The sequence below is a fragment of the Noviherbaspirillum galbum genome (assembly GCF_010974945.1).
Lineage (GTDB): Bacteria > Pseudomonadota > Gammaproteobacteria > Burkholderiales > Burkholderiaceae_D > Noviherbaspirillum > Noviherbaspirillum galbum.
The window spans coordinates 1-115343 of sequence record NZ_JAAIVB010000013.1; the positions used below are offsets into that span (position 1 = coordinate 1).

The 115343-nt window shown below is 63.6% G+C and carries 101 protein-coding genes, 1 tRNA gene, 1 other RNA gene and 1 pseudogene (1 of these 104 running past the window's edge); 58 read left to right on the top strand and 46 right to left on the bottom strand.

Annotated elements, in window-relative coordinates; translation table 11 throughout:
• The 9 genes and pseudogenes from G3574_RS05635 to G3574_RS05675 form a co-directional block, all read left to right on the top strand.
• Positions 1-431 (top strand): annotated as a pseudogene (locus G3574_RS05635) (TonB-dependent receptor); the annotation flags it as partial.
• A gap of 126 nt (positions 432-557) precedes the next feature.
• On the top strand, positions 558-959 hold the full coding sequence (locus tag G3574_RS05640; protein ID WP_205609672.1) for a four-helix bundle copper-binding protein: 402 nt from the start codon (positions 558-560) through the stop codon (positions 957-959).
• A gap of 122 nt (positions 960-1081) precedes the next feature.
• Positions 1082-2896 (top strand): methyl-accepting chemotaxis protein, encoded by a 1815-nt coding sequence (locus tag G3574_RS05645; RefSeq protein ID WP_163961053.1) that lies wholly within the window; start codon positions 1082-1084, stop codon positions 2894-2896.
• A gap of 2 nt (positions 2897-2898) precedes the next feature.
• Entirely contained in the window at positions 2899-3393 is a 495-nt protein-coding gene (locus tag G3574_RS05650; protein ID WP_163961054.1) for a chemotaxis protein CheW, read from the top strand.
• The gene (locus tag G3574_RS05655) at positions 3390-4688 is read left to right on the top strand and encodes a CheR family methyltransferase (protein WP_163961055.1); all 1299 of its coding nucleotides are present in this window, start codon (positions 3390-3392) and stop codon (positions 4686-4688) included. Before G3574_RS05650 ends, G3574_RS05655 begins: the two co-directional genes overlap by 4 nt.
• Positions 4685-5359, top strand: coding sequence for a chemotaxis protein CheW (locus G3574_RS05660; RefSeq protein ID WP_163961056.1), 675 nt, complete (start codon positions 4685-4687; stop codon positions 5357-5359). The genes G3574_RS05655 and G3574_RS05660 overlap by 4 nt, the downstream gene beginning before the upstream one ends.
• Before the next feature lie 10 nt (positions 5360-5369).
• Positions 5370-7745 (top strand): hybrid sensor histidine kinase/response regulator, encoded by a 2376-nt coding sequence (locus G3574_RS05665; protein WP_163961057.1) that lies wholly within the window; start codon positions 5370-5372, stop codon positions 7743-7745.
• Complete coding sequence (cheB, locus tag G3574_RS05670; RefSeq protein WP_163961058.1) at positions 7742-8809, top strand: chemotaxis-specific protein-glutamate methyltransferase CheB; 1068 nt, start codon at positions 7742-7744, stop codon at positions 8807-8809. Before G3574_RS05665 ends, cheB begins: the two co-directional genes overlap by 4 nt.
• The gene (locus G3574_RS05675) at positions 8806-9816 is read left to right on the top strand and encodes a diguanylate cyclase domain-containing protein (RefSeq protein ID WP_163961059.1); all 1011 of its coding nucleotides are present in this window, start codon (positions 8806-8808) and stop codon (positions 9814-9816) included. Before cheB ends, G3574_RS05675 begins: the two co-directional genes overlap by 4 nt.
• Before the next feature lie 7 nt (positions 9817-9823).
• Here the strand turns inward: G3574_RS05675 and G3574_RS05680 are convergent, their stop codons facing one another.
• Together G3574_RS05680 and G3574_RS05685 are read right to left on the bottom strand one after the other, a co-directional pair.
• A complete protein-coding gene (locus G3574_RS05680; RefSeq protein ID WP_205609673.1) occupies positions 9824-13186 on the bottom strand; it encodes a UvrD-helicase domain-containing protein in 3363 nt (1120 codons plus the stop codon).
• Positions 13183-15876: a PD-(D/E)XK nuclease family protein gene (locus G3574_RS05685; RefSeq protein WP_163961061.1), complete on the bottom strand. Its 2694-nt coding sequence runs from the start codon at positions 15874-15876 to the stop codon at positions 13183-13185. Before G3574_RS05685 ends, G3574_RS05680 begins: the two co-directional genes overlap by 4 nt.
• A gap of 423 nt (positions 15877-16299) precedes the next feature.
• Between G3574_RS05685 and trxA the strand changes: the two genes are divergently transcribed.
• From trxA to G3574_RS05710, 5 genes are all read left to right on the top strand, one after another.
• Positions 16300-16626, top strand: a complete 327-nt coding sequence (trxA, locus tag G3574_RS05690; protein ID WP_163961062.1) for a thioredoxin TrxA — start codon at positions 16300-16302, stop codon at positions 16624-16626.
• Between the two features lie 104 nt (positions 16627-16730).
• Positions 16731-17996, top strand: a complete 1266-nt coding sequence (rho, locus tag G3574_RS05695) for a transcription termination factor Rho (protein ID WP_163961063.1) — start codon at positions 16731-16733, stop codon at positions 17994-17996.
• A gap of 191 nt (positions 17997-18187) precedes the next feature.
• Positions 18188-18454, top strand: coding sequence for a type B 50S ribosomal protein L31 (locus G3574_RS05700; RefSeq protein ID WP_163961064.1), 267 nt, complete (start codon positions 18188-18190; stop codon positions 18452-18454).
• A gap of 103 nt (positions 18455-18557) precedes the next feature.
• On the top strand, positions 18558-20279 hold the full coding sequence (locus G3574_RS05705; RefSeq protein WP_163961065.1) for an ArnT family glycosyltransferase: 1722 nt from the start codon (positions 18558-18560) through the stop codon (positions 20277-20279).
• Positions 20280-20302: 23 nt separating this feature from the next.
• Positions 20303-21700, top strand: a complete 1398-nt coding sequence (locus tag G3574_RS05710) for an MATE family efflux transporter (protein WP_328804738.1) — start codon at positions 20303-20305, stop codon at positions 21698-21700.
• Positions 21701-21760: 60 nt separating this feature from the next.
• Here the strand turns inward: G3574_RS05710 and G3574_RS05715 are convergent, their stop codons facing one another.
• The 4 genes from G3574_RS05715 to G3574_RS05730 all read right to left on the bottom strand — a co-directional run bounded on the left by G3574_RS05715 (position 21761) and on the right by G3574_RS05730 (position 26916).
• Positions 21761-22129, bottom strand: coding sequence for a response regulator (locus G3574_RS05715; protein ID WP_163961067.1), 369 nt, complete (start codon positions 22127-22129; stop codon positions 21761-21763).
• Positions 22130-22332: 203 nt separating this feature from the next.
• Positions 22333-22992: a response regulator gene (locus G3574_RS05720; RefSeq protein ID WP_163961068.1), complete on the bottom strand. Its 660-nt coding sequence runs from the start codon at positions 22990-22992 to the stop codon at positions 22333-22335.
• The gene (locus G3574_RS05725; RefSeq protein WP_163961069.1) at positions 22955-24817 is read right to left on the bottom strand and encodes a histidine kinase; all 1863 of its coding nucleotides are present in this window, start codon (positions 24815-24817) and stop codon (positions 22955-22957) included. Before G3574_RS05725 ends, G3574_RS05720 begins: the two co-directional genes overlap by 38 nt.
• 140 nt (positions 24818-24957) lie before the next feature.
• A complete protein-coding gene (locus tag G3574_RS05730) occupies positions 24958-26916 on the bottom strand; it encodes an APC family permease (protein WP_163961070.1) in 1959 nt (652 codons plus the stop codon).
• A gap of 147 nt (positions 26917-27063) precedes the next feature.
• Here G3574_RS05730 and G3574_RS05735 point away from each other — a divergent pair.
• Both G3574_RS05735 and G3574_RS05740 read left to right on the top strand, forming a co-directional pair.
• Positions 27064-27150: transfer RNA gene (locus G3574_RS05735), tRNA-Leu, on the top strand.
• Positions 27151-27383: 233 nt separating this feature from the next.
• On the top strand, positions 27384-28328 hold the full coding sequence (locus G3574_RS05740; RefSeq protein WP_163961154.1) for a 5'-nucleotidase: 945 nt from the start codon (positions 27384-27386) through the stop codon (positions 28326-28328).
• A gap of 65 nt (positions 28329-28393) precedes the next feature.
• On the opposite strand, the gene G3574_RS05745 is transcribed toward G3574_RS05740, so the two are convergent.
• Complete coding sequence (locus G3574_RS05745) at positions 28394-30703, bottom strand: NADP-dependent malic enzyme (RefSeq protein WP_163961071.1); 2310 nt, start codon at positions 30701-30703, stop codon at positions 28394-28396.
• A 228-nt stretch (positions 30704-30931) separates the two neighbouring features.
• Here G3574_RS05745 and thiL point away from each other — a divergent pair, with 228 nt between their 5' ends.
• Together thiL and G3574_RS05755 are read left to right on the top strand one after the other, a co-directional pair.
• Positions 30932-31897, top strand: coding sequence for a thiamine-phosphate kinase (gene thiL, locus G3574_RS05750; RefSeq protein WP_163961072.1), 966 nt, complete (start codon positions 30932-30934; stop codon positions 31895-31897).
• Positions 31894-32418, top strand: a complete 525-nt coding sequence (locus tag G3574_RS05755; protein WP_235953079.1) for a phosphatidylglycerophosphatase A family protein — start codon at positions 31894-31896, stop codon at positions 32416-32418. The genes thiL and G3574_RS05755 overlap by 4 nt, the downstream gene beginning before the upstream one ends.
• Before the next feature lie 158 nt (positions 32419-32576).
• Here G3574_RS05755 and G3574_RS05760 read toward each other — a convergent pair whose 3' ends face one another.
• From G3574_RS05760 to G3574_RS05790, 7 genes are all read right to left on the bottom strand, one after another.
• Complete coding sequence (locus tag G3574_RS05760) at positions 32577-33149, bottom strand: winged helix DNA-binding protein (protein WP_163961073.1); 573 nt, start codon at positions 33147-33149, stop codon at positions 32577-32579.
• Between the two features lie 24 nt (positions 33150-33173).
• Positions 33174-33953: a putative hydro-lyase gene (locus G3574_RS05765; protein ID WP_328804740.1), complete on the bottom strand. Its 780-nt coding sequence runs from the start codon at positions 33951-33953 to the stop codon at positions 33174-33176.
• A gap of 1 nt (position 33954) precedes the next feature.
• Positions 33955-34659: an ABC transporter ATP-binding protein gene (locus G3574_RS05770; protein ID WP_163961156.1), complete on the bottom strand. Its 705-nt coding sequence runs from the start codon at positions 34657-34659 to the stop codon at positions 33955-33957.
• Complete coding sequence (locus tag G3574_RS05775) at positions 34659-35372, bottom strand: ABC transporter ATP-binding protein (RefSeq protein WP_163961075.1); 714 nt, start codon at positions 35370-35372, stop codon at positions 34659-34661. Before G3574_RS05775 ends, G3574_RS05770 begins: the two co-directional genes overlap by 1 nt.
• A gap of 1 nt (position 35373) precedes the next feature.
• Positions 35374-36429: a branched-chain amino acid ABC transporter permease gene (locus G3574_RS05780; RefSeq protein WP_235953081.1), complete on the bottom strand. Its 1056-nt coding sequence runs from the start codon at positions 36427-36429 to the stop codon at positions 35374-35376.
• A gap of 10 nt (positions 36430-36439) precedes the next feature.
• A complete protein-coding gene (locus G3574_RS05785) occupies positions 36440-37306 on the bottom strand; it encodes a branched-chain amino acid ABC transporter permease (protein WP_163961076.1) in 867 nt (288 codons plus the stop codon).
• Positions 37307-37437: 131 nt separating this feature from the next.
• A complete protein-coding gene (locus tag G3574_RS05790; protein WP_163961077.1) occupies positions 37438-38703 on the bottom strand; it encodes an ABC transporter substrate-binding protein in 1266 nt (421 codons plus the stop codon).
• Between the two features lie 649 nt (positions 38704-39352).
• Between G3574_RS05790 and G3574_RS05795 the strand changes: the two genes are divergently transcribed.
• From G3574_RS05795 to G3574_RS05805, 3 genes are all read left to right on the top strand, one after another.
• On the top strand, positions 39353-43024 hold the full coding sequence (locus tag G3574_RS05795; protein WP_163961078.1) for a hydantoinase B/oxoprolinase family protein: 3672 nt from the start codon (positions 39353-39355) through the stop codon (positions 43022-43024).
• Positions 43025-43301: 277 nt separating this feature from the next.
• A complete protein-coding gene (locus G3574_RS05800; RefSeq protein WP_163961079.1) occupies positions 43302-43787 on the top strand; it encodes a CinA family protein in 486 nt (161 codons plus the stop codon).
• Entirely contained in the window at positions 43787-44665 is an 879-nt protein-coding gene (locus G3574_RS05805; RefSeq protein ID WP_163961158.1) for an alpha/beta fold hydrolase, read from the top strand. The genes G3574_RS05800 and G3574_RS05805 overlap by 1 nt, the downstream gene beginning before the upstream one ends.
• Before the next feature lie 15 nt (positions 44666-44680).
• On the opposite strand, the gene pyrF is transcribed toward G3574_RS05805, so the two are convergent.
• Positions 44681-45511: an orotidine-5'-phosphate decarboxylase gene (gene pyrF, locus G3574_RS05810; RefSeq protein WP_328804742.1), complete on the bottom strand. Its 831-nt coding sequence runs from the start codon at positions 45509-45511 to the stop codon at positions 44681-44683.
• Between the two features lie 107 nt (positions 45512-45618).
• On the opposite strand from pyrF, the gene G3574_RS05815 reads away from it, so the two are divergent.
• From G3574_RS05815 to G3574_RS05830, 4 genes are read left to right on the top strand one after another with little or no spacing between them, the layout of a single operon-like run.
• Positions 45619-46509, top strand: coding sequence for a DMT family transporter (locus G3574_RS05815; protein WP_163961081.1), 891 nt, complete (start codon positions 45619-45621; stop codon positions 46507-46509).
• 45 nt (positions 46510-46554) lie between these two features.
• Positions 46555-47136, top strand: coding sequence for a LemA family protein (locus G3574_RS05820; protein ID WP_235953082.1), 582 nt, complete (start codon positions 46555-46557; stop codon positions 47134-47136).
• A gap of 1 nt (position 47137) precedes the next feature.
• Complete coding sequence (locus tag G3574_RS05825) at positions 47138-47941, top strand: TPM domain-containing protein (protein WP_163961082.1); 804 nt, start codon at positions 47138-47140, stop codon at positions 47939-47941.
• 45 nt (positions 47942-47986) lie between these two features.
• On the top strand, positions 47987-48487 hold the full coding sequence (locus G3574_RS05830) for a TPM domain-containing protein (RefSeq protein WP_163961083.1): 501 nt from the start codon (positions 47987-47989) through the stop codon (positions 48485-48487).
• Positions 48488-48502: 15 nt separating this feature from the next.
• Here the strand turns inward: G3574_RS05830 and dacB are convergent, their stop codons facing one another.
• Entirely contained in the window at positions 48503-49864 is a 1362-nt protein-coding gene (dacB, locus tag G3574_RS05835; protein ID WP_328804744.1) for a D-alanyl-D-alanine carboxypeptidase/D-alanyl-D-alanine endopeptidase, read from the bottom strand.
• Positions 49865-50122: 258 nt separating this feature from the next.
• Here dacB and G3574_RS05840 point away from each other — a divergent pair, with 258 nt between their 5' ends.
• The 6 genes from G3574_RS05840 (at position 50123) to groL (ending at position 54968) form a co-directional block, all read left to right on the top strand.
• A complete protein-coding gene (locus tag G3574_RS05840) occupies positions 50123-50581 on the top strand; it encodes a MarR family winged helix-turn-helix transcriptional regulator (protein ID WP_163961085.1) in 459 nt (152 codons plus the stop codon).
• A 129-nt stretch (positions 50582-50710) separates the two neighbouring features.
• On the top strand, positions 50711-51130 hold the full coding sequence (locus G3574_RS05845) for an organic hydroperoxide resistance protein (protein ID WP_163961086.1): 420 nt from the start codon (positions 50711-50713) through the stop codon (positions 51128-51130).
• 145 nt (positions 51131-51275) lie between these two features.
• Entirely contained in the window at positions 51276-51722 is a 447-nt protein-coding gene (locus G3574_RS05850; RefSeq protein ID WP_163961087.1) for a VOC family protein, read from the top strand.
• 12 nt (positions 51723-51734) lie between these two features.
• A complete protein-coding gene (locus tag G3574_RS05855) occupies positions 51735-52694 on the top strand; it encodes a 2-hydroxyacid dehydrogenase (RefSeq protein ID WP_163961088.1) in 960 nt (319 codons plus the stop codon).
• Positions 52695-52982: 288 nt separating this feature from the next.
• Positions 52983-53273: a co-chaperone GroES gene (gene groES, locus G3574_RS05860; protein WP_163961089.1), complete on the top strand. Its 291-nt coding sequence runs from the start codon at positions 52983-52985 to the stop codon at positions 53271-53273.
• Positions 53274-53312: 39 nt separating this feature from the next.
• Entirely contained in the window at positions 53313-54968 is a 1656-nt protein-coding gene (groL, locus tag G3574_RS05865; RefSeq protein WP_163961090.1) for a chaperonin GroEL, read from the top strand.
• A 243-nt stretch (positions 54969-55211) separates the two neighbouring features.
• Here groL and G3574_RS05870 read toward each other — a convergent pair whose 3' ends face one another.
• The 3 genes from G3574_RS05870 to G3574_RS05880 all read right to left on the bottom strand — a co-directional run bounded on the left by G3574_RS05870 (position 55212) and on the right by G3574_RS05880 (position 57914).
• Positions 55212-55994: an enoyl-CoA hydratase gene (locus tag G3574_RS05870; RefSeq protein ID WP_163961091.1), complete on the bottom strand. Its 783-nt coding sequence runs from the start codon at positions 55992-55994 to the stop codon at positions 55212-55214.
• Positions 55981-56901, bottom strand: a complete 921-nt coding sequence (gene ylqF / locus G3574_RS05875) for a ribosome biogenesis GTPase YlqF (RefSeq protein WP_163961092.1) — start codon at positions 56899-56901, stop codon at positions 55981-55983. The genes G3574_RS05870 and ylqF overlap by 14 nt, the downstream gene beginning before the upstream one ends.
• A 77-nt stretch (positions 56902-56978) precedes the next feature.
• The gene (locus G3574_RS05880; protein ID WP_163961093.1) at positions 56979-57914 is read right to left on the bottom strand and encodes a histone deacetylase family protein; all 936 of its coding nucleotides are present in this window, start codon (positions 57912-57914) and stop codon (positions 56979-56981) included.
• Between the two features lie 184 nt (positions 57915-58098).
• Between G3574_RS05880 and G3574_RS05885 the strand changes: the two genes are divergently transcribed.
• The 5 genes from G3574_RS05885 (at position 58099) to G3574_RS05905 (ending at position 66342) form a co-directional block, all read left to right on the top strand.
• Positions 58099-59019: an AAA family ATPase gene (locus G3574_RS05885; RefSeq protein WP_163961094.1), complete on the top strand. Its 921-nt coding sequence runs from the start codon at positions 58099-58101 to the stop codon at positions 59017-59019.
• A 2-nt stretch (positions 59020-59021) separates the two neighbouring features.
• Positions 59022-60017, top strand: coding sequence for a DUF58 domain-containing protein (locus tag G3574_RS05890; RefSeq protein ID WP_163961095.1), 996 nt, complete (start codon positions 59022-59024; stop codon positions 60015-60017).
• Entirely contained in the window at positions 60014-62035 is a 2022-nt protein-coding gene (locus tag G3574_RS05895; RefSeq protein WP_163961096.1) for a transglutaminase TgpA family protein, read from the top strand. Before G3574_RS05890 ends, G3574_RS05895 begins: the two co-directional genes overlap by 4 nt.
• Positions 62026-63162 carry a lytic murein transglycosylase B gene (mltB, locus tag G3574_RS05900; protein ID WP_163961097.1) on the top strand — a complete coding sequence of 379 codons (1137 nt, stop codon included), beginning with the start codon at positions 62026-62028 and terminating at the stop codon, positions 63160-63162. The genes G3574_RS05895 and mltB overlap by 10 nt, the downstream gene beginning before the upstream one ends.
• Positions 63163-63306: 144 nt before the next feature.
• Entirely contained in the window at positions 63307-66342 is a 3036-nt protein-coding gene (locus tag G3574_RS05905; protein ID WP_163961098.1) for a CHASE domain-containing protein, read from the top strand.
• Between the two features lie 183 nt (positions 66343-66525).
• Here the strand turns inward: G3574_RS05905 and modA are convergent, their stop codons facing one another.
• Positions 66526-67278: a molybdate ABC transporter substrate-binding protein gene (gene modA / locus G3574_RS05910; RefSeq protein ID WP_163961099.1), complete on the bottom strand. Its 753-nt coding sequence runs from the start codon at positions 67276-67278 to the stop codon at positions 66526-66528.
• Positions 67275-67829 carry a YaeQ family protein gene (locus tag G3574_RS05915; protein WP_163961100.1) on the bottom strand — a complete coding sequence of 185 codons (555 nt, stop codon included), beginning with the start codon at positions 67827-67829 and terminating at the stop codon, positions 67275-67277. Before G3574_RS05915 ends, modA begins: the two co-directional genes overlap by 4 nt.
• A gap of 173 nt (positions 67830-68002) precedes the next feature.
• Here G3574_RS05915 and G3574_RS05920 point away from each other — a divergent pair, with 173 nt between their 5' ends.
• Together G3574_RS05920 and G3574_RS05925 are read left to right on the top strand one after the other, a co-directional pair.
• Complete coding sequence (locus G3574_RS05920; RefSeq protein ID WP_163961101.1) at positions 68003-68578, top strand: DUF1415 domain-containing protein; 576 nt, start codon at positions 68003-68005, stop codon at positions 68576-68578.
• A gap of 285 nt (positions 68579-68863) precedes the next feature.
• Complete coding sequence (locus G3574_RS05925) at positions 68864-69235, top strand: hypothetical protein (protein ID WP_163961102.1); 372 nt, start codon at positions 68864-68866, stop codon at positions 69233-69235.
• 42 nt (positions 69236-69277) lie between these two features.
• On the opposite strand, the gene cysM is transcribed toward G3574_RS05925, so the two are convergent.
• The 15 genes from cysM to gyrA all read right to left on the bottom strand — a co-directional run bounded on the left by cysM (position 69278) and on the right by gyrA (position 86194).
• Positions 69278-70180: a cysteine synthase CysM gene (gene cysM, locus G3574_RS05930; protein WP_163961103.1), complete on the bottom strand. Its 903-nt coding sequence runs from the start codon at positions 70178-70180 to the stop codon at positions 69278-69280.
• A 154-nt stretch (positions 70181-70334) separates the two neighbouring features.
• Complete coding sequence (locus G3574_RS05935; protein ID WP_163961104.1) at positions 70335-70685, bottom strand: ComEA family DNA-binding protein; 351 nt, start codon at positions 70683-70685, stop codon at positions 70335-70337.
• 130 nt (positions 70686-70815) lie between these two features.
• Entirely contained in the window at positions 70816-71739 is a 924-nt protein-coding gene (gene rfaE1 / locus G3574_RS05940; protein WP_235953083.1) for a D-glycero-beta-D-manno-heptose-7-phosphate kinase, read from the bottom strand.
• A gap of 11 nt (positions 71740-71750) precedes the next feature.
• A complete protein-coding gene (locus G3574_RS05945; protein WP_163961106.1) occupies positions 71751-73124 on the bottom strand; it encodes a UDP-glucose dehydrogenase family protein in 1374 nt (457 codons plus the stop codon).
• Between the two features lie 38 nt (positions 73125-73162).
• Positions 73163-74338 carry a lipopolysaccharide assembly protein LapB gene (gene lapB, locus G3574_RS05950; protein ID WP_163961107.1) on the bottom strand — a complete coding sequence of 392 codons (1176 nt, stop codon included), beginning with the start codon at positions 74336-74338 and terminating at the stop codon, positions 73163-73165.
• Positions 74339-74400: 62 nt separating this feature from the next.
• Positions 74401-74715 (bottom strand): LapA family protein, encoded by a 315-nt coding sequence (locus G3574_RS05955; RefSeq protein WP_163961108.1) that lies wholly within the window; start codon positions 74713-74715, stop codon positions 74401-74403.
• 165 nt (positions 74716-74880) lie between these two features.
• Positions 74881-75186, bottom strand: a complete 306-nt coding sequence (locus G3574_RS05960; RefSeq protein ID WP_163961109.1) for an integration host factor subunit beta — start codon at positions 75184-75186, stop codon at positions 74881-74883.
• A gap of 14 nt (positions 75187-75200) precedes the next feature.
• Positions 75201-76907 (bottom strand): 30S ribosomal protein S1, encoded by a 1707-nt coding sequence (rpsA, locus tag G3574_RS05965; RefSeq protein ID WP_163961110.1) that lies wholly within the window; start codon positions 76905-76907, stop codon positions 75201-75203.
• A gap of 141 nt (positions 76908-77048) precedes the next feature.
• Complete coding sequence (gene cmk, locus G3574_RS05970; RefSeq protein ID WP_163961111.1) at positions 77049-77723, bottom strand: (d)CMP kinase; 675 nt, start codon at positions 77721-77723, stop codon at positions 77049-77051.
• A 7-nt stretch (positions 77724-77730) separates the two neighbouring features.
• Entirely contained in the window at positions 77731-79056 is a 1326-nt protein-coding gene (gene aroA, locus G3574_RS05975; protein WP_163961112.1) for a 3-phosphoshikimate 1-carboxyvinyltransferase, read from the bottom strand.
• Positions 79056-79973 (bottom strand): prephenate dehydrogenase, encoded by a 918-nt coding sequence (locus G3574_RS05980; RefSeq protein WP_205609674.1) that lies wholly within the window; start codon positions 79971-79973, stop codon positions 79056-79058. The genes aroA and G3574_RS05980 overlap by 1 nt, the downstream gene beginning before the upstream one ends.
• Entirely contained in the window at positions 79970-81082 is a 1113-nt protein-coding gene (gene hisC / locus G3574_RS05985) for a histidinol-phosphate transaminase (RefSeq protein ID WP_163961113.1), read from the bottom strand. The genes G3574_RS05980 and hisC overlap by 4 nt, the downstream gene beginning before the upstream one ends.
• A gap of 98 nt (positions 81083-81180) precedes the next feature.
• Positions 81181-82257: a prephenate dehydratase gene (gene pheA, locus G3574_RS05990; RefSeq protein ID WP_163961114.1), complete on the bottom strand. Its 1077-nt coding sequence runs from the start codon at positions 82255-82257 to the stop codon at positions 81181-81183.
• 104 nt (positions 82258-82361) lie between these two features.
• Positions 82362-83465: a 3-phosphoserine/phosphohydroxythreonine transaminase gene (serC, locus tag G3574_RS05995; protein WP_163961115.1), complete on the bottom strand. Its 1104-nt coding sequence runs from the start codon at positions 83463-83465 to the stop codon at positions 82362-82364.
• Positions 83462-86194, bottom strand: coding sequence for a DNA gyrase subunit A (gene gyrA, locus G3574_RS06000; RefSeq protein ID WP_163961116.1), 2733 nt, complete (start codon positions 86192-86194; stop codon positions 83462-83464). Before gyrA ends, serC begins: the two co-directional genes overlap by 4 nt.
• A 246-nt stretch (positions 86195-86440) precedes the next feature.
• On the opposite strand from gyrA, the gene G3574_RS06005 reads away from it, so the two are divergent.
• The 10 genes from G3574_RS06005 (at position 86441) to G3574_RS28780 (ending at position 93351) form a co-directional block, all read left to right on the top strand.
• Complete coding sequence (locus G3574_RS06005) at positions 86441-87133, top strand: OmpA family protein (protein WP_163961117.1); 693 nt, start codon at positions 86441-86443, stop codon at positions 87131-87133.
• A 45-nt stretch (positions 87134-87178) separates the two neighbouring features.
• Positions 87179-87313 (top strand): hypothetical protein, encoded by a 135-nt coding sequence (locus tag G3574_RS28645; RefSeq protein ID WP_268958864.1) that lies wholly within the window; start codon positions 87179-87181, stop codon positions 87311-87313.
• Positions 87314-87446: 133 nt separating this feature from the next.
• The gene (gene ompA / locus G3574_RS06010; RefSeq protein WP_163961118.1) at positions 87447-88097 is read left to right on the top strand and encodes an outer membrane protein OmpA; all 651 of its coding nucleotides are present in this window, start codon (positions 87447-87449) and stop codon (positions 88095-88097) included.
• A 137-nt stretch (positions 88098-88234) separates the two neighbouring features.
• Entirely contained in the window at positions 88235-88930 is a 696-nt protein-coding gene (gene ubiG / locus G3574_RS06015) for a bifunctional 2-polyprenyl-6-hydroxyphenol methylase/3-demethylubiquinol 3-O-methyltransferase UbiG (protein WP_163961119.1), read from the top strand.
• A gap of 10 nt (positions 88931-88940) precedes the next feature.
• A complete protein-coding gene (locus G3574_RS06020) occupies positions 88941-89606 on the top strand; it encodes an HAD family hydrolase (RefSeq protein WP_163961120.1) in 666 nt (221 codons plus the stop codon).
• Positions 89607-89666: 60 nt separating this feature from the next.
• Positions 89667-90041, top strand: a transfer-messenger RNA (tmRNA) gene (gene ssrA / locus G3574_RS06025).
• A gap of 161 nt (positions 90042-90202) precedes the next feature.
• A complete protein-coding gene (locus G3574_RS06030; RefSeq protein WP_163961121.1) occupies positions 90203-91456 on the top strand; it encodes a tyrosine-type recombinase/integrase in 1254 nt (417 codons plus the stop codon).
• Between the two features lie 18 nt (positions 91457-91474).
• Entirely contained in the window at positions 91475-92179 is a 705-nt protein-coding gene (locus G3574_RS06035; RefSeq protein ID WP_163961122.1) for a hypothetical protein, read from the top strand.
• 360 nt (positions 92180-92539) lie between these two features.
• The gene (locus G3574_RS06045) at positions 92540-92995 is read left to right on the top strand and encodes a hypothetical protein (protein WP_163961124.1); all 456 of its coding nucleotides are present in this window, start codon (positions 92540-92542) and stop codon (positions 92993-92995) included.
• A 137-nt stretch (positions 92996-93132) separates the two neighbouring features.
• A complete protein-coding gene (locus tag G3574_RS28780; protein ID WP_328804745.1) occupies positions 93133-93351 on the top strand; it encodes an HGGxSTG domain-containing protein in 219 nt (72 codons plus the stop codon).
• A 146-nt stretch (positions 93352-93497) separates the two neighbouring features.
• Here the strand turns inward: G3574_RS28780 and G3574_RS06050 are convergent, their stop codons facing one another.
• Complete coding sequence (locus tag G3574_RS06050; protein WP_163961125.1) at positions 93498-93824, bottom strand: hypothetical protein; 327 nt, start codon at positions 93822-93824, stop codon at positions 93498-93500.
• Between G3574_RS06050 and G3574_RS28070 the strand changes: the two genes are divergently transcribed.
• The 6 genes from G3574_RS28070 to G3574_RS28990 all read left to right on the top strand — a co-directional run bounded on the left by G3574_RS28070 (position 93823) and on the right by G3574_RS28990 (position 102459).
• Positions 93823-94215, top strand: a complete 393-nt coding sequence (locus tag G3574_RS28070; RefSeq protein WP_205609675.1) for a hypothetical protein — start codon at positions 93823-93825, stop codon at positions 94213-94215. The two genes, G3574_RS06050 and G3574_RS28070, sit on opposite strands and share 2 nt — an antisense overlap.
• 171 nt (positions 94216-94386) lie before the next feature.
• Positions 94387-95943: a class I SAM-dependent DNA methyltransferase gene (locus G3574_RS06055; protein ID WP_163961126.1), complete on the top strand. Its 1557-nt coding sequence runs from the start codon at positions 94387-94389 to the stop codon at positions 95941-95943.
• On the top strand, positions 95933-97252 hold the full coding sequence (locus G3574_RS06060; RefSeq protein WP_163961127.1) for a restriction endonuclease subunit S: 1320 nt from the start codon (positions 95933-95935) through the stop codon (positions 97250-97252). Before G3574_RS06055 ends, G3574_RS06060 begins: the two co-directional genes overlap by 11 nt.
• A gap of 50 nt (positions 97253-97302) precedes the next feature.
• Positions 97303-100383 (top strand): type I restriction endonuclease subunit R, encoded by a 3081-nt coding sequence (locus G3574_RS06065; RefSeq protein ID WP_163961128.1) that lies wholly within the window; start codon positions 97303-97305, stop codon positions 100381-100383.
• Positions 100384-100405: 22 nt separating this feature from the next.
• Positions 100406-101902: a dGTPase gene (gene dgt, locus G3574_RS06070; protein WP_163961129.1), complete on the top strand. Its 1497-nt coding sequence runs from the start codon at positions 100406-100408 to the stop codon at positions 101900-101902.
• The gene (locus G3574_RS28990) at positions 101899-102459 is read left to right on the top strand and encodes a primase 1D-like protein (protein WP_456237889.1); all 561 of its coding nucleotides are present in this window, start codon (positions 101899-101901) and stop codon (positions 102457-102459) included. Before dgt ends, G3574_RS28990 begins: the two co-directional genes overlap by 4 nt.
• 279 nt (positions 102460-102738) lie before the next feature.
• Here G3574_RS28990 and G3574_RS06080 read toward each other — a convergent pair whose 3' ends face one another.
• From G3574_RS06080 to G3574_RS06100, 5 genes are all read right to left on the bottom strand, one after another.
• Positions 102739-105036 (bottom strand): ATP-dependent DNA helicase, encoded by a 2298-nt coding sequence (locus G3574_RS06080; protein WP_163961131.1) that lies wholly within the window; start codon positions 105034-105036, stop codon positions 102739-102741.
• 126 nt (positions 105037-105162) lie between these two features.
• Entirely contained in the window at positions 105163-105669 is a 507-nt protein-coding gene (locus G3574_RS06085) for a single-stranded DNA-binding protein (protein ID WP_163961132.1), read from the bottom strand.
• Positions 105670-105691: 22 nt separating this feature from the next.
• Positions 105692-106210 (bottom strand): siphovirus Gp157 family protein, encoded by a 519-nt coding sequence (locus tag G3574_RS06090; protein ID WP_163961133.1) that lies wholly within the window; start codon positions 106208-106210, stop codon positions 105692-105694.
• On the bottom strand, positions 106207-107130 hold the full coding sequence (locus tag G3574_RS06095; protein ID WP_163961134.1) for an ATP-binding protein: 924 nt from the start codon (positions 107128-107130) through the stop codon (positions 106207-106209). The genes G3574_RS06090 and G3574_RS06095 overlap by 4 nt, the downstream gene beginning before the upstream one ends.
• Before the next feature lie 184 nt (positions 107131-107314).
• Complete coding sequence (locus tag G3574_RS06100; protein WP_163961135.1) at positions 107315-107992, bottom strand: hypothetical protein; 678 nt, start codon at positions 107990-107992, stop codon at positions 107315-107317.
• 317 nt (positions 107993-108309) lie between these two features.
• On the opposite strand from G3574_RS06100, the gene G3574_RS06105 reads away from it, so the two are divergent.
• Entirely contained in the window at positions 108310-108720 is a 411-nt protein-coding gene (locus G3574_RS06105; protein WP_163961136.1) for a hypothetical protein, read from the top strand.
• A gap of 372 nt (positions 108721-109092) precedes the next feature.
• Here the strand turns inward: G3574_RS06105 and recQ are convergent, their stop codons facing one another.
• From recQ to G3574_RS06125, 4 genes are all read right to left on the bottom strand, one after another.
• Entirely contained in the window at positions 109093-110913 is a 1821-nt protein-coding gene (recQ, locus tag G3574_RS06110; RefSeq protein ID WP_163961137.1) for a DNA helicase RecQ, read from the bottom strand.
• Between the two features lie 18 nt (positions 110914-110931).
• On the bottom strand, positions 110932-111765 hold the full coding sequence (locus G3574_RS06115) for an undecaprenyl-diphosphate phosphatase (RefSeq protein ID WP_163961138.1): 834 nt from the start codon (positions 111763-111765) through the stop codon (positions 110932-110934).
• A gap of 90 nt (positions 111766-111855) precedes the next feature.
• Positions 111856-112416, bottom strand: a complete 561-nt coding sequence (locus G3574_RS06120) for a DUF1439 domain-containing protein (protein WP_163961139.1) — start codon at positions 112414-112416, stop codon at positions 111856-111858.
• Positions 112417-112465: 49 nt separating this feature from the next.
• Complete coding sequence (locus G3574_RS06125) at positions 112466-112735, bottom strand: YkgJ family cysteine cluster protein (RefSeq protein ID WP_163961140.1); 270 nt, start codon at positions 112733-112735, stop codon at positions 112466-112468.
• 222 nt (positions 112736-112957) lie between these two features.
• Between G3574_RS06125 and G3574_RS06130 the strand changes: the two genes are divergently transcribed.
• The 3 genes in view from G3574_RS06130 to G3574_RS06140 are tightly spaced (at most 60 nt apart) and all read left to right on the top strand, a layout consistent with a single transcriptional unit that may run on beyond the window.
• Complete coding sequence (locus tag G3574_RS06130) at positions 112958-113638, top strand: TetR/AcrR family transcriptional regulator (protein ID WP_163961141.1); 681 nt, start codon at positions 112958-112960, stop codon at positions 113636-113638.
• Between the two features lie 7 nt (positions 113639-113645).
• Positions 113646-114815: an efflux RND transporter periplasmic adaptor subunit gene (locus G3574_RS06135; protein ID WP_205609676.1), complete on the top strand. Its 1170-nt coding sequence runs from the start codon at positions 113646-113648 to the stop codon at positions 114813-114815.
• A gap of 60 nt (positions 114816-114875) precedes the next feature.
• Positions 114876-115343: the beginning of an efflux RND transporter permease subunit gene (locus G3574_RS06140; RefSeq protein WP_163961142.1), read on the top strand. It continues 2757 nt past the right edge of the window; the window shows 468 of its 3225 coding nt (coding positions 1-468); it begins with the start codon at positions 114876-114878; the stop codon falls past the right edge of the window.

Genomic DNA, 115343 nt, shown 5'->3' on the forward strand with positions numbered 1-115343 from the left:
CGCAGCTGGCCTATACCTTCCTGGACGCGCGCTTCGACCAGGCGTACACCAGCGGCAGCGGCGCCACGGCGGCGATCGTTGCGGCGGGCAATGCGCTGCCGGGAGCGCCGCGGCACAGCCTGTTCGGGCAGGCGCAGGTGAAGGGACCGGCGTGGCTGGGAGGAATGACGCTGGCGGCGGAGACGCGCATCGAGAGCCGGGCGTACGTGGATGACGTCAACAGCGACGCGGCGGCGGGGTATGCGGTGCTGAACCTGTCGGCGGGCAAGACGTGGCAGGCGGGGGGAACGCAGTGGCATGCGTTCGGGCGCATCGACAACGTGCTGGACCGGCAGTATGCGGGCTCGGTGATCGTGAACGACAGCAACCGGCGCTTCTTCGAGCCGGCGCCCGGCAGGCGTGTCTTCGTGGGGTTGCGCGCCAGCCTGTGATGCCGCAGGTTCCTGCGGGAAAGGAAACGACCGGGTCTTGGGCAGGTGACGGCAAGGCGGGGAATTGCCGCTCCCGCCATGCGGTCATACAGTCCCTTCCCTTTCCCCTTCGACAAGGAGCTTGCCATGCAGATGTCTTCCCTTTCCCCCGACATGCAGCGCTGCATCGATGAATGCCTGCACTGTTATCGTACCTGCACCGAGATGGCGATGAACCATTGCCTGGAAAGCGGCGGCCGCCATGTCGAACCCGAGCATTTCCGGCTGATGATGAATTGCGCCGCCATCTGCCGCACCAGCGCGGAATTCATGATGAGCGCCTCGCCCCTGCATGCGGCGACGTGCGCCGCCTGTGCCGCGGTCTGCGACGCTTGCGCGGACAGCTGCGAGCAGGTCGGAAACATGGACGAATGCGTGCAAGCCTGCCGCGCCTGCGCGGAAATGTGCCACCAGATGTCCCAGGGCGGCACCAGCCTGGGACGCATGCCGGACGCGGGCGTCCAGGCAGGCGGCCTGCCGATTTCCTGAACGCAACCAGGACGGTCCTCGCTCCGGCCCGCGCTTGATCCTGGTTTCAAGATGGAGACATTCCCTGGCACGCGGCGGACGGCACGTTTAAGATGCAGGATTCCATGTCAACCGGAGCGCCCATGTTGAAAGATCTGAGCATACGCAACAGGCTGTACATCGCGTTTGGCATCATCGTCGCCCTGCTCCTGCTGCTGCTGCTCAGCGCCATCCAGGGCTTGCACAGCCTGAGCGAGGCCAACAAGTGGGACCGGCATACCTTGCAGGTCTTGCTGGAAGCAGACAAACTGGAGATCGATGTCTTCGAGCTGCAGGCGCAGTATCGCGGCTTCCTGCTGACGGGAAACGACCGCTTCCTTGAGCGGCTGCCGCAGAACGAACAGAACCTGCGGGAAACCCTTGCCACCGTGCGCACGCTGGTCAAGGATAATCCTGCCCAGCTCGACAAGATGGCGCGCTTCGAAACCGCGATGCAGACCTGGCTGAACAAGGTGGTGCATCCGTTGGTGGCGCAGCGCCGCTCGCTGGGCGCGGCGCCGAACGCCGCCGACCAGGCAGGCCGGGGCCTGCTCGGCGTTGAGGCACTCACCGTCGTCAATGACATGCGCGCCCAGCTCAGGGCCTTCGACCAGGATGAGCAGAACCTGCTGGAATACCGCCAGAGAACCGCCCAGTCCACGCAGGACAACGTCTACACCATCCTCATCGGCGGCGGCATCGCGTGCGTGGTGCTGGCAATTCTCGTCACCCTGCTGCTGGCGCGTTCCCTGCTGCGCCCCCTGGAAAGCCTGACGCAGGCCGTCACGCGCTTCGGCGCGGGGCAGCAGGATGTCGTCGCGGAAGTCCATACCAACGACGAACTCGGCACGGTTGCGTCGCAGTTCAACCAGATGACGCGCCTGGTGCAGGAAGGCAGGCAGCGCGAACACCAGCAAACCACGGAACTGCGCACCAAGGTCGATTCCCTGCTGACGGTGGTGGAGCGCGCGGCGCGCGGCGACCTCACCGGCAGGGTCGACGTCAAGGGCGACGACGCCATCGGCCAGCTTGGCGCCGGCATCGCCACCATGCTGTCCAACCTGCGCACGCTGATCACGCGCGTGCAGAAGGCCGGCATCCAGGTCACCACCTCGACCACCGAGATCGCCGCGTCGGCCAAGCAGCAGGAGGCCACCGGCGTGGAGCAGGCGCAGACCAGCATCGAAGTCCTCAGCACGACGAAGGAAATTTCCGCCAACACGGCGCAGCTGGTCAAGACCATGGAAGAGATCACCCGCGTGGCGGACTACACCACCACCGCCACCGGCGAGGCCCAGAACGGGCTGGTGCGCATGGACCACACCATGCAGCACATGGTGAGCGCCACCGAATCCATCAATGCCAAGCTCGCGGCGCTGTCCGAGAAGGCAAGCAACATCACCACCGTGCTGACCACCATCACCAAGGTCGCCGACCAGACCAACATCCTGTCGCTCAACGCCGCGATCGAAGCGGAAAAGGCGGGCGAGGCGGGACGCGGCTTTTCCGTGGTGGCCACGGAAATCCGGCGGCTCGCGGACCAGACTTCGGTGGCGACCTGGGACATCGACCAGATGCTCAAGGAAATGCAGGCCGCCGTCTCGGCGAGCGTGATGAGCATGGACAAGTTCCTCGAAGAAATCCGGCGCAGCGTCGGCGACGTGCGCAACGTCGGCACCCAGCTTTCCGGCGTCATCGAGCAGGTGCAGAAACTGACGCCGCGCTTCGACCTCGTCCTGGAAGGCATGCAGTCGCAGGCGGTGGGCGCGAGCCAGATCACCGAGACCATGAGCCAGCTCAACGAAGCCTCGCAGCAGGCGGTGGATGCCCTGAAATCGACGAGCGAGGCGGTGCAGCAGCTCCAGTATGCCGCGCAGGATCTGCAGTCCAGCGTCTCGACCTTCGCGGTCAATCTTTGACCATGCAGGTCCTGCTTTTCCAGCTCGGCAACGACCGCTACGGCATCGACACCCGGCACGTGGTCCGGGTCCTGCCGCTGCTCGAATGCAAGACCGTGCCGCATGCGCCGCCCTGGGTCGCCGGGCTGATGAACCTGCGCGGCGAGGCGGTGCCGGTGATCGACCTGCGCAGGCTGGCCCGCAGCGGACAGGGCGGACAGGATGAGCATGGCGAACGCCACGATCCCGGCGAGCCGCGCTTCGACACCCGCATCGTGCTGGTCCGCCACGTCGCCCGCGACGGCCGCTCCCGTCCGCTGGGCCTGATCGTCGAGCACGCACGCGAGGTGATCCGGCTCGATCCGTCGGGCTTCGCCGCCAGCGCCATCGACACGCCGCAGGCGCCCTACCTGGGCGAGGTCACCACCGCGAACGGCGCCATCCTGCAACTGGTGGACGTCGACCGGCTGTTAGGCGACGAGGCGGCCGCCCTGCTCTATCCGGAAAGCGCCGCATGATCGACCACCTCCTGACCCAGAAGCTGCGCCGCAGCAGCGGGCTCACGCTGGAACACGCCGACGTGCGCAAGGCGGTCGGCCAGCGCATGCGGGAACGCGGGCTGCACGACCGGCATGCCTACCTCGTATCGGCGCTCTCCAGCCAGGACGAACTGCAGGCATTGATCGAGGCGCTGGTGGTGCCCGAGACCTGGTTCTTCCGCGATCCCGACGCCTTTGCCGCCGCCGTGGCGTTCGTGCGCGCCCGCCTCGCGCAGGGCCGGCGGCCGGTGCGCGTGCTCAGCCTGCCCTGCTCGACCGGCGAGGAACCGTATTCGATGGCGATTGCCCTGGCCGACGCCGGCGTCGCGCCGGAGGACGTCGTCATCGAAGGCATGGACATCAGCCTGCAGGCGCTGGAACAGGCCCGCGCCGCCCGGTATGGCAGGAACGCTTTCCGCAGCCGCGACCTTGGTTTCCGCAACCGGCATTTCAGTTTGCAGGGCGACATCCACAAGGTGCACGTGCTGCATGACGCGATCCGCGGCATGGTGCGCTTCGCCCCGGCCAACCTCATGGGCGACCTGCCCCTGCCCGGCGGCTGGGACATCGTCTTTTGCCGCAACCTGCTGATCTACTTCGACGAAGCGACGCAGGGCGAGGCCATCCGCCGGCTGGCAAGCCTGATCGCGGAAGACGGCATGCTGCTGGTCGGGCACGCGGAAGCGCCCGCCTTGCTGCGGGCCGGGTTTTCGCCGACCGCCGACCGGCGCGCCTTCGCGCTGCAACGCCCTGCCCGCGCGGACATCCCGCCCGAGTCGCCGCCCTCTCCGGCGGTCACGACGGTCCCGATGGTCCCGACCCGCATGCCAACGAAACTGCAGGTGCCGCGCAGTCAGGCCGACCGGTCCGCGGCGCCAGGAGCACGGCCGGCACCGCCAGCGCAGGCAACGCCAGAAACGCCACCAGGCGATATGTCAGACCGTCCGGTGACCGACCTGCTGGAGGCCGGTCGCGCGCTTGCCGAACAAGGCCGCGACGAGGACGCGCGACGCGTCCTGCTCGACTGCCTGCGGGCCGATCCGGAATCGGCCGGTGCCGCCTACCTGCTGGGCCTGATCAGCGACCGGCGCGAGGACCTTGCCGGCGCGGCGCATTACCTGCGGCGCGCCGTCTATCTCGAACCCAACCACTACGACGCCCTCTGCCACCTCGCGCTGGTGCTGGAGCGGCAGGGCGATGCCGCGGGCGCGGCATCCCTGCGACGGCGCGCCCGCCGCGTGTATGAACGCGGCCACCGGGGAGCCGGGGCATGAGCGCGCCCACCCCGACCGGAATCGATGCCTGCTGGAACCGGATCGGCGTGCGCGGCGACCGCAGCTGCGAGCGCCTCGCCGGACACGGCCACTGCCAGCACTGCGAGGTGTATCCGGAAGCCGCGGGCCGCATCATGCAACGCCCGCTACCTGCAGGCTACCAGGCGGAATGGACGGCGCATTTCGCGCAGCCCGAGGAAGCCAGGCAGGTGCTGGACCAGGCGGTGCTGGCCTTCCGCCTGGCGGACGAATGGTATGCCCTGCCGGCGAAGCAGATCGTCATGGTGGCAGATCCGGCGCGTCCCCATGGCATTCCGCACCGCCGCCGCCCGGAACTGCTCGGCATCGTCAACCTGCGCGGCAAGCTCTACCCCTGCGTGTCGCTCGCCGCCATTCTCGGCATCGCCGACCAGGACAGCGCGGCCACCGGCGGGGAGCGCGTCTTTCCGCGCATGCTCGTGCTGCAGCAGGGCGCGGCCGCGTACGCCATTCCGGTCCAGGAGGCGCATGGCATCGTGCGCTACCATGCGGGCATGCTGGAAAGCCTGCCCTCGACGGCCAGCGCCACCGCGCGCGACTACCTGCTGGGCATGCTGGAGGACGGACCCCGGCGCATCGCCTGTCTCGATGCCGGCCGCCTCGCCCCCGTGCTGGCAGGCGTGCTGAAATGAGCGAGGCGACATGAACGACGACACGCACGACGACATGCCCGACTACAGCCAGTTTTCGCTGCAGGAACTCTTCCGCAGCGAAGCCGACAGCCAGGTCCAGGCGCTGACCCAGGGCCTGCTCGCGCTGGAGCGGCAACCGGAAAACCTGACGGTGATCGATCCGCTGATGCGGGCCGCGCATTCCCTGAAGGGAGCGGCGCGCATCGTCAACATCGAGTCGATAGAACGCCTTGCGCACGCCATGGAAGATTGCTTCGTCGCCGCGCAGAAGGGCCGCCTCGCGCTGAGCAAGCCCGACATCGACCGCCTGCTGGCCGGCGTCGACCTGATCAGCCAGATCGCCGCCCAGCAGGACGACACCGTGGCCGCCTGGCTGGAGCAGCACAAGCTGCACATTTCCAGCGTGCTGGTCAGCATCTACGACGTGGTCAATTCCCAGCAAGCCGCCGTGACGACGCGGCGCCCTGCGGCCATTGCGCCGTCAACAGTACCGACTCCGGCACCGACCGCGCCATCCCCCGAGCCTGCGCCGCAAGCATCGTCCGCGCCGCCGGCAGACACGGCCCCGGCGGCCAGCATCGACGATCCCGCCACCTTGCCGGCGACACGCAAGGAACCAGGCAACCGCCAGGAATCCCGCGACGAGCAGGTGCTCAAGGTCGCCGCCGCGCATGTCGACCGCCTGCTCGCGCTGGCGGGGGAAGCGCGGGTCGCGGCGCACGCGATGCAACCCTTCCGGCAGTCGATGCAGCGCCTCAAGCGCCAGCAGCACGACCTGGCCCAGGCAGTCGACCGCCTGGCCGCGGCCTTGCAGAACGCGCCGCTCGACGACGCGGCGCGCGAACGGCTGGACGACCTCCGGCAACGCGTCGCGCCGGTGCAATCCGGCCTGGTCGAGCGCTTGGCCGACGCCGAGGCGCATGAGCGCCGCCTGGCATCGGTGTCGCAGGACATGCTCGACGCGGTCCTGGCCTTGCGCATGCGGCCGTTCCGCGAAGGCGTGCTCGCCTTTCCGCGCATGGTCAGGGACCTGGCGCGCCGGCTCGGCAAGGAAGCCAGGCTCGAAGTCCGCGGCGAAGACACGCCGATCGACCGGGATGTCCTGGCGCGGATGGAAAGCCCGCTGAACCACATGCTGCGCAACGCCATCGACCATGGCCTTGAAACCCCGGGGGAAAGGCTGGCCGCCGGCAAGCCGGGCGAAGGCCTGCTGGTGCTGGAGGCCAGGCATGCGCGCGGCATGCTGCAGGTCCTGGTCAGCGACGACGGCCGCGGCGCGGATGTCGAGGGCATCCGCCGCAAGGTCATCGAGCGGCGCATGGCGCCGGCCGAGATGGCGGCGCGCATGTCCGACGACGAATTGCTGGAATTTTTGTTCCTGCCGGCATTCAGCCTGCGCGACAAGGCCACCGAGGTATCGGGGCGCGGCGTGGGCCTGGATGCGGTGCAGGCCGCGCTGCGCGCGCTCAACGGCAACGTCCGCATCGACACCGAGGCGGGCCGCGGGCTGCGCATGGAAATCACCTTGCCGGTATCGCAATCGGTGGCGCGCTGCATCGTGTTCCTCGTTTCCGGCGAAGCCTATGCGCTGCCGATCGGCAAGATCCACCGCGTGCTGAACGCGGCGCCCGGCGAGATCGAGACGCTCGAAGGCCGCCAGTACCTGACCCGCGAAGGCGAGCGCATCGGCCTGATCCAGGCCAGCCAGCTGCTCGGCCTGGAGCGCGGCCCGGACGCCGACGACGGCAGGCTGCCGGTGATCGTGATCGGCAACGGCGCACGGCATTTCGGGCTGGTGGCGGACGTGCTGCAAGGCGAGCAGAGCCTCGTGGTGCAGCCGCTGGAACCCCTCTTCGGCAAGGTGCGCGACGTTGCCGGCGCGGCGGTCCGGGACGACGGCTCGCCGGTGCTCATCCTGGACGTCACCGATTTGCTGGTCGGCATCGAGAAGCTGGCGGCGCGCGGCGACTTGCAGCAGGTGCAAGGCGCGGCGATGCGGCCGCGCAAGGCGAAGCGCATCCTGGTGGTGGATGATTCGCTGACGGTGCGCGAAATGGAGCGCAAGCTGCTCGCCGCGCGCGGCTTCGAGGTGGACGTGGCGGTGGACGGCCTCGACGGCTGGAACGCGGTGCGCGCCGGCGACTACGACCTGGTGATCACGGACGTCGACATGCCGCGCATGGACGGCATCGAACTCGTGACCCTGCTCAAGAAGGATGCGCGGCTCGGAAATCTTCCCGTCATGATCGTCTCCTACAAGGATCGTCCCGAAGACCGCGCGCGGGGCATCGACGCCGGCGCGGATTATTACCTGACCAAGGGGAGTTTCCACGACGAGACCTTGCTCGAGGCCGTCCATGACCTGATCGGAGAAAGCGCGGCATGAAGATTGCCATTGCCAACGATGTGACGCTGATCGCCGAGGCGCTGCGCCGGATCGTCGTGGCGAGCCACGAGCATGAGGTCATCTGGACCGCGCGCGACGGCAGCGAGGCGGTGCGCCTGGCCGCCGACGCCCGGCCCGACCTCATCCTCATGGACCTGCTGATGCCGGAAATGGACGGCGTGGAAGCGACGCGGCGCATCATGGAAGCCTCGCCCTGCGCGATCCTGATCGTCACCGCGTCGCCGGACCAGAACACCAACCTCGTGTTCCGCGCGCTGGGCGCGGGCGCGCTCGACGTGACGGCCACGCCCATCCTTGCCGGCAACATCGGTTCCGACCAGCAGCTCCTGGCCAAGATCCGCACCATCGGCAAGCTGATCCGCCACGAGCCCGCGGCGGAAGGCACCCGCATTCCGGCCTTGCCGGACGACGGCCAGCCGGCCCAGACGGTCAAGCATCTCGTGGCCATCGGCTCCTCGACCGGCGGCCCGATGGCGCTGGCCGGCATCCTGCGCGCATGGACCCCGCCGCCCGGGGTCACGGCGGTGATCGTGCAGCATATCGACCAGGCCTTCAGCGACAGTTTCGCCCGGTGGCTGTCGGACCAGGCCGGCTTTCCGATCGACGTGATCCAGGACGGCGGCCGCCTGCTGCCGGGACACGTGATGGTCGCCAAGACCAACGACCATGTGCTGCTCGACGCGCACGGCAGGCTGTCGTACTGCCCGGAACCGGCCGAATACGCCTACCGGCCGTCGATCAACGTGTTCTTCGCCTGCGTCGCGCGGCACTGGACGCGCGGCGCCACCGGCGTGCTGCTCACCGGCATGGGGCGGGACGGCGCGGAAGGCTTGCTCGCCATGCGCCAGGCAGGGCATGACACGATCGCCCAGGACCGCGCCAGCAGCGCGGTGTACGGCATGCCGCGCGCCGCCGCCGAGCTCGGCGCGGCGGCCTCCATCCTGCCGCTGCAGGACATCGGCGCGGCACTGCGCCGGCGGCTGTCCGCCTTGCCCTCCTTACCCTCCTCCTGCCTGCCCGGAGCGGCCCGGAACGCGCCATGACTTCCGTTGCGGACAAGGCGCCGGAAGCGGCGCTGCAGGGCCCGCCGGTACGGGTGCTGCTGGTGGACGACCAGATGCTGATCGCCGAAGCCGTGCGGCGCATGCTGGCCGGCCAGCCCGACATCGCCTTTCATGCCGAGACGCGGCCGGAACATGCGCTCGACACCGCGGCGCGCTGGCAGCCTACCGTCATCCTGCTCGACCTGGTGATGCCCGGCATCCACGGCTTCGACCTCGTGCGCTGCCTGCGCGGCCATGCCGCGACGCAGGACGTCCCCATCATCATGCTGTCCTCGCGCGAGGAAGCTGTGCACAAGGTGCAGGGATTTGCCGTCGGCGCGAACGATTACCTCGTCAAGTTGCCCGACCAGCAGGAATTGCTGGCGCGCCTGCGCTACCACTCGCGGGCCTACCGCAACCAGCTCGAGCGCGACCAGGCCTTCGCCGCGCTGCGCGAGAGCGAGCGCCGCCTCGCCGAGGCCAACGTGCAGCTGCAGCGCCTGGCCGACATCGATGGCCTGACCGGCATCGCAAACCGCCGCCGGTTCGACAGCGCCCTGCAGGTGGAATGGCAGCGCGCCTTGCGCACGCAGCGGCCGCTGTCGGTGCTGCTCGGGGACGTGGACCATTTCAAGGCCTACAACGACACCTATGGGCACCTCGCGGGCGATCGTTGCCTGCAGCAGGTCGCCGCCGTGCTCAATGCCAACCTGCGCCGGCCGGCCGACGTCGCGGCGCGCTATGGCGGCGAGGAATTCGCCCTGATCCTGCCCGAGACCGAAAACGCGGGCGCCGCCGCGGTCGCGCAATCCTGCCTGGCGCAGGTGGCCGCGCTCGGCATCGCCCACGCGGGTTCGTCGGCCGCGGAGGTGGTCACCATGTCGTTCGGCGTGGCGACCCTGGTTCCGGCGCAAGGACAGGCGACGCCGGACCTGCTGACGGCGGCGGACCGGGCGCTCTACCGGGCGAAGGCGGCCGGCCGCAACCAGGCCGGGACGGCGGGCTGACTTGGCCTCAGCATTCGAGGAAGCGTCCGTCGGCCAGCACCAGGCCGGCGCGCACCGCGAGGCCGGGAAAGACCTGCCGCGCGGCGCGGCGATAGCGTTCGAGCTGGGCGGCATAGGCGCTGCGCTCCGAATCGAGCAGGTCGCGCTTGTAGTCCAGCACCCAGACGGCATCGTCGTGCACCACCAGGCGGTCGAAGCGCACCAGCTCGCCGCCGCACATGACCTCCAGCTCGTTGTGGGCGGCGCGGAACCGGGCCGGATTGAAGAATTGTTCGAGCGCGGGCGCCGTGAGGATCTGCAGCGCCTGGCGGCGCACGGTCTCGGCCATCGCGCCCGGGCAGCACAGCCAGCGCGCCAGGCGTTCGGCATCCGGCAACTCGATCGGCCAGGAGGAGCCGGCCGTCAGGCGTTCCAGCAAGGCATGCAGGGCGATGCCTTCGTCGATCGCCGCCGACTGCGCGGCGGCCTGCCGCGATAGCTGCGGCTGCAGGGGTTGCAGCGGCATGCGCGGAGGCGCGAATACGGAGAGCGAGAAGCTGGCGTCCGGCGTGCCTGCCAACGCTTCCGCTGCCTCGATTGCCTGGGTATCGGGTTGCATCTCGGCCAGCCCGGTCATGCCGGCAAGCCGGTGATACCAGCTTCCTTCCACGCAACCATCCTCCAGCGCGACGCGCCCGCCGTCGACGCCGGAGATGATCAGCATTTCCTTGGCGCGGGTCAGCGCAACGTAGAGCAGGTTCCAGTCTTCCTGCATGCGGAAGCCGTCCTCGGCTTCGAACAGCGCGTCCCGCGCCGCGCCGCGATCGTCCTTGCGGCCGAAGCAGGAAAAATGCGTCGGCGCGTCGCGGTCCTGCGGCCAGTCGCAGAGGATGCCGAGGTCGTCGCGCGCCGGTTCGCTGTGGTTGGCGTCGGCCAGGATGACGACCTGCGCTTCGAGTCCCTTGGCGCTGTGGATGGTGAGGATGCGCACCGCGTCGATGGAGGTATCGACCGCCGCCTCGTCCGGCGCCTCGCTGTCGAGGCCGCGCTGCAGGGCGCGCAGCGCCTCGATGAATTTTGGCAGGCTGGGATAGCGGCCGGCATCGAGATTGAGCGCCAGCTCGGTGAAAGCTTCGATGTTGCCGATCACCTGCGCGCGCAGCAGGGGTTTCACCGATGCGGCGTAACGCTGCAGCACGTCGGCGCTGTGCAATATGCGGTCCAGCAGGTCGTGCACGGGCAGGTGTGGCGCCTCGTCCAGCCAGCGCCGCAGCAGGCCGTGTGCGCGCTCCAGGGCGGGCGAACGTCCGCCCTGGAGCTCCGGCAGCGCGCACAGGCGCGCCCACCAGGCGCCTTCGCCAGCACTGGCCAGGGCGATCAGGTCGTCGTCGCCGGCGCCGAAGATCGGCGACTTCAGCACATGGGCCAGCGCGAGGTTGTCCGCCGGCGTGATCAGGAAGTTCAGCAGCGCCACCAGGTCGGCCACTTCGAGCGATTGCAGCAGGCCGCCGCGCTTGTTCGACACGAAGGGAATGCCAGCCTCGCGGAGCGCCGACTCGTAGGCGGCGAGGTTGGCGCGCTTCTTCACCAGCAGCATGACATCCGACCAGGACGGCGCCTGCCCGGTGCGCTGCTGCAGAACGCGCCGCGCCTGCAGGATGGCGCGCGCCACCTGCCTGCCCTCTTCCAGGCGCCGCGCATCCTGTTGTTCCTTGCGCGGCATGTCCAGGGGATGGCGCAGGGCGAATTCTGCCTTGGCCGATGCATTTTCTTCGTCGGTCCCAACGGAACCGGCATCCATCTCTTCGGCGGCGCGTACCAGCGGCAGGCGCCAGACCTCGCCGCCAGCGCTGCCCAGCGTGGTCTGCGCGGCAAAGATCGGATTGGGGGCATGGCAGATGTTGAGCACCTCGACGATGCGGCCGGCGTTGCGCCGCGTCTGGTTGGTGCGCAGCAGGTCCGCGCCTTGCGCGCGCAGCATCTCGGCGGCGGCGGCGAACACGCGCGGCTCCGCGCGGCGGAAACGGTAGATGGATTGCTTAGGATCGCCGACGATGAACACCGTCGGTGGCTGGCCTTCGCCGCCGTAGGCTTGCAGCCAGGAGCGCACGATGCTCCACTGCAGCGGATTGGTGTCCTGGAACTCGTCGAGCAGGATGTGGCGGTAGCGCGCATCGAGCCGGCTCTGCAGGTAGGCGGCGTGCTCAGGATCGTTGAGCAGGCGGTAGGCCTGCCATTCGAGATCGCTGAAGTCGAATACCCGCTGCTCCGCCTTGAGCGCCTGGTAGATGTCGAGGTAGAGGGACGCGACCTTGAACAGCGAGGCGTTGAGCGCCAGCACGACGGGCTCCGCGCTGCGGCGTCGCAGGCGCATGAGGGCCTGGCCGACCGACTCGAATTCTTCGTCGAACAGGCACGCGGCATCGGTGCCACCGAAGTGCTTTTCCAGCGCGGCGGTAAGGGCCTTGGTCTTGTTGTTCTTGCGGCTGCCGCCCTTGTCGTCGAAGAACTCCGTGTAGAGCGCCTGGAAGCCGTCGAGGGACGCGCCGCCGGTCACGGCCATCTCGATGGCGGTGGCGCGTTTCTGGTTGACCGCGGTGCCGGCGCCGAGCAGGCGCGCGATCGTCAGCACGCGGTCGCGCAGCGCCGCGTCCTGCCACAGGCTTAGACGGGCATCGGCGTAGGCATCCTCGCCGCAGCGTTCGACCAGCCAGCGCAGCGGCGCATCGTCGCCGGCCTGGCATGCCGCCCACCATTCGGCGCGCTTGTCGATGAAGGCATCGATGAGCTTGCGGGCGTTCGTGTCGCCCGTCAGTTCGAACATCAGCATCAGCGACTCGCGGGCGTCCGCATGTTCCTCGTCATTGAGCGCCTGCATGAAGCGGCTGTAGGCATCGGCCAGCAGCTCGCCCGTCGATTCGGTCAGCGCATAGCCGTGCGGCACGCCGGACGACAGCGGCGCGATCTGCACCAGCCGCCCGAACCAGCTGTGGAAGGTGTCGATGGACAGGCTCTGCGGGCTGGCGAGCACCCTGGCGTACAGGCCGCGCGCCGCCGGCAGCAGGCCCGGCGCATCGCCGGCCGGCACGCCGCGCTCGACCAGCAGCGACAGGACCTTGTCGTCCGGGGAAAGCGCGAGTTCATGCAGCAGCTCGAGCAGACGCTCGCGCATCTCCTGCGCCGCCTTGCGGGTGAAGGTGATCGCAAGCAGTTCGGAAGGCGCGGCGCCGGCCAGCAGCAGGCGCAGCATGCGCGCCACCAGCAGCCAGGTCTTGCCGCTGCCGGCGCAGGCTTCCACCACCACCGAGCGCAGCGGATCGCAGGCGATCGCGGTGAAGCGGGCCGCCGCCACGGCCTCGCCGTTCGCCTCGTAGGCACGCGGGGCGTTCATTCCCAGGCTCCCTTGCGGCACAGGCCGCGCACGTCGCAATAGACGCAGACCCGCTCGATGCCCATCGCGGACAGCGGCTTGCCGCCCGCGATGTCGCGCATGATGCCGACGATCTGGCCTTCCAGCTGCCGCTGCCATTCGCCGAAGTTGTCGGCGGCGACGTCGCCGGTCTTGTTCTTGCTCGCCTCGAGCGCCACCACGTGGCCGGCAGAGACGGGCCGGTCGGACAGCAGCGCATAGAACGCGAGCTGGTGGTCTTCGCCTTCCTTCATGCGGGCCTTGAGCGATTGCACGTCGCGGGTCTTGTAGTCGAGGATGGCGCGCTCGCCCGCCTCGTTTTCATCGATGCGGTCGATGCAGCCGTAGAGCGTGACCTTGCCGCCGTCCCAGGAAATGATCTTCTGGAAGGTTTTCTCGCCGTCGAGGAAGGTCCAGCCCTCCGCCTCCCGCGCGTTGGCCCAGTCGAGGTAGGCGGGAATGATCTTCTGCCAGCGTGCGTAGTAGCCGAGCGCGGCGGCGCTCTGGTCCAGCGAGCGCGCGAACACGCCCTCGGATATCGCCCGCAGCAGCGGTTCCCGGTCATCCATGGCGACGCGGCGGTCGCGCAGCGCCTGGTGGTAGTCGTGCAGGATGTCGTGCAGCCACTCGCCGTAGTCGCGCTTCTCCGGCATGTCGGACAGCTCGCCTAGCGTGCCGAGCCCGAGCATGCGGCGGGCGAAGAACTGGTAGGGGCAGGCAACGAGAGAGTTGTAGGCGCTGGCCGACAGGCTGGATGGCAGCAGGTGCGGCGCGGCCGGCGCCGGGCGCCGCGGCGGCGCCCAGGACAGCGTCTGCACCGGCAGTTCTGCGCGATGCGGGCCGAGGCCCGGCTGGCCGCGCGACTCCAGCGCGAGCTGCAGGCGCTGCAGCCAGCCGCTGACCGGATTCGGCTCGCCGTTGCGCGCCAGCTGCCAGGACAGGACCACCTGGCCCGCGCCGCTAAGCATTTCGGCGAAGTCGCGCAGCTGCTGGCACTGGCGCTGCTCGCGGGTGGGCAAGCCGAGCTCGCGGCGCACGGCATTGCCGAAGAACAGTGTCTCTTCCAGCTGCGAAGGCAGGTGCGCGGCATCCGCGCCGACCAGCAGCACCGCATCGAAGGCGCGCAGCTGCATGCCGTTGAGCTGAAGCATCAGCACCCGGCGGTCGAAGTCGGCCGGCACGAAGGGCGTGGCTTCCAGACGCAGGCCAAGAAAAGCGCGCCATTCGGAAAGCGAAAACGTCTGCGTCAAGGCGCGGCAATCTTCGCCCAGCGCATCGAGCAGCGCGATCACCTGCACGCCGGCGCTGTCGGCGGCAAGCGCGTCGCGCATGCCGAGGGCGTCGATCGCCCCGGCGCTCAGCGCCACCCAGTCGGCGAGCGGCATGCGCCCGGCGAAACGGCTGGCCTCGGCGGAAAGCCGCTCGATCAGCGCCGACGCGGCGGCCTGGTCCTTCACCGCGCGGGCGACCGCTTCCCAGCCGCCGTGGATGTTATGCCGGCGCAGCGCATGCTCGATCAGCATCACCTGTTCCATCTTGCCTGGTTCGTCGGCGAAAACGTAGGGCGACTTCAGCAGGTCGAGCAAGGCCGGCGTTTCGGCGCGCGCGGCGACCAGGTCGAGCAGCGACGCGACGGCGGCGGCGGCGCGCGTGGTCGAGAGCTTCCAGCCGGTCTCGTCGGTCACGACCACGTCGGCGCGTTCCAGCAAGGCCCGGATGCGGCGCGCGACCGCGCGGTCCTGCGCGACGATGGCGATGGGCCCGCGGCCGGCCTGCAGCCAGTCGATGACGGTCTGCGCGCCTTGAAGCGCTTCCTGCTCCAGGCCGCCGGCGGCGGCAAGCACGACGTTAGCGGGCTGCGAGACCGCGCCGGACGCGGGCTCGTCCCCGGCCACGATCTCGGGCCAGGCGGCGGCAAAGACCGGCGCGATGGCAGGCGCGCGCCAGTCGAGCGCCACGCGCAGCAGCGGCGAGTGCGCGGCGTAGGCATCGAGGAAGGCCTGGTGATAAGGGTCCGGCTCGCAGGCATGGATCCACACCAGCGGGCCGCGCGCGCGCGCCGCCAGGCGCATCAGCTGGGCGAAGCAGGCCGCCACCGCATCGCCGGTCGCGAGCTGGCTCTTCCAGAGCGTCCATACCAGCTGCGCCTCGTCGGACAGCAGGCTGCGCGACGGCGCCGGCATGTGCTCCAGCGCGGCATGCCAGCGCGCGTCGAGCATGTCGGGCGAGGCATGGATGGTGGGCACCAGCGCCCGGCTCAATTCATCGAACAGGCCGAGCAGCGTTTGGGCCAGCGGCATCAGGTCGGTGTTGCGCTTGGCGGTGAACAGCTTTTTCAGCCAGGCATGCTGCCGAAGCTCGGCATACAGGCCCATCATGCGTTCGCTCGCCGGCGCCACCGCCGGTGAGGACGCATCGGGCGGCATGGCGTCGAGCCAGGCCGACAGGGTGGTGATCCGCGGGGGAATGAAGCTGCCGGTGATGCGCATCATCAGCGCGGCGCGCAGCTGCTGGGCCTGCGTGAAGCTGGGCACCAGGATGCGCACCGCGGAAAAATCGCTGCGCTCGGGATGCCCGTGGCGCGTGAGGAAGCCCTCGGGGCCGGCCAGGTTCGCGGCGAGGCGCGGCCAGAAGTCCGCGGAAGGAGGCAGGTGGTGCTGGGCGTGCGGCATGCGAAAATCGTGTATGGTGGTCCAGCGTCTGGTGCGGCGCGTTTTGATCCGCTTCAAGGATTCCTGCCGCTGCCATGCGGCTTCCTGCTGAGCAGGGGCAAGTGTCCCGCGGGGTCAGCGACATTTTATGTGAGATACGGCAAAAAACAGGAGGGCCGTCTTCACTTTTTATGAAAATCGGTTATGATTTGCCCAATACCCCGCCGTATTACTCCTTGCAGCACGCCAGCCGCCTGATGACCTGGCACTCGCTACGGGCTTGAATTCCATCCCGGCGTCTCCACCTGATCGTTGCATCCCGGACACGTTGGTTCGATCGGATCGCGCCAGCCGACGCGGACGCATCGCAAGGTCTTTGCCGTTGCAGGGTTAACTGGCTGGAGCGGAAGCCTTATTCCCTAATTACCCTCATTCGAGGAAACCATGAGCGAAAACATTAAACATATTTCTGATGCCTCTTTCGAGTCGGACGTGCTGAAGTCCGACAAGCCGGTGCTGGTCGACTTCTGGGCCGAATGGTGCGGCCCCTGCAAGATGATCGCCCCCATCCTCGAGGAAGTCGCCAAGGAATATGACGGCAAGCTGCAGATCGCGAAGATGGACGTGGACAGCAACCAGGCCGTGCCGGCCAAGTTCGGCATCCGCGGCATCCCCACGCTGATCCTCTTCAAGAACGGCGTTCCCGCCGCGCAGAAGGTCGGCGCCATGGCCAAGGGCCAGCTGACGTCCTTCATCGACAGCAACATCTAAGCATCAACCCGGCGGCGCGACAGGCGCCGCCGAGTTTTCACATTCAGTTAATCCTCGCAGTTCCCTCCCCCACCTGACTTTTCCCATCCCGGGACACCCACACTATGCATTTATCTGAACTCAAGGCGCTCCACGTCTCGGCCCTGCTGGACATGGCCATTGGCCTGGAAATCGAAAACGCCGCCCGCCTGCGCAAGCAGGAACTGATGTTCGCCATCCTGAAGAAGCGCGCCAAGTCCGGCGAGCAGATCTTCGGCGACGGCGCCCTCGAGGTATTGCCCGACGGCTTCGGCTTCCTGCGCTCGCCCGACGCGAGCTACATGGCATCGACCGACGACATCTACATCTCGCCCTCGCAGATCCGCCGCTTCAACCTCCATACCGGCGACTCCATCGAAGGCGAAGTCCGCACCCCGAAGGACGGCGAGCGCTACTTTGCATTGGTGAAAGTGGACAAGGTCAACGGCGAACCGCCCGAGGCATCCAAGCACCGCATCCTGTTTGAAAACCTCACGCCGCTGCATCCCAACAAGCTGCTCGGACTCGAGCGCGAGATGCGGGGCGAGGAAAACATCACCGGCCGCATCATCGACATGATCGCGCCCATCGGACGCGGCCAGCGCGGCCTGCTGGTGGCGTCGCCGAAGTCCGGCAAGTCGGTGATGCTGCAGCACATCGCGCACGCCATCACCACCAACCATCCTGACGCGGCGCTCATCGTGCTGCTGATCGACGAACGCCCCGAGGAAGTGACGGAAATGCAGCGCTCGGTGCGCGGCGAAGTCGTGGCCTCGACCTTCGACGAACCGGCAACGCGCCACGTGCAGGTCGCCGAGATGGTGCTGGAGAAAGCCAAGCGGCTGGTCGAAATGAAGCGCGACGTGGTGATCCTGCTCGACTCCATCACCCGCCTCGCGCGTGCCTACAATACCGTCATTCCCGCGTCCGGCAAGGTCCTGACCGGCGGCGTCGACGCCAACGCCCTGCAGCGCCCGAAGCGCTTCTTCGGCGCGGCGCGCAACGTCGAGGAAGGCGGCTCGCTGACCATCATCGCCACCGCGCTGATCGAGACCGGCAGCCGCATGGACGACGTGATCTACGAAGAATTCAAGGGCACCGGCAACATGGAAGTGCATCTCGAACGCCGCCTGGCCGAGAAGCGCGTCTATCCGGCGATCAACCTCAACAAGTCCGGCACGCGCCGCGAGGAATTGCTCATCAAGCCCGACCAGCTTCAAAAAATCTGGATCCTGCGCAAGTTGCTCTACGGGATGGACGAGATCGAGGCGATGGAATTCATCCTCGACAAGATGAAGTCCACCAAGAACAATGCCGAGTTCTTCGAGATGATGCGCCGCGGCGGAAGCTGACGTTTCCCGCCGGCGTTGCAAAGGGCGCAAGCGCAAGCCTGCGCCCTTTTTCATTTCCGGCAAGCTTCGCCGGTCCGGCTTTTCATTGTATAATGGCCGGTTTTCACCCAAGGCAAGTGACCGGCAATCGGGTCAAGATGCAGCGCGACCGACGAAGTGCCGATTGGCTACCAAACGCAAACGAGGAAACCATGAAAGAAGGCATTCACCCCAATTACCGCGAAGTCGTGTTCCAGGACATGTCCAACGACTTCAAGTTCATCTCCCGTTCCACGATCCAGACCAAGGAAACGATCAACTTCGAGGGTAAGGATTACCCCTTGATCAAGCTGGAAGTGACGGCTGAGTCCCACCCGTTCTACACCGGCAAGCACAAGATCGTCGACACCGCCGGCCGCGTGGAAAAGTTCCGCCAGAAGTTCGGCAATCGCGGTTCCAAGACCTCGGCAGCAGGCTGATCTCCGATCCGTCAGCGCCATCCAAGGCAGCTTCGGCTGCCTTTTTTTTCGCCCCACCCGTTTTCCGGCACAATATCGCCGGACACACTACCGCCACGCCTACATGAAGCCAGTCCGACTGCCCGCCGCCGCCACCAATGCGCTGCCACGCTGGATGCTGCTGTCCCTGTGCATGCTATATATCCTGCCCGGCCTGATCCGACGCGATCCGTGGAAGACGCAGGACGACGCCTCCGGCTTCGGCATCATGTGGACCATGGCCCACGGCACCCTCAACGACTGGCTGTGGCCGCACATCGTCGGCCTGCCGATGCCCGACAAGGGCCCGCTGGCCTACTGGATCGGCGCGCTGTGCATCAAGCTCTTCGGCCCGCTGCTGGGCGACGACCTCGCCGCCCGCATCTCCACGATCGGTTTCTTCCTGCTCGGCTGCATTGCGGTGTGGTACACCACCTACCTGCTCGGCCGGCGGCCCGAGACCCAGCCGCTCAAGCTCGCCTTCGGCGGACAGCCGGAACCGCGCGACTATGGCCGCACCCTCGCCGATGGCGCCCTGCTGATCTATCTCGGCTGCCTCGGCCTGCTGCTCCATAGCCACAGCACCAGCGCCGAGGCGCTCCAGGTGTCGCTGGTGGCAACGGCCATGTATGCCGCGGTGCGCCTGTTCGATTCCCAGTCCCTGCGCCATGCCGCGTGGCTCGGCGCGGTATTCGGCCTGCTGGTCCTGACGCGCGGCTGGGTCTTTCCCCTTGCCGCCTGGACCGGCCTGCTGGTGCTGGCCTGCCTCGGAAACTCCCGCCTCATCATGCGCCTGTGCGCGGTCACGCTGCCGGTGGCGGTGCTGGTTGCCGCCACCTGGATCTTGGCTTGCCGCATCGAACGGCCCTTCAACAGTTCGCCCTTCGATGCCTGGATGGTCTGGAATTACCGCCAGATCAGCCTCCCTTCCCTGGAGTCACTGCACTACCTGCTGAAATACGGCATCTGGTTCGCCTGGCCGGCCTGGCCTTTCGCCGGCTGGGCCATCTATGCCTGGCGCCGGCAATACAAGGCCTGGCACATCACCTTGCCGCTTACCTTCCTGGTCAGCGCGGTCGTGGTGGCGCTGGTGAATCCCCATCCCGAGGAAGGCATGCTGCTGGCCATGCTGCCGCCCCTCGCCATGCTTGCCGCCTTCGGCCTGCCGACGATGAAGCGCGGCGCGATCAATGCAGTCGACTGGTTCTCGGTGATGACGCTGAGCTTCACCAGCGCCTTCGTCTGGCTCGCCTGGATCGCGAAGCAGACAGGCTGGCCGGGCTGGCTGGCGCGCAACGCGCTCAAGCTGGTGCCCGGGTTCAAGCCGGAATTCAACCTGATCGCCTGCCTGATCGCGACCGTGGCGACCATCGGCTGGCTTGCACTGGTTCAATGGCGCATTTCGCGGCGGCCATCCGTGTTGTGGCGCGCGGTGGTGCTGTCGTCCGGCGGCGTGATCCTGTGCTGGGTGCTGCTCATGACACTGTGGCTGCCATGGATCAACTACTACAAGAGTTACGAAGGCGTGGCACGGCGCATCGGCGAAAACATCGTTCCTGCGAAACATTGCGTCGACTCCAACGTCGGCCCCGCGCAGCGCGCCTCCTTCGCCTATTTCGGCGGCGTTCCTTTCGCCGGCTTTAATGACGCGCAATGCGATTACCTGCTCCTGCAGGATAATAGGAACGGCGCCACCGACAACCCGGCCGAAACCGACCCCGGCAAAGGAAAATGGAAACTGCTGTGGGAAGGCCGCCGTCCCTCGGACCGCGACGAGCGCTACCGCCTGTACCAGCGCATTCACTAAAGCAAGAATCCCTCGACATTTCCGTGCCGTCCTCCGCGTTTTCCGGGTCTTTGCGTTCCGAGACCCGCCGCATCATTTCCCTTGCCTGGCCGCTGCTGATCGGCCAGCTCGCGGTGATCAGCAACGGCGTCATCGACACCGCGATGACCTCGCGCTACTCCGCGACCGACCTCGCGGCGCTGGCGCTCGGGGCGTCGATCTACATCAGCGTGTTCGTCGGCCTGAACGGCGTGCTCGCTGCGCTCTCGCCCATCGTCGGGCAACTGTACGGGGCGCAGCGTCTCGATGAGATCGGCTCGCGCGTCAAGCAGGGCATGTGGCTGGCGGGATTGCTGACGGTGATCGGCGCGGCCTTCCTGCTTTTCCCGCAACCGCTGCTGGCCTTCGCGCATGCCTCGCCCGAACTCTCGGGCAAGGCCACGCTCTACCTGCGTTCGCTGGTGATCGCCTTGCCGGCGACCATGGGATTCCGCATCTACATGTCGCTCAACACCGCGATCGGCCGGCCGAAGATGGTGATGGCCCTGCAGATCGGCGGCGTCTTCCTCAAGCTTCCGCTCAATGCCTTGTTCATCTATGGCGGCTTCGGGTTGCCGGCCATGGGCGGCCCCGGCTGCGCCATCGCCACCGGCACGATTTCCTGGCTGCTCTTCATCACCGGCTGGACCATCCTGCGGCGCGGCCCGTCGTATCGCCGCTTCGGCATCTTCGGCACCGGCTTCGCCGGTCCCTCCTGGCCGGTGCTGAAGGAATTGCTGCGCCTGGGCATTCCCATGGGCCTGAGCTACTTCATCGAAGTCACCGCCTTCGCCTTCATGGCCCTGTTCATCGCCCGCATCGGCGACGCCGCCGTGGCGGGCCACCAGGTGACGGCGAACTTCGCCAGCGTGCTCTACATGCTGCCGCTGTCGATCGCCAATGCGACCGGGACGCTGGCGGCGCAGGCGCTGGGCGCGCGCCAACTCGACGGCGCCCGCCGCATCGGCAATGCCGGCATCCGCCTCGCCGTCGGCGTGTCGATTGCGCTCGGCGTCGTCATCTGGTTCGGCCGCGGCCTGATCGTGCATGCCTACACCCCGGACGCAACGATCGCCTCTGCGGCAATGCCATTGTTCACGTTCATCGCGGTCTACCAGGTGTTCGATGCCGTGCAGGTGGTCGTTGCCTTCGTGCTGCGGGCCTACAAGGTGGCCCTCGTGCCGACGGTTATCTATGCGGTCGCGCTATGGGGCGTGGGCCTGGGCGGGGGCTACGTGCTCGGCCTGAATCCGCTGGGCATCAGCCCGCCCTTCTTCCAGGGCGCATCCGGATTCTGGATGGGCAACAGCACCAGCCTCGCGGTGGTGGCGGGCGGACTGCTCTGGTACCTCAAGGTGGTGCAGCGCGACTTGGCCGCGCGGGAAAAAGGCGAGAGGGTGTAGAAGGTATCGGGGAAGAAGCGGAAGCCACGGAATTCCCGGCGGCCCCGCCAGCAGGCGGGATCAGCCCATCACGTCGCTGATGGCGGTGCGCAGGTCGGCGCGGGAAAAGGGTTTGGCGAGCGCGGCCTTCACGCCGAGCAAGCGGGCCGATTCGAGGTTGAATTCGGCGCTCAGGGAACGGCGGCCGCCGGACATCGCGATCACGGGAATGCCATACCCCAGGCGGCCCATTTCGGTGATCGTGTCCAGGCCATCCTTGTTGGGCATGAGCATGTCGATGATCACCAGCTCGATGCTGGCTTCCTGCATGCGCTTGAGCGCCTCGTCTCCGTCACCCGCCTCGAACGTCTGGTGCCCGTCCTGGACGAGCATTTCCACCAGCAGTTCGCGGTACCAGGTATCGTCTTCCACAACCAGAATTCTGGACATCCTTTTCCTTTTCGCCGCCGGCGGGATACGCCGGCACGCATCTCATGCGCCTGTCCGCCGAACCCGTGGCGGCATCGGCGGGGCATCTCCCCGCTGTGGCGCATGCTTGCCTGACGGACGGATTCTACCAGCCTCCCGGCCCGCTGTATTACAAACAAAACATTTCCACCGCGGCCCGCAAGCCGGCCGTGCGCCTGCCCCGGTCAATCCGGCTTGTCGACCAGGCCGTGCTTGACCGCGAAGAGCGCGAGGCCGACCACGTCCCGCACGTTGAGCCGTTCCATGATCTGGGCGCGATGCGCCGCGACGGTCTTTTCGCTCAGGTCGAGCTGATAGGCAATTTCCTTGGTGCTCTTGCGGCTCGCGATCAGCTTCAGGATCTCGAGCTGGCGGGGCGTGAGGGCGGCCACCCCGGGATCGACCGGCGGCGCGTGCATGAGGCGCTGCAGCACGCGCGTCGATACCGCGGGACTCAGGTACACATCCTTGCGCGTGACCGCATGCAGGGCGATCTCGAGTTCCGCCGGCGCCGCCTCCTTGAGCAGGTAGCCGGAGGCGCCGCGCCGCAGGGCTTCCGACGCCAGCTCGTCCGATGCATGCATGCTGAGGATCACGACCGCCGCCTCGGGGTAGCGCCGCTTGATCAGGGGGATGAGGTCGAGGCCGGATTCCTCGCCCATGGTGATGTCGGTGATCACGATGTCCGGCGCGAACCTTTCCAGCAACGCCAGGGCTTCGCGCACGCCGGGCACTTCCTGCACCTCGTGGAAGCCGTCGATGCGTTCGATGAGGGAACGGATGCCCGCGCGCACCAGCGCGTGGTCGTCAACCAGCAGGACTTTGTATTGTTTGTTCGCTTGCATGTCGTATCGGCAGTATGGCGTGAATGCGTGTTCCCTGGCCGGGGACGCTCTCGACGTGGAATTGGCCGCCCAGCAGCTCGACCCTTTCCTGCATGCCCAGCAGGCCGCAACCGGGGCTGGACCGGCGCTGGCCGATGTTGGCGGCATGGTCGAAGCCTCGGCCATTGTCGCGCAAAATCAGCTCCAGCTCATTGCCGTGTTCGCCGCCATTGACCTCGATGGCGACGCGGCTGGCCTGCGCATGGCGCAAGACGTTCGTGAGCCCTTCCTGCACCAGGCGATAGGCGGTGATGGCGAGCGGCTCGGGCAGCCTGGCCGGGATGCCGGCGAAATCCATCGTGCTGTCGAGCCCGGCGCTGCACAATTGCCGGTCGATGAGCTGGCGCAGCGCGGTTTCGAGGGGGAAGTAGTCGAGCGCGGGCGGCCGCAGCGACACCGACAGCTCGCGCACCTGCCTGATCAGGTCGGCAACGTCGGTCTCGGCCTGCGACCAGGTCTTCCTGGCCTTGTCGTGCGGGAGGTCCGGCTCGAGCGCGTGCAGCGACAGGTTCAGCGCGGTGAGGCGCTGGCCGAACTCGTCATGCAGTTCGCGCGCGAGATGCTTGCGTTCGCGTTCCTGCGCGCCGACCAGTTCCAGCGAGAGGGTTTCCAGGCGAGCCAGCGCCTGGCTGAGCTTGATGCGCTTGTTTTCGAGGAGGACGTTGGTGGCGTTCGCTTCCTTGTGCAGCAGGGTAAGCTGCTCGCGCTGTTCCTGCAGGGCCTGGGTCAGCGCGACGACCGACACCATGGCCTGGCGGGCTTCGCGCGTGCGCGCCCGTACCGGCCAGTCTTCCACCATGGCGGAACTGGCCTTGCGCGTGAAGTCCACCATGCGCTTGAGGTCGCGCACCAACCAGCGCTCTAGGAACCATCCGGTGAGGGCCAGGCCGGCAACCATCGTGGCGATGACGATCGCGAAGCGGATCAGCACTTCGTTGCGCCATGCCTGCAGCACTTCCTCTTCCGGGATGCCGGCCTGCACGTAGGCGACCGGTCCGTTCGGTCCGTATACGGCGGCAAGCGCCGTCACGTGGCGTCCGCCGTCGCGGTCCTGCGTCGTGCCGACGAGAGGATGATAGCCGCTGCCGTCGGCGCGGCGCATGGCGTCGGCGGGAAGGCGTTCCACGATGGGCGGGCTGCCGCGCGGGTCGGTGGTGATCAGGTTGCCCTGGCGGTCGAAATAGCTGAAGCGCGAGAACACCCGGGCCTGCCCCGCCAGACGCAGGTTGACGAAATTTTCATCCTTGTAGCTTGCGAACATCAGGCCGGTGTAGCGTCCCGCCGCGTCGTGCATGGGATAGCCGAACAGGATGGAGCGCTTGCCGGACGCCCTGCCCACCAGCATTTCGCTGGCCGACATGTGCTTGGTGGCGCGGGCTTCGCGCACGTATTGCCGGTCGCCCACCCAGATGCGTTCAGGGCTGCCGACGGCCGAGCAGGACAGCACGTCCCCGGCGTCGAGCCAGCCGAGGTTGGCGAAGGTCTTCAGTTCACCGAGCAGCGACCTGAAGCGCGCATCGCAGTCGGGCGAACGGGCCCATCCCTCCGCGCCGGATGCGAGGCCGGCGAGCATTTCCTGAACCGCATTGATCTGCTTCTGCTGGGCGGCGGTGGCCAGCTGGACTTCGGCGACGGCCATCTCGCCAGCCTGCTTCAGATCGTCGGCGCGCTGGTACCAGCCTTCGACGACCAGGCCGAAGAAAACCGGGCAAAGCGCGATCAATCCGAGCGCGGTCAGCCTTTGCCGGATGGTGGGTGTGGCGACGGATGCAGGCTTGGATGCCATGCCGGATTGCTGGAGAGTCACGGACCGGTCCAATCGCTTGCCCGGCGGGGCAAGGGACATTACTCGATGGAAAGGATATCTTAGGCGAAAGACCGCCGGAGAAGTTCCTTGGAACCGGGGATACGTCCGATAAACAACACTCAGACTTTCATCGGGAGGATGACCATCTGCAGGCTCTCGAAATGCAGGCGCCGCTGGATGGCCAGTGCCGCCTGGTTGTGCAGCAGGCGGGTGAACCAGTTGTCATGCTCGAAGATCAGCTTCGAGGTGAAGAAGATGGAATTCGGATATTCCTGGGAGATGTCTTCGCACAGCTTGGTCACTTCATCCACCACGTCCGTCCCGAAACCGAGATAGGCCGACGAGGCCATGTTGTGGCTGTGGCAAAAGTCGACGAAGAACTTCAGCGTCGCGTTGGCTTCTGCGCGCATCTGTTCCACCGCGCCCTCGCCGCCATAGGAGTGGGTGTCCACCGTACGGGCATTGACGAAGATGAAATTGCGGAAATGGCCGGGGAACATGCGCTGCACCCAGAGCAGCGCATGCAGTCCGCCGCCGCGCGAGGACCCGACGATGAAGACCGCGGTCTGGGCGTTGGGATCGGGGTCGACCGCGCCCGCATGCGGACCGAAGGGCTGGTTGGCGAACACCTGGTCGACCGCGTTGATGGCGGACTTGGTATCGCGGTAATGGTTGCGGATGTAAACGCACAAGGCGGCGATGCTGGCGATGATGAGCACCGCGGCCCAGCCGCCTTCCGTGAATTTTTCCACGAGCAGCACCAGCAGGATGTCGGCGCAGATGAAGAAGCCGACCAGCGACAGCATGAACCGGCGTCCCCATTGCGCCAGCGTCTTGCGGTGCCGCCACCAGTAGAGGCAGAGGCCGAATAGGGAAATCGCGAAGGTCAGGAACACCGACACCGAATACAGCACCACCAGCAGGGTCACGCTGCCGCGCGTCCAGAACAGGATCAGCAGCGCGGCGACGCCCAGCACGAGGATGCCGTTCTGCGTCACGAGGCGGGTGGAGAGATAGCGGAACTTGTGCGGCACCCAGGAATCGGCCGCCATGTTGGCCAGTACCGCCGGGCCGCCGAGGAATCCGGTATTGGCGGCGACGAACAGCAGGCCGGCCTCGAAGGCCAGCACCAGCGTGAGCATGATCTTGTTGAGCAGCGGGCTCATGCCGAAGCTCTCGATGATGGCCTTGAAGGTGGAGGCATTGAGCGTCTGCCCCTCGATCGGCCGCGCATCCCAGAGCAGGTAGAGCAGGATGATGCCGCTGGCGGTGAACGCCAGCGACAGCGCCATGTAGATCATGGTCATCTTGCCGGTGTGGACGCGGGGCTCGGCCAGGATGTTGACGTTATTCGACACCGCCTCCAGGCCGGTGTAGGTGCCGCCGCCCTGGGAGTAGGCGAGGAGCAGCATGCCTGCCACGCCGATCCAGCCGATGTTGCCGGCCAGCGCACTGGTTTCCGCGAGCGTGTCGGGCATGAGCTGGGGCAGGTGCGCCGCGTGGGCGAAGATGCCATATACGATCAGCACGAGATGGGTGGCGACGAAGCCGAGGAAGATGGGCAGCAGGATGCGGATCGCTTCCTTCATGCCGCGCAGGTTCAGGATGATCAGCAGGCCGATGAAGAAGGCCTCGGCCGGCAGCTTGTATTCCTGAAAGCCCAGCGGCAGCAGCGAGGCCAGCGCTTCCACGCCCGCCGCCACCGAGATGGCGATGGTCAGCATGTAGTCGAGGATAAGCGCGCATCCCGCCACGAGTCCCATGTAGGGACCGACGAGGCGCGTGGCCACGCGGTAGCCGCCGCCGCCCGTGGGAAAGAGTTCGATCACCTGGTTGTAGGCCAGCGCGATGATGAAGACCGTCACCGCCGTGGCGAGGGCCATGTAGAGGCCGAGATGGGTATGCTCGCCCAGCGCGCGGAAGGTTTCTTCCGGACCATACGCCGACGATGACAAGCCGTCCGCGCCGAGACCGACCCAGGCAAGAAAGGCAACCAGCGCCAGCGAGTGGCGGGTTTCGGACTTCATCGGATCCAGCGCCTTGCCAAGAACGATTTCGCGGATTTTGTCGGACTTCATCGGGGATGCTGCCTGGTCAGGTTTTCGCTGAAGTGGCGATCATACGCCTATCAAATGCCGCATGACAATGTAGTAAGCCTACGAGGGAACCGGCACTCTTGCCGTGTTGCTCGAATGTCGCAAATCGGCCATAATGTCGGTCCCGTTGCCGAGATGGCGGAATAGGTAGACGCACGGGACTCAAAATCCCGCGCCAGCGATGGCGTACCGGTTCGATTCCGGTTCTCGGCACCACCAGGAAGCACCCGGCATCGGGTACGACCGCCCTCCTAGTTTCAAGTGCGTCACCAGCTTCAAGTCGGTGAAGCCAACATTCAACGCTCCTCACGGAGCGTTTTTTGTTTGCCCGCACCATTCCTCGCCGTTGGCACGAACCGGCTCCTCTCTGCGATAATTATTCGCGTACAACATTCCATCGCCGTCATACTTTCATGACGGCCATCAAACCCGACGAGGTCCTGCCTGACATGCCTGTTTCCCTCGACAATCTTCTCGTGGTCGGCATCTCTTCCCGTGCCTTGTTCGACCTGGAAACGGAAGAAGCCATCTTCCGAACGCAAGGACTCGACGCTTACCGGCAGCACCAGATTGACAACGAGCATGAAATCCTGAAGCTCGGCGCAGGCTTCGCGCTAGTCAAGGCGCTGCTGCGCCTGAATGCGCTGACGGAAAACCGGCGCTTCGTGGAAGTCGTGATCATGTCGCGCAATTCATCTGAGACCTCGCTGCGTATCTTCAATTCGATCAAGCATTATGGCCTCGACATCACCCGCGCGGTGCTGTCGGGCGGCGCCTCGCTGACGCCCTATCTCCGGGCATTCAACGTCAGCCTCTTCCTGTCGCTACACGAGGAAGACGTGCAGGCCTCGATCGATGCCGGCGTCGCCGCGGCGATCCTGTACCAGAAGCCGGAAAACGCGTTGGCCGAACTGGACCAGATCCGCATTGCCTTCGACGGCGACGCGGTGATCTTTTCGGATGAATCGGAACAGATCTTCCAGGCGCAGGGCATCGAGGCTTTCGAACGGCACGAGCGCGAGAATGCGCTCAAGCCCTTGCCGGAAGGACCGTTCGCGCGGCTGCTGAAGGCGCTCTCCTACATTCAGACCCACTTCCGCGCGCCCGACGGCCGCGCCGCGCCCATCCGCACCGCGCTCGTGACCGCGCGTTCCTCGCCGGCGCACGAGCGCGTGATCCGCACGCTGCGTGCATGGGACGTTGCGATTGACGAGACCTTCTTCATGGGCGGCGTGGGCAAGTCGGAGGTGCTGGCCGCCTTCCGCCCGCATATCTTCTTCGACGACCAGCCCGGCCATTGCGACCGCGCCGCGCCGCTGGTGCAGACCGGCCGGGTGCCCGTGCGCAGCGCCCCGGGCGCGAAGACGCCGGACATCCTGCCCGCGAACGGTTAACGAAAGCGGTTAACGAAAAACGCCGCGCGCCCTGCCCGGGCGCGCGGCGCGGATCGGGCCTGCGGTCAGCGCTCCGCCACGGCGTCCATCACGCACAGCGCCGTCATGTTGACGATGCGGCGCACCGTGGCCGACGGCGTAAGGATGTGCACCGGGCGGCTGCAGCCCAGAAGCACCGGACCGACCGCGATGCCGCTACCGGCCGCCGTCTTCAGCAGGTTGTAGGAAATGTTGGCGGCGTCGATGTTCGGCAGCACCAGCAGGTTGGCATCCTTGGTCAGCGTGGAATCGGGCATGACCGACTTCAACAACTCCGGATTGAGCGCGGTGTCGCCGTGCATTTCGCCATCCACTTCCAGGTCGGGCGCGCGTTCGCGCAGGATCGCCAGCGTGGCCCGCATCTTCTTCGCCGACTCGCTGTTGCTGCTGCCGAAGTTCGAGTGCGACAGCAGCGCCACGCGCGGCTCCACGCCGAAGCGGCGCATTTCGTCGGCCGCCATGATGGTGATTTCCGCGAGCTGTTCGGCGGTGGGGTTCTCGTTGACGTGCGTATCCACCAGGGTCACCTGGCGATCGGGCAGGATCAGCGCATTCATCGCCGCATAGACGTTCACGCCCTCGCGCTTGCCGAGTACCTGGTCGATGTAGTCCAGGTGCAGCGCCGTGGTGCCGAAGGTGCCGCAGATCATGCCGTCGGCATCGCCCTTGTGGATCATCATCGCGCCGATCAGCGTATGGCGGCGGCGCATTTCCAGCTTGGCGTACTGCTCGGTGACGCCCTTGCGGCGCGTCATGGCGAGGAATTCCTGCCAGTATTCGCGGTAGCGCTCGTCGTATTCGGGGTTGATGGTTTCGAAATCGATCTCGGGCTTGAGGCGCAGGCCGAACTTCTCGATGCGCTGCGCCAGCACCGCGGGACGGCCGACGAGGATGGGCTTGGCCAGCTTTTCATCGATCACCACCTGCACCGCGCGCAGCACGCGCTCTTCCTCGCCTTCGGCGAACACGATGCGCTTCTTGGCCGCCGGCGCCTTCTTCGCGATCTGGAAGATCGGCTTCATGAAGGTGCCGCTGCGGTAGACGAACTGCTGGAGCTTCGCCACGTAGGCCTGCATGTCCTGGATCGGGCGCAGCGCCACGCCCGAGTCTTCCGCCGCCTTCGCGACCGCCGGCGCGATGATCATCATCAGGCGCGGATCGAAAGGCTTGGGAATGACGTACTCCGGGCCGAAGGCCAGATTGCTGATGCCGTAGGCGGTCGCCACGATATCCGACTGCTCGGCCTGCGCCAGTTCGGCGATCGCGTGCACCGCTGCGATTTCCATTTCGCGGGTGATCGTGGTCGCGCCGGAATCCAGCGCGCCGCGGAAGATATAGGGGAAGCAGAGGACGTTGTTGACCTGGTTCGGATAGTCGGAGCGTCCGGTGGCGATGACCGCGTCGTTGCGCACCAGCTTGACTTCCTCGGGCAGGATTTCCGGCGTCGGGTTGGCCAGCGCCAGGATCAGCGGGCGGTCGTTCATCTGCCTGACCATCTCGGGCTTGAGCACGCCGCCGGCCGAGAGGCCGAGGAAGATGTCGGCGCCGGGCATGATTTCCGACAGGGTGCGGGCCGAGGTGTCCTGGGCGAAGCGTTCCTTGTCCGGATCCATCAGCTCGGTGCGGCCCTTGTAGACCACGCCGGCCAGGTCGGTAACGTAGATGTTTTCGATCGGAAAGCCGAGGTCGACGATGAGGTCGAGGCAGGCCAGCGCCGCGGCGCCGGCGCCGGAAACCACCAGCTTGCATTCCTTGAGGTCCTTGCCTACCACCTTCAGGCCGTTCAGGATGGCCGCGCCGACGATGATGGCAGTGCCGTGCTGGTCGTCGTGGAAGACGGGAATCTTCATCCGCTCGCGCAGCTTGCGCTCGATGTAGAAGCATTCCGGCGCCTTGATGTCCTCGAGGTTGATGCCGCCGAAGGTGGGTTCGAGCGCGGCGATGACGTCGCACAGCTTGTCGGGGTCGGATTCGTTGATCTCGATGTCGAACACGTCGATGCCGGCGAACTTCTTGAACAGGACGCCCTTGCCTTCCATCACCGGCTTCGAGGCCAGCGGGCCGATGTTGCCCAGGCCGAGCACCGCAGTACCGTTCGTGATCACGGCCACCAGGTTGCCGCGGGCGGTGTACTTGAATGCGTTCGCGGGATCGGCAACGATTTCCTCGCAGGCGGCAGCCACGCCCGGGGAATAGGCGAGTGCGAGGTCGCGCTGGTTGGTGAGGGTCTTGGTGGGGGTGACACTGATCTTGCCGGGGGTAGGAAATTCATGGTACTCCAGCGCCGCCTGGCGAAGTTGCTGACGGAGTTCTTCTTTCGGATCGGGAGATTCCATGATGTGGTCGTCCTTTTTAGCTTGCGGAAAGCGTACGATTCTAACAGAGGGGAAAATTGCTATTTATACGTATTTGTCCTAGTTCCATGCCTTTTAAGTATAAGCATATGCATTTCAATTGACTTCCATTTCTGATATCGCCCCGGTTTCGGGACGGGAAACGCGAAGGCAGGAAAGCCTGGGGCCGCGCATGACGAGTTTTGCCGCCGGCTTGGGTACAATCGCGGCATGTTGTCAGAATTCGATCTCATCGCGCGCTACTTCACCCGTCCGGTCCGGTCCGGCAGGATTCCGCTCGGCGTGGGCGACGACTGCGCCCTCCTGGCGCCGTCGGCCGGCATGCAGCTTGCCATCTCCACGGACATGCTGGTCTCCGGCCGCCATTTCTTCGCGGACGCCGACCCGCTGCAACTGGGACACAAATGCCTGGCGGTCAACCTCTCCGACCTGGCGGCGATGGGCGCCGCGCCGCTGGCCTTCACCCTGGCCCTGGCGCTGCCCGACGCCGACGAGGCCTGGCTGGCGCCCTTTGCCAAGGGCTTGCTTGCACTCGCCGACCGGCATGGCTGCGAATTGATCGGCGGCGATACCACCAAGGGCCCGCTGACCATCTCCATCACGGTGTTAGGCGAAGTGCCTCCCGGCCAGGCATTGCGCCGCGACGGAGCGCAGCCCGGCGACGATGTCTGGATTTCCGGAACGCTGGGCGATGCGCGGCTCGCGCTTGCCGGCTATCTCCGGGAAATCGCCTTGCCTGCCGACGCCTTGGAGCAGGCGGGAACACGCATGCATGCCCCCACGCCACGCGCCGAACTGGGCGTGGCCCTTCGCGGCATCGCCCATGCGGCCATCGACATTTCGGATGGCCTGTGCGGCGATCTCGGCCATATCCTGGAGCGCTCGCGCGTCGGCGCCACCCTGCAGGTCGACGCCCTGCCACGCGGCCCGGTCCTGGAAAGCCAGGACCTGTCGCTCGCCCGGCGGTTCTGCCTGTCTGGCGGCGACGACTACGAACTATGCTTCACCGTCCCTGCCGCGCGCCGGGCGGAAGTGCTGGATGCGGCGCGGTCGGCGGGCACGCCGGTCCGTCTCGTCGGCCGCATCGACGCAGAACCCGGCCTGCGGCTTCTCGATGCGCATGGCGCCCCGCTCGGCTTGCCGCTTGCCTCCTTCGACCATTTCGCCCAACCATGATGACACTGGAATCCGGGCAGACTGCCCAGGTGGTCACGCCCACCGCCCGCTTCATGCTTTCCCATCCGGCCCACCTGATCGCGCAGGGATTCGGCAGCGGCCTGTCGCCGATCATGCCCGGCACCGCGGGAACCCTGCTGGCCTGGCTGGCCTTCGGCGTGCTCGGCTCGCGCTGGCCCGGGCTGTTTCATCCGGCGAGCTGGGGCCTCATCATCGTCGCCGGCTTCCTGCTCGGCATCTGGGCATGCCACCGGACGGGACGCGACCTCGGCATCGCCGACCATGGCAGCATGGTGTGGGATGAAATCATTGCGTTCTGGCTGGTGCTGGTGGTCCTGATGCCCGCGGAATTCAGCACGCAATGCTGGGCCTTCCTGTGGTTCAGGTTCTTCGACATGGTCAAGCCCATGCCGATCCGGTATTTCGACCGGCACTTCAAGGGTGGCTTTGGCGTCATGTGGGACGATATCGTCGCCGCTTTCTACACCCTGCTGGTGTTTGCGCTGTGGCGTTTCCTGTGAGTTGGGCTGGTCTGGCGGGCAAAAAAAACGCGGTCCGGTGGACCGCGTGCAAGCTCGATAACCTTAGGGCCAACCCTTGAATGAACCCCTTAGTTGGAACGGATTGTGCGCTTTTCGCCGGCGCTTGTAGGTGACATGGATCACATTCCGTGCTCGGCTTACATCGAAGTCGCGGATCGCGCGGCCTGATCGTATAGTCCTGACAAGATGCGCAGGAAACGGGCGAGCTCGCTCAGCTCAAAACTTTCGGTTCCGTCGCCGGTCAGGCCGGAAACCAGAACCTGCTCGCGGATCTCGTAATAACGCTTGCAGACCGCCTGCCCTTCTTCATTGGTGGAGTACAACACCTCCTTGCCGCGGCGCTCGGTCTTGACGAGGCCAAGCGATTGCAATTTCTTCAATGAGTAATTGACAATGTGGGTATCCTCGATGTTGAGGATGAAGGCAATGTCAGCAAGCTTCTTTTCGCGCGCGCGGTGGTTGATGTGATGAAGCACCAGCACGTCGGTGATCGTCATGTCCTTCATGCCGGCGGCTGACATGCAGCGAACCGCCCAGCGGTTGAAGGCATTGTTGGCAATGATCATGCCGAATTCGAATTCACTGAGTTCGGCACTGCGTCCGGCGGCCAGATGCGCGGACGAAACGATGGGCACCTTGTTCACGGTATTGGCAGGTAGTGGGCTAGGTTGGGCAAAATTCGCTTTGGCGCTGCTCTTTTCTTTGGTCATGCATCACTCCGGAGTGCTGCGATTTCATTTATTAGTAATGAAATCCGTCACCAGCATCTTACCCGGAGAATGGCTAATGCAAAATGGAATACCACTGAGTTCTGCAACATATTGCGGCGTCACGCCGCAGGCCCAGAACACCGGCAGTTCGTCTTCCAGCACGGGAACCGCCTCGCCGAAATCCGGACGCGCCAGGTCGGCGATGCCGATCGCTTCCGGATGACCGATGTGCACCGGCGCGCCATGCACCTCGGGGAAACGCCCGGAGATTTCCACCGCGCGGGCAATCTGCCCGCTCTTGACCGGCCGCATGCTGACGACCATGTTCCCGGTGAACCGGCCAGCCGATTCGCATGCGATGTTCGTCCTGTACATGGCCACGTTCCTGCCCATGCCGACATGGCGCAAGGGAATGCCGCCGGCGATCAGCGCATCCTCGAAGGAAAAGCTGCATCCGATCAGGAAGGTAACCAGGTCGTCGCGCCAGAATGAGGAGATGTCGCTGACCTCCTCCACCAGCCTGCCGTCCCTGAAGATGCGGTATCCCGGCAGGTCGGTGCGGACATCCCCGCCCGGCGCGCACCTCGGCTCGGCACGGCCGGGCTCCAGCACTTCGACCAGGGGGCATGGCTTGGGATTGCGCTGGCAGAACAGGAGGAAATCGAAGGCGAATTCCTTCGGCAGGATCATCATGTTGGCCTGCATATGGCCTCGCGCGGTGCCCGCGGTCGGCCCATCGTATTGTCCGCTGCGGCAAAGCGCGCGGACTTCCGCCGGATTGAGGGAATGAAAAGGTTTGTTCACGTCAGAGTCCAAGATAGGCTTTCTTGATGTCTTCGTTGTTGAGGAGTTCCTGGCCGGTGCCTTCCATGACGATGCGGCCGGTCTGGATGACGTAGCCATAGTCCGCGATCGCGAGCGCCTTGTGCAGGCTTTGCTCCACCAGCAGCACCGAGACGCCCTGCTGGTTGACCAGCTGGATGGTATCGAGCACCTTCGCCACGAACTTGGGCGCGATGCCCCAGGACGGTTCGTCGAGCAGCAGCAGCTTGGGCCGCGACATCATGCCGCGACCGATCGCCAGCATCTGCTGCTCGCCGCCGCTCATGGTTCCCGCGAGCTGGTGGCGTCGTTCCTTCAGGATAGGGAACAATGAGTAGATCTGGTCGATGGATTCCTGGATCTCCCGCGGATCGTCGCGCGTATAGGCGCCGAGTTCCAGGTTGCGTTCCACCGTCAGGCGGGCGAACAGCCTGCGTCCTTCCGGCACCAGGCACAAGCCCATGGGAACCCGCTTGTGGGCAGGCACGTTCTTGATCTCCGTGTCATTGAAACGGATTTCCCCTTCATCGGCGGCATTGAGGCCTGCGATGGCGCGCAGGGTCGTGGACTTGCCGTTGCCATTGCCGCCCACGAGGGCGACGAGCTTGCCCTTGCCCACCTGCAGGTTGACCCGGGACACTGCCAGCACGCCGTCGTAGCTGACTTTCAGGTTGCGAACTTCAAGCATCATTCCTCTCCCAGGTACGCGGCGATGACTTGCGGGTTGTTGGATACGTCGGCAGGCTTGCCGTCGGCGATTTTCTTGCCGTAATCGAGGACCACGATGGCATCCGCAATCGGCATGATGCCTTCGAGCACGTGCTCCACGATGAGGCAGGAAATTCCCTTTTCGCGGATCCGGAGCACGACGTCCACCATGTCCTTGACTTCGGTAGGATTGAGGCCGGCCATGACTTCGTCCATCAGCAGCAGTTCGGGCTGCACCGCCAAGGCACGCGCCACCGCGAGGCGGCGCTGTTCGCTGATGGTCATGCTGCCAGCGGGCTTGTCGCGGAACCGGCCGAGATTCACGAAGTTCAGGAGGTTGGTGGAGATACTGCGGGCGCGACCGACGTGGCGGTCCTTCAGGAAGGCACCCACCATGACGTTTTCCAGGGCCGTCATGCTGGTGAAGGTGCGCGCCACCTGGAAGGTACGCCCCACGCCCGCGCGCGCGCACTGCTCGGGGGTCATGCCGGAGATCTTCTTGCCGTTGAGCCAGATCTCTCCGGCGGTGGGCGGGAAATAGCCGGCGATGCAATTGAACATCGTGGTCTTGCCGGCGCCGTTCGGACCGATCAGGCCGACGATCTTGCCCGCGCCCACTTCGAAGGAAACATCCTGGTTCGCGGTGATGCCGCCGAATTTCTTGGTGACGTTCTTGACGTGCAGCAGGGTCATGTCACTCTCCCTTTTCCAGCGAAGCCTGTCTCGCGTTGCGGCGCGCCAGGAAGTTCTTGATCCAGCCCATGACGCCGGTCGGGTAGTACACCGCGATGACGATGATGAGGGCTGCGTAGATGATGAGGTCGGTACCGAGGCCAGAGCCGCCGAACAGGATGCGCGTGCCTTCGTCGATGGTGGTCAGCACGCCGGCGCCGATCACCGGACCGGCCAGTGTGCCGATTCCGCCGAGAATGGAGACGAGCGCCATCTTGATCGACAGGCCGGTGCCGAGCACGGACGTCGGGTCGATGTACAGTTCCTTCTGCGCGTACAGGCTTCCGCCCAGGGCGGTGAAGAAGCTGCTCACCGCGAACGCGACCTGCTTGTAGGTGCCGAGATTGACGCCCAGGCTGCGCGCGGCATCGGGCTCATCCTTGATGGCGCGGAAGTAGTAGCCGAGGTAGCTGCGCTCGATCAGCAGGTTGGCCAGCAAGGTCAGCAGCAGAAGTCCTAGGGCAATGTAGTAGTAGGGCACCTTGGAGGAAAAGATCAGGGCGCCCCAGCCCTGCTGGTCCATGGGCAGGGTGATGCCGACAGCCGCCCCCGCGAATTCCCAGTTGGTGAAAATGATCTGCACGATTTCGGCGACGGCGATGGTGGCCATCGTGAAATAGTGGCCCTTCAGGCGGAAGCAGGGCCAGCCGATCAGCACGCTGATCACGGCGGCGAGGACGCCTCCCGCCAGCATGCCCAGCCAGGGGTTGATTCCCCACTGGGTCATCAGCAGGGTCGAGGTATAGGCGCCGATGCCGTAGAAGGCGACGTGGCCGAGGGATACCTGGCCGGCATAGCCGCCGACGATGTTCCATGCCACGCCCATCTGCGCGGCCATCAGGATGAGGATGGCGACGTTCTGGTGGGCAGGACTGTCGACGACCAGCGGCACGAAGAACGCGGCGATGATGGCGACCACGGAAACGATCAGGCCGAGGCGGGATTTTCCGTGCGGCGCCGGCGCGGGTCCGGTCGATGCGGAAAGCGAGGTTTTGTTGTTCATGACGATGTCTTCCATGCTTTCCTCCTCAAGCCTTGCCCAGCAGGCCCTGCGGCCGGAACATCAGCACCGCGAGGAACAAGGCCAGGACGATGGCCAGCTTGTATTGCGGTCCCAAAAGGAAGCCGCCCATGACCTCGATCACGCCCACGAGCACGCCGGCGATCAGCGCGCCGATGATGCTGCCGAAGCCGCCGAGGTTGACGACCACGAAGGCGATGAGGATGAAGTTCGCGCCGACCTCGGGAAAGATCGGGAAGAAGGTGGACAGCAGCGCGCCCGCGACGCCGGCACAGGCGGCGCCGATGCCCCAGGCCAGCGCAAACATCTTTTGCGAGTCGATGCCCATGAGGCGGGCCGCGTCCTTGTCGGCGGCCGTCGCTTCCAGCGCCGCGCCAGCCTTGGTGCGCGTCAGGAAGAGATACACGCCCGCCGTCACGAGGATGGCGCCCACGCCTGCCACGACCTGCGGCAGGCCGATCTGGAAGCCGGCGACGGACACGCCGCCGCTGACGACCGATTTGTCCACGCTGCGAAAATCGGGTTTCCAGAGAAATTGCGCGATGCCCCTGAAGAGCAGCATCAGACCGAAGGTGGTGAACAGTTGCGACACCATGGGCGCGTTGATGATCTTGCTGATCACCAGCTTGTAGACCATGACGCCGAGCCCGAACAGGAACAGCGCGGTGAGGGGCAAGGTGAACAGCGGATCCAGGGCGTACAGCGCATAGAGCCAGAAGCTCGAGTACATGCCGAACATCAGGAATTCCCCGTGGGAGAAGTTCACGATATCCATCACGCCAAAGATCATGGTCAGGCCGACCGCCACCAGGGCATAGATGAGCCCGATGAGCAACCCTGAAGCCAGGGTCTGCAGCACTATTTCAAAAGACATTTTTTTCTCCAGTTTCCAACTCTCGCTTCCCGCCTTCCGCATGCATTATCCGCCTGTATCGGAACTCGGGAGACGCGGCGGACGCTTTTCCGTTCCGCCGCCTCGCGGATGCCGCGGCATCCAGCCCAGCCTTATTTTCTTTGGTCCCACTTGGGCATCGGCCACACCACGTCCTTGGTGGCGATGTCGAAGGGCCAGACGGTGTTGTACTTGCCGTCGATGATCTGCACCAGGATGCCGGAACCCAGGGTGTTCTGGCCGGCGGCATCGAACTTGATGCCCTTCCACGGCATGATCAGCTTGCTGCCCGGGATGTCGGTTTCGATGAGCGCCTTGCGGATGGCTTCAGGCTCGACCGAGCCGGCACGGTTGATGGCATCGGCGATGGTCATCAGGCCGGTGAAGGTCCGCGCGGAGTTGCCGGTGAAGTCGATCTTGTAGCGGCTGTTGAACAGGTCGTTCACCTGCTTGATGAGCGGATTGTTCTTGGCAAGGTCGGGAGACCAGACTTCGCGGGTGATGACGTAGTCGGCGTCCTTGCCCAGCGTGCGGCGGAATTCGGTATCGGTGAATCCCGCGTTGTTCGCCAGGATCATGTCGGGCGAGAAGCCGAGTTCCTTGTAGGTCTTCATCGACAGGATGGCATCGCCCAGATACGACGATTGCATGACTACCTGCGGATTGGCGGCCTTCAGCGTCTGCACCTCGGACGTCAGCTGCGTGCTCTTCGCGGGATAGGTGATGGTCTTGACCACGTTGTATCCCATTTCCTGGGAAAGCTTGGTCTCCAGCTTGGTCGTTTCATTGCCCCAGAGGGTGTTTTCATTGAACGTGCCGAGCTGCTTGACCTTCACGCCCTTCTTGGCCTCAATATCCTTGAAGAACTGGAAGAAGTTGTGCACGAAGAGGTCATCGTGCGGCGTGGTGCGGAAGAAGTACTTGAAATTGCGCTGGGTCAGCGTGGAAGAAGACGACTCGGGATTCAGGAAGGGGATCTTGTAGCGCTCGGATACCTGGCTGGCCGTCGCGGTGACATTGCTGAAATAGGCGCCGACCAGGGCCACGACCTTTTCCTGGGTGATCAGGCGTTCGGCTTCGCTCGCGCCGACCTGGGGATTGCCCTGGTGGTCGGCGAAGACCAGCTTGATCTTCGCGCCCTTCAGGTTGGGCAGGCCGCCGCCGGCCGCGAACGGCAGCGTGGGGGCTTCCTTGGTGCCGTTGTTGATGATGTCCGCGGCAAGTTCCAGGGCATGCTTCATTTCGGCGCCGGTGGAGGCGGCGGCGCCCGTCAGCGGATAGATGACGCCGATCTTGATTTCTTGCTGCGCTTGCGCGGCGACGCTGAAAGACAGCACCGCCCCTGCCAGGGCGATTCGCTTGATTGCTTTGCTAAACATGGTGACACGCTCCTCTTGATTAGAACCACCAACGACCCTTCCCTTGCTGCGGACAGGGAGTGCTTTTTTTACTGCCAGAAATTCGTACCGGCCGATGCGGGCGGCGAGTGCTTCGATGCCGGCGCGGCATCCAGTTTCGCATCCCGGCGCCGGCGCGCCTTGATCCTGCCGGTCCATGGATTGCTTCGCCGCCATGAATGGCCTGCAGGCTTCCAAGTCCGGCGGCGGAACGGCATGCCCGCGATGCGGCGGCTGCCTCGCGCATCTCGTGCGCACATGATTTTCCCTCACGTTCCGCCACAAAAATGTCTCCATTGTTTGGTTGCTGAATCTTAAATGCAACGAAAATAAAATGTCAACAAATCGTTTTACATTTTATCGACGTTAAACTTACAATACGCAAAACGTCACAGAGATTCAAGCCGAGTCCGGGGCTGTCAGCCGCAAACAAAAGGGAGCCATGTTGATGGCAACCAAGTTTCCGGAGGGACATGACGGGCACGGCGTATTGGTGTCTGACGCAAGAAAGCTGTGACACGAATCCGGACACTTCCTGCCGGTCGCGCCTTGCATGACGGCGCGTGGGAGGCGGGGCAATCTGATCGGGCCGCGCAAGCGGTCTCATCTCTTTAAGAAAGGTGAAGGCACCATGGAGCAGCAAATTCACGGGGAAAAAGACAAGCGCTGGCAGTTCTGGATCGACCGGGGCGGCACGTTTACCGACATTGTCGCCCGCCGTCCCGACGGCAGGCTGCTGACGCACAAGCTGTTGTCCGAGAACCCAGAGCAGTACAAGGATGCGGCGGTCGCGGGCATCAAGCGGCTGCTCGGCATCGAGGCCGGCGACAAGATCTCCCCGGAACAGGTGGAAGCCGTCAAGATGGGCACCACCGTTGCCACCAATGCCCTGCTCGAGCGAAAGGGCGACCCGACGGTGCTCTTCATCACGCGCGGCTTCCGCGACGCGCTGCGCATCGCCTACCAGAACCGCCCCCGGCTCTTCGACAGGCACATCGTCCTGCCGGAACTGCTCTATGAATCCGTGGTGGAAGTCGACGAGCGCATCGGCGCCCAGGGCGAAATCATCAAGCCGCTCGACGAAGCGCAGGTTCGCCGGGACCTGGAGGAAATGCATGCCGCCGGCTTCCGCGCGATCGCCATCGTGCTCATGCACGGCTACCGTCATACCCGGCACGAAGAGACGATCGCCCGGCTGGCGCGTGAAACCGGCTTCACCCAGGTGTCGGTGTCCAGCAAGGTCAGCCCGATGATGAAGCTGGTGTCGCGCGGCGATACCACCGTGGTCGATGCCTACCTCTCGCCCATCCTGCGCCGCTACGTGGACCAGGTCGCGAGCGAGATGGATGGCGTGCGGCTGCTGTTCATGCAAAGCAATGGCGGACTCACCGATGCCCACCGCTTCCAGGGCAAGGATTCCATTCTCTCCGGCCCCGCCGGCGGCATCGTCGGCATGGTGCGCACCGCGCGCACCGCCGGCTTCGACAAGATCATCGGCTTCGACATGGGTGGCACCTCCACCGACGTCTCGCACTATGCCGGCGAATTCGAACGCGAATTCGAGACCCAGGTGGCGGGCGTGCGAATGCGCGCTCCCATGATGAGCATCCATACCGTCGCCGCAGGCGGCGGCTCCATCCTGCATTTCGACGGCTCCCGCTACCGCGTCGGACCCGACAGCGCCGGCGCGAATCCCGGTCCGGCGAGCTACCGCCGCGGCGGCAAGCTGGCCGTCACCGACTGCAACGTCATGCTCGGCAAGATCCAGCCTTCCTACTTCCCCGCGGTCTTCGGCCCCCGCGCCGATGAGCCGCTCGATCGCGACATCGTGGTACAGAAGTTCACCGAACTGGCTGACGAAATCTACCGCGCGACCGGAAACCGCCGCACGCCCGAGGAAGTCGCGGAGGGATTCATCGAAATCGCGGTCGGCAACATGGCCAACGCCATCAAGTTCATCTCGGTGCAGCGCGGACACGACGTCACCGACTACACCCTTACCACCTTCGGCGGCGCCGGCGGCCAGCATGCCTGCCTCGTGGCGGACGCCCTCGGCATGACGCGCGTTTTTGCCCATCCCTTCGCCGGCGTGCTCTCGGCCTACGGCATGGGGCTCGCGGACCAGACGGCCATGCGCGAACAGGCGCTCGAACTGCCATTGGGCGAATCGGTCATGTCCATCCTGACTGACAAGCTGCGCGCACTGGGCGAGGAAGCGCGCCAGGACCTGCTGTCCCAGGACGTCGAGCAATCGCGCATCCGCGTGCTCGAACGCGCGCACCTGCGCTACGACGGCACCGATTCCGCCATCGTGGTCGGCTTCGGCACGCTTGCCGCCATGGTCGAGCAATTCGAACAGGCCTACAAGAAGCGTTATTCCTTCCTGATGCCGGACAAGCAGCTCGTCATCGAAGCGATTTCCGTCGAGGCCGTCGGCGTGTCCCAGGAAGACGGCAGCAATGCGGACGACGTGCCGCCGCGCGAAGGCCCCCTGCGCGCGACGGAAACCGTGCGGCTCTTCTCGGGCGGCGCATGGCACGATACCGCGCTCTACCGCCGCGAGGACACCCGGCCGGGCGACGTCATCCATGGCCCGGCGATCATCGCGGAAAAGAATGCGACCAACATCGTCGAACCCGGCTGGATGGCCGAGGTCACGAAGCTCGACCACCTTGTCATGACCCGCGTGGCCGCGCGTCCGGAACGCAAGGCCATCGGCACCACCGCCGACCCGGTCATGCTCGAAGTGTTCAACAACCTCTTCATGAGCATCGCCGAGCAGATGGGCCTGCGCCTGCAGAACACCGCGTTCTCGGTCAACATCAAGGAGCGCCTCGACTTTTCCTGCGCGCTTTTCGACGCGGAAGGCAATCTCATCGCCAATGCACCGCACATCCCGGTGCACCTCGGCTCCATGGGCGACAGCATCAAGACCATCATCCGCGAGAACGCCGCGACGATGCGGCCGGGCGACGTGTTCATGCTGAACGACCCCTACCACGGCGGCACCCACCTGCCTGACGTCACGGTCATCACCCCGGCCTTCGACGCCAGTGGCAGCAAGGTGCTGTTCTACGTCGGTTCGCGCGGCCACCACGCCGACATCGGCGGCATCACGCCGGGCTCCATGCCGGCCGACAGCAAGGTCGTGGAAGAAGAAGGCGTCCTGATCAACAACTTCCAGCTGGTCAAGGCCGGGCGCTTCCTGGAAGAGGAAACCATCGCCCTGCTCTCCTCCGGCAAGCATCCCTGCCGCAACGTCAAGCAGAACATCGCCGACCTGCAGGCGCAGATTGCCGCCAACCAGAAAGGCGTGGAAGAACTGCTGAAGATGGTCGATCACTTCAGCCTGGAAGTCGTGCAGGCTTACATGAAGCACGTGCAGGACAACGCCGAGGAAGCGGTGCGGCGCGTCATCAGCGCGCTGAAGGACAGCAGCTACACTTACCGCCTGGATAACGGCGCGGTGATCAAGGTGGCGATCCGCGTCAACCAGCAGGACCGCAGCGCCGACATCGACTTCACCGGCACCTCGCCCCAGCTGAACAACAACTTCAACGCCCCGCGCTCCATCTGCATGGCGGCGGTGCTGTACGTGTTCCGCACGCTGGTGGACGACGAGATTCCGCTGAACGCCGGTTGCCTGAAGCCGCTCAACGTCATCGTGCCGGAAGGCTCGATGCTCAATCCGCGCTATCCGGCGGCGGTCGTGTCGGGCAACGTCGAAACCTCGAGCTGCATCACCAACGCGCTCTACGGCGCGCTCGGCGTGCTCGCTTCGGCACCCGGCACCATGAACAACTTCACCTTCGGCAACGACGCCTACCAATACTACGAGACCATTTCCGGCGGCTCGGGCGCCGGCAAGGGTTTCAACGGCACCGACGTGGTCCAGACGCACATGACGAATTCGCGCCTGACCGATCCGGAGATCATGGAGTGGCGCTATCCGGTACGCGTGGAGAGCTATGAAATCTGCGCCAACTCGGGCGGGCGGGGACAATGGCATGGGGGTAACGGAGGCATCCGCCGCATCCGCTTCCTCGAACCCATGACCGCGTCCATCCTGTCGAACAACCGGCTGGTCCCGCCCTTCGGCGTGGCGGGCGGCGAACCCGGCAGATGCGGCCGCAACTACGTCATCCGCGCAGACGGCCGGCGCGAGGAACTCGGCTTCGTCGCCAGCACCGAGATGCAGTCCGGCGACGTGTTCGTGATCGAGACGCCTGGCGGCGGCGGATACGGCTCCGCGACGAAGCCGGCGATGCTCGGCGCGGCCGAGGCGGTTCCCGCCGAGTCCTGAGGCATCCATCCCCGGTCCGTGGCCATGCCGGCTGCGGACCGGGCGACGGTTTGTTCATTCCCGCTGCCGATCCCATCCCGCCACCCCGGCGAGGGCAGCGTTCTTCCAGATCAATCACAAGCGAATTGCGTACCGCCACCTTTCTTCCCGGTGGTAAAGTAAGCATGCCGCCGGCCTTCCTTGCTGCCGCGGCGCTGCCGCCGGCGGACATTTCCAGACAGCATGATGCGAACCGCCGGCGAGCCGACATTCAACAATGCGATGGGAGTACAGGAAGATGGATGAGATCATTGATCTGGCAGCGCGCGTCGGGCGCGTGCTGCAGCAGAAGGGCTTGCTGCTGACGACGGCGGAATCCTGCACCGGGGGCGGCGTCTCCCAGGCCATCACGGAAATCGCCGGATCGTCCGAGTGGTTCGATTGCGGCTTCGTGACTTACTCGAATGCATCGAAGACGGAACTGCTCGATGTGCCCGCCGCCATGATCGCCCAGTTCGGCACGGTGAGCGAGGAAGTGGCAGGGGCGATGGCGGAAGGCGCGCTCGCCAATAGCAATGCGCATGTCACCCTGTCGACCACCGGCATCGCCGGACCGGGCGGCGCGGTACCCGGCAAGCCGGTTGGCACCGTATGCTTTGGCTGGTCCCGCGAACACCATACCCATACCGAGCGCCTCGTCTTCAGCGGCGACCGGCGCGCGGTGCGCGAGCAGACGGTTGTGCATGCGATGAAAGGTTTGTTGCGCATGCTGGAGCAAATGTGATTCTCGACGCCTTTCGCCGCGAGCAGGTGGACGTCAATGGCGTGACGATCCATGTCCGCCACGGCGGCAGCGGACCGGCCCTGCTGCTGCTGCACGGCTTTCCGCAGACGCATGTCATCTGGCACAAGCTGGCGGACAGGCTGGCGCAACGTTTCACCCTGGTGATGCCGGACCTGCGCGGCTACGGCGATTCCTCCAAGCCTCCCGGCGACGCCCGGCACATGCAGTACGCCAAGCGCACGATGGCCAGGGACATGGCGGAACTGATGACCGCCCTCGGGCATGAGCGCTTCCAGGTATGCGGCCACGACCGCGGTGCACGGGTCGCACACCGCCTCGCGCTCGACCACACCGACCGGGTGGACAGGCTGATGGTGGTCGACATCTCGCCGACGCGCACCATGTATGAAGCGACGGACATGCGTTTCGCGACGCTCTACTACCACTGGTTCCTGCTGATCCAGCCCGCGCCCGTGCCGGAAACCCTGATCGGCAACAGCGCCGCCTTTTACCTGAACACCATCCTCGGCGGCTGGGGTTCGCAGGGCCTGGACTACATCGATCCCGAGGCGCGCGCCGAATACGAGCGCTGCTTCTGCACGCCGGAGGCGATCCACGGCGCATGCGAGGACTACCGGGCAGCCGCGACCATCGACCTCGAGCACGACCGCGACGATGACAACATGAAGATACGTTGCCCGACCCGCGTGGTCTGGGGCGAACGCGGCATCGTCGGCAGGTATTTCAAGCCGCTGCAGGACTGGCAGGAGAAGTGCGAACAGCCGGTGACCGGCAAGGCCTTGCCCGCCGGCCATTTCATCCCCGAGGAAGCCCCGGAACCGCTGCTGGCGGAGATGCTGGATTTCTTCCAGGCCTGATCTTCCAGCCTGGATTCAGGCCAGGTGCTGGTTGATCGCGTCGCGCGTTTCCTGCGCGACCCGCCTCGCGGCCTGCGCGAACTCTTCGCCGGCCTGCGGCGCCGCGTACAGGATGGCGCGCGACGAGTTGATCATCATGCCGGCGCCGCCGGCCGTCTTGCCGGCGACCACCGTCGCCGCGACATCGCCGCCCTGCGCGCCGATGCCGGGCACCAGCAACGGCATGTCGCCGACGATGCGCCGCACTTCCGCCAGTTCCTGCGGAAAGGTCGCCCCTACCACCAGGCCGCACTGGCCGCTGGTATTCCATTTTTCCGCCACCAGGCGCGCCACGTGCTGGTACAGCGGCTTGCCATCCACCTGCAGGAATTGCAGGTCGGACCCGCCCGGGTTGGACGTGCGGCAAAGAATGATCACGCCGCGGTCTTTCCATTCCAGGTAGGGCGCCACCGAATCGAACCCCATGTAGGGATTGACCGTCACCGCGTCCGCGCCATAACGCTCGAAGGCTTCGCGCGCGTACTGTTCGGCGGTGGCGCCGATGTCGCCGCGCTTGGCGTCGAGCACGATGGGGATGTGCGGATAGGTATTGCGCAGGTATTCGCAGATGGCTTCCAGCTGCTCCTCGGCGCGCAGCGCGGCGAAGTAGGCGATCTGCGGCTTGAAGGCGCAGGCCAGGTCCGCGGTGGCGTCGATGATGGCCTTGCTGAAGCAGAAGATGGCGTCGGACTTGCCCTTGAAATCGCCGGGGAACTTGCTGATGTCGGGGTCGAGCCCGACGCAGAGCAAGGATTGATGCGCCGTCCAGGCGGCGGAAAGCTTGTCGGAGAAAGTGGTTGGCGTCACGGTCGTGCCTGTTCGTGGAAGTCGGTCTGTCGATGCCGAGGTGGCTGGCCCGGCGGGCTCGCGCGGGGCGAAATGCGCATTGTAGCCTGTCATGATAAGGTTCCGGGATGACAACGCTCTCCCGCAAGGACTGGATTCTCCTCCTCCTGCTCACGCTATGCTGGGGCATCAACTGGCCCATCATGAAACTCGGCGTGCGCGCCTTTCCTCCCATCAGCTTCCGCGTGCTCTGCATGGCGGGCGGCCTGCCGGTCATCTGGCTCGCGGCCAGGCTGCAGGGCGCCTCGCTTGCCATTCCCGCCGGACAGCTCGGCGCTGTGACCAGGCTGGCCGTGCCCAACATGCTGGTCTGGCATACATTCATGATCGTGGCGGTGCGGATGCTGTCTTCCGGCCGCGCCGCCATCCTCGGCTACACCATGCCCGTCTGGGCCGTGCTGTGCGGCGTGCTGTTCTTCCGCGACCGGCCCACGCGCGGCGCGTGGTTCGGCATCGCCTGCGCCCTGGCCGGAGCGCTCCTGCTGCTGTCCAGCGAGTTCGCGACGCTGGCCGGCAATCCGGCCGGCAGCCTGCTGGCCCTGGTCGCGGCGGCGGGCTGGGGCTACGGCACCGTGCAACTCAAGCGTACCAGCCTGGACATGCCGACGATTTCCCTCACGTTCTGGATGCTGGCGATCGCCACCGTCATCATGGCGGTCATCGCGGTAGTGGCGGAGAGCAGCCGCTGGCATGTTCCGGACGGCATCACGGTGGCCAGCATCACCTACAACGCGGCCGTCATCTTCGGCTTCGCGCACGTCGTGTGGTTCGGCCTCGCCCGCAGCCTGCCGCCCGTGGCGTCGAGCCTGTCGGTGATGATGATTCCCGTCCTCGGCGTGTTTTCAGGCGCCTGGCTGCTGCATGAAACCCCGCATTGGCAGGATTACGCCGCCATGGCATTGATCCTTGTCGCCATGAGTAGCGTATTGTTGAAGAGGCCGGCCGGCAATCGGGGATAATGTTTCCAACCTCGTCGAACAAGGACCGTCATGATGCATGCTTGGATGAAGCGAATCGCCCTGCTCTGGCTGCTCGGCCTGCTCAGCGCCTGCGGCTACAACGAATTCCAGTCCAGGGACGAAGCGGTCAAGGCCGCCTGGGGCGAAGTGGTCAACCAGTACCAGCGCCGCGCCGACCTGATTCCCAATCTCGTGAATACGGTGAAGGGCTATGCCTCGCATGAACGCGAGACGCTCGAGGCCGTGACCCGCGCCCGCGCCGCGGCGACCAGCATCCAGGTCACGCCGGAAACCCTGAACAATCCCGAGGCCTTCAAGCGCTTCCAGCAGGCGCAGGGCGAACTGTCTTCCGCCTTGTCGCGCCTGCTCGCGGTGTCGGAGAACTATCCCAACCTCAAGGCCGATGCCAGCTTCCGCGACCTGCAGTCCCAGCTCGAGGGCACGGAAAACCGCATCACCGTCGCCCGCCAGCGCTACATCCAGTCAGTCCGCGAGTACAACATCCTCGCGCGCAGCTTCCCAACCAACCTGACCGCCATGGCGATGCACTACGAGGTCAAGCCCTCGTTCACCGTCGACAATGAAAAGGCGATTTCCAACGCGCCGGCGGTCAACTTCGGCAAGTAGCATGGACAGGCTGCGCGTCCTGCTGGTCGTCCTCTTCCTGGCCTGGTGGCCGTGCGCCGGGTCCGCGCAGGACTTCGTCCCGGTGCCGGCACTCAAGGCCCGCGTGACCGACCAGATCGGCATGCTGACCTCCGAGCAGCGCAATGCGCTTGAAAACGTGCTCAAGGAATACGAGGACCGCACCGGCAGCCAGATCGCGGTCCTGCTGATCGGCAAGACCGAGCCGGAAGCCATCGAGCAGTACGGCATCCGTGTCTTCGATGAATGGAAGCTCGGCCGCAAGGGTGTCGACGACGGCGTGCTGCTCATCGTCGCCCGGGACAACCCGCCCGCGCTGCGCCGCCTCCGCATCGAGGCGGGACGCGGTGTGCAGGGCAGCCTCACCGACGCGCAATCCAAGCGCATCCTGCAGGACGTGATCGCGCCGCATTTCCGGCAGAACGATTTCTACGGCGGCCTCGTGGCGGGCACCTCGGCCATCATGAACCTGCTGGACAAGGAGGCCTTCCCCGCCGCCTCGCCCAAGCAGGCCAGCCAGGACGAGGAAGGCGGCTTTCCCTTCATGCTCGTCATCATCTTCATGCTGCTGTTCATCATGCTGATGCGTGCCCGGTCGGGGCAGCGGCTGCGGCATGGCAGGAGCGGCTGGGGCAGTTCTCCCGGCATCATCCTCGGCGGCGGCATGGGAAGCGGCTGGGGCAGCTCCGGCGGCTGGGGAGGTGGTGGCGGCGGCTTTGGCGGCGGCGGGGGATTCAGCGGCGGCGGCGGCTCGGCGGACGGCGGCGGCGCTTCGGGTAACTGGTAGAAAAAATCACCAAATGCAAATGAGCGGAATCAACGGACACCGACAATGAGCACGATCGCCAGACTGCTGAGACACCTGCGCACCACGTCGGCCACCGGGCGCAGGCTGTTTCCGCCCGCGTCGCTGCAGGCGATCGAGCAGTGCATCGGCGCCGGGGAAAGGCGTCACCGCGCCGAGGTGAGGCTGGTGGTGGAAACCGCACTCAGCCCGCAGGCCGTGCTGCAGGGGCAAACCCCGCGCGAGCGCGCGCGCATGCTGTTTTCCCAGCTCGGCGTCTGGGATACCGAGGAAAACTGCGGCGTGCTGGTGTACATCAACCTCGCCGACCGCCAGGTCGAGATCGTGGCCGACCGCGGTCTGGGCAAGGCGGTGAGCGCCAATGCATGGCAGGAATTGTGCAAGGCCATGACCCTGGATTTCGCCCAGGGCGAGTTCGAGCGCGGCACCATCGCCGCCCTCGAGCAGCTCAACGCCATGCTTGCCGAACGCTACCCCGACGACGGCGCGACCAGCAACGAACTGCCCGACCGGCCGTTGATGATGTAGGAGCCGCCTGGAGCCTCAGCCGTTCAGGTAAACCCACTGCAGGAGCAGGTCCTGCATCTCCACCGCCCTGCCCGCCTCCGGATGATTCACCAGGCAGGTAACCACGTAACGCTTGCCCGACGCCGCAAGCACATATCCCGCGACTGCCCGTACGTCGTTGAGCATGCCGGTCTTGACATGCGCCCTGCCCGCCACCGACTGGTCCTTCAGCCTCGACCGCATCGTTCCGTCATAGCCCACCAAAGGCATCGACGACATGAATTCCGGCATGGTGGGCGCCTGGAAACTGGCCGCCAGGATGCGGCCCAGGGTCGCGGGCGCGATGCGCTCCACGCGCGACAGGCCCGAGCCATTCTCGATCACGAGCTCCGGCGCCTGGATGCCCTTTGCCGTCAGCCAGGCACGGACCGCCGCCGCGCCGCGCGCGGTGTTGGCCGGCATGGCATAGGCCTTGTAGGCGAGGGTCAGGAGCAGCTGGCGGGCCATCACGTTGTTGCTGTACTTGTTGATGTCGCGGATGATTTCCGAGAGGGGCGCGGATTCCCATTCGGTGACGAGGCGCGCCTGCGGCGAGGGCGCGCCGGGCCGCACTTCCCCGCGCAGCTGGCCACCCATGTCGGCCCACATGCGCCGGAACACCAGTTCGAAATAGCGCGCGTGAGACATCTGCCAGGGATGGATGTACCAGGCCTTTTCGCCGCACGACAAGGGATAGCCGCCGCCGAAGCGTGCGCCGTCGCCGTCGAGCATCGGTTGCAGGCGCGCCTTCCAGTCGCCGCACTCGCCCTTGACGAGGCGGGGCGGCTGCAGGCCGTAATGCTGCAGCGGCGGGTCAATCGACACGTCAACGCGATGACGCGCCTCGTCGGGGACGAGGCGCAAGGCCAGCGCCTTATAGTTGAGCAGCAAGGCATCGGGGCCGACGTTGTAGGGCTTGAGCGGATCGCCGTCAAAGGCGGATGCGTCTTCCGGAACTTCCTCGAAGGCGCTGCGGTCGAGCAGCAGGTTACCCTGGATGTCGCGGATGCCGCGCGCGCGCAGCTTGCGCAGGAACAGCCACAGGCTTTCCAGGACCAGCTTGGGATCGCCGCTGCCCCGGATGACCAGGTCGCCCCGCAGCACGTCGCCTTGCTGCGCGCCATCGGCGAAGGCCTGGGTTTTCCAGGTGAAGGTCGGCCCGAGCAATTCCAGCGCGGCATTGCTCGTCACCAGCTTCATGGTCGATGCGGGGTTGAAGGGAGCATCCTCGTGGAAGGCGGCAACGACCTTGCCGGTCGCCAGTTCCTGGACATAGAGGCCCACGCTTTCGGGCGGCAAGCCGGAACGCTGGATCGCATCGGCGATGGGGACTGGAAGGAGTGGCAGGACTGGAAGCACCGAAGGCGTCGGCGATTCCGGCAATTCGGATGCATTTTGCGCAAACAGCGCGCAACTCAACGCAAACAGGATCAAGGTTGCTTGGAGTCTGCGTAAAATTCGCATAGGATGAAAGTAATATGTCACACGCAATTGAATTTAGTGCTTCTTATCAGAGCTTGCATTGAAACGGCGCATGGCCGTCGAACGGGTCTTCCGCTGTCTTGATTTCACCAGGTTTCCTTGCTCGCGAATTATCCCACGCCGCGTCCCTCTATCATGCCCAAATCCACGCCTTCCTCGACCGATTCCCTGGCCCTGGAAAACCAGTTCTGCTTCGCCTTGTATTCCGCCTCGCTCGCCATGACCAAGGCCTACAAGCCCTTCCTCGACAAGCTTGGCCTTACCTACCCGCAATACCTTGTCATGCTGGTGCTATGGCAACAGGATGACATCTTGGTGAAGACCATCGGCGAGCAGCTGTTCCTCGATTCCGGCACGCTGACCCCGCTGCTCAAGCGCCTCGAGGCATCCGCGCTGATCCAGCGGGTCCGCGACGAAGCCGACGAGCGCCAGGTGCGCATCACCCTGACTCGGGAAGGCCGCGCGCTCAAGAAGAAGGCGCAGGGCATTCCCGAGCAGATCGTGTGCGCAAGCGGCCAGTCCGCCAGCGAGTTGTCGTCGCTGCGCAACCGGCTTGCCAGCCTGCGCAAGGACCTGGCGAACATGCAGTGCTGATCCCCGCGCGCCGGGCAAGGCGCGCAATGCTTCGCGGATCGGGAAGGCCGCAAATTAGATTGCACGCAATCTAATTGAGTGCTATATTAAAGCCGTCACATCACTCATCGACCCAAACAGGAGAACCGCATGCAGATTCTGTACCGCACCCAGGCAACCGCCACCGGAGGCCGCGACGGCCGCGCCACCAGCGTCGACAACAAGCTCCAGGCAGGCCTGAGCACGCCGAAGGAACTGGGCGGCGCCGGCGGTGACGGCACCAATCCCGAGCAGCTCTTCGCCGCCGGCTATGCGGCCTGCTTCCTGTCCGCCATGAAGTTCGTAGGCATGGCGACCAAGACCGCCCTGCCCGCCGACGCCGCGGTGACCGCCGACGTCGGCATCGGCCCGAACGACAAGGGCGGATTCGGCCTGGACGTGGCGCTCAACGTGTCCCTGCCCGGCATGGACAAGGCAGCCGCGCAAGCCCTGGTGAACAAGGCGCACGAAGTCTGCCCGTATTCCAATGCCACCCGCAACAACCTCGACGTAAAGCTGAGCATCGCCTAAGCATCACCTGAGCACGCGCTGCTGCCGCATCGCGGCAAGCATGAAAGCCCCTCCCTCCGCGGAGGGGTTTTGCATTGGCGTCCCGATCCCGCCCGGCGCGCCGATTTTCACTACAATGGAAGCTCCTCCGCAAAAAGGAACGTCCATGTCTGCTTCATCTTCCGCTACCCACGCCGTTACCCAGCCCTTCCATCTCGCCTTTCCCGTCCATGACCTGGATGCCGCCCGCACCTTCTGGGGCGACGTCATGGGGTGCAGCGAGGGCCGCAGTTCCGACGAGTGGATCGATTTCAACTTCTACGGCCACCAGATCGTTGCCCATCTCGCGCCGGCACCATCGCGCCTTGCAGCGGAAAACGAAGTGGACGGCAAGCACGTCCCGGTCCCGCACTTCGGCGTGGTGCTTTCCATGGACGCATTCCACACCCTCGCCGAGCGCCTGAAGCAGCGCGGCGTGCAATTCGTGATCGAACCCTACATCCGTTTCCAGGGCCAGGTCGGCGAACAGGCCACCATGTTTTTCTATGATCCGAGCCACAACGCCATCGAGATCAAGGCCTTCGCCGACTTCGGCCAATTGTTCGCCAAGTAAGGCGGACGGCGCATGCGCATCCTGTTCTACAAGGCCGGCGCGACCGATGCCGCGCAATGGCTGGATGGCCTGGCGTCGCGCCTGCCCGGATCGCAGGTTCGCGCGTGGACGCCGGGCGACGATGCGCCGGCGGATTACGCCCTGCTGTGGAAGCCGCCCGCGGCGCTGCTGCGCCCGGAGCGCGGCCTGAAGGCGATCTTCAGCCTGGGCGCCGGCGTGGATGCGTTGCTGGACCTGCTGCGGACCCATCCCGGACTGGTTCCAGATACCCTGCCGCTGGTCAAGCTGGATGACGCCGGCATGGGACGGCAGATGGCGCACTATGCCTGCGCCGCGGTGCTGAGGCAGTTCCGCCGTTTCGATGACTACGCACGCGCCCAGGCCAGCCGGCAATGGCAAGCATTGCCCGCCGACGATCCCGCGAACCATGCCGTCGCGGTTCTCGGCCTCGGGGCGCTCGGCTCGCAGGTCGCCACCGCGCTCGCCGGCCTCGGCTTCCCGGTGCGCGGATGGCGCCGCCGCCTTCCCGACAAGCCCGATCCCCGGGACGACCGCATCGCCAGCTTCGCGGGCAGCGACGGATTCGACGCCTGCCTCTCCGGCGCGAACGCGCTGGTGAACCTGTTGCCGCTGACCGCCGGCACCGAAAACATCCTGAACAGGGCGGCCTTCGGCAAGCTGGCCCGGGGCGCCCACGTGATCAACCTCGCCCGCGGCGCCCACCTGGTGGACGACGACCTGATCGCCGCGCTCGCGAGCGGGCAGGTCGGCCATGCCACCCTGGACGTGTTTCGCCAGGAGCCCCTGCCGCCCGGCCATCCTTTCTGGGGACATCCCGGGATCACCATCACGCCGCATGTGTCGGCGCTCACCTTGCGCGACCCCAGCCTGGACCAGATCGCCGGCCGCATCCTGGCCTTCGAGGCCGGCGGTCCGCTGCAAGGCATGGTGGACCGGTCGCGCGGCTACTGAATCCCGCCGCCCGGAAGCCATCCTGCGCTTGATGCGGCGCAAGGCCGGATTCCGGGTCTCCGGCAAGATGCACGCACTCTCGCGTTTCCCGCCTCCGAAATTTCTTCCCGTCCCCTGTCTTGAAAAAAGCAAACCACATCCCTATACTTAGCACTCGTCAGGGGAGAGTGCTAACAACTTTTCCCGGCATCACGATTTTCCAGTGCGGTTCCGCTGCACGGTGAAATGCCAAGTTTGCAGCAAGCCTGCCGCAAAAAACTATAACTTATTGATTTTTAAGGAGTTTGTATGAACCTTCGTCCATTGCACGATCGCGTCATCGTCAAGCGCCTCGACCAGGAAACCAAGACTGCGTCCGGCATCGTTCTTCCGGATGCTGCTGCTGAAAAGCCGGATCAGGGCAAGATCCTCGCCGTCGGCAACGGCAAGATCCTCGAAGATGGCAAGGTCCGCGCGCTGGAAGTGAAAGTCGGCGACACCGTGCTGTTTGGCAAATACTCCGGCCAGACCGTGAAGGTCAACGGTGAAGAGCTGCTGGTGATGCGCGAAGAAGACATCATGGCAGTCGTTCAGCAGTAATACGAATTTCCCAGAACAAGATACTTAGGAGTTACGAACATGGCAGCTAAAGAAGTCGTATTCGGCGATGCCGCCCGTGCCAAGATGGTCGAAGGCGTCAACATCCTCGCCAACGCAGTCAAGGTTACCCTCGGTCCCAAGGGCCGCAACGTCGTTCTGGAGCGCTCCTTCGGCGCCCCCACCGTCACCAAGGACGGCGTCTCGGTCGCGAAAGAGATCGAACTGAAAGACAAGCTCATGAACATGGGCGCCCAGATGGTCAAGGAAGTCGCTTCCAAGACCTCCGACAACGCCGGTGACGGCACCACCACCGCGACCGTGCTGGCACAAGCCATCGTCCGCGAAGGCATGAAGTTCGTTGCCGCCGGCATGAACCCGATGGACCTGAAGCGCGGCATCGACAAGGCCGTCGGCGCCACCGTCGAGCAGCTCAAGACCATCGCCAAGCCCTGCACCACCTCCAAGGAAATCGCCCAGGTCGGCGCCATTTCCGCCAACTCCGACGCCTCCATCGGCGACCGCATCGCTGAAGCGATGGAAAAGGTCGGCAAGGAAGGCGTGATCACCGTCGAAGACGGCAAGTCCCTGAACGACGAACTCGACATCGTCGAAGGCATGCAGTTCGACCGCGGCTACCTGTCCCCGTACTTCATCAATAACCCCGAGAAGCAAGTCGCCGTCCTGGAGAATCCCTTCGTCCTGCTGTTCGACAAGAAGATCTCCAACATCCGCGACCTGCTGCCGGTGCTCGAGCAAGTCGCCAAGGCTGGCCGTCCGCTGCTGATCATCGCCGAAGACATCGAAGGCGAAGCGCTGGCCACCCTGGTGGTCAACAACATCCGCGGCATCCTGAAGACCTGCGCCGTCAAGGCTCCTGGCTTCGGCGACCGCCGCAAGGCCATGCTGGAAGACATCGCCATCCTGACCGGCGGCCAGGTCATCGCTGAAGAAGTCGGCCTGACCCTCGAAAAAGCCAGCCTGAACGACCTCGGCCAGGCAAAGCGCGTCGAGATCGGCAAGGAAAACACCACTCTCATCGACGGCGCCGGCCAGGCATCCTCGATCGAAGCCCGCGTCAAGCAGATCCGCGTGCAGATCGAAGAAGCGACCTCCGACTACGACCGCGAGAAGCTGCAGGAGCGCGTCGCAAAGCTGGCAGGCGGCGTGGCCGTGATCAAGGTTGGCGCAGCCACCGAAGTCGAGATGAAAGAGAAGAAGGCACGTGTCGAAGACGCGCTGCACGCGACCCGCGCAGCCGTTGAAGAAGGCATCGTTCCTGGCGGCGGCGTGGCCCTGCTGCGCGCTCGCGCCGGCATCAAGGACCTGAAGGGCGACAACCCCGACCAGGACGCTGGCATCAAGATCGTCCTGCGCGCCATGGAAGAGCCGCTGCGCATGATCGTGACCAACGCCGGCGACGAAGCATCCGTCGTCGTCAACAAGGTCATCGAAGGCCAGGGCAACTTCGGCTACAACGCCGCCAACGGCACCTATGGCGACATGGTCGAAATGGGCGTGCTGGATCCGGCCAAGGTGACCCGTTCGGCACTGCAGAACGCAGCGTCGATCGCCGGCCTGATGCTGACCACCGATTGCACCGTTGCCGAGCTCGTCGAAGACAAGCCGGCTGCTGCTGGCGGCATGGGCGGCATGGGCGGTATGGGTGGCATGGGCGGTATGGATGGGATGATGTAATTCATCGCTTCATGCGCTGATGGCCTTGGTGGCATCAGCTTGATGTAGAAGGCCTGCGGGATGTGTCCGCGGGCCTTTTTGTTTTTTGGGGGGTGCGGGTGGTTCATCTCCGATGGCACTTGTCATTCGGAAATACGCCTGTCATCGGCGACTACGCCTGCCATCCTAGACTACGTGTGTCGTTCCCGCGCAGGCGGGAATGACAACCGTAGTCCCGCAACTATCAACAGCCGAGAAACCTCGCTACTTCCAGTCCGGTACCCGCTTCTCAAGAAACGCCTGCACCCCCTCCAACGCCGCCTCATCCATCATGTTGCAAGCCATCGCCTGCCCGGCCAACTGGTAAGCCGCCCCCGCTCCCATCTCCAGCTGCTTGTAAAACAAGCGCTTTCCCATCGCAACCGCTACCGACGGCTTGGCAAGAATGCTTGCCGCCAGCCGCCCGATCTCGGCATCCAGTTCATCGAGCGCCACGACACGGTTGACGAGCCCGCGTTCCCGCGCCGTCTCCGCATCGATGAAATCGCCGGTCAGCAGCATTTCCATCGCCTGCTTGCGCGGGACATTGCGCGACAGCCCCACCGCCGGGGTCGAACAGAACAGCCCGTAGTTCACGCCGGACACCGCAAAGCGCGCCTCGGTCGAGGCCACGGCCAGGTCGCACATCGACACCAGCTGGCAGCCGGCCGCGGTTGCGATGCCCTGCACGCGGGCGATCACCGGCTGCGGCAGCTGCTGCATGCTCAGCATCAGCTTGCTGCAGCGATCGAACAGCGCCTTGTAATACGCTTCCGAGGGCGAGGCGCGCATCTGCTTCAGGTCGTGGCCGGCGCAGAATGCCTTGCCGGCGGCAGCGAGCACGATGACGCGCACGCCCTCGTCGTCGCGCGCAGCGTCGAACGCCGCCTGCAGCGCCGCGAGCATCTCCTCGGACAGCGGATTGAAGCGTTCGCCGCGGTTCAGGGTGAGGGTGAGTACGCCGCCGTCCCGGGCGATCAGCACATGGGGTGGATCAGCGTTCGTCATCGTCTTCCTCCTCGGTGGCGCGCGGCTCGCCCAACAGCACGGGCGGCACGTAGGTGTCCAGAAGATGCTTGCGGCTGGCGGGCGTTTCGAGGCTGATGCGTCCGAGCGCGCCGCCGCGGTAATCGATCAGCAGGGTATGCGCCGCCTTTTCAAAATCGAGCTCGCCGCCCTTGACGCGGAAGGCGCGCTTCTGCGCGATGCCCTCGATGACGCCGACGCCATCGAGGCCCTCCGTGGCAAACCCATAGCGCCCGGTGAGCAGCGCCGGATACCGCGCCAGCAACTGCTCGGCGAGGAAGGTGGCGACCTCTTCCTCGATCACCGCGTTCACGCCGACCGCGTGGCTGGCGGCGAGCATCAGGCCATCGGTGGGATGCTGGATCTTGGGCCAGAGCATGCCGGGCGTGTCGATCAGCACCATGTTGTTGCCGAGGTAGAGCCGTTGCTGGGCCTTGGTGACGGCTGGTTCATCGCCGACCGCGGCGACGCGCTTCTTCAGCAAGGCATTCATCAGCGTCGACTTACCGACGTTGGGAATGCCCATGATCATCATGCGCAGCGGCTTGAGCGCGGTGCCGCGATGCGGCGCGAGCTTGAGCGCGAGGCCGGGCACCTTGGCCACGTCGGCGGGCTTCTTGCAGCTCAGCGCGACGGCATGCGTATCCTTCGCGCCGTTGAAATGGGCCAGCCATTCCTTGGTCGCGGCCGGATCGGCCAGGTCGGCCTTGTTGAGTATCTTGAGGCAGGGGCGCTGGCGATGCTTGCGCAGTTCTTCGATCATGGGGTTCGAGCTGGCCAGGGGCAGGCGCGCGTCGAGCACCTCGATCACGAGGTCGGTCTTTTCCATGGATTCCGCCGCCTTCTTGCGGGCGGCGTTCATGTGACCGGGAAACCATTGTATGGACATGCGGGGGATGGAGTAAGGAAGCAAGCCCGTATTCTACCGCTTGCGTCCCCCGGCCTCCCCGATGATGCGGGGCAAGGCTAGTCGAGATCGGCCAGCGCCTTCAGGTGCGCGACCACGCTGCGTCCCAGCGCGGACAGGTTGTAGCCGCCTTCGAGGCAGCTGACGATGCGGCCCTGCGCGAATTCGTCGGCCACCTGCATGATCTGGCGCGTGATCCAGGCATAGTCCGCTTCCACCAGGCCCATCTGGCCGAGGTCGTCCTCGCGGTGGGCATCGAAGCCGGCAGAGATGAAGATCATTTCCGGCCGGTGCGCGCGCAGGGCCGGCAGCCATTTTTCCGTGACGATACGGCGCACGGCCTCGCCCGCGCTATACGCCGGCAAGGGGACGTTGACCATGTTGGGCAGGTCGTCGCGGGGCTCGGTGTAGGGATAGAAGGGATGCTGGAAGAAGCTCGCCATCAGCACGCGCGGATCGTCGAGGAAGGCTTCCTCGGTGCCGTTGCCATGATGCACGTCGAAATCGATGATTGCCACGCGCTGCAGGCCATGCACGTCGAGTGCATGGCGGGCGGCGATCGCCACGTTGCCGAAGAGGCAAAAGCCCATCGGCGTGCTCGGGCGGGCATGGTGCCCCGGGGGACGGATGGCGCAGAAGGCATTGCGGATGTCGCCGGCGATCACCGCGTCGGTCGCCGCCACCGCCGCGCCCGCCGCGCGCAGGGCGGCTTCCCAGCTGTGCGGATTGAGCATGGTGTCGGCGTCGAGCGCGAAGTAGTCGCCGGGACGCAGGACCTTGGCCTGCTCGCGCACCTTGGCGATGGCGCCGATGGTGTGCACGCGCTTGAGGTCCTCGACGTCCGCCTCGGGCGCCTCGCGCCGCTCCAGCAGGCCGTCGATGCGGCTGGCGATCAGCTGGTCTTCGATGGCTTGCAGGCGGGCCGGACACTCGGGATGCCAATGACCCATTTCATGTTGCTGGCAGGCAGGGTGGGAGTAGATTGCGGTGGTCATGTTCTCGCATAGAATGATGCATCTCAGAGGCAATGCCTATGACTCTACTTTGCGCTCCGAAGCTGTCGTTAAGCTTACTGGACAGTTTGTAATAATCAGTGTATCCAAGAAATCGTCACGACGTTCAAGCGGTTAGGCGCGGTCATGGGCCAACGCTTGCGAAATCTCAACACTCAGGAATTTCATGTTCGCCAAACTCCACGCCGTCGCCCGGCAGGTCGGCCAGATCGTCATCGGCAAGGACCTGCAGATCCGTCAATCGCTGGTATGCCTGCTGGCGGGCGGCCACCTGCTCATCGAAGACGTGCCGGGCGTGGGCAAGACGACCCTCGCGCACGCGCTGGCGATCTCGCTGGGCCTGAAGTTCAACCGCCTGCAATTCACGAGCGACCTGCTGCCCGCCGACGTGGTGGGCGTCTCCATCTTCAACCGCGAAAAGAACGCCTTCGTCTTCCATCCCGGACCGGTCTTCACGCAGGTGCTGCTGGCCGACGAGATCAACCGCGCCACGCCCAAGACCCAATCTGCCCTGCTGGAAGCCATGGAAGAACGGCAGGTGACCGCCGACGGCGTGACGCGCGAACTGCCGGCGCCGCATTTCGTGATCGCCACGCAAAACCCGACCCACCAGATCGGCACCTTCCAGTTGCCCGAGTCGCAACTCGACCGCTTCCTGATGTGCCTGTCGCTGGGTTATCCGGATGCGGCCGCCGAACGCGCCCTGCTCATGGGCGATGACCGGCGCGCCATGCTCAAGGTCCTGCCGACGGCGATGCAGCCCGAGGAATTGGCGGCGGCGCAGGCCGCGCTGCGCGACATCCACGCCTCGCCGGCGCTGATCGATTACGTGCAGGCATTGGCGCAGGCGTCGCGCCGCAACGGCTTGTTCGCGGAAGGACTGAGCCCGCGCGCCACCATCGCGCTGCTGCATGCGTCGCGCGCCTGGGCCGCGCTCGAAGGCCGCAACCACGTCATTCCGGAAGACGTGCAGGCGGTGCTGGTGCCGGTCGCGGCCCATCGCCTGCGGCCGCTCAGGACCGCGGGCAGCTCGGCGCTAGGCAGCCGCGACCTGGTGCTGCAGATGATGAAATCCGTGCCGGTCTGAGCATGTTCAGCAAGCTCGAGCACAGCCTGCGGCAGCGGGCGAGCCGGTGGATGTTCCGCCACCGCGGGCCGGAAGCGGGCGAAGTGTTCCTGAACCAGCGCCGGGTGTACATCCTGCCGACCCATCCCGGGATGGTGTACTTCGTCATGCTGCTGGCCCTGTTCGTCGGCTCGATCAACTACAACCTCAGCCTCGGCGTGGCGTTCACCTTCCTGCTCGCCGGATGCGGGCTGATGGGCATCCACCTCACCTTCCGCAACCTCGCCCATCTCGCGCTGACGGCGGGCCGGGCGCATCCGGTATTCGCCGGCGAGGATGCCCAGTTCGAGCTTTACCTGACCAACCGCCGCAGGCACGACCGTTATGCCATCTGGCTCGACTTCCAGGCGGATGAACGGCCCGAACTCGCCAAGGCGGCCGACGTTGCCGGCAATGCCACGCAAGGCATCACGCTCGCGTCCCGCGCGGCCGAACGCGGATGGCTGCAGGCGCCGCGGGTGCGCCTGCAGACGCGTTTTCCGCTCGGCCTGCTGCGCGCCTGGGCATACTGGCATCCCGATTTAAAGGCGATGGTCTACCCGCGTCCCGAGGACAATGCGCCGCCGCTGCCGCTGGGGGAAAACGGCGAGGATGGCACCGGCGCAGCGGGCGACGACGAGTTCGCCGGCGTGCGCGGCTACCAGGCCGGCGATTCCCTCAAGCGCCTGGCATGGCGGCAGATCGCGCGCCTCGACCCGGACATCGGCGGCAACCTGGTGACCAAGCATTTCGAGGGCGGCGCGGCGGCGGAAGTGGTCATTGACCTGCGCGCCCTGCCCGCGCGCATGGACATCGAGGCCCGCCTGTCACGCATGACGCGCTGGGTGCTGGAGGCCGAGGCGCGCGGCATTCCCTATGCCTTCGCCCTCGGCACGACGCGCCTGCCGGCGGCGCTCGGACCGGCGCACCGCGATGCCTGCCTGCGCGCCATGGCGCTGTTCGAGAAGGAGGCGGCATGAGCCCCGCCGCATGGCTGCGCACCGTCGCCTCGCGGCCGATGACGCGCGACAAGTCCAACATGCTGCTGATGCTGGCGGCCTGCACCGCCGTCATCCTGCCGCACCTCCTGCACCTGCCATGGTGGGTCGCGCCGGCCTGCGGCGCCGCCTTGCTCTGGCGCGGATGGATCACCTTCCGCGGCCTGCGCATGCCGCCGCGCACCCTGCTCCTGCTGCTCTCGCTGTCCTGCGTCGCCGGCGTGCTGCTCAGTTACAGGAACATCTTCGGCAGAGACGTCGGCCTCGCCACCCTGACCCTGATGCTGACCCTGAAGCTGCTCGAGATGCATGCGCGGCGCGACCTGTACGTCGCGCTGTTCCTCGGCTTCTTCCTCACGCTGGCGCAGTTCTTCCATTCGCAGTCCATCGGCGCGGCGGCCTGGGCGCTGTTCTCCATCGTCCTGATCCTGCTGACGCAGCAGTCCTGGCAGTACACCGGCGCTGTGCCGCCGCTCGCCACGCGCCTGCGCCAGGCGGCGACCATCGTCGTGATGGCCGCGCCGCTGATGCTGGTGCTGTTCGTGCTGTTCCCGCGCATCCAGGGGCCGCTGTGGGGCATGCCGGGCGGTGAACCCGGTTCCAGGACCGGCTTGTCGGATGACATGTCGCCCGGGAACATCGCGCGCCTCGCCGAATCGGATGAGATCGCCTTCCGCGTCCGCTTCACCGGCCCGCCGCCGGCGCGCTCCGACCTCTACTGGCGCGGCCCGGTGCTCGGCGTCTTCGACGGACATACCTGGACCGCGCCGCCGGCGCGCGTCATCCATTCCGAGGTGAAGGTTTCGCTGCGCGGCAGGGAAACCCGCTACGAGGTCACGCTCGAACCGCACGGCAAGCCATGGCTGTTCGCGCTCGACCTGCCGCGCATGCTCCCCTACCTGCCCGGAAATCCGTCGATCGCGACGCCGGAACTGCAGCTTCTCGCCTCGCGGCCGATCAACGAGCGGGTCCGCTACGAGATCGGCTCCCACACGAACTACACCCTGCAGGCCGACGAAAGCCTGCGCATGCAAGCGATGTGGCTGCAGCTTCCGGCACGCACGAATCCCCGCGCCCAGGAACTGGCAAGGACGCTGCGCGAGCAGCACGCCACGCCGTCGGCGCGCATCAACGCGGTGCTGGCCATGTTCCGCGAGCAGGGCTTCCGCTACACGCTTGAACCGCCGCCGCTCGGCAACGAGATCGTCGATGATTTCCTGTTCAACACGCGCGCCGGATTCTGCGAGCACTACGCCAGCGCCTTCGTCTTCCTGGCGCGCGCCATGGGCATTCCGGCGCGCGTGGTGACCGGCTACCAGGGCGGCGAGATGAACCAAACCGATGGCTACATGGCGGTGCGCCAGTCCGACGCGCATGCCTGGGCGGAAGCCTGGCTGGAGGGCGCCGGCTGGATGCGCATCGATCCGACCAGCGCCGTCTCGCCGCAACGCGTCGAGCGCAGCCTGCGCAGCGCGATTCCGCAGCAGGTCTTCGGCGGCATGATCACGCTCGACGAGCGCGGTCCGGGCCTGTCGTCGCTGCGGCGCATGCGCCAGCAATGGGAAGCCGTCGGCAATGCCTGGAACCAGTGGGTGCTGAACTATTCGCCGGAAAAACAGAAGCAGTTCCTCGACCGCCTGGGCCTGGGCATGCTGGGTTGGCAACTGCTGTCCTTCGTCATCGTCGGCGCGGCCGCGCTGGCGGTGCTGCTGGTCCTTCTGCCCTCCCTGCTGCGGCAGCGCAAGCGCGATCCGGTGCAGGAAATCTATGAGCAGTTCTGCAAGCGTCTCGCGCGGCGCGGCCAGGTCCGCGCGCCGCACGAAGGGCCGCGCGAGTTCGCCGCGCGCCTGCTTTCCGCGAGCGCGGCTTTACCCGGAGAAAAAAAGGAGGCACTATCCCGCTTCCTGCAACTCTATGAGACGGTACGGTACGGAACGCCCGATGCGATTCCGCCGTCCTATCTTTCCCAACTCAAACGCCTTTCCAACGCATGTCGATAACGTTTCTGCATCAGGCCGCGCGCGGCGTGGCTGTTTCCCTGGCCCTGCTTTCCCTTTCCGCATCGATCGCTACCGCCGGCAACGCCGAGCCCAAGTCCAGGTCCGCTTCCAAGGCGGCGAAGGGCAATCTGCGCAAGGTCGCGCTTTCTCCCGACGAGCAGGGCGAATTCGCCAACTTCAGCCAATGGAAGAATGTCGCCGACTTCATCGACGAGATGGTGGAAAAGCATGGCTTCGACCGGGCGGCGCTGGAAGCGACCTTCAAGAAAACCCGTTACATCGACAGCGCCGTCCAGCTGGTGAAACCCGCGCCGCCGGGCAAGCCCAAGAACTGGCGCGCCTACCGCAGCCGCTTCGTCGAGCCGATCCGCATCAACGCCGGCGTGGCCTTCTGGGACAAGTACGCCGACGCGCTGGCCCGCGCCGAGCAGACCTACGGCGTGCCTGCGGAAATCATCGTCGGCATCATCGGCGTGGAAACCATCTACGGCCGCAACACCGGCAATTTCCGCGTGCTCGATGCGCTGACCACGCTGGCCTTCGACTACCCCGACACGCCCAACCGCGACGCGCGCATGTCCTTCTTCCGCGGCGAGGTCGAAAACACGCTGCTGTTCGCGCGCGAAGCCAACCTCGATCCGTTCTCCCTGCTGGGTTCGTATGCGGGCGCGATCGGCTGGCCGCAGTTCATGCCGGGCAGCATCCGCAAGTTCGCCGTGGACTTCGACGGCGACGGCCGCGTCGACCTGCGCGGTTCGCCCGTCGATGCCATCGGCAGCGTCGCCAACTTCCTGGTCCAGCATGGCTGGAAGAGCGGCGAGCCGGTTGCCTTTCCGGTGACGGTGGCGCGCGACGAAACCATGCGCGCCTGGGACATGTTCATCGGACAAGGACTCGAGGCCAAGTTCAGCCTCGATGAATTGAAAGGCGCCGGCATCGTGCCGACCATCGAACCGCCGGCCGACATGCGCTTCGGCCTGGTCGACCTGCAGAACGGCGGCGAGCCGACGGAGTACTGGCTGGGCGCCAACAACTTCTTCGCCATCACCCAGTACAACCGCAGCTTCTTCTATGCGATGTCGGTGGTCGACCTCGGCCGGGCGGTGCGGACGGCGCGTTCGCGCTGACCTGCGCGGTGCGGTAGCGAATAAGGCTGGATTGTTGACGGATGACTGCTTACTGAATCCCTTATGATAAAAGGCTGATTTTTTGCTATTTTCTTGCACTGATATTCCATTGCGGATTCACTGATTTACTTGCAGCCATTCCCCTTGTTTACCAAACGCAACCCATTTTTCATTGCCGCTATCGTATTCTTGACTTCGATGCTCGCAACGTTCGGGCTGTGGAAGAACGGTCAGCAAGAGGCGAAACGAGCCCTCCAAACTGATTTTGACTTTCAGGTCAGGCAAACGGCCCGTCGCATCGAAACACGCATGGCAACTTATGAGCAAGCGACGCGTGCGGTTCAGGCGTTTCTGCTCGGTTCCCTTGACGTAAAACGAGACGACATCCGCTTGTTTGTCGAATCGCTGCATCTCCAGGAAAAATTTCCCGGGATCCAAGGACTGGCAATCGTGCAGGTCGTGCCAGCGTCCATGTTGCAGCAGCATACAAACGCAGTCCAGCAACAAGGATTCCCGGGCTACAACGTGCATCCGAAGGGAGACCGCGCGCTGTACTCATCCATCATTCAGATCGAGCCTTTTACGGGACTCAATCTCCGCGCGCTCGGCTTCGACATGCTGACGAGCCCAGTGCGTCGGTTAGCGATGGAGCGCGCCCGGGATACCGGCCAGGCAGCCGCTTCCGGAAAAGTCAAGCTGATACAAGAGAATGGCGCGCAAGAGCAGCCAGGCTTGGTGATGTACCTGCCTGTTTATAAACGCGGCATGCCTGCCACGACCACGGAAGAGCGTCGCGCCAATCACATCGGCTGGGTCGGCGCTCCGTTTCGCATGAACGACTTGATGGCCGGATTGGGCGGCGAGCGGACCGCGGACATCATGCTGTCCATTTATGATGGTGAAGCCATCTCGGCCGATTCCCTGCTCTTTGACTCAGAGATCGTCGCCAACAGGGTCAAGCCAGCCACCTCCCTTTTCGAGGCCAAACGGCGCATTCTGATTGCCGGGCATCCTTGGACACTCGACATACGGTCTAGTCCGAGGTATGAAGATCGCCTCGAAACTGGCAAACCCTTGCTCATCGCCATCAGCGGAACTGGCGCAAGCGTAATGCTCGCGTTGCTGGTGTGGGCCCTGGCCTCGGGGCGTCAACGTGCCCTGACGCTTGCCAACGCCATGACCCGGCAACTGCGCGAAAGCGAGTTTCGTTGGAAATTTGCGCTCGAAGGGGCTGGGGATGGAGTATGGGACTGGAACGTGCAAACCAACGAGGTCATCTACTCCGAACGATGGAAGGCAATGCTGGGTTATCGCGAGGCGGAAATTCAGAATGACCAAACCCAATGGGAACGTCTCATTCACCCCGAAGACCGGCAACGTACGAAAGAGTTGCTCGAGGCTTATCTAAAAAATTGGCAGTCGGACTATTCGAATGAATACCGGATGCTTTGCAAGGATGGCACCTGGCGCTGGATTCTGGCCCGCGGAGCAGTAGTCAGCCGCGATGCCCTTGGTAATGCACAACGCCTCATCGGCACCCATACCGATATCACGCACAGGAAGCAGCAGGAGGAAGCTCTTCGCGAGGCAAATGCCCGGCTTGAGGTCGAACAACACCGCGTTAGGGTCATTCTGGAAAACCTGCATGATGGATTTGTTGCAGTCGACCCTGATGGCCGCATTACGGACTGGAACGCTCAAGCGCAAAAGATTCTGGGATGGACGCCAACGGAAGCCATTGGCAAGGACCTGACCTCACTCATCATTCCTGCCGAGCTTAGATCTGCCCTTGCCGAAGGATTCAAACGCTTTGTGGCGACCGGCCAAGCTACCCTGATTGACAAGGTAGTCGAAGTGAACGTCCTGCATCGAAGTGGCAGGTTGATTCCTATTGAGCTCGCCGTTGCCGGGTTTCCCGTGGCTGGAAAGTACGCCGTAAGCGCGTTTATGAGGGATATCTCCGAGCGCAAAGAGGCCGAGCGCATGGAAGCTGAGCGAACGCACGCGCTTAATGAAGCACGGGAGGCCCTGCAGCATGCGCAGAAGCTCGAAGCAGTGGGCAAACTCACTGGTGGGGTTGCCCACGACTTCAACAATGTGCTTCAGGTTATCAGTGGCAACGTGCAGATAATGGAGCACTTTTATGGACACGACCCCCAAGCCAAAGGGCGACTTGACGGCATGATGTCCGCGGTCGACCGGGGCTCCAAGCTTTCAGCACAGCTGCTGGCTTTTGCGCGGCGCCAGCCCTTGCGGCCAACCGTCGTCAATCCGCTGCGTATTGTCCGGAACATGGACGACCTTTTGCAGCGCGCCCTGGGGGACAACATCGCATTTGGTGTTATCGCACCTGATGACCTTTGGAATACATTCGTAGACTCCAGCCAATTGGAGAATGTCATCCTCAACCTGGCACTCAATGCCCGCGACGCGATGCCCGATGGGGGCAAACTGGCAGTCGAGTTGAGCAACGTCACGTCAGGTAACGAAATTGCCGGCATCCGGAGTGACCTGGCGACGGGGGACTACGTGCTTCTGGCCGTGTCCGACACTGGAGTTGGCATGACCGAGGAAGTCATGGCGCAGGCGTTCGAGCCGTTCTTTACGACCAAACCGGCCGGTGAAGGCACCGGTCTTGGTTTAAGCATGGCGTATGGATTCGTCAAGCAAAGTAACGGCCATATCCACCTCGGCAGCAAACCGGGAAACGGGACCACCATAAAAATCTACCTGCCGCGCTCCATGCAGCCGGAGATGCAAACCTTGCCACCAGTACCTGAGCCTACCTTCGGCGGTGATGAGACGATACTGGTAGTGGAAGACGACCCTGCCGTGCAAGCGACTGTCATCGGAATGCTGGAAGGACTGGGCTATCGGGTGCTGAAAGCGGACAACGGCGATGATGCACTCGAGATCATTGAACGTGGCGAAAAGATTGACCTGTTGTTCACTGACGTGGTGATGCCCGGAGCCGTATCCAGTCCGGAGCTGGCAAGACAGGCAAAGCAAATCTTGCCAGGCTTAGGAGTGCTGTTCACTTCTGGCTATACCCGCAATGCGTTGGTCAGCGGGGGTCGGCTTGAGGACGGCGTGCACCTGCTTAGCAAGCCATATCGCCGCGAGCAGCTGGCGCGAAAGATTCGACAAGTCCTCGCGCAACAACTGAATCAAAATGCATGAATGTTCCACGATCGAATTGGGCACCACTACCGATTGGCCGTCGCCGCGAACCGCTGATTGCTCCGACCTTATCCCGACCTGCGCATCTGTAAGTGATTTTTTATGCACCGGATGATCCGACGTTATACATAAACGCACACTCCGCCGGGCCGCACTGGCCAGTCCTATGCCCAAGCGCCCCGATCAAAGAGAATATCCGGACTGGCGGATGAGGTTTTTCGCCGGCTCGGTGTTCAGGTAGCGCAACAGGGCCTCGGCCGCGGCATTGCCTTTCCCGCGCTGCAAAAGGATCGTCTCCTGGCGGATGGGGGCATGCAGGTTCGCCGGCACGATCCAGGCCGATCCTGGCTTGCGCTGGCCATCCTCGGTGATCTGCGACAGCGCGACGAAGCCGAGCTCGGCGCTGCCGCTGGCGACGAACTGGAAGGTCTGCGCGATGTTCTCTCCCAGCACCAGCTTGTCCTGCACCTCGCCGAGCACGCCCAGCGCGCGCAAGGTGTCCATCGCCGCGACGCCATAGGGAGCCAGTTTCGGATTGGCGATGGCGAGATGGGCAAAGCCTCCCTTTTTCAGCACCTCTCCGCGGTCGTCCACCATGCCGGCGCGCGGACTCCACAACGCCAGCCTGCCGACGGCATAGGTGAACCGCGTGCCGGCGACGCCCAGGCCCTCCTTCTCGAGTTTTTCCGGCGTCTCGGCATCGGCCGCGAGCAAGACGTCGAAGGGCGCGCCGTTCCTGATCTGCGCGTAGAACTTGCCCGTGGAGCCGGCGGTCATCCTCACCCGGTGGCCGGTTTCCTGCTCGAACGTCTCCGCCAGCTTTTTCATGGGCGTGGTGAAATTGGCCGCGACCGCGACCGCAACTTCGCCGGCGTGTGAGGCTTGTGTGGCCAGCAGGAGCAGGATGCAGACGAAGGACAGGATGCGTCGGATCATGATCCAAGGCCGGGCGAGGACCACACGACGTTCACCGGAAGCTGCACCGATCGTTCGCCGCTGCTGAACCAGACCGTGCCTTCCTGGATGGTGCATTGCAGCTGCATCGAGCGTTGCGCGAGTGCGGCCATGGCGACGCTGTCGGCGGCGGGAATGTTCAGCACGCGCAGGTTGCGGGCACGTTCTACCTTCGGCGCGACCTGGTCCCACCAGATCTGCCAGGTGCCGCCATAGGTCAGGACCACCACCTCGCCAGCACGGCCGCAAGCCTTCATGATGCGGCGGTCATCGGGCTGGCCGACGTCGATCCAGCGCTCGATCGCGCCGGTCAGGTCCTTTTGCCAGAGATCCGGTTCGTCGTCGGTGCTCAAGCCCTTGCCGAAGCCCAGCGCGTCGTCGGCATGGAGGGCGAAGGCAAGCAAGCGCACCATCATGCGCTCGTCGGTTTCGGAAGGATGGCGGGCGATGGTCAGGGCATGGTCGGCGTAGTAATGCCGGTCCATGTCGGCGATCTGCAGATCCGCCTTGTAAATGGTTGCCTTGAGAGCCATGGGAAAGAGGTTGGGATGGTGAAATCAGGAAGGCTGCATTAGACCCTGTCCTGCGGAATTTTGGAAGCCGCGCGTCCTCGCCTGGACCCTCGCCTTGAAGAGGCGTTCTCGCGGCCCCATGGCGGCAGGCGAGGTATGATGCCTTCCTTCTCAAAGCACCGGAGTAAATCGTCATGTCAACGACAGGCCCGTCAGTTTCCGACGAGGAAATCATTGCACGCACGCGGCGCTGGCTGGAGCACGCCGTCATCGGCCTGAACCTGTGTCCATTCGCCAAGGCAGTCCATGTGCGAGGCCAGGTACGCTATGTGGTCAGCCATGCCAGGGATCCGGAGGAATTGCTCGCTACGCTGCACGCCGAGCTCGAACACCTGGCCGACACGCCGCCGGAGCGTACCGACACCACCCTGCTGATCCATCCAGAGGTCCTGAACGACTTTCTCGATTTCAACGATTTCCTGGAGATTGCCGATGCCGCCGTGACGGCGCTGGACCTGGACGGCTTCCTGCAGGTCGCCAGCTTCCACCCGGACTTCCAGTTCGCCGGCACCGCCCCGGACGACATCACCAACGCGACCAACCGCGCGCCCTACCCCATCCTGCATCTGCTGCGCGAGGACAGCATCGAACGGGCGGTCGCCGCGATCCCGGACGCGGCCGACATCTTCGAGAAAAACATGGAGACGCTGGAGCAGCTCGGCCCGGCGGGATGGGCAGACTTACAAAAATTAATCTTTGGCAACAAATGATTGCACCCGCGACGGTTGAGTGCACTCAAAATGCTGGCAGCCCAAGGTGGTTACAATGCTTGACCTTACTCAATTCCGGCATTTTCCCCGCTGCAAGACGGATAAACTTTTAATTATTGCAACTTTGAAATAATTTTATTATATTGCAGACATGCAACACATGTCGTCGCGTGTCACTTCGCCTTTACAAACGCCGACATGAACGATTCGCAAAGCGGATCGTGCAGCATCTGCCGTCGGGCGCTTTCCCCTGTCATTACGCTATTGCGATTGGAACATTGAGCCATGACTAATCAACCAGACAACCCCAACAAAAGCACACGGCTTGCAGACCAGGTCGCCTACGACCCGAACAATCTGCTGGATGCCCTCATCGAAAAGCTCAACCTCAAGAACGATGCCGCCTTGTCGCGCGCGCTGGAAGTCGCGCCGCCGGTCATCAGCAAGATCCGCCACCGCCGCCTTCCCGTCGGTGCTTCGCTTCTGATCCGCATGCATGAAGTGAGCGACCTGAGCATCAAGGAACTGCGCATCCTCATGGGCGACCGGCGCGACAAGTTCCGCATCAGCGACAAGCAATTCAAGCCGAAGGATGGCGCAGGTGCCCAGGAAAACGATGGCATGGAAGAATCCGTCGGCGCCGACGCCGAGGAATGAACGGCGGGCAACCGGACCCCGTCCGGTTGCCGCCCTTGAGGTTCAGGCGGGGAATACCCCGGTAGACAGGTAGCGATCTCCCCGGTCGCAGACGATGAACACGATCGTCGCATTCTCCACCGTACTTGAAATCCGCAGCGCCACTTCACAGGCGCCCGCCGCGGAAATGCCGCAGAAAATCCCTTCTTCCATCGCCATCCGCCGCGCCATCTGCTCGGCCGCGGCCTGGCTGACGTTCTCCACCTGGTCGATCCGCGAGCGGTCGAAGATTTTCGGCAGGTAGGCTTCCGGCCACTTGCGGATGCCGGGGATCTGCGATCCCTCTTCCGGCTGAGCGCCGATGATGCGCACCTCGGAATTCTTTTCCTTGAGATATTGCGACACGCCCATGATGGTGCCGGTCGTGCCCATGGCGCTGACGAAGTGCGTGACGCGCCCTTCCGTGTCGCGCCAGATTTCCGGTCCGGTGGTTTCGTAGTGCGCGCGCGGATTGTCCGGATTGGCGAACTGGTCGAGGATGATGCCTTGGCCTTCCTTCTGCATCTGCTCGGCAAGGTCGCGCGCGTATTCCATGCCGCCGGTCTTGGGCGTCAGCATGATCTTCGCGCCGTACGCCGCCATGCTCTGGCGCCTTTCCTCGCTCAGGTTTTCGGGCATGAGCAAGACCATCTTGTAGCCGCGCATGGCGGCCGCCATGGCGAGCGCAATGCCGGTATTGCCGCTCGTTGCTTCGATCAGGGTGTCGCCAGGCTTGATCGTACCCCGCTCTTCCGCATGCTTGATCATGGACAGGGCCGGCCTGTCCTTCACCGATCCGGCGGGATTGTTCCCTTCCAGCTTGCCGAGGATGACGTTGTTGCGGCGCGCGGCATCGTCGCCGGGGAGGCGCTTGAGCTGCACGAGGGGGGTGTTGCCGATGGTGTCTTCGATGGTCAGGTAAGGCATGGCGGAGGGGCGGGATGCTTCAATAAAAACATCATTCTAATCGCAGTCTCTCCCAGGCGTTTGCCGCGCATGAAAACCATGCAAGAAAGCCCCGCGCGGGGCGGGGCTGGATCGTGCTTGGTTCGGGGCCGGAAACGGCAATCGAAAGGGCGGGTCAGCCCTTCGCGCGTTCCTTCATGGACGATTTGCGTCCCATGCCCTTGGCTTCCGCCTTGCCGGCGTCTGCGGGCGCATTCGCGAAGGACTTGCCGTTGACCGTCAGGCCGGCGGCCGACAGCTTCGCGGCCTTCTTGTCCTTCATTCCCTTGACGCGCTGCTCGAGGTCGCTCCAGTCCTTGAAGTCCCCTTTCTTGCGCTCGTCCAGGATGCGGGTGGACATGGCGGGCCCGATTCCCTTGATGCCGTCCAGTGCGGCCTGGTCGGCCTTGTTGACATCGACCTGGGCGAAGGCGCTTCCCATGGTCGCCAGTACCGTCGCTGCAGCGACCATCCATTTCTTGAACATCGTGTTTTCTCCAAAAGATTGCAAAGCCGACAACGTCGTCGGCAGCGCTTAAACGCTGCCCTCTTGGAGAGGTTGACATTTCTTCAACACAATATTTTTGCGTGGAAACGGAACCGGAAAGAGCTGAATGTCACGCGGCGCCGAACAATTCCTCGCGCGTGACCGTCGCCGTTCCGAGCTTGCCGACCACGATGCCGCCGGCTCGGTTTGCGGTGGCCACCGCCTCGTCGAGTGCCGCTCCCGCGCCGAGCATGGTGGCCAGCGTGGCAATCACGGTGTCGCCCGCGCCTGACACGTCGTACACTTCCCGCGCGATGGTGGGAATGTGCAGCACCTGGTTGGCGGTGTAGAGCGACATGCCTTCTTCGGACCGGGTCACCAGCAAGGCTTCCAGTTCGAGTTCGGCACGGAGATGCTGCGCCTTGCTGGTGAGCTCTTCCTCGCTTTTCCAGGAGCCCACGACCTGCCGCAACTCCGACTTGTTGGGCGTGAGGATGGAAGCGCCGCGGTAGCGCGAGAAATCGTCGCCCTTGGGATCGACGAGGATGCGCTTGCCCATGCTGCGGGCGCTGGCGATCATCTGGGTGACGTTGACGAGGCTGCCCTTGTTGTAGTCGGACAGGACGATGACGTCGTATTCCGGCAGCAAGGCATTGAACTGGGTCAGCTTGTTGCTCAGCACCGCGTCGCTCGGGGCGTTCTCGAAGTCGATGCGCAGCAGCTGCTGCTGCCTGCCGATGACGCGCAGCTTGATGATGGTGGGGATGGCGGCGTCGCGGTTGAGGTAGCTGCTGATGTTCAGGTCGGTGACGAGCCGCTGCACCACGTCGCCCGCCTCGTCCTGGCCGACCACGCCGAGCAGGCCGGTGCGCGCGCCGAGCGCGACCGCGTTGCGCGCCACGTTGGCCGCGCCACCCAGGCGCTCGTCACGTTTCTCGACGCGCACGATGGGCACCGGCGCCTCGGGGGAAATCCGGCTGACGTCGCCGAACCAGTAACGGTCCAGCATCACATCGCCCACCACCAGCAGGCGGGGCTCCCTGTCGAATGTCATGGCGTTCGTCTTCATGCGCGGGTATGCACCGAGCGACCGATGCCGTGGTATTCAATGCCGGTTTCCGCCATCACCTGCGGTTCGAAGAGGTTGCGGCCGTCGAAGATGACGGGCGACTTGAGCAGGGACTTGAGCTGGTCGAAGTCGGGGCTGCGGAAGGCCTTCCATTCGGTCACGATGGCCAGGGCGTCCGCATCGCGCAGGGCGTCGACCGGGTTGTCGCAGAAGCGGATGCGTTCCATCGCCTCGGGCCTGTCGGCGAAGTCGAGCTCGAGCACGCGCCGTGCCTCGGCCATCGCGACCGGGTCGTAGACCGCGGCGGTGGCGCCGGCATCGATCATTTCCCGCAGCAGGACGCGCGACGGCGCCTCGCGCATGTCGTCGGTGTTCGGCTTGAAGGCCAGGCCCCATACCGCGAAGTGCTTGCCGGCCAGGTCCTTGCCGAAGCGGCGGACGATCTTCTTGCCGAGCACATGCTTCTGGTTGTCGTTCACCGCCTCGACCGCGCGCAGGATGAGCAGGTCCTGGTCATACTCGCGCGCGGTGCGTTCCAGCGCCTGCACATCCTTGGGGAAGCAGGAGCCGCCATAGCCGCAGCCGGCGTACAGGAAGCTGTAGCCAATGCGCGGATCGGAGCCGATGCCGTGTCGGACCGCCTCGATGTCGACCCCGACCTTGTCGGCGAGGTTGGCGAGTTCGTTCATGAAGGAAATGCGCGTGGCCAGCATCGCGTTGGCGGCGTACTTGGTGAACTCGGCGGAGCGCACGTCCATCCAGAAGGTGCGTTCATGGTTGCGGTTGAACGGGGCGTAGAGCTTGCGCATCAAGCCGCGCGCCTGCTCGCCTTCCGGCGAATCGTCGCAGCCGATCACGATGCGGTCGGGACGCATGAAATCCTCGACCGCCGCGCCTTCCTTGAGGAATTCCGGATTGGACACCACCGAATACCGTACCGCGCTGCCGCGCGCGGCAAGCTCGTCGGCGATTGCGGCGCGCACCTTGTCCGCGGTGCCGACCGGCACGGTGGACTTGTCGACCACCACCTTGAAGCCCGTCATGTGGCGGCCGATGTTGCGGGCCGCCGCGAGCACGTACTGCAGGTCGGCGGAGCCATCTTCATCGGGCGGCGTGCCGACGGCGATGAACTGCACGTCGCCATGGGCCACGCTGGCGGCCACGTCGGTCGAGAAATGCAGGCGACCCGCGGCGCGGTTGCGCGCCACGATGTCGGCCAGCCCGGGCTCGTGGATGGGGATGCCGCCGCTGTTGAGGATGTCGATCTTGCGCGGATCGACATCCAGGCAGAAAACGTTGTTGCCCAGTTCGGCGAGGCAGGCGCCGGTCACGAGACCGACGTAGCCTGTGCCGATGATGGTGATTTTCATGGTGGTCCTTTGATACTAGGGCTGTCCCGCAGAGCGGATCAGGTCATGACGTTGAGTTCTTCGGTGCGCCGCGGCGGGTAGGTTTCCCAGCGGTTGCAGCCCGGGCATTGCCAGTAGAACTGGCGGGCCTTGAAGCCGCAGTGGCTGCATTGGTAGCGGGCGAGGCGCTGCGTGTAGCCGTGCACGATGTTTTGCACGAGCGTCAGTTCGGGCCGGACTTCGGGAGGCACGCGCATGAGGCGCGCTTCCAGCAGCTTGTCGAGCCCGAGCAGGGTCGGCGTGCGGCGCAGCTCGTCGCTTACCAGCTGGTTGGCGGCATCCACGCCGTCGAGTTCGATTGCGGCCTTGAACACGACTTCCAGCAAGTCGATGGATGGCGCTTCGGCGAGATAGTTCTTCAGGAGGTTGAGCCCTTCCTGCGGCCGGCCAACCGCGCGGTAGCCGTCCATCAGGCGCTGCGCCACGAGGGCGGCATGCGGCACGCTCTGGTGCTCGACCCGGCGCCAGGCAAGCAGCGCGGCCTCGACGTCGCCCTTGGCGAGATAGGCGTCGCCCATCAGCATGGTGGCGCGCACGCTCTTGCGGTCTTCCGCCAGGGCCTTTTCCAGCATGCCGAGCGCGGCGTCGGGATGGGTATGCACCAGTTCATCCTGGGCCAGCTCGCAATAGAAATGCGCGATTTCCTGCTGGCGCGATCCGGCGCCGGAATCCTGCAGCGACTTGGCTGCATCGATGGCGCGCGCCCATTCCTTTTCGCGCTGGTAGATTTCCAGCAAGGCGCGGCGGGCCTGCGCACTGTACTGCGTGTCGACCAGCAAGTTGAACGTTTCCTCCGCGCGGTCGAGCAGGCCGGCCTTGAGGTAGTCCTGGCCCAGCTCGAACTGGGAATTCACCTGATGCTCGGCCGGCAGGTCGGGACGCGCCAGCAGGTTCTGGTGCACGCGGATGGCGCGCTCGATTTCACCGCGCCGGCGGAACAGGCTGCCGAGCGCGAAATGCAGTTCGATGGTTTCCGGGTCGAGCTTGACGATCTCGATGAAGGCGTCGATGGCCTTGTCAGGCTGTTCGTTGAGCAGGAAGTTGAGGCCCTTGAAATAGCCCTTGGGCAGGCTGCGGGATTCCGACACCAGCTGCCTGATGTCGACGCGTGCGGCAATCCAGCCAAGCGTGAAGAAGAGCGGGATAGCGATCAGCCACCAGGTTTCGAATTCCATGCGTGAAATATTATTATCGAGTCGAAGATATGCCTGCGAAGGGGAACCTGAGTTGTCTGGCGCTACTTGGTGGCAACGCCGTCGGGGTGCGGCGGCTGGCTGCTGGCAAGACGTTTTGCTTCCTGTTCCTGCTCCATGCTGGAGATGGTCTTGCGATGCCGGTTCAGGTCGCGCCGATGGCGGAACAGCGTGGGGATCATGGCAAGCACGCCAAGGGTGGCGCCGGCGACGAAGAAGCCCAGCAGGATCAGCACCAGCGGGCCGCGAATCTCGTAATTGAAGAAAAAGCTGAGCGTGACGATTTCGGTATTCTTCAGGGCGAAGCCGAAGAACACGATGAACAGGATGACCGCGACGATCCGGAAAACGATTTTCATGGCGGGTTCCTTGTTATGTTCTGAATGCAGAGCCGGTCGTGACTCCAGGTTGGCCAACCGAAATTGTACGTGAAAGGGCAAGGGAATGGCTCGAGCGGGGCCTTGGCAAGCCTTTCTCAAAAAAAACGGCATCCGAGGATGCCGTTTTCATTTCCTTGAAACAACTCAGTCGTCCTTGATCGGCTGCCCAACCATGGCGTTCACGCGCTCCCGCAATTCCTTGCCGGGCTTGAAGTGAGGGCTCCGTTTTTCCGGGACCATCACCTTTTCCCCCGACTTGGGGTTGCGACCAATGCGCGGCGGCCTGCTGTTGAGGGCAAAACTGCCAAAACCTCGGATCTCGATGCGCTGGCCGGTTGCCAGGGCAGCGGCCATGGCATCGAGTATGGTTTTGACCGCGAAATCCGCATCCTTCGCAACCAGCTGCGGATAACATTCGGCCAGACGGGCGATCAGCTCCGACTTTGTCATTTACCTTGTCGACCTTATTGCTTGTTGTCGAGTTTTGCCTTGAGCAGCGCGCCCAGGCTGGTGGTGCCCGAAGCGGCGCTGGAGTCGCTCGACATCTTTTGCATGGCTTCCTGCGTCTCGGCATTGTCCTTCGCCTTGATGGACAGCTGGATGCTGCGTGCCTTGCGGTCGATGTTGATGACCATTGCCTCGACCTTGTCGCCGACCTTCAGGTGCGTACCGGCATCTTCCACGCGATCGCGGGAGATTTCGGAAGCGCGCAGGTAGCCTTCGACGTCGTCGTTCAGCTGGATCACGGCGCCCTTCGGCTCGACGGACTTGACCGTGCCGGAGACAACCGCGCCCTTGTCGTTCATGGCGGTGTAGTTGTTGAACGGGTCGCCTTCGAGTTGCTTGACGCCGAGGGAAACGCGCTCGCGCTCCACGTCGATCGCCAGCACGACGGCTTCCAGCTCATCGCCCTTCTTGAACTTGCGGACGGCTTCTTCGCCGGACTCGCTCCAGGACAGGTCGGACAGGTGCACCAGGCCGTCGATGTTGCCAGGCAGGCCGATGAACACGCCGAAGTCGGTGATCGACTTGATGGCGCCGCGGACCTTGTCGCCCTTCTTGTGGCTCATCGCGAAATCTTCCCACGGGTTCGGCTTGCACTGCTTCATGCCGAGGGAGATGCGGCGACGCTCTTCGTCGATCTCGAGAACCATGACTTCGACTTCGTCGCCCAGCTGGACGACCTTGTTCGGGGCCACGTTCTTGTTGGTCCAGTCCATTTCGGAGACGTGCACCAGGCCTTCGATGCCCTGCTCGACTTCCACGAACGCACCGTAGTCGGTGAGGTTCGTGACCTTGCCGAACAGGCGGGTGCCTTGCGGGTAGCGACGGGACAGGCCGGTCCAGGGATCGTCGCCGAGCTGCTTGACGCCGAGGGAGACGCGGTTCTTTTCCTGGTCGTACTTGAGGACCTTGGCGGTGATTTCCTGGCCGACGGACAGCACTTCCGACGGATGGCGGACACGGCGCCATGCCAGGTCGGTGATGTGCAGCAGGCCGTCGATGCCGCCAAGGTCAACGAACGCACCGTAGTCGGTGATGTTCTTGACGACGCCGGTGACGATGGTGCCTTCCTTCAGGGTTTCCATCAGCTTGGCGCGCTCTTCGCCCATGGAGGCTTCGATGACGGCGCGGCGGGACAGCACGACGTTGTTGCGCTTGCGATCCAGCTTGATGACCTTGAACTCCATGGTCTTGCCTTCGTACGGCGTGGTGTCCTTGACCGGGCGGGTATCGACCAGCGAACCCGGGAGGAAGGCACGGATGCCGTTGGTCAGGACAGTCAGGCCACCCTTGACCTTGCCGTTGACGGTGCCGGTAACCAGTTCGCCGGACTCCATCGCCTTCTCGAGCGCGAGCCAGGAAGCCAGACGCTTGGCCTTGTCGCGCGAGAGGATGGTGTCGCCGAAACCGTTTTCCAGGGATTCGATCGCAACGGTCACGAAGTCGCCAACCTGGACTTCGATCTCACCGTTGTCGTTCTTGAATTCTTCGATGGGGATGAATGCTTCGGACTTCAGGCCCGCGTTCACGACGACGAAGTTGTAGTCGACACGGACGACTTCAGCGGAAATGACTTCACCGGAGCGCATGTCCTGACGAGTGATCGACTCTTCGAACAGGGCTGCAAAGCTTTCCATGCCGGTATCTTGTTGTTGCGCAGTAGACATAAATGAGAAATGGGGTTTTAGCCAGCTGCAATCGGGTCTGCAAGAGATCGCGCTGGGTCAAGTTACTCAACACCCGCCAGGCATTGCGCCTGGACGGGCACCAATCGTCCTACGGTTGCGGTCCGGGATCGGAAGATGCGATCAGGACTGCTTCCTTGCCGCTGCATACCACTTGAGCACTTGCTCGACAGCTTCGTCAGCGGTCATTGCGGAAGTATCCAAGATATGTGCACCTTCCGCCGGTTTCAATGGGGCGATGGCACGATTGGAATCCCGGGCGTCCCGCTCCCTCAAATCCTTGAGAAGGTCTTCCATGTTAGCAGCAAAGCCCTTGCCAATCAATTGCTTATATCGTCTTTCGGCACGGGCTTCGACGCTTGCGGTGAGGAACACCTTGAGGATGGCCTGGGGAAAGATCACCGTGCCCATGTCGCGGCCGTCGGCGACCAGGCCGGGGGCCTTGCGGAAGCCCAGCTGGAGGCCGGTGAGCGCGTGGCGGACCGTGGGCAGGGCGGCAATCTTCGATGCCATGTTGCCAACGTCTTCGGCGCGGATGGCATCGGTGACGTTCTCGTTGGCCAGCCACATGGCGTCGCCGGCGAAGCGCACGGGCAGCTTTTCAGCCGTCTTGGCGATGCCGTGCTCGTCGCTCAGGGCGGTGCCATGGCGCAGCGCGGTCAGGGCCGTCAGGCGGTAGAGCGCGCCGGAATCTAGGTAATGGAAGCCGAGCCGGTCCGCCACCCGGTGCGCCACCGTGCCCTTGCCGGAGGCGGTCGGACCGTCGATGGTGATCACGGGAATGGCGGTTGTCTGCATGGCGGCGTCAGATCAGGTTGTTGTTGGCGATGGCGGCGAAGGCTTCGAAATAGTCGGGAAAAGTCTTCGCGACGCATTTCGGATCGTTGATCCGGATGGCGGTCCCGCGCCGCTCGCGGCCGTCGAGGGATGCCAGCGAGAAGCACATGGCCATCCGGTGGTCGTCGTAGGTGTCGATCGCGGCGGGCCGAAGCTCGGCGGGCGGCGTCACGCGCAGGTAATCCGCGCCCTCCTCCACCGTCGCGCCGACCTTGCGAAGTTCGGTCGCCATGGCGGCAATGCGGTCCGTTTCCTTGACGCGCCAGCTCCCAATGTTGCGCAGGACGCTGGGGCCGTCGGCGTACAGGGCGGCGACGGCGATGGTCATGGCGGCGTCCGGAATGTGATTGAAGTCGGCGTCGATGGCCTTGAGCACGCCGTTCGAGCGGGCCTCGATCCAGTTGTCGCCGAGGGTGATGGAGGCGCCCATCTGCTCCAGGGCGTCCACGAAGCGCACGTCCCCCTGGATGCTGTCCCGGCCCACGCCTTCGACGCGCACCGGGCCGCCGGCGATTGCGCCCGCCGCCAGGAAATAGGAAGCGGACGAGGCATCGCCCTCGACATGAATGGTGCCGGGACTGCGGTAGGCCTGTCCGGCCGCGACCGTGAACGCCTGCCAGCCGTCGCGCGCCACCTCCACGCCGAAGCGGCGCATCAGGTTGAGGGTGATCTCGATGTAGGGCTTGGAAATCAGTTCGCCGACGACTTCGATGACCACGTCCTGGTCGCGGGCCATCAGCGGCGCGGCCATCAGCAAGGCAGTGAGGAACTGGCTGGAGACGTTGCCTTTGACCTGAAGGCGCTGGGCGTGGAAGCGTCCGCGGCGGATGTGCAACGGCGGATAGCCGGGCTGGCCGGTGTATTCGATGTTGCCGCCGATGGCATTGAGCGCATCGACCAGGTCGCCGATCGGGCGCTCATGCATGCGCGCCACGCCATGCAGGGTGTAGTCGCCGCCGATCACGGCCAGCGCCGCGGTCAGCGGACGGATGGCGGTGCCGGCATTGCCCATGAACAGGTCGGCCTGGTGCACTGGCAAGGTGCCGCCTGTGCCATGCACGATGTAATCCTGGCTTTCGCCTTGCTGCTCCCAGCGGATGCCGAGTTTCTGCAAGGCCATCAGCATCACGTGCGTGTCGTCCGAGGCCAGCAGCGCGCGGATGTCGGTCGTGCCCTCGGCCAGCGCGGCCAGCAGCAGCATGCGGTTAGAAATGCTCTTGGAGCCGGGAAGCCTGACCGCGCCCTGCGCATGCATGGCCGGCTGCAGGTCGAGATGATGCGGATATTGCTTCATTAATCGCCACCTTGTCGATTCTGTTTCTCCGCCGCCTCGATGGTGCGGATCCAGTTGTGCCTGGCGTGCTGCGCGTTGGCGTAGACCGCTTCGATGCCGGCGCCGTTCGCTTCCGCCAGCAGGCCGCGCAACTGCACGAGGCGCGCCATGTAGGCATCGAGCTCGCCGAGCAGGGCCGCCTGGTTCGCCAGGGAAATATCGCGCCACATTTCCGGCGAGGAACCGGCGATGCGGGTGAAGTCGCGGAAGCCGCTGGCGGCGTATTGGAACAGCAGGTCGGCGTGGGGCTTGCGCGCGATGTCGTCCACCAGGGCGTAGGCCAGCAGGTGCGGCAGGTGGCTCACCGCGGCGAACACCCGGTCATGGTCTTCCGGGGCCAGGCGATGGATGATGGCGCCGCAGAGCCGCCAGGCCTCGGCGACGCGCTCGACATCCGCCGGGGCGTTTTCCGGCAGGGGCGTCAGCACCGCCTTCTTGCCGGTATACAGGTCGACGATGGCGGCTTCCGGACCGTTCTGCTCGCGTCCGGCGATGGGATGGCCGGGCACGAACTGCGCCACGCGTTCGCCAAGGGCGGCGCGGGCGGCGGCCACCACGTCGCACTTGGTGCTGCCGGCATCGGTCACGATGGTGCCGGCGTCGAGATGCGGAAGAATGGACGCGAGGATGGCCTGCGTCTGCGCCACGGGCGCCGCCACCAGGATCAGGTCGGCGCCGCGCACCGCCTCTTCCGGACGGGCGCATGCCGTGTCGATGATGCCGAGTTCGCGTGCCTTGTCGAGCGATGCGGCACTGCGGCCGACGCCGGCGACTTCACGCACCGCGCCGGCTTTCTTGAGCGCCAGCGCGAAGGAACCGCCGATCAGGCCGACGCCGAAGACCGCGATCTTGCCGAAAGCCGGGCCTTGCACGGTCAAGCTTCCGCCATCACCTGCCTGAGGGCGGCAAGGAAGGCCTCATTTTCTTCGGGCAAGCCGATCGATACGCGCAACCATTGCGGCAGGCCGTAGTTGCCCACCGGGCGGACGATGATGCCGCGCTTGAGCAGGGCCAGGTTGATGCGCGCGCCGGCGCCATCCTCGTTACCCACCTTGACCAGCACGAAGTTGCCGAACGACGGCACGTATTCCAGGCCCATCGCTTCGAAGGCGCGCGTCAGCTGCTGGTAACCATCGGCGTTCAGCTTCGCGCTCCGGCTCAGGAATTCCTTGTCGTTGAGCGCGGCGACCGCGGCCGCCTGCGCCAGCGAATTGACGTTGAAGGGCTGGCGGATGCGGTTGAGCAAGTCGGTAATGCCTGGCTGGGCGATGCCGAAGCCGACGCGCAGGCCGGCCAGGCCATAGGCCTTGGACATGGTGCGCGACACCAGCAGGTTGGGATATTGCCTCACCCACTGGATGGAATCGTATTGCTGCTCGGCGGCGAGGTACTCGTTGTAGGCTTCGTCGAGCACCACCACGACGTGCTGGGGCACGCTCTTTAGGAAGGCGTCGATGTCGGCCGCCGGCAGGAAGGTGCCGGTCGGATTGTTGGGGTTGGCGAGGAAGACCAGCCGGGTATCGGGCGTGATGGCCGCGCGCATGGCGGCGAGGTCGTGGCCGTAGTCCTTCGCCGGCACGACCACCGCCTTTCCGCCGACCGCTTGGGTGGCCAGCGCATAGACGGCGAAGGAATACTGGGCATAGACCACCTCATGGCCAGGCTGCACGAAGGCATGCGCGGCCAGTTCGAGGATGTCGTTGCTGCCGTTGCCCAGCGTGATCCATTCCTGCGGGACGCCGTATTTTTCCGTGATCGCCTGCTTCAGCTCGAAACCGTTGGCGTCCGGGTAGCGGCCCGTCTCTGCCATGGCGGCGATCATGGCCTGCTTGGCAGATTCCGGCATGCCGAGCGGATTCTCATTGGACGCCAGCTTGACGATTCTGGACTCGTCGAGCCCGAACTCGCGGGCGACTTCCGAGATGGGTTTGCCGCCCTGGTAAGGGGCGATGGCGCGAACGTAATCAGGACCGAATTGAAGAGACATGGCGTGTTCTGTCTAAAGTTGGTTTATCTGGTCGGCTTGCCTTTCACGCCGTTATCGCGGGCGGGAAAGGCAAATCGTTCCGGCAGGCCCAGGACCTGCTACAACGTTACCGGGTAGGAACCGAGAACCCGGAAGAAGGGGGCATTCTGCTTGAGCGCGTCGAGGGCCTTGCTCACATGATCCTCGGCGGAATGGCCTTCCACGTCGACGTAGAAGTAATACTCCCAGGTGCCGATCCGTGCAGGACGGGACTCGAAGCGGGTCATTGACACCCCGTGCTGGGCCAGCGGGGCCAGCATGTTGTACACCGCGCCGGCCTTGTTGGGCACGGCCAGCACCAGCGAGGTCAGGTCCTTGCCGCTCGGGCCCGGCTGCAGGCGGCCAATGATGGCGAAGCGGGTGCGGTTGTGCGGGTCATCCTGCACGTGGGCCTTGACGACGCCGAGGTTGTAGCGCTCGCCGGCGATCTCGCTCGCAATGGCGGCGACCGTCTGGTCCTCGGCGGCCAGGCGCGCGGCCTCGCCGTTCGAAAAGATGGCTTGGCGCTCGACGTTCGGATAATTCTGGTTGAGCCAGACCTGGCACTGCGCCAGGGTCTGCGAATGCGCAAGGATGCGCGTCACCCCGTTCATCGTGCCGCTCTTGCTCATCAGGCTGTGATGGATGGGAATGGACAGCGTGCCGCTGATGGACAAGGTGGTCTGGAGCAACAGGTCGAGCGTGCGGTTGATCGCCCCTTCCGAGGAGTTTTCGACCGGCACCACGCCGAAATCGGCGGTCCCGGCTTCGGTGGCGCGGAAGACTTCATCGATGGAGGCGCAGGGCAGGCCTTCGACCGCGTGGCCGAACTGCTTGTACACCGCCTGTTCGCTGAAGGTGCCTGCCGGTCCGAGGTAGGCCACGATGACGCGCCGCTCCAGGGCGCGGCAGCAGGACATGATCTCGCGGAAGATGGTCTGCACGGCCACGCTGGCCAGCGGACCGGGGTTCCGGTCGGCCACCTTGCGCAGGACCTGCGCTTCGCGTTCCGGCCGGAAGACCGGGGCGTTGGTCTCGGCTTTGACATGCCCGACTTCCTGGGCGACGCGGGCGCGCTGGTTGAGCAGGTCGAGGATCTGCGCGTCGATGGAATCGATGCGTTCGCGCAGGGGCTTGAGTTTGTCGTCGGTGTTCATGAGCGATCTTGGGTCGATGGCAGGGGGTTGCCGCCAGGCCTTGCCGCGCGCCTCTCCGGTCTGCCGGAGCGGCAAGTGCGCGGCGGGACGGGCCGCGCACCGCGTCAGCCGTGCTTCTTTTCGAATTCCTTCATGTAATCGATGAGGGCCTGCACCCCTTCGATCGGCATCGCGTTGTAGATCGATGCCCGCATGCCACCGACGGACTTGTGGCCCTTCAGCTGCACCATGCCGCGCTCCTTGGCGCCGGCGAGGAACGACTCGTTCAGTGATTCATCGTTCAGGAAGAACGGCACGTTCATGCGCGAACGGCAATCCCTGGCGATGGTGTTGCGGTAGAACCCGGTCGAGTCGAGGTAGCCGTACAGCATTTCCGACTTGGCCAGGGCGCGCCTTTCCATCTCGGCCACGCCGCCCTGGCGCTTGAGCCACTGGAACACGAGTCCGGCGATGTAGATGCCGTAGGTCGGCGGCGTGTTGTACATGGACTGGTTCTCCGCGACCAGCTTCCAGTCGAAGGCGGACGGGCAGATCGGCAAGGCCTTGCCGACCAGGTCGTCGCGCACCACCACGATGGTCACGCCGGCCGGGCCGATGTTCTTTTGCGCGCCGCCGAAGATGACGCCGTATTTCGAAACGTCGACCGGGCGCGACAGGATGTGCGAGGACATGTCGGCAACCAGCGGCGCGCCGTTGGTATCGGCGGCGACATCGGGCACGTACTGGAATTCCACGCCGTCGATGGTTTCGTTGGTGCAGATGTGCACGTAGGCGGCGTCCTTCGACAGCTTCCAGGTGTCGCGCGCGGGGATCGCGGTGAATTTAGCGTCCTTGGACGAGGCGGCGACATTGACGTTGCCGTACTTCTTCGCCTCGTTGAGCGACTTGGTGGACCAGGACCCGGTCTGGATGAAGTCCACCGTCGCGGGTTGTTCCTTGCGGCCCAGCAGGTTGAGCGGCACGATCGCGTTCTCGCCCAGCCCGCCGCCCTGCAGGAACAGGATGTGGTAATTCGCCGGCACGTTCAGCAGTTCGCGGAAGTCGCGCTCCGCCTCCTCGTAGATGGAAATGAATTCCTTGCCGCGATGGCTCATTTCCATGACGGACATGCCGCTGCCGTGCCAGTCGAGCATTTCGCCGGCGGCCTGCTTCAGCACTTCTTCCGGCAGCATGGCCGGGCCGGCGGAAAAATTGTAGATGCGGGTCATTCCGCCTCCGTGCCTTCTCCGGCGGCACCGGTTGCGTCGGTTGCGTCGGTTGCGTCGGTTGCGTCGGTTGCGTCGGTTGCATCGGTTACGTCGGAGCCACCTGCCTCGCCGGACGATTCCGCCGCCTCGATCGCCGCCACCTCGTCTTCCACGTCGCTCTCGACGATGCGCTGCAGGCCGGACAGCTTGGTGCCGTCCTCCACCGCGATCAGGGTCACGCCCTGGGTCGCGCGGCCCATCTCGCGGATCTCCGAGACGCGGGTGCGGATCAGCACGCCGCCGGTGGTGATGAGCATGATTTCATGGCGCGGCTCGACCAGCGTGGCAGCCACGACCTTGCCGTTTCGCTCGCTGGTGGAAATGGCGATCATGCCCTTGGTGCCGCGGCCGTGGCGGGTGTACTCGGTGATCGGGGTGCGCTTGCCGAAGCCGTTCTCGGTCGCGGTCAGCACCGACTGCTGCTCGTTCTCGGCCACCAGCAGCGCGATGACCTGCTGGCCTTCGTCCAGGCTCATGCCGCGCACGCCGCGCGCGGTGCGGCCCATTGGTCGCACGTCATTTTCGTCGAAGCGCACCGCCTTGCCGGAATCGGAGAACAACATGACATCGTGCTTGCCATCGGTCAGCGCCGCGCCGATCAGGAAGTCGCCTTCGTCGAGGTCGACCGCGATGATGCCGGCCTTGCGCGGATTGCTGAATTCGGTCAGCGAAGTCTTCTTCACCGTACCCAGGCTGGTCGCCATGAAGACGTAGCGGTCCTCGGGGAAGGTGCGGTTCTCGCCGGACAGCGGCAGCACGACGGTGATCTTCTCGCCGTCCTGCAGCGGGAACATGTTGACGATGGGCTTGCCGCGCGAATTGCGCGATCCCTGCGGCACTTCCCAGACCTTCAGCCAGTACATGCGGCCGCGGTTGGAGAAGCACAGAATGTAGTCGTGGGTGTTGGCGATGAAGAGCTGGTCGATCCAGTCGTCTTCCTTGGTCGCCATCGCCTGCTTGCCTCGTCCGCCGCGCTTCTGCGCGCGGTATTCGGATACCGGCTGCGACTTCATGTAGCCGGCGTGCGAGAGCGTGACCACCATGTCCTGCGGCGTGATCAGGTCTTCGGTGCCGAGGTCGGTCGGGTTGAGCTCGATGGTCGAGCGGCGGCCGTCCTTGTCGGGATTGCCGTAGTCGTTCTTGGCGGAATTGAGCTCGTCGGAAATGATCGCGGTGACGCGCTCCGGGCGGGCCAGGATGTCGAGCAAATCGGCAATCTGCGCCATGACTTCTTTGTATTCGTTGACGATCTTGTCCTGCTCCAGCCCGGTGAGGCGCTGCAGGCGCATCTGCAGGATTTCCTGGGCCTGCTCGTCGGACAGCCGGTACATGCCGTCCGCCTGGATGCCGTAGTGCTTGGGCAGGTTCTCGGGACGAAAGGCCTCGATGCCGCCAGCGTTTTCCGCGCCGGTGCGGGACAGCATTTCACGCACCAGGGACGAATCCCAGGAGCGCGCCATCAGCTCGGACTTGGCGATCGGCGGCGTCGGGGCCGCGCGGATGATGGCGATGAAGTCGTCGATGTTGGCCAGCGCCACGGCCAGGCCTTCCAGCACGTGGCCGCGCTCGCGCGCCTTGCGCAGTTCGAACACCGTACGGCGGGTGACGACCTCGCGGCGGTGCGAGAGGAAGCACTCCAGCATCTGCTTCAGGTTCAGCAGCTTGGGCTGGCCATCGACCAGCGCCACCATGTTCATGCCGAAGGTGTCCTGCAGCTGGGTTTGCTTGTAGAGGTTGTTGAGGACCACCTCGCCGACTTCGCCGCGCTTGAGCTCGATGACCACGCGCATGCCCGACTTGTCGGACTCGTCGCGGATGTCGGAAATGCCTTCCAGCTTCTTGTCGCGCACCAGCTCGGCGATGCGCTCGAGCAGGGACTTCTTGTTGACCTGGTAGGGCAGCTCGTCGACGATGATCGCGGTGCGGCCTTCCTTGCCGTATTCCTCGAAGTGGGTCTTGGCTCGCATCACCACCCGGCCGCGGCCGGTGCGGTAGCCGTCGCGCACGCCGGACACGCCGTAGATGATGCCGGCGGTCGGAAAATCGGGTGCGGGGACGATCTCGATCAGTTCGTCCACCGTGCAGTCGGGGGTGCGCAGCACGTGCAGGGCGCCGTCGATGACCTCGGTGATATTGTGGGGCGGAATGTTGGTCGCCATGCCGACCGCGATGCCCGAGGAACCATTGATCAGCAGGTTGGGAATGCGCGTCGGGAGCACCGACGGCTCCTTTTCCTTGCCGTCGTAGTTGGGAACAAAGTCGACGGTGTCCTTCTCAATGTCGGCGAGGAGTTCGCCGGCGATCTTGTCCAGGCGGCACTCGGTGTAGCGCATCGCCGCGGCGTTGTCGCCGTCGATGGAGCCGAAGTTGCCCTGGCCGTCGACGAGGGTGTAGCGCAGGGAAAAGTCCTGGGCCATGCGCACCAGGGTGTCGTAGATCGCCTGGTCGCCGTGCGGGTGGTACTTACCCATGACCTCGCCGACCACGCGCGCGCACTTGACATAGGGCCGGTTCCACACGTTGTTCGTCTCGTGCATGGCAAACAGCACGCGGCGGTGCACTGGCTTCAGGCCGTCCCGCACGTCAGGGAGGGCCCGGCCCACGATCACGCTCATCGCGTAATCGAGGTAGCTCTTGCGCATCTCTTCTTCGAGGGAAATCGGTATTGTCTCTTTGGCGAACTGATCCATTGGCGGGTCGACTTGTCTGGGCTGAAGTTGCGGGATCCTGGCGAAAGCCGAGGGCATCACCGGAAGACGTCTGGCACGAAAACACCGGCATGCCAAACCTTGAATTTTAGCATGGCGACAGCCCTCCCACCCGCCGGCAGACCCTCTTGGACTGCAATTCCGTAGGCAAGAAAGTTAAAAATGTGTTGACTGATTCATGACTGTGGGCAAAATACCTGCCTGATAACAACAACCGGGGATGTTCACATGAAAACCTTCGCTTTCCGGACCGGGCTTCTCGCCGTGTCGCTGGCGTCGGCGTGCGCACATGCGCAGACCGCCGGCGAAGTCCAGGCCAGGACGCCGAACAGCGCCTACCTGCAGGATGGGCGCGGCGTCATCGCCCGCAGCCCGTTCGGCCTGTGCTGGCGCTCCGGCACCTGGACGCCGGCGGACGCGGTTCCCGGTTGCGACGGCGAACTCGCGCCGCCGGTAGCGGTCAGTCCGATCGCCCCGGCCCTGCCGGCGCAGGCTGCCGCCCCGGCGCCCGCCCCGGCTGTCCCGCCTGCGCCGAAGCGCTGCGACTTCAGCGTCACGCTGGCCAGCGACGAAACCTTCGCCTTCAACAAGGCGGTGCTGAGCGGTGCCGCCAAGCGGCGCATCGACGCGGAAGTCCTGCCCAAGCTCGCGGCTTGCGCCAAGGTCGACATCGTGATGATCACCGGGCACGCCGACCGCCTCGGCTCGCAGCAGTACAACCAAAAGCTCTCGGAGAAGCGCGCCAGCGCGGTCGCGGCTTATCTCAAGACCAAGGGCGTGAACGCCGAGATCGATACCCTCGGGGTCGGCAAGACGCAATCCGTCAAGGCGTGCGACGACAAGCTGCCGCGCGCGAGGCTCATCGAGTGCCTCGCACCCAACCGCCGTGTCGTGGTCGAAGGGCGAGGCTTGGCTCGCTGAGCGGAGGCTCGCGTACCGGCGCAGCGTGCAACAGGAAGATCCAACATGGCACTAGGCAATAACTTCGAAAAACGCCAGTATTTCATTGCTTTACGTTGTGAATACACAACGCAGCAACAAAAACCTGTTTCCATTGATTTAGCAATACTCGTTGAAAATCAAGCCTGTGGCAAAATGTAGTTAGCGAAAGTGCATTGCAATGGAACAACCTTAATGAAATGCGCATCCAACCCCTGTGGTAATATCAAAAACTAAAGTTGTTTAAATTTGTTGCGCAGTTCATCTGCGGATAACTCCAACCAAGAGGAAAAAAATGAATAAATTAGCAAAACTCGTCTTTGCGGCGTCCGCAGTGATTTCCTTCTCTGCGTCCGCTCAAGAGGATATCCAGGCCAAGACGCCGAACAGCGCTTATCTGCAGGACAGCCGTGGCGTCATCGCACGTGACCCGTTCGGCCTGTGCTGGCGCTCCGGCACCTGGACTCCGGCAGACGCAGTTCCGGGTTGCGACGGCGAACTCGCCAAGCCTGCAGCAGTCGTGACCCCGCCCGCCGCACCGGCCCCGGCTCCCGCCCCGGCACCCGCTCCGGCACCCGCAGCTCCCGTTTCCGAAAAAGTCACCTTCGCCGCTGACACCTTCTTCGACTTCGACAAGGCAGTCCTGAAGCCGGACGGCAAGGCCAAGCTGGACGACATGGTCTCCAAGCTCCAGGGCATGAGCCTCGAAGTCATCATCGCCGTTGGCCACACCGACTCCGTCGGCACCGACGCTTACAACCAGAAGCTGTCCGTGCGCCGCGCCGAAGCCGTGAAGTCCTACCTGGTCTCCAAGGGCATCGAAGCCAACCGCGTCTACACCGAAGGCAAGGGCGAGAAGCAGCCTGTCGCCGACAACAAGACCTCCGCTGGCCGCGCCAAGAACCGCCGCGTGGAAATCGAAGTCGTCGGTACGCGCAACAAGTAATCGACCCTCGTCGGTCCAGACCCCGCTTCGGCGGGGTTTTTTTATGGATTTTTTCCGGGCCGAGCAGGTCTTTTCCCTGAGTTGCCCCAATTAACGACCTGCCCTTCCCTACGCCCAGCCACAGGAACCATTGCCCCATGAATGCCGATCCCCTGGAGTTGCAGAAATTCAGCGACCTCGCCCATCGTTGGTGGGACCCCACGTCGGAGTTCCGCCCCCTGCATGAAATCAATCCTCTGCGCCTCGAGTGGATCAACGCGCTCGTGCCGCTCGCGGGCCGGAAGGTCGTGGACATCGGTTGCGGCGGCGGCATTCTCGCGGAGTCGATGGCGCGCAAGGGCGCTGATGTCACAGGCATCGACCTGTCCGAAAAAGCCCTGAAGGTGGCGGACCTGCACAGCCTCGAATCCGGCGTGACTGTCCGCTACGAAATGATTTCCGCCGAGGAACTCGCGTCGCGCGAGAGCGGCCAGTACGACGTGGTGACCTGCATGGAAATGCTGGAGCACGTGCCGGATCCCGGCGCCATCGTCAGGGCTTGCGCCACCCTGGTCAAGCCGGGCGGCAGGGTCTTCTTCTCGACCATCAACCGCAACCCGAAATCGTATCTGTTCGCCGTGGTCGGTGCCGAATACATCCTCGGCCTCTTGCCCAAGGGCACGCACGACTACGCCAAGTTCATCACGCCGGCGGAACTGGCGCAGCACATCCGCACCGCCGGACTGGAACTGGACAAGCTGAAAGGCATGACCTACAACCCGCTGACCAAGGTGTACTCGCTGAACCAGGATACCGCCGTGAACTACCTGGTCGCCTGCACCCGTCCGCTATAAGGCCGCCGCCATGCCTCTTTCCATTCCCCGCGCCGTCCTGTTCGACCTGGACGGCACCCTGGCCGATACCGCGCCAGACCTCGCGGCCGCCATGAACGCCGTGCGCGCCAGCCGCGGACTCGATCCCGCGCCTTACGAGCTGCTCCGTCCGGTGGCTTCCGCCGGCGCGCGCGGCCTGATCGGCGCCGCCTTCGGCTTGAAACCGGGCGATGACGGCTACGAGGAACTGCGGGTCGCCTTCCTCGACCAGTACGAGACCAACATCGCGGTGCATACCTGCCTGTTCCAGGGCATTCCCGCCCTGCTCGGCCGACTGCAGCATCGCGGCGTCACCTGGGGCATCGTCACCAACAAGGCTTCACGCTTCACCGACAAGCTGGTGCCGCTGATCAGCCTCGGAACCGCTCCCTGCGTGGTGTCCGGCGACACCACGCCGCATTCCAAGCCCCATCCCGAACCCCTGCTCGAAGCGGCGCGCCGCCTCGACATCGATCCCATGCATTGCTGGTACGTCGGCGACGACCTGCGCGACGTCCAGGCGGGACGCGCCGCCGGCATGGTCACGGTGGCCGCCGCCTGGGGGTATTGCGGCAACGTCGAGCCGGTCTCCTGGGACGCGGATGCCCTGGCGGCAACACCGGCCGACCTGCTGCAACTGATCGATTCCCTCGCGTGACGCCCCTTGAAATCAGCCCACCCCACCCCATCTGGTGAGGTACAATAGCTTGGCTTCTTTGGGGACGACCTGGTTTCGACAGGGGTTGCAAAGCAGTACAGGGCATGCCGAGGACTGGTCACCTCGTAAATCCATCCAGAAGCAGACAACTGCAAACGACGAAGCTTACGCTCTCGCAGCGTAAACCCTTAGAGCTTAATAACCTCTAACCTCGCACCGTTTCGTTCCTGGGACGGGCTGGCAACAGCAGCGAGGTCATTTACAGGAACTCGCATCATGCCGGGTCACTTGGTGTGGTGTTAAATCTAGGTGACTCGCTTTGACGAAGCGCGTGCGTCCGCGTCGGCAGGGTCAAAACCAATTGGCTGCACTACGCATGTAGAACTGGCTGTAGAGTACTTCTGGACGCGGGTTCGATTCCCGCCGTCTCCACCATCAATACCCCCAGCTTCATCCAACGCCGTCCACGTGACGGCGTTTTTCATTCTAGGTCCGCACTTTTCTTGTCCGATACAGTCTGACCGAACTCTACGACGTCCATCCTTTTGCGGGGTAGTGTTGGGGGTATCAGCAAAAATCCAACTGGAGAGCAGACCATGGTTGGGGGTATCGGCGGAAAACTGACGGATAAAGCGGTCAAAGCCTTCGTCGCATCGGCGCTGCCGGGCAAGAAGCTGGCTGACGGTGGTGGATTGCATCTCTTCATCACCCCAGCGCGGAGTGCCACATGGCGCGTCAAATACCGCGTTGAAGGCAAAGAAAAGCTTTATTCCATCGGCCCCTACCCGTCTGTCACCTTGGCCGCTGCTCGTGTCGAGCTGGCAGAAATCAAAGCCCTCTTGCGCGGAAATCAGGACCCGGTTGCGGCACGCCGCGTCAACCGGGCCGCCAGCTTCTCGCAAAGCGAAAACACCCTCCGTGCGGTAGCGGAAGACTGGTTATCGATGAAGCAACGCGAATGGAGTCCGGGCCACTACAAGAAATCGGCCCGCGCCTTGGAGCGAGACATCTACCCAAGCCTCGCCAATCTGCCCATTGCAAGTATCACCCCGGCCATGGTCGCCACGACCATCGAGAAGGTCAATCAACGCGACGTGCTGGAAACCGCCACGCGCATCCTGCAGCACCTGAATGGCGTATTCCGCTACGCCCAAGCCAAAGGCCTGTGCCGGGACAACCCCGCCCTCCCCGCAAAAGAAGTTTTACCCCGCAAGAAGGATAACGGGCACATGGCAGCACTGCTCGACTTTCCCTCCTTGGGCGACCTGCTGCGTCGTGCGAATAGGGCGCGTCTCTCCCCTTCGGTCCGTATGGCACATCGCCTGTGCGCCTTCACTGGCATGCGGATCAGCAATATCGTGGAAGCCGAATGGAAAGAGTTTGACCTTGAGAGCACGCCGCCGCTCTGGGTTATCCCCCGGCACAAGATGAAGATGAAATCCCGCCCGATGGACCACCGGGTACCGCTATCGCCACAAATTGCGGCTGAGCTTCGGGAATGGCGCAAGACTTGGGGTGGCCATGGATTCGTGTTCCCATCGCCCAATGGTGGGAAGCACATCAGCAGGGAATCGCTGGAAAAAGCGTACCGGCTAACCTTGCAGATGGACGGCAAACATACGCCACATGGCTGGCGCAGCGCCCTCTCCACGCTGGCCCGCGACTACGGATTCCCACGTGACGTGGTCGAACTGGCATCGGACCGTGCCCACGACACGGAAGTCGCACGCGCCTACGATCGTGGCGAACGCTTCTCGGAGCGGATCAACTTGTTCAACTGGTGGGGAGAGCAGCTCGCCACTGCAGAGCACGGCGCGAAAGTGATGCCTCTCGTAAGCAACGCAGGCTGACCACTACGTCCTGCGCCGATGGCTACCCACCCCTACCTTCCATCCGCACCGGCAGATCTAGTCACCGCCCATCGCGAGCGGCAAATCGCCAAGGGTTACCCGCAGCTCGAACTGCTTGTCACGCACCCCGACATGCAGCTTGCATGGCAAGAGCTATCGAAGCGAGCGAAGCCCGAAGACACGGCTTATGGCATGCGGCTTTTCGGGGAAATCGTAGCAATTCTGCACCGCTTGCGACCGACCATGGTTACGCTGCGCCGCTCAGAGGAGAAAAGCAAATTGATGGGTATCGCCACGCAAGCCGGGGCACTCGCTAAGGCGATTGAGAACGGCCCATTCGACAAGCAGGCGTATGAGTATTTTCCAGTCGATATCATGGAAATTAACGGCATTGCCGACTGGCGCATGCAGGATAGCTTATCCCGGGCTGCGCTTGCGTACGACTTACTGCGCGTCTGGGCATCCTTCCCCGAAATGCTGCGTGAACTCGCCGCCCAAGCGGAAAAGCAGGCACATGAGGCGATGAGTCGCCCTCGGGTCGTCGACCGCCAATTGGGCAGCGAGTCCTATCGCCAGCTTTACTTCGTTCGCGCCTTGACGCAGTACATGACGAAGGATTTCGGCTCGCCGCTCTACGGCACAGTCGCCCGTATCGCCAGCTCCATCCTTGGGATCGGACTCACCAAAGAAGACGTGGAAAAGATGACAAGGGGGTCTATCTAAGCGCCCACGAAAACATGCACTGTCGTGGACGGGTGTTTAACGTCCAGCGCCATAGCATGACGTGTGTCTTCAATCAACAAAGGACAACACGTTATGCACTCACTTCCTATTACTGGCTACCTTCGCCTTTCCCAAATTGTTGGCGACCACAAGGCGAATCCCCCGATCCCTCCGCTCATCCCCGTGAGCAAATCGACATGGTGGGAAGGCGTCCGCACTGGCCGCTATCCCAAAGCCATCAAGCTCGGTCCTCGTATCACCGCATGGCGCGTAGAGGACATTCAGAAGCTCATCATTGACGGGAAATTTGACGGCAACGTCGCTTGATTTGTCCGGGTCTGCTGAAGCAAGGAGAACGGCATGGGCCGACTAAGAACGAAGCGCAAGGTAGTAGGCCGCTTCCTGTTAATGCCGCACAGGGTATTACACAGCCCTCAATATCACGCACTTCCCGGCAATGCAGTGAAGCTGTTACTCGACATTGCTGCACAGTACAACGGTAAAAATAATGGCGATCTCAGTATTGCATGGAAGATTATGCAGCCCAAAGGCTGGAAGTCCGAGGCAACACTCAATAAGGCCAAAAAAGAATTGCTGGCATCAGGATTTATTGCGGAAACCCGTAAAGGGCGACTGCCCAATCTATGCAGTCTCTATGGAATTACGTGGCAGCCCTTGGATCATGATCCCAAATACGATATCGGGCCTCTTGGCTTTCCCATGTATGCATGGGAGACCACGTCCGTGCCTCGCCTAAAAATGCCGAAGGCCGCTGCAACGTCTACTACGGCTTCTACAGTCATACAACCGGGATAGCTACAGAATCTAAAGCTAAGCATACCTACCCAGCTACAGAGTTGAGCGCTACCCGCAGCATTGGCGACCGGCTACCGACTTTCGTTTCTGTAGTCCTATATAGAAGTTGCCATATGCAGGCGGAGCACTAGAAGAATATGACCGACAAACATCACAGGAAAGATGGCCTCTCATCCGGCACTGACACTACTGATTGTCCCCGGGTAGTTCATGCGCGTGACGAACGTGCCACGCCGATCTGCGGCGCGAGGAACCGCCAAGGGCTGCCATGCCAGTGCAAGAAGCTGTACCGCAGTGGGCGCTGCCGCTTCCATGGAGGCCTCAGCACAGGACCGAAGCGCAAAAAATCGGTGTAAGCCCGGGACCAGTATCGCGCACGCGCACGCGGCATGGACTTCTCGGTCCAGCCCGCACACAGTCACCTGCCCGTCTGTCGAAACAGGTCTATGACTCTAAGCCGACATGTCAGATGCCATGAAAGGCTGGAATCTCTACCGACAGCCTACGCAAGAACGGTCTGCGCTTTGGCATCGACATGGACTTGTGGCGAGCCTTGTGCGGCCGTCTTTCGCTTGTCGGTGCGATTACCTCGAATAGGCTTCAATCGGGTATCAGGAACTGGACCACACTTGCGGCGAATGCGCCTGCTACCGATAGACCACGTCATAGGGCGTACTGACTCGACTAGCCATACCACCCCTACATTGCGGAACACGAGGTCGCCCTTGCCGTTATCTGGCGCAAGCACCTTGACGATGTGACCGACATTGCTGGGGTGATGAGCATTAATGACGACCGCAAGGTCGCCAGCTCTGCAGCGTGGCTTCATGATTTCCTCCAGAATCCCCCGATATCCGGTGTCACCGGACATGCTGGGGGCGGAGGCATGGGGCGACGGCTTTAGCGGTATTTCTGGATCGCCCCGCAAGTTGTCGATTAAAGCGACGATGTGTGAAGCATCAGACAACGATGGAAGGATTTGGTTTACGGATGGGCAAGGTTCGTCATGGTATTGCTCGCTGTCCGGCCTCAGAAGCGAAACCGGTCTCGTCGTTGGCCTGCCGAGGTTTAAGACCCCCGGTACCTTCTTAATTAGACTGGGCCGCCCCCTACCTTTCTCTGATGTTGACGTGCCGAGAAACCCGGCTAGTCCTTACCGTATAGGGATTCCGTCGAAAGATTTTTTGAGCAATAACGCGAAAACCAAGAAATTGCTCTGAAGAAAGCATCTGGACGAAAAGGAGAATGCCTGCATGATGCTTTCTTTATGCGGTGATATCTTTTTTCTAGGAGCCTTCTCACCCGTGCGCAACCGACAGTTACTATTTAGCAACAGGAAGAGCGTAAAATCACGGGTTTCGACAAACCAATTCACGACGAGACATTCAAGCATGCTTGATGACATTAAGAAGACCCTCTGGGCAACTGCTGATAAGCTCCGAGCCAACATGGACGCCGCCGAGTACAAGCACCTCGTCCTTGGGCTTATTTTTCTGAAGTTCGTCTCGGATACCTTTCAGACGCGCCGGAACGAGCTACAGGCGCGTTTTGCAGACCCGGACGATGACTATTACCTCGAAGGCGCCGACGCGGCTGAAATCGCTGAAGAATTGGAAGACCGTGACTACTACAAGGAAGTCAACGTATTCTGGGTGCCACAAGAGGCTCGATGGGAAAACCTTCGCGCCCAAGCCAAACAGGCCGAAATCGGCAAACGAATTGATGACGCGCTGGCGCTGATTGAAGGAGAAAACCCCAAGCTCAAGGGCATCTTAGATAAGCGTTACGCGCGGGCGCAGCTCCCGGATGGCAAGCTTGGCGAGCTGGTTGACCTTATTTCCACCATTGGTTTTGGTGAAAGTGGTCAAGGTGCTCGCGATTTGTTGGGGCAAGTATACGAGTACTTCCTCGGCCAATTCGCCAGCGCCGAGGGCAAGAAAGGTGGCCAATTCTATACGCCCGCTTCTATCGTCAAGACGCTGGTGGCGGTCCTAGCTCCCCATCACGGCAAAGTGTATGACCCTTGCTGCGGCTCGGGCGGCATGTTCGTGCAATCAGAACGGTTCATCGAGTCCCATGGCGGCAAGCTGGGCGATGTATCGATCTACGGGCAGGAATCGAATCCGACGACGTGGCGGCTGGCCGCAATGAACCTTGCCATTCGCGGCATCGACTTCAATCTTGGCAAAGAGCCACAAGACTCCTTCACGCGAAATCAACACCCCGACCTCCGCGCTGACTTTGTGTTGGCCAACCCACCGTTCAATGTCTCTGACTGGTGGCATGGGAGTCTGGAAGGGGACCCGCGCTGGGTATATGGCACGCCGCCACAGGGAAACGCCAACTACGCCTGGCTGCAGCACATCCTGTATCACGTCAAAACGAATGGCCGCGCTGGCATCGTGCTGGCAAACGGCTCCATGTCTTCCAGTCAAAACAGCGAAGGCGACATTCGCCGTCTGATGGTTGAGGATGACAAGGTCGAAGTAATGGTGGCGCTGCCGGGCCAGCTCTTCTTCAACACGCAGATTCCGGCCTGCCTGTGGTTCCTGTCCAAGCAGAAGACCGTCCGTCAAGGCGAGGTGCTCTTTATCGATGCACGCAAGCTCGGCAAGGCAATTAGTCGAGTACAGCTGGAACTGACCGATGCCGACATCCGAGAGATCGCCGATACCGTGCATGCATGGCGAGGCGATGGCGAAACCGACGTCACTTACGCCGATGTGCCGGGATTCTGCCGCAGCGTAACACTTGCAGAAATTGCCGAGCACGGATACGTATTGACACCGGGTCGCTACGTCGGCGCTGAAGAAGTCGAAGATGACGACGAAGCGTTTGCCGACAAGATGCAGAAACTGACCGAGAAGCTCGGCGAACAGATGGCCAAGGGGGTAACGCTGGATGCATTAATTCGGCAAAAGCTTGGGGAGATTGGATATGAGTTTTAGATTTCCTGAAGACTGGAAAGTTACCCCTGCCGATGTCTACTGCGTTCGAGTGGCAGATGGAACACACGATAGTCCAAAGTTTGTCGATCATGGCCATCCGCTTGTAACGTCCAAGAACGTAAAGAGTGGGCGAATCGACTTATCCGGTGCAAATTTGATCTCTACGAGCGATTTCGACGAGATCAACAAGAGAAGCATGGTGCATCAGTGGGACGTCATTATTACGATGATTGGAACGGTCGGAGAGGTATGTCTTGTACAGGAGGAGTCTCCACCTTATGCGATTAAGAACGTAGGTTTGTTCAAATGCAATGGCGATGAACTAGCTGCTTCCTGGCTCTATTACTGGTTGGTGTCCCCGATTGCGCAGCAGCTTATCCATGCGAGAAAAAAAGGAACTACCCAACAATACATCTCCCTCGGCGAGCTAAGGAAACTCCCGATTGCAGAACCGACTTCGAAGTATGAGAAGGATAGGATCGTTTCGGTCCTTCGCTCATTAGACCAACGCATCTCACTCCTGCGGGAAACCAACGCGACCCTCGAAGCAATCGCGCAAAGCGTATTTAAGTCGTGGTTTGTCGACTTCGATCCGGTACGAGCCAAGCATGAAGGCCGCGAGCCAAACGGCATGGATGCGGAAACTGCAGGACTGTTCTCCACAGAATTCGAGGAGTCGGAGTTGGGCTCCATTCCTAAAGGATGGACTATAGGAAAACTGGGTGATGTTCTGTCGCTACGGAATGAAAGAGTCAAGTCAGGTAGAGAAACCGCCGCATTGCCCTATGTTCCGATTGAATGCATTTCGTCCAAGGTGCCGTTCCTAGAAGACCACAAACCCGGCGATGAAGCGAACAGTAGCTTAACCCTGTTTAGGAAGGGTGACATCTTGTTTGGCGCGATGCGTCCATACTTCCATAAGGTATGTATAGCTCCTTACGATGGTGTTACTCGTACAACGGTATTTACTCTTACTCCAAAAAACAAAAGAGCGCAGGCGTATGCACTTTTTCAGGCTTATCAGAGTTCTACAGTCGACTATGCGACACAGCACTCGGAAGGTTCGACTATTCCCTACGCAAAGTGGAAGGGCTCTCTTGAAGTGATGCCAATAGTGCTTCCTCCGCCCCCCATACAGGAGGCATTTTCTTCAATTGTCGAACCGCTATTGAACAAAGCAAACGATGGATTGCAGCAGGCCAAAATTTTGGCTGAACTGCGGGAGGAGTTGTTACCACGTTTAATGTCCGGCGAATTACGTTTGCGGGAAGTGGAAGAACAGTTCAACGACGCCCTGACCGGCACCTGAATCGCAGCGCGGACGGCGTAAGCCATAGAAGATAAAGGGAGTACAGCGGCATGACCGAAGACCAACTGGAGCAGGAAACTCTCGGCTGGCTAACCGACGTCGGTTACAGTACCGTTTTCGGCCTGAACATCGCGCCGGACGGTGACTCCCGGGAGCGGGACGACTACCGTCAGGTGCTGCTGGTCGACCGACTACGCCAAGCGATTAGTCGCCTCAACCCTTCCATCCCATTGTCCGCTCGTGAAGACGCGCTGGGTCGGGTATTGAATCTAGATGTGCCGGTGCTGCTGTCGGCTAATCGGGCCTTCCATCAGTTCTTAGTCAACGGCGTGCCGGTCGAATACCAGAAGGAAGGTGAGACACGCGGCGACTTCGTGCGGCTGATCGACTTCGGCAGCGTCGAGAAGAATGAATGGCTGGCGGTTAACCAGTTCTCCATCAAAGGACCGCATCATACTCGCCGCCCCGACATCATCCTATTTGTCAATGGCTTGCCGCTGGTGCTCATCGAGCTGAAGAATCCCGTGGGCGAGGATGCCGACATCTGGAAAGCCTTCGACCAGATTCAGACCTACAAGGAACAGATTCCCGATGTGTTCCAGTACAACGAGGTGTTGGTCATCTCGGATGGCACCGAGGCGCGGATGGGTTCTCTCTCGGCCAATGCGGAACGCTTTCTGGCATGGCGCACCATCGACGGCGAAACGCTCGACCCATTGGGCCAGTTCAATGAGCTGGAGACGCTGGTGCGGGGTGTGCTTGCTCCAACCTATCTGCTCGACTTCCTGCGCTTCTTCGTGCTCTTTGAGGACGATGGGACGTTGGTCAAGAAAATCGCTGGATACCACCAGTTCCATGCGGTGCGAGCCGCAATCAGCCAAGTAATTGCTGCATCCCGGCCCGGTGGCAGCCAGAAAGGCGGCGTGGTCTGGCACACCCAAGGGTCAGGCAAGAGCATCACAATGACGTGTTTTGCGGCCCGGGTGATGCGCGAAGCGGCGATGGAGAATCCGACCGTGGTCGTCATCACCGACCGCAACGACCTCGATGGCCAGTTGTTTGGTGTCTTCTCCCTTGCGCAAGACCTGCTGCGCGAGCAGCCAGTACAGGCGGAAACCCGGCAGGATTTACGCGCCAAGCTGGCCAATCGTCCCTCTGGCGGTATTGTATTCGCCACTATCCAGAAGTTCATGCTGGGTGAGGATGAAGATAGCTTCCCGGTGCTATCCGACCGGCACAACATCGTCGTCATTGCCGATGAAGCGCATCGTACCCAGTACGGCTTAGAGGCAAAGTTTAACGAAAAAAGCGACAAGTATCAGGTCGGCTATGCACAGCACCTGCGCGACGCGCTGCCTAACGCCACCTTTGTCGCGTTTACGGGTACGCCCGTCTCCAATGAAGACCGCGATACCCGTGCTGTCTTTGGTGACTATGTCCATGTGTATGACATGCAGCAGGCACGGGACGACGGTGCGACGGTGGCAATCTACTACGAGTCGCGACTAGCTAAGCTGGGGCTGAAGGAAGAGGAATTACCTGACATTGACGCCGAGGTCGATGAGTTGGCCGAGGATGAAGAAGAAGACCAGCAAGCTAAGCTAAAAAGCCGGTGGGCTGCGCTCGAAAAAGTGGTCGGCGCGGAACCTCGCATCAAGCAGGTTGCTGCTGACTTGGTGGCTCACTTCGAGGAACGCAACAAGGCGCAATCGGGCAAGGCGATGGTCGTGGCGATGAGCCGGGATATTTGCGTGCATCTGTACGATGCGATTGTGGCTTTACGCCCCGACTGGCATGATCCGGACCCGGAAAAGGGAGTCATCAAAATCGTGATGACTGGCTCGGCCAGCGACAAGGCGTTGCTACGTCCCCATATCTACCCCAAGCAGGTAAAGAAGCGGCTGGAAAAGCGCTTTAAGGACCCGGCGGACCCGTTGCGGCTGGTGATAGTGCGCGACATGTGGCTGACCGGTTTCGACGCCCCCTGTGTGCATACGTTGTATGTCGACAAGCCGATGAAGGGCCACAACCTCATGCAGGCGATTGCCCGGGTCAACCGGGTATTTCGCGACAAGCAGGGCGGATTAGTGGTCGACTATATCGGCATCGCGAATGACCTCAAGCAGGCGCTGAAGGAATACACGGCCAGCAACGGACGTGGCCGTCCCACGGTCGACTCCCACGAAGCTTATGCAGTGCTGGACGAAAAGCTCGACGTGCTGCGCGGGATGATGCATGGCTTTGACTACAGCGGCTTCCTGACGGCGGGGCATAGCCTGTTGGCCAAGGCGGCGAACCATGTGCTCGGCCTGAAGGATGGCAAGAAGCGCTTTGCCGACGAAGCGCTAGCCATGTCTAAGGCGTTCTCGCTGTGCTGCACACTGGACGAAGCGAAGGCGGTGCGCGAGGAAGTGGCGTTCTTTCAGGCGGTCAAAGTGCTGCTAACCAAGAAGGACATCAGCGCCAAGAAAAAGACCGATGAGGAGCGGGAACTGGCCATCCGGCAGATTATCGGGTCGGCAGTGGTGTCCACCGAGGTGGTCGACATCTTCAACGCCGCCGGTCTGGAAAAGCCGAATATTGGGATTCTGGACGACGAATTCTTGGACGAGGTGCGCAATCTGCCGGAACGCAATCTCGCGGTGGAGTTGCTGGAGCGACTGCTAGAAGGGGAAATCAAGAGCAAGTTCGCTGGCAACGTCGTGCAGAATCAGAAGTTCTCGGAATTACTGGGGAACGTGATTAAGCGTTACCAGAACCGCTCCATCGAAACGGCGCAGGTCATTGAAGAGCTGATCGAGATGGCCAAGAAGTTCAAGGAAGCAGCCGAACGCGGGACGGAACTGGGCTTGAATGCAGATGAATTGGCGTTCTATGACGCACTGGCCAACAACGAGGAATCGGTGCGAGAGCTGGGTGACGAGACGCTACGTAAGATCGCCCATGAATTGGCTGAGAATTTGCGCGAGAACGTCAGCGTAGACTGGTCCGTCCGGGAGAGCGTCCGGGCCAAGCTTCGATTGATGGTGAAGCGTATCTTACGCAAATACAAGTACCCACCCGTGAGGCAAGACGAAGCGGTGAAGCTCGTCCTAGAGCAAGCAGAGACACTAAGCGCGGAATGGGCATAGTAACAATAAGTCGAGGATGCACGTGGATAGCAAGACAGCAAAAAAAGTTGACTATATCAGGCTTCTTTCAGCAACCCGGCGACGTGAGTCGCGCGGTCCGAGTACCCGGACGCTCGCAATGCACGCTGCAAGTGATCGCGGACGTGTCTTATTTTCAACCGCATTCCGCAGGCTGCAATCGAAAACTCAGGTGTTTCCGCAGGAATGGAACGCAGCTGTCCGCACACGCCTTACACACTCACTTGAAGTTGCATCGATAGGTCGCTACGTTGCCGAGCAAATTTCGGTGGATCTGCTCAGGCGGGGCGAGTTGGGTGAGCGCCCAAGGGACATGGCCAATGCCTTTGTGACCTTTGTTGAGGTCGCGTGCTTAATGCACGATCTGGGCAACCCTCCCTTCGGCCATTTTGGGGAAGCTTCCATCCAAGAGTGGTTTTCCACCCGGGCAGAAGTATTCAAGGAAAAATTCGATCCATCAGTTCAAGATGATTTCGACACGCTTTTTCAAGACTTTTCCCACTTTGATGGGAATCCGCAAGGCTTCCGCCTAGCAGTGCGTCTTCAGTGGGCAAAAGATGAGTTTGGTTACAACCTAACACTGACTCAGCTTGCGGCATTGTTAAAGTATCCGTGGACACCAGACAGGATCGGGGCGACACAAGATGGCGTAACCATCAAGAAAGCTGGAGTTTTTCACAGCGAAGCAGAAATTCTCACTGAAATACAGACTACCCTTGGACTTGCGCCAAACTGCCGTCATCCGCTCACGTACATTATGGAAGCAGCGGATGACATTTCTTACTGCCTCAGCGATATCGAAGACGCGCTCGAAAAGAAAGTTGTTCGTGATCAAGATGTGATTACTGCACTGCGTCAAGGGTTATCTGAGCTTCCGACTTCTAATCGCCTAGCGCAGCAGATGTTAAACACGCTTCCAGATTCTGATGCTTCAGAGATCGACAGCGCGTGGTTCACCGACTTTAGAACAGCGAGCACAAATATTCTTGTCAAGAGGACGCGGACCCTTTACTCAACTAGCCAGAAAGAAATTGAACAAGGCAAATATTTTTCTCTCCTTCGCAATTCTCCGGCAGCACGTGCACTGTTAACTGTCGTTGAAAAGTTCTCCAAAAAGAACCTTTACACCTGCTCGGTTGTGCGGGAGCGGGAGCTAGTTGGCTATCAGGTCATATCTGGAATTCTTGACAAGTTCGGTATTTTGCTTGAGCTGGACACAAAATCGGCGACCGAATTACTAGTCGAGGGAAAGCCGCCTAGGGACAAAGGGATGGCCCTTGCGCCCACTCTCTGGAGTTTTCTTCCTAAAAAGCATTTGAAGGTCTATGCTCACACCATTGAAGGCCACCGCACGACGTTTGGAGAAGATCATCCGAAATATCGACTTCTCGAATGGATGGCTAGAGCACACCTCATCGTAGATTTTCTTTCTGGCATGACAGACGATTTTTCGATCGTAACGTATCGTCGGTTGTACGACGGAGGAACACGACAGCTGTGAGATCGTATTCTGACCATCCTATATCGCTTGTCCCCAGCTGGCTTGAAAGCTTCGGATCGGAGTGCAACGTAACGTTTTCGCGGTACATATATGTACCGCAAAGCGTTAAAGACGAGCGAACGCTCTTTTCTGCGAAGCTACGCGAACTGACTCCTGAGTGGTTAGACACAGAGCTCAAAGCACTCCCTGAGGGAGCTGAGTTAGCCGTCCATTCGACGGTAACGGCAGAAAATCGCATCCTACACATCCCAATGATTGATTTTTCGCCCAAGGCGTTGGACACCAGCGAAGTTATGGCATGGGCTAAAGCCGAGCTGGGAGTAGAGATAAAGCTTTTCAGCAGCGGGCGTTCATTGCACGGGTACGGCATCAATCCGCTGACTCCGGAGGAATGGATAAGATTTATGGGTCTTCTGCTTTTAGCAAACCATCCAAGCAAACCAACAGTTGTGGATACCCGATGGGTCGGTCACCGCCTTCTTGCTGGCTACGCTGCTCTACGTTGGAGCCGCAACACTAGCCACTATCTTCAACTTCCTCAGGCCGTTCAGCTCTAATCATTAGAAACATGGACAGGCTAATGCCTCGACAGCAAGTTATCCGCCAATCGGTGTAACGCTGGAAGAAAACTGTTTATCTCTTTACGCTCAACTAAAATTCCGACCGTGACTTAGCGGAGGGGGGTATTTTTGGGGGTATGTTGTGCGATCGAACCAGCGATATTCGATATAGGCCATTGAAAAATAAAGAAGTATAGCTGGCAGTTCGATTCCCGCCGTCCCACCAAACACCATCAAAAGCCGACCACTCCGTGGCCGGCTTTTTTACATTCCGCGTCAAACCGAATCACCGGCAGGCTCGTCGTTTACCCCACCCAGCTTCTGCAGGTGCCGCGTCGTCGCGCGCGTGCGCTCCGGCAGCGCGGAGTTTCGCAGAGGCGCAGGGCGCTCCACGACGGCCTTCAACAGCGGCACGTCGCCCCACACGCGCAACTGCCGGCGGGCGCGCGAGAACGCGGTATAAGCCATGCCGCGGTGAACGAACTGCGGCGAGCCATTGGTGCAGACGAAGATCACTTCTTCGTACTCGGAACCCTGCGCCGCATGCACCGTCATGGCGTAGGCGAGCGACAGCGCGTCGATGTCCTTGCCCGGAAAGGCGATATGGCGGCCGTCGTCGAGCGACAGCATCAGCTGCACGACGCTTCGTCCCGAGGAATCCATGTCGACGCCGGTGATGAAGCCGGTATCGCCGTTGACCACCTGGTCGACCAGCCTCTGCCCGGCGGCGTCCTCGCCGCGATCGATGGCAATGTTCTTGCGGATGATGATGCGGTCGCCGATGCGCAAGGTGGTGCCAGTGACGCGATGGCCGTCGGGGTTCAGCCGCTGCCTGAGCAGTTCGTTGAGGTAGGTCGTGTTCCATCCCGGGACGCGCGGATCGCCCTTGCGCCGGGGCGTCAGCAGGGCGACGCGCGGCATGCCGTGCCGGGCGATGGCGGCGAAGTAATCTTCCATGACTTCTTCGATCCCCTGCGCGGTGCAGGGCGGCAGGCGGCGGGCGAAGCGCACGTCGGCGCGGCCGATGCCATCGAGTTTCCCTTTCCTGACCTGGCGCACGACGTCCAGGATGCCGCCGTCGTTGCGGTAGGGCTTGTCGAGGCGATGATGATCGAAGGGTAGCTGCAGCAGGTCATGCAGCACGTCGCCGGGGCCGACCGAAGGCAGCTGGTCGGCATCGCCGAGGAAGATGACATGGGTGTCCGGCGCAAGCGCGTCCAGCAGGGCGCGCGTGAGCGCCAGGTCGTTCATCGACGCTTCGTCGACGACGACCACCTCGGCATCGAGCGGATTGTCGACGCCGTAAAGATGGCCTTCGGGCGCCGCGCCCAGCATCGCATGGATGGTGGTTGCCGTGCGCCCGTGGTTGCGCACGCGCGCGGCCAGCACCTTCGCCGCCTTGCCGGTCGGGGCGCAGAACAGGAACTTGCGGTCCCCGGCCACGTGCAGCAGGACTTCCATCAGCGCGGTCTTTCCGCATCCCGGACTGGCGGTCAGGGTATGCAGCAGGTGCCGGGATGTCAGCATGCCGGCGACCGCCTTGCGTTGCGACGCATCCAGCGCGAACGTGCCGCCCTCGGACAACGCGGCCTCGGCCTGCCTGATGCTGGCGTCGAGCGCTTCCTCGCCGCCCTGGAAGATCGGTGCCGCCATCCGCAGGGCGCGCTGGGCGAGGTGGCGGGCGAGCGCGCGCTCCGACATCCACAGCGCGCGCGGGTAGAAGCAGCCGGCCTCGGCGATGATTGGCTCCCCGCGCTCCATCGCGGTAACGATCGCCTCTTGGGCATCTACTTCCGGATCGAACCAGGCGATGCGCGCGGCAAGGTCCTGCTCCAGCAGAAAGGCATGTCCGCCGCGCTCGCAGCCTTCGCGCAATGCATGGGTCGCGAGCGCCGCCAGGCGGCACGGATGCAGGCGCGGAAAGCCAATGCCGCGCACGGCGATCTGGTCCGCGGCCATGAAGCCGTAGCCATCGACGTGGCGCACCGGCGCATACGGATCGCTGGAAAAGATGGCCCACGCCCGCTCCACCGGACCGGCCTGCCCATCGAGCTGTTGCGCCAGCCAGTCCGCGACCTTGCGCAGCGCCGCGTCGCTCACTCCGGTCATGCCGACGCGCGTGGCGAGGTCGCGGTAGATCAGGCCCTTGAGGTCTTCCGAGGCGGCCAGCGAAATCCTGCGGCGCGTGACGCGGCTGAAATCAAGGCCATAGGGATTGCTGACGAGCTGGTCGCGCAGCGCCGCGAGGTTGCCGTGGTATTGCTCGACGACCTTGCGCGCGGTGACCGCGCCGCAGCCCTTGAAGTTGTTGCGCAGGTAGCGCACCAGAGCATCGCTGTCGACCGGAATGTCGATCGCGGCGACCTTGCATTCGAACTGGCGGCCAAAGCGGGGATGATGCACCACGCTGCCATCCATGCGGTAACGATTGCCTTGCGTGAGGCCGACCAGCGATTCGCCGGTCACGACGAGGAAGTCGCCGTCCTCGAGGCGCAGGATGCCCCTGCCCCAGCGTTCGTTATAGACTTCGCAGGAAGTGAGGACGCCGACGATTTCCTGTGACGATGCGGACATGCCGGATGACGGGTAACGATGAAGTTAAAGGCAAAAAGAAGCCGGCATTCCCGAGAAGAGACATGCCGGCGAAGGGACTCGCGGTTTGGATCGGCGCCTTGGCCGATCGTTCCGCGCAAAGGGTTTTCAGAAGGGAATCGCGTCGTCGACGAAGTCGTACTTGGCGGACTTGCCCTTGCGGCCGGCAGGATCAGCGGCGGTGGCATTGACGGACTGAGCAGGCTGAGCGGATTGCTCCGTCTCCGTGCCATGCATGCCATCGTGCCCGTCGTCGTGCTCGGCATCGTTCAGCTCATGCTGGCGTCCGCCGAGCAGGCGCAGGTCGTCGGCAACGATCTCCACCACGGTGCGCTCGATGTCGTCCTTGCCGGTCCACTTGCGGGTCTGCAGGCGGCCTTCGACGTAGGCGAGCGAGCCCTTCTTCAGGTACTCGCCGGCGATCTCGGCGAGCCTGCGGTACAGCACGACGCGGTGCCATTCCGTGGCCTGCTTCTTCTCGCCGGTCGCCTTGTCCTTCCAGGTCTCGCTGGTGGCCAGCGTGAACTGCGCGACGGCGTCGCCGTTGGCGGTGACGCGGCGTTCCGGATCGCGGCCGAGATGGCCGATGAGGGTGACTTTGTTCAGGGTTGCCATGTCCAATCTCCTTGTCGGAACATCATTGAATTTCCAGGCGCGAACCGTGTTCGCCATGCGCGCCGGGAACGGTTTGCCCCGCCTTGATGGCCGCGGCGATGGCCCGCCTGTCCGGCGTCGGCGGCGGAGGCGCGTGGCGCACGAGGAAAGCCTCCGGCAATGCGGCTTCGTCGTCGACCACGACGGCAAGCGGGTTCTTCTTGACGGCCATCGAGAACAGCGCGGTGTTGACCCGCTCCCTGCCCGCGACCTGCATCAGGTCGAGGATGAGCTTGCGGGCACGCCGGGCCGCGCCATCGAGCGAGTAATGCCGGGCCTGCAGATGGGCCATGGTCTGCTCCACGCCGTGCTTCGCGGACTCGATGTTGCGCACCATCTTCGCCAGGTTTTCGAGGCGCTCGTCGAGCGGCTCCGACATGCCGTCGAGCGTGTCGGCGATGACCTGCCGGCTTTCCTCGTTATCGCCATGGCGCTCGGCCAGCAGCTCGGCGAGCTGGCGGTACTGCGCGGCCAGCTCGAAGGCTTCGAAGACCGGGTTCATGCCGCCATCCCGAATTGCTGGGGATGCGGCTCGAGCAGGGCCTTGCGCTGGTCCTTGAGCGCGGTCAGTTCGGCCAGGGCATCCTGGTCGTGCAGCGAATTGGCGACGCGGTAGGCGACGGCGAAGGCACGGTACAGATCGTCCTGGGATTCGGCGCGGTTGATCGCGTCCGCCATCGCGGTCTTCTGGTCGGGCGTCATGGCGTTGCCCGCGCGTTCGCCGTCGACGCCGGCGTTGAGCCAGCTTGCCAGGTTGCGGCCGGTCTCGGGATCGGGCCGGAAGATCTGGCCGTCGAACAGCCGCGTGCGGTCCTTGCCGACATAGGCCTGGTGCTGCACGTCGAGCTCGAAGAAGGTGGTGAACTCGTACTCGATGCCGTCGCGCATGATGGGCGCGAGGCCGACCTTGCGCACCACCTGCTTGCCGGTGCGCTCGTCCTTCTCTTGCACGTACTCGGTCTTGGCGCGCATGGTCGCGATGATGTGGCAGCGGCTTTGCAGGATCGCTTCCACCAGCGCGTTATGCTCGGGCGTGACCTGGCGCCATGCCTGCCAGCTGTTGCCCGACTTGTCGGCGATCTTGCCCTGCCGGTCGAGCGAGCCGCCCTCGCCGCTCCAGGCGTGGGTGAGGCTGTCGATGATGATGGTCTGCACGCCGATGTCCTCGAGGGCGTGGATCGCCTCGATGTAGCGCGCCGGGGTGTACGGCGGGGACAGCGTCAGCACGTCGTAGCCTTCCGGCAGCAAGTCGGCGTAGAGGTCGCCGCTGCCATGCTCGGTATCGATCATGCCGATGCGTCCGCCGAGGCCGCTGGCGATCATCAGCGCGGAATAGGTCTTGCCGCTGCCGGCGGGGCCGGACATGCCGAGACGGAGCTTGGCGCGACGCTTGGTAGCACGGTGGATTTCAAATGAAGCCATGATGTGTCGTTTCCTTTCGCTATCCTCGAATTCAAATTGCTCCTGACGGCCAATTTGCTCATGCCACTGCAAGCCGCCATCATTCCAGTCAACTTGGCTATCCATTACTGGGCCTCGGTGAGTGAAGTGTCATCCCGCCCTGCCGCTGATGTTGCTGATGCCGCGGGGACGGGCCGTGCGCCTGTCAATGCAGGCTGGTTGCGTCGGCCTGGCCGGCGAACAGGCCATCGTCCGCCGCGGCGCTGCCATCGCTGCCATTGAGCAGCAGGTCGGCATGGGCGACAGTCAGGCGTCCCTGCGCCACCGCTTCGCGCAGCACGCGCTCGCGCGCCAGCGGATCGCTGCCGAGCGAAGGCATCCAGTGCACCGGTTCGCGGCGCATGCGGGCCTCGACGACGCCCTTTGCATACGCCTCCTGGAACACCGAGCGCGCCGCCTGCTGCTCGCCCTGCTCGATCAGCGGCAAGGCCAGTCCCCAGGCGTTCGCCACCTCGTCGGTCCAGACCACGGAGACGGTTTCGTCCCTGGGCACCATCGCCCAGGCTTCTTCCGGTGACGGCCGGCCATCCTCCATGCGGAGGATGATGTCGGCGATGCGCAGCGGCCCGTTGAGTTCGAGCCGGCAGCGCGCCAGGGCGGCGAGCACGTCATCCTCGCCGAAGCCGCCGAGGTCGTCGGCCAGCATTTCGGCAGCGGCACGCGACAGGACCTGGCCGCAGACCTCGGCGGACAGGGTGATGGCATCGACCAGTTCCCAGTAGCCGATGTCGCGCCGCGGCGTGCCGGAGGCATTGGAGGCAGACGGAGCAGCGCCCGTGCCGCGTTCTTTCCACTCCGGATAATGAATCTTGGTCTTGCTCATGAACTCGGTTCTCGCTCTCGTAAGGGTTCCAGGGATACATCGGTCAGCGTTCGGCCGGCGGAATCGACGACTGATTTGGTTGCAGAAGATGACAAGACGGGTTCGCTGTCGGTACACTGCTGTCCATCGGGGAAAGCAGGGAAAGCGGGACCCGTCACGTCCGGCGGCAACGTGATCAACAATCAATACGCAATCGGGAATGCTGCAAAAAAGGGAGATAGAAAATGGCGATGGACAGTGCGCAAATCCGGCATCAGAACTTTCAACGACTCTTTGCCGACTTCGTCAACCAACGCCCCCATTTGCCACAACGCGGCATGCTGAAGCTTTTCGCGGAACACCTCAGCCTGTCGGACCGCTACCTCAGCCACATCAAATGCAATCGCAAGAACATCGGCAGCAACGTCGCCCGCACCATCGAGGAAAGGATGGGCCTTCCCCACGGCTGGATGGATCGTGAACACGACCAGCCGCCAGAAAACGCGACGGCGCCCGCCGACGAAAACGAAAAACTGTTCATGGAAATGGCCCTGGCCCTTTACCGCTCACAGCGCGCGGAGGCCCAGCAGCTCCTGCTGACCTTGCTGCGCCAGCGTCTCGAGCCTGCTGCCAACGCCAGCCCTGCACCGCTCGATGCGGTGCTCGGCACGCAAAGCAAGCGGCGAGGCAGGAAGCCGGTCCAGCAGCAGCTTACCGAACTGACCATTCCCGTCGTCACGGGCACCTGACCGGAAGTCCACTGCTCGAATGCACTGTTTATCCATACAGTGTATTTTACAGAAGACCCCAAGTAAAAACAATATCTATTTGGTCGCTTTTCTTTGCTTTCAGCGAATTGCGCAACACCACCATCCGCACCGCAAATCCCTGAAATAAAAGAACTTTTTCAAAATGGAAATAAAGCGGGCGCACTTCCCCTTGTAGTAGGAAATGCCTCCAAACCGGTAGTTTTCAAGAGCTCGCATGCCTGGTTTTTAGGCATGCGCCGAAGCAAGATCTCGCGGAAAAAATGGAGATGTCCGGCGCAGGGCCAGATGGGTGGAAAACGAGGAGAGAGATGCCTCGGCAGTGCTGCCGGAAGGCGGAAAGGATGCCGGGCGTTATTCCACGGAGGTGATCAGGGCGATGATTTCCTCGCCGTAGGTCTGGAGCTTCTTTTCGCCGACGCCGGAAACGGTGCCGAGTTCGTGGATGGAATGCGGCTGCCGCTTGGCGATCTCGCGCATGGTGGCATCGTGGAAGATGACGTAAGCCGGTACGTTGTGCTTGCGGGCCGTTTCGACCCGCCACCAGCGCAGCTTCTCGAAGACGGCCTGCTCGGTTCCGGACAGCTCGACTTCCGAGAATCCGCGGCTGCGGCTGGCCTGGCGCTTCTGCCGCTGCGGCTTCTGGTAATGACGCAACTCGATGCGGCGCTCGCCGCGCAGCACGGGCCGGGCGTCTTCCGTCAGCTTGAGGGAACCGTAGGCGTCGTGATCGACCGCCACCAGACCGAGCGCGATCGCCTGGCGCAGGATGGCCCGCCATTCCGCATCCGCCGTGTCGCTGCCCACGCCGAACACCGACAGCTTGTCGTGCCGCCATTGCTTGATCTTCTCGGACTCGGTGCCGCGCAGCACGTCGATCACGTGGCCGGCGCCGAAGCGCTGGTCGACGCGGTAGATGGTGGACAGCAGCTTCTGGACTTGCACCGTGGCATCGAAGGCCTGGGGCGGATTGAGGCAGGTATCGCAATTGCCGCAAGGCGTCGCTTCCTGGCCGAAATAATTCAGCAGGCGCACGCGCCGGCATGACGAGGTTTCGCACAGGCCGAGCATGGCATCCAGCTTGGCGCTCTGGATGCGCTTGAAGTTGGCTTCGGCTTCGGATTCCTCGATGAGGCGGCGCTGCTGCACCACGTCCTGCAAGCCATACACCATCCAGGCATCGGCGGGCATGCCGTCCCGTCCGGCGCGGCCAGTCTCCTGGTAGTACCCTTCGATGCTCTTTGGCAAGTCGAGATGGCAGACGAAGCGCACGTCGGGCTTGTCGATGCCCATGCCGAACGCGATGGTGGCCACCATGACAATGCCATCCTCTCGCAGGAACTTCGCCTGGTTCGCCGCCCGCACCGCGTGATCCATGCCGGCGTGGTAAGGCAAGGCGTTCAGGCCCTGTTCATTCAGGAACGCGGCGGTCTCCTCGACCTTCTTGCGCGACAGGCAATACACGATGCCCGCCTCGCCGGGATGTTCTTCCTGGATGAAGTCCAGCACCTGCTTGCGGCCGTTGGCCTTCTCGACGATCTGGTAGCGGATGTTCGGCCGGTCGAAGGACGAGACGAATTGCCGGGCTTCCTCGAGCTGCAGGCGATGCACGATCTCCGCGCGCGTCTGCGGGTCGGCGGTAGCCGTCAGGGCGACGCGGGGAACATCCGGGAAGCGTTCATGCAGGACCGAGAGGCGGATGTACTCCGGCCGGAAATCGTGGCCCCATTGCGACACGCAGTGCGCCTCGTCGATGGCGAACAGGGCAATGTTGGATGCCTCGAGCATCTCGAGGCAGCGCGGCGTCATGAGACGCTCGGGGGCCACGTAGACCAGATCCAGGTTGCCGGTGCGCAGTGCGCGTTCGGTCTGCAGCGTTTCGTCGAAGGTCTGGGTGGAATTGAGGAAGGCGGCGCGCACGCCGACCTCGGCCAGCGCATCCACCTGGTCCTGCATCAGGGCGATGAGCGGCGAGACGACCACGCCGACCCCATCCCGCACCAGCGCGGGAATCTGGTAGCACAGCGATTTGCCGCCGCCCGTGGGCATGAGCACCAGCGCGTCGCCGCCGTGCGCAACCTGGCTGACGATGTCAGCCTGCTGGCCGCGGAAGGAGGCGTAGCCGAAGACCGACTGCAGGATGTGCAGGGCCTGGTCGTCGAGGTGGTCGGACATCCTGTCGTGCTGCTCCGGTCAATCGGCCCAGACCACCCAGCCGCCGTAGGCGCTGGCGATCACGACGATGCCGAACACGATGCGGTACCAGGCGAAGGCAGTGAAGTCATGGGAGCTGATGTAGCGCAGCAGCCAGCGCACGCAAAGGAAGGCCGACAGGAAGGCGGCCACGGTCCCGATGCTGAACATCGGCAGGTCTGCGGCCGACAGCAGCGCCCTCTCCTTGTAAAGGGAATAGAAGGTGGCGGCGAACAGGGTCGGGATGGCGAGGAAGAAGGAGAACTCGGTCGCGGCCTTGCGCGACAGGCCGAACAGCATGCCGCCGATGATGGTGGCGCCGGAGCGGCTGGTGCCCGGAACGAGCGCGAAGGCCTGGGCGATGCCGACCTTGAGCGCGTCGAGCGGGGTCATGTCGTCGACCGAATCGATGCGGTGCGCCCTCGGCGCATTGCGGTTGCGCTTTTCCACCCAGAGGATGATGATGCCGCCGATGATGAAGGCGAGCGCGACCGGCACCGGCGCGAACAGCACCGCCTTGATCTTCTTGTTGAACAGGAGGCCGAGCAGCGCGGCCGGCAGGAAGGCAATGATCAGGTTGAGGGCAAAGCGCCGCGCCTTCGGATCGCTGCCGAGGCCGGATACGACGCTGGCGATGCGCGCGCGGTACTCCCAGCAGACGGCCAGCATGGCGCCGGCCTGGATCACGATTTCGAACACCTTCACCTTTTCGCCGGTGAAGTTCAGGAGGCTGCCGGCCAGGATGAGGTGGCCGGTGGAGGAAATAGGAAGGAATTCGGTGAGTCCTTCCACAATGCCCATGATCAAGACTTTGACGGCGAACAGGAGATCCATTGCGTGGTTGTTATTGATTTGAAGAGAGAAGACAGGTCGGAAGCCGCGGCATGATGCCAGGCTTGCATCTTGCCCGGTTCGCGGCAGCGCTTATTTTGCGGGCTCAAAGGTTACCACGAGTGAAGACGTGCCTGTGGTGATCTTTGTCGGAAGAAAGTTCACCCCGGCATGACGGAATTCATCCGGCCGGAAAGTATAGAGCGGCATGTCCTTGAGCAACTGTTCCGCGAGCAGGCCGACGGCGCGACCGAGGTAGGTTCCGAACTTCGGATCGAGGCCGTCGATGTTCAGGCTTTCGACTCTCGGATCGCCGAGCACCAGCGCACTGCGCGCCGGATCGACCCGAAGCTGGCCCGACAGCGCGAGATTGCCGGTCCAGGGCTTGCCCATGAAGGGCGGCGCGATGGAGGCATCCATGGCGGTCGTGATGCGATTGGTATCGGGCTGCAGCGTCACCCGCGGGTTGGCAACGCGCACGTCGATCATTTCGAGATAGCGGTTATTAAATGGAAACCGGTCGGCCATCGCCTGCTGCAGCCGCTCGAGCGGAATCTCGACCTGACGCGGGCCCATCAGGGTCGCGCACGAAGCCAGGATGAGCGCCACGCAGGCGAACACGAGGGAAAAGCGAACGAGGAATTGTCGGGTCATGATGCGCCGCCGTGCCGTGATGAAGTCGTTAATGCGAGGAAAACCGCGTTCAGGAAGACGCTGTCGCCGTCAGCGCCTCGAGGCGATGCAGGTAGTGCAGCGCATGCTCGCGCGTCGTGCCGCACATGTCGGTATCGGGTTGAAGACTCTTGCATACCGAGGGCCGCTCCGGTTTGCCGAAAATCATGCAGCGGTTATCGCCGTCGAGTTGCACGCAGCGTACGCCGGCCGGCTTTCCTGATGGCATGCCGGGAATCGGGGAAGAAATGGACGGGGCGATGCAGCAGGCGCCGCAGCCATGGCGGCAGGTGGCAGACATGACAACTTCAGCTAAGGGAATGGACGCGGGATCGTCGCGGAGCCTCAAGTATAACGCGCCGGCCGGGAAACCCCGGCGGGACATGCACCAAACCTTGGCCGGAATCCGCTGCGAACCAGGCGATTCCAGAGCCCGTTGAAAATCCCTTGGTCACCGCCCTTGACGCATGGATAGCAGGGGCATATATTACTGACTCGTAAGTTAGTTATTCACCTCGTTGCCATGGAATGCCCTTTCAAGAATAGCAAGCCCCGCTGGACCCGCCGCAAGGATGCGCGCCCGCAGGAATTGCTCGCCGCCGCCCTCGACCTGTTCGTCGAGAAAGGCTATGCCGCCACGCGCCTGGAGGACGTGGCGTCGCGCGCCGGCGTGTCGAAGGGAACCCTGTACCTCTACTTCGAGAACAAGGAAGAATTGTTCAAGGCGGTGGTCCGCGAGAACGTGGTGCCGGTGCTGGGCGAAGCGGAAGAGATCGTCGACAACTACCAGGGCGGAAGCGTGGAGCTGTTCCGCGAGATCGCGATGGGCTGGTGGGAGCGCATCGGCAATACCAAGCTGTCGGGCATCACCAAGCTGATGGTCGCCGAGTCCAGCAATTTCCCGGAGGTGACCCGGTTCTACCACGACGAAGTGATTTCGCGCGGCAACGCCATGATCGAGCGCATGCTCAAGCGCGGCATCCAGCGCGGCGAATTCCGCGACATCGACGTCCGCCAGGCCGCCAACATCGTCTGCGCGCCGATGGTCATGCTGATGCTCTGGAAACATTCCTTCGCGCCCTGCCAGGCCGAACCCCTGTCGCCGGACGACTACCTGAACAACTTCATCGACCTCTTCCTGCGCGGCGTGCTCGTCCGGGAAAACGCCGACGCGGCCACTCCGCCTCCCTTGCATTCCCGATAGGAAATCCATGCTCAAACGCCGTTCGCTCTGGATCGTTCTCGCCGTCCTGCTGCTCGCCGCCGGGCTGGCCGGTGCGATGCTGAAGAAGAAGGATGCCGCCGTGGCGGCATCGGCCTCTCCAGCCCCTGCCGCCACGGCGGCACAGCCGCAGGCGCTGGAGTTCCTGCCGACCGACCTGGGCAGCGCGCGCCTTCGCGACCTGCGCCAGCTGCTGCCGCTGACCGGTTCGCTGCGCGCCGTGAACCAGGCCGCCGTCAAGGCCAAGGTTGCCGGCGAGGTGCGCGAGGTGCTGGTCCGCGAAGGCGAGCCGGTCAAGGCCGGCCAGGTGCTGGTCAACATGGATGCGAGCGACTACCAGGCACGCCTGGAACAGGCAAAGGGTGCCCTGCTGGCCGCCCGCGGACAGCTCGAGATCGCGGTCAAGGCGCGCGACAACAACAAGGCCCTGCTGGACAAGGGCTTCATCTCGAAGAATGCCTACGACAACGCCGCCAGCCAGTATGACATCGCCCGCGCCAACGTCGATTCGGCCAAGGGCGCGCTCGACGTTGCGCAGAAGGCCTTGAGCGACACCGTCGTCAAGGCGCCGATCAGCGGCCTGGTCAGCAGCCGCAGCGTGCAGCCGGGCGAAAAGGTATCGCCCGACAACAAGCTGCTCGACGTGGTCGACCTGCGCCTGATGGAAATGGAAGCCGCGGTGCCGACGGCGGAGATCATGAACGTCTCTCTGGGCCAGGAAGTGCAGGTCAGGATGGAAGGCATGAGACAGCCCATCGCCGGCAAGGTCGCGCGCATCAATCCCGCCGCGCAGGCGGGTTCGCGGTCCATCATGGTCTACGTGCAGATCGACAATCCGCAAAACCTGCTTCGCGTCGGCATGTTCGGCCAGGCGCAGCTGACGCTGTCCCGGAAGACCGGCGTGCTGACCGTGCCGCAATCGGCGGTGCAGGCCGACGGCGCGGGTTCCTTCGTCTACGCGGTGGAAAACGACAAGATCGTTCGCAAGCCGGTGAAGCCCGGCGTGCGCGGCGACGATGGCGAAGGCGCCGCCGTGGAAATCACGGAAGGACTGGTCGACGGCGCGCGCATCGTGCGGACCAACCTCGGCAACCTGCGTCCGGGAACGATCGTCCGCATGGCGCGGGCGGACCAGCCCGGCGCGGATGCGCGCCAATGACGAGCCTTCTTCCTGCGTGCCGGCCGGCGGCCCGCGCGCAAACCCCTAAGGATTAGCGCCATGTGGTTTACCCGCATCAGCATCGGCAATCCCGTGCTGGCAACCATGATGATGGTGGCCTTCGTGGTGCTCGGACTGTTTTCCTACCAGCGCCTGCAGGTGGACCAGTTCCCCGACGTCACCTTCCCGGTGGTGGTGGTGCAGACCGACTATCCCGGCGCCTCGCCGGAAACCGTCGAGTCGGACATCACGCGCAAGGTCGAGGAAGCGGTCAACACCATCAGCGGAATCAACAGCCTCACCTCGCGTTCCTACGAAGGTTCGTCGGTGGTCATCATCGAGTTCGTGCTGACCGTCAATCCGGTGCAGGCGGCGCAGGACGTGCGCGAAAAGGTGGCGCTGATCCGCTCCGCCTTCCGCAAGGAAGTGAAGGAGCCGCGCGTCACCCGCTACGATCCCGCCAGCCAGCCGATCTTTTCCATCGCGGTCAGCAACACCCAGGGCGCGGCGCCGCGCTCCGTGCGCGAG

Coding starts and splice junctions, on each gene's coding strand:
- G3574_RS05640 (WP_205609672.1), top strand. CDS start 558: ATGCAGATGTCTTCCCTTTCCCCCGACATGCAGCGCTGCATCGATGAA.
- G3574_RS05645 (WP_163961053.1), top strand. CDS start 1,082: ATGTTGAAAGATCTGAGCATACGCAACAGGCTGTACATCGCGTTTGGC.
- G3574_RS05650 (WP_163961054.1), top strand. CDS start 2,899: ATGCAGGTCCTGCTTTTCCAGCTCGGCAACGACCGCTACGGCATCGAC.
- G3574_RS05655 (WP_163961055.1), top strand. CDS start 3,390: ATGATCGACCACCTCCTGACCCAGAAGCTGCGCCGCAGCAGCGGGCTC.
- G3574_RS05660 (WP_163961056.1), top strand. CDS start 4,685: ATGAGCGCGCCCACCCCGACCGGAATCGATGCCTGCTGGAACCGGATC.
- G3574_RS05665 (WP_163961057.1), top strand. CDS start 5,370: ATGAACGACGACACGCACGACGACATGCCCGACTACAGCCAGTTTTCG.
- cheB (WP_163961058.1), top strand. CDS start 7,742: ATGAAGATTGCCATTGCCAACGATGTGACGCTGATCGCCGAGGCGCTG.
- G3574_RS05675 (WP_163961059.1), top strand. CDS start 8,806: ATGACTTCCGTTGCGGACAAGGCGCCGGAAGCGGCGCTGCAGGGCCCG.
- G3574_RS05680 (WP_205609673.1), bottom strand. CDS start 13,186: ATGAACGCCCCGCGTGCCTACGAGGCGAACGGCGAGGCCGTGGCGGCG.
- G3574_RS05685 (WP_163961061.1), bottom strand. CDS start 15,876: ATGCCGCACGCCCAGCACCACCTGCCTCCTTCCGCGGACTTCTGGCCG.
- trxA (WP_163961062.1), top strand. CDS start 16,300: ATGAGCGAAAACATTAAACATATTTCTGATGCCTCTTTCGAGTCGGAC.
- rho (WP_163961063.1), top strand. CDS start 16,731: ATGCATTTATCTGAACTCAAGGCGCTCCACGTCTCGGCCCTGCTGGAC.
- G3574_RS05700 (WP_163961064.1), top strand. CDS start 18,188: ATGAAAGAAGGCATTCACCCCAATTACCGCGAAGTCGTGTTCCAGGAC.
- G3574_RS05705 (WP_163961065.1), top strand. CDS start 18,558: ATGAAGCCAGTCCGACTGCCCGCCGCCGCCACCAATGCGCTGCCACGC.
- G3574_RS05715 (WP_163961067.1), bottom strand. CDS start 22,129: ATGTCCAGAATTCTGGTTGTGGAAGACGATACCTGGTACCGCGAACTG.
- G3574_RS05720 (WP_163961068.1), bottom strand. CDS start 22,992: ATGCAAGCGAACAAACAATACAAAGTCCTGCTGGTTGACGACCACGCG.
- G3574_RS05725 (WP_163961069.1), bottom strand. CDS start 24,817: ATGGCATCCAAGCCTGCATCCGTCGCCACACCCACCATCCGGCAAAGG.
- G3574_RS05730 (WP_163961070.1), bottom strand. CDS start 26,916: ATGAAGTCCGACAAAATCCGCGAAATCGTTCTTGGCAAGGCGCTGGAT.
- G3574_RS05740 (WP_163961154.1), top strand. CDS start 27,384: ATGCCTGTTTCCCTCGACAATCTTCTCGTGGTCGGCATCTCTTCCCGT.
- G3574_RS05745 (WP_163961071.1), bottom strand. CDS start 30,703: ATGGAATCTCCCGATCCGAAAGAAGAACTCCGTCAGCAACTTCGCCAG.
- thiL (WP_163961072.1), top strand. CDS start 30,932: ATGTTGTCAGAATTCGATCTCATCGCGCGCTACTTCACCCGTCCGGTC.
- G3574_RS05755 (WP_235953079.1), top strand. CDS start 31,894: ATGATGACACTGGAATCCGGGCAGACTGCCCAGGTGGTCACGCCCACC.
- G3574_RS05760 (WP_163961073.1), bottom strand. CDS start 33,149: ATGACCAAAGAAAAGAGCAGCGCCAAAGCGAATTTTGCCCAACCTAGC.
- G3574_RS05770 (WP_163961156.1), bottom strand. CDS start 34,659: ATGCTTGAAGTTCGCAACCTGAAAGTCAGCTACGACGGCGTGCTGGCA.
- G3574_RS05775 (WP_163961075.1), bottom strand. CDS start 35,372: ATGACCCTGCTGCACGTCAAGAACGTCACCAAGAAATTCGGCGGCATC.
- G3574_RS05780 (WP_235953081.1), bottom strand. CDS start 36,429: ATGGAAGACATCGTCATGAACAACAAAACCTCGCTTTCCGCATCGACC.
- G3574_RS05785 (WP_163961076.1), bottom strand. CDS start 37,306: ATGTCTTTTGAAATAGTGCTGCAGACCCTGGCTTCAGGGTTGCTCATC.
- G3574_RS05790 (WP_163961077.1), bottom strand. CDS start 38,703: ATGTTTAGCAAAGCAATCAAGCGAATCGCCCTGGCAGGGGCGGTGCTG.
- G3574_RS05795 (WP_163961078.1), top strand. CDS start 39,353: ATGGAGCAGCAAATTCACGGGGAAAAAGACAAGCGCTGGCAGTTCTGG.
- G3574_RS05800 (WP_163961079.1), top strand. CDS start 43,302: ATGGATGAGATCATTGATCTGGCAGCGCGCGTCGGGCGCGTGCTGCAG.
- G3574_RS05815 (WP_163961081.1), top strand. CDS start 45,619: ATGACAACGCTCTCCCGCAAGGACTGGATTCTCCTCCTCCTGCTCACG.
- G3574_RS05820 (WP_235953082.1), top strand. CDS start 46,555: ATGAAGCGAATCGCCCTGCTCTGGCTGCTCGGCCTGCTCAGCGCCTGC.
- G3574_RS05825 (WP_163961082.1), top strand. CDS start 47,138: ATGGACAGGCTGCGCGTCCTGCTGGTCGTCCTCTTCCTGGCCTGGTGG.
- G3574_RS05830 (WP_163961083.1), top strand. CDS start 47,987: ATGAGCACGATCGCCAGACTGCTGAGACACCTGCGCACCACGTCGGCC.
- G3574_RS05840 (WP_163961085.1), top strand. CDS start 50,123: ATGCCCAAATCCACGCCTTCCTCGACCGATTCCCTGGCCCTGGAAAAC.
- G3574_RS05845 (WP_163961086.1), top strand. CDS start 50,711: ATGCAGATTCTGTACCGCACCCAGGCAACCGCCACCGGAGGCCGCGAC.
- G3574_RS05850 (WP_163961087.1), top strand. CDS start 51,276: ATGTCTGCTTCATCTTCCGCTACCCACGCCGTTACCCAGCCCTTCCAT.
- G3574_RS05855 (WP_163961088.1), top strand. CDS start 51,735: ATGCGCATCCTGTTCTACAAGGCCGGCGCGACCGATGCCGCGCAATGG.
- groES (WP_163961089.1), top strand. CDS start 52,983: ATGAACCTTCGTCCATTGCACGATCGCGTCATCGTCAAGCGCCTCGAC.
- groL (WP_163961090.1), top strand. CDS start 53,313: ATGGCAGCTAAAGAAGTCGTATTCGGCGATGCCGCCCGTGCCAAGATG.
- G3574_RS05870 (WP_163961091.1), bottom strand. CDS start 55,994: ATGACGAACGCTGATCCACCCCATGTGCTGATCGCCCGGGACGGCGGC.
- ylqF (WP_163961092.1), bottom strand. CDS start 56,901: ATGTCCATACAATGGTTTCCCGGTCACATGAACGCCGCCCGCAAGAAG.
- G3574_RS05880 (WP_163961093.1), bottom strand. CDS start 57,914: ATGACCACCGCAATCTACTCCCACCCTGCCTGCCAGCAACATGAAATG.
- G3574_RS05885 (WP_163961094.1), top strand. CDS start 58,099: ATGTTCGCCAAACTCCACGCCGTCGCCCGGCAGGTCGGCCAGATCGTC.
- G3574_RS05890 (WP_163961095.1), top strand. CDS start 59,022: ATGTTCAGCAAGCTCGAGCACAGCCTGCGGCAGCGGGCGAGCCGGTGG.
- G3574_RS05895 (WP_163961096.1), top strand. CDS start 60,014: ATGAGCCCCGCCGCATGGCTGCGCACCGTCGCCTCGCGGCCGATGACG.
- mltB (WP_163961097.1), top strand. CDS start 62,026: ATGTCGATAACGTTTCTGCATCAGGCCGCGCGCGGCGTGGCTGTTTCC.
- modA (WP_163961099.1), bottom strand. CDS start 67,278: ATGATCCGACGCATCCTGTCCTTCGTCTGCATCCTGCTCCTGCTGGCC.
- G3574_RS05915 (WP_163961100.1), bottom strand. CDS start 67,829: ATGGCTCTCAAGGCAACCATTTACAAGGCGGATCTGCAGATCGCCGAC.
- G3574_RS05920 (WP_163961101.1), top strand. CDS start 68,003: ATGTCAACGACAGGCCCGTCAGTTTCCGACGAGGAAATCATTGCACGC.
- G3574_RS05925 (WP_163961102.1), top strand. CDS start 68,864: ATGACTAATCAACCAGACAACCCCAACAAAAGCACACGGCTTGCAGAC.
- cysM (WP_163961103.1), bottom strand. CDS start 70,180: ATGCCTTACCTGACCATCGAAGACACCATCGGCAACACCCCCCTCGTG.
- G3574_RS05935 (WP_163961104.1), bottom strand. CDS start 70,685: ATGTTCAAGAAATGGATGGTCGCTGCAGCGACGGTACTGGCGACCATG.
- rfaE1 (WP_235953083.1), bottom strand. CDS start 71,739: ATGACATTCGACAGGGAGCCCCGCCTGCTGGTGGTGGGCGATGTGATG.
- G3574_RS05945 (WP_163961106.1), bottom strand. CDS start 73,124: ATGAAAATCACCATCATCGGCACAGGCTACGTCGGTCTCGTGACCGGC.
- lapB (WP_163961107.1), bottom strand. CDS start 74,338: ATGGAATTCGAAACCTGGTGGCTGATCGCTATCCCGCTCTTCTTCACG.
- G3574_RS05955 (WP_163961108.1), bottom strand. CDS start 74,715: ATGAAAATCGTTTTCCGGATCGTCGCGGTCATCCTGTTCATCGTGTTC.
- G3574_RS05960 (WP_163961109.1), bottom strand. CDS start 75,186: ATGACAAAGTCGGAGCTGATCGCCCGTCTGGCCGAATGTTATCCGCAG.
- rpsA (WP_163961110.1), bottom strand. CDS start 76,907: ATGTCTACTGCGCAACAACAAGATACCGGCATGGAAAGCTTTGCAGCC.
- cmk (WP_163961111.1), bottom strand. CDS start 77,723: ATGCAGACAACCGCCATTCCCGTGATCACCATCGACGGTCCGACCGCC.
- aroA (WP_163961112.1), bottom strand. CDS start 79,056: ATGAAGCAATATCCGCATCATCTCGACCTGCAGCCGGCCATGCATGCG.
- hisC (WP_163961113.1), bottom strand. CDS start 81,082: ATGTCTCTTCAATTCGGTCCTGATTACGTTCGCGCCATCGCCCCTTAC.
- pheA (WP_163961114.1), bottom strand. CDS start 82,257: ATGAACACCGACGACAAACTCAAGCCCCTGCGCGAACGCATCGATTCC.
- serC (WP_163961115.1), bottom strand. CDS start 83,465: ATGACCCGCATCTACAATTTTTCCGCCGGCCCGGCCATGCTGCCGGAA.
- gyrA (WP_163961116.1), bottom strand. CDS start 86,194: ATGGATCAGTTCGCCAAAGAGACAATACCGATTTCCCTCGAAGAAGAG.
- G3574_RS06005 (WP_163961117.1), top strand. CDS start 86,441: ATGAAAACCTTCGCTTTCCGGACCGGGCTTCTCGCCGTGTCGCTGGCG.
- G3574_RS28645 (WP_268958864.1), top strand. CDS start 87,179: ATGGCACTAGGCAATAACTTCGAAAAACGCCAGTATTTCATTGCTTTA.
- ompA (WP_163961118.1), top strand. CDS start 87,447: ATGAATAAATTAGCAAAACTCGTCTTTGCGGCGTCCGCAGTGATTTCC.
- ubiG (WP_163961119.1), top strand. CDS start 88,235: ATGAATGCCGATCCCCTGGAGTTGCAGAAATTCAGCGACCTCGCCCAT.
- G3574_RS06020 (WP_163961120.1), top strand. CDS start 88,941: ATGCCTCTTTCCATTCCCCGCGCCGTCCTGTTCGACCTGGACGGCACC.
- G3574_RS06030 (WP_163961121.1), top strand. CDS start 90,203: ATGGTTGGGGGTATCGGCGGAAAACTGACGGATAAAGCGGTCAAAGCC.
- G3574_RS06035 (WP_163961122.1), top strand. CDS start 91,475: ATGGCTACCCACCCCTACCTTCCATCCGCACCGGCAGATCTAGTCACC.
- G3574_RS06045 (WP_163961124.1), top strand. CDS start 92,540: ATGGGCCGACTAAGAACGAAGCGCAAGGTAGTAGGCCGCTTCCTGTTA.
- G3574_RS28780 (WP_328804745.1), top strand. CDS start 93,133: ATGACCGACAAACATCACAGGAAAGATGGCCTCTCATCCGGCACTGAC.
- G3574_RS28070 (WP_205609675.1), top strand. CDS start 93,823: ATGATTTCCTCCAGAATCCCCCGATATCCGGTGTCACCGGACATGCTG.
- G3574_RS06050 (WP_163961125.1), bottom strand. CDS start 93,824: ATGAAGCCACGCTGCAGAGCTGGCGACCTTGCGGTCGTCATTAATGCT.
- G3574_RS06055 (WP_163961126.1), top strand. CDS start 94,387: ATGCTTGATGACATTAAGAAGACCCTCTGGGCAACTGCTGATAAGCTC.
- G3574_RS06060 (WP_163961127.1), top strand. CDS start 95,933: ATGAGTTTTAGATTTCCTGAAGACTGGAAAGTTACCCCTGCCGATGTC.
- G3574_RS06065 (WP_163961128.1), top strand. CDS start 97,303: ATGACCGAAGACCAACTGGAGCAGGAAACTCTCGGCTGGCTAACCGAC.
- G3574_RS06080 (WP_163961131.1), bottom strand. CDS start 105,036: ATGTCCGCATCGTCACAGGAAATCGTCGGCGTCCTCACTTCCTGCGAA.
- G3574_RS06085 (WP_163961132.1), bottom strand. CDS start 105,669: ATGGCAACCCTGAACAAAGTCACCCTCATCGGCCATCTCGGCCGCGAT.
- G3574_RS06090 (WP_163961133.1), bottom strand. CDS start 106,210: ATGAACCCGGTCTTCGAAGCCTTCGAGCTGGCCGCGCAGTACCGCCAG.
- G3574_RS06095 (WP_163961134.1), bottom strand. CDS start 107,130: ATGGCTTCATTTGAAATCCACCGTGCTACCAAGCGTCGCGCCAAGCTC.
- G3574_RS06100 (WP_163961135.1), bottom strand. CDS start 107,992: ATGAGCAAGACCAAGATTCATTATCCGGAGTGGAAAGAACGCGGCACG.
- G3574_RS06105 (WP_163961136.1), top strand. CDS start 108,310: ATGCTGAAGCTTTTCGCGGAACACCTCAGCCTGTCGGACCGCTACCTC.
- recQ (WP_163961137.1), bottom strand. CDS start 110,913: ATGTCCGACCACCTCGACGACCAGGCCCTGCACATCCTGCAGTCGGTC.
- G3574_RS06115 (WP_163961138.1), bottom strand. CDS start 111,765: ATGGATCTCCTGTTCGCCGTCAAAGTCTTGATCATGGGCATTGTGGAA.
- G3574_RS06120 (WP_163961139.1), bottom strand. CDS start 112,416: ATGACCCGACAATTCCTCGTTCGCTTTTCCCTCGTGTTCGCCTGCGTG.
- G3574_RS06125 (WP_163961140.1), bottom strand. CDS start 112,735: ATGTCTGCCACCTGCCGCCATGGCTGCGGCGCCTGCTGCATCGCCCCG.
- G3574_RS06130 (WP_163961141.1), top strand. CDS start 112,958: ATGGAATGCCCTTTCAAGAATAGCAAGCCCCGCTGGACCCGCCGCAAG.
- G3574_RS06135 (WP_205609676.1), top strand. CDS start 113,646: ATGCTCAAACGCCGTTCGCTCTGGATCGTTCTCGCCGTCCTGCTGCTC.